Consider the following 115,103-nt stretch of genomic DNA (forward strand, 5'->3'; position numbering starts at 1 on the left):
CGGAGTAGGACAGCACCCAGTCGCCCTCGTTCCAGTCCTCCGAGCGCGAATCCTCGACCTGGCAGACGGTGCCTCCGACGAGCAGCCCGCCCACCGGCACGGGGTCGGCGTACGACGGCGCGTCGCTCATGCGACCGCGCATGTAGGGGTCGAGGGAGAGGTAGACGACGCGCAGCAGGACCTGTCCCTCCTCGAGGGCGGGGAGCTCCTCCTCGACGACTCCGAAGGTGGCGTCGTCGGGCGTCCCGACGGGGCGTTGGGCGAGTCGGACCTGGGTGGTGGTGGGCATCGTTCCAGCATGCCGGGAGGGCGGGCGCCGCTCCCCGGTGGGGGGTCGGCCGCGGGGTCGGGCTGGGGGCGGACCGGTCTGGACCGGGATCCGACGATGTGATCAGATGCAGAGGTCCCGGGCGATTCGGGACCTTAGTCTGGGGTCTTACGTCGCATTTGGGAGGATGCCGTGCTCACTCGTTCTGCTCGAATCACGCTCGCCGTGGCCGCCCTCGGGGCCGCCACCGTCTCCGGCGCCGCACTGCCGGGAGCCGCCCAGGCGGCCGGCAGCGAACCGCCGAAGGCACTGCTGGGCAACGGTCCCACCCCGATCCCGCTGAAGAACGCCGCGATGATCTCGCGCACCGAGTGGGGCTACCGCTACATCGCCGGCCAGCAGCACTCCGACCTGACCGTGCGCCTGGTGGACGGCAACCTCGTCTACACCGACCGCGGCACCCGCGAGCTGCGCGACATCCCCGGCACCTGCAGCCGCCGGTCCGTCGACGTCGGCATCCAGGCGGTCTGCTCCGTGCCGGCGCAGTACGACAGCGCCAACAGCATGTTCCTCGAGATCTGGCCGCGCCTGGGCGACGACACCGTCGACGGTTCGTCGTTGCCGAACACCTTCCGCATGTGGGTGCTGGGCGACCGCGGACGCGACGTCGTGCGGACCGGGGCCGGCAACGACTTCGTCAACGGCGCCCAGGACGCCGACAAGGCCTGGGGCGGCGGCGGCAACGACTGGCTGCGCACCGGCATCGGCGACGACACCCTCGTCGGCGAGGGCGGTGACGACAAGCTCGTCGGGGTCGACGGCAACGACACCATCGACGGCGGGGAGGGTGACGACCGCGTCGGCGGCGGCCCGGGCAGCGACCACCTGACCGCCGGCGGTGGTCAGGACCTCGTCGCCTGCGGCGGCGGGCCCGACAACGCCTGGGTGGACTCCGCGGACCGCACCACCGAGTGCGAGTCGGTCGCCCGCTCCTGATCGGCGACGCCCGCGGCCGACCCGACCCGGCGGGGCGGTCGCGGCCCGGCCCGGGGTTGCGCCTGCGACCTAGGGTCGGACCATGGCGGCCTCCCGAGGCGGGTACCGGACGTCTCGGTCGTCGACGACGCCCGGGCCCACGTCCGCGCCCGGAGCCATCCGCCCGGCGGCCCCGGGCGGTGCCGCGGTCGGGCTGCTGCGCGCGGCCCACGGCGGCCCGACGCTGGCGGTCACGACCCTCGTCGTCGTGCTGGCCGTCGGCCGTGACGTCGGGTGGGGCACCGCCCTGATGCTCGCGGGCGCCGTGTTCGCCGGCCAGCTCACGATCGGGTGGGTCAACGACCTCGTCGACCTGCGGCGCGACCGCGAGGTCGGACGCACCGACAAGCCGCTGGCCACCGGCGAGCTCCCGGTGGCGGCGGTGCGCACCGCCCTGGCGCTGGCGGCCGCATCGGCGGTCGGGCTCTCGCTGGCGCTCGGGTGGCGGAGCGCGCTGGTCCACCTCGTGCTCGTGGTCGGCTCCGGTCAGGCCTACAACCTGTGCCTCAAGGCGACCGCCTGGTCGTGGCTGCCCTACGCCGTCGCGTTCGGCACGCTGCCGGCGGTCGTCACCCTCGCCGGCGCCGACCCGGTGTGGCCCGAGCCGTGGCTGATGCTGGCGGCCGGCACCCTCGGGGTGGCGGCGCACTTCCTCAACGTCCTGCCCGACCTCGCCGACGACGCCGCGACCGGCGTGCGCGGCCTGCCGCACCGGATCGGCGGGACCGCCAGCCGGGTCGCGGCGACGACGCTGCTCGTCACCGCGTCGCTGGCGGCCCTGCTCGGTCGGGACGGCGCCCCCGAGACCTGGGGCTGGCTGCTCCTCGTCCTGGTGCTCGGGCTCGCAGCGCTCAGCCTGCGCGGTCGCGGCCGGACCCCGTTCCGGGCGGCCGTCGCGATCGCCCTGCTCGACGTGGTGCTGGTGGCGGCCGGATGACCTCGGACGCCCTCGGACGCGGCGTGGTGCACGACCTCGTCGTCGTCGGGTCCGGTCCCGCCGGTGCCGCGACCGCGCTCGGAGCGCTGGCGGTCGACCCGGACCTGTCCGTGCTGCTGCTCGACCGCGCCGACTTCCCCCGCGACAAGTCCTGCGGCGACGGGGTCGCACCGCACGTGCTCGACCTGCTCGCGGAGGTCGGGGTCACCGGGCTGCTCGACGACCGGGTCCCGGTCACCCGGCTCCGCCTGCGGCGCGGCGACCTGGGCGTCGACCGTCCGATGACCCGGCCCGCGTGGGTGGTCCCGCGACGTGTGCTGGACGCCCGCCTGCTCGACGCCGCGCTCGGCGCGGGCGCGCGGTGGGAGCGTCGCCGCGTCCGCGACCTGGTCGTCGGCGACGACGGGGTCGTGCTCGACGGGGAGGTCGCCGGGCGGCTGACCGTCGGCGCCGACGGCGCCCACTCGGTGGTCCGGCGCGCCCTCGGACGCCCCGACGGACCGCGGGCGCTGGCGATCCGCGGCTACGCCCCCACGCCGGCCGAGCGGCGTGGCGGCCAGACCATCGTGTTCGGCGACAGCCGACAGCCGTCCTACGCCTGGGCGTTCGACTGCGGCGACGGCACCAGCAACGTCGGGTACGGCGAGCTGCTGACCACCCGGCGTGACCCGCCGACCCGGCGCCAGCTCCTCGAGCAGCTCGAGCACCTGCTGCCCGGGACCACCGCCGACGCCGTCGACTGGCGCGGGCACCACCTGCCCCTGTCGACGGCCCGTCCGCTGCGGCCGGCGCACGGACGCGTGCTGCTGGCCGGCGACGCGGCCGGGCTGGTCAACCCGCTCACCGGTGAGGGCATCTACTACGCGGTCGCGACGGGTCTGCTCGCCGGACGCGCAGCCGCCGAGGCCCTCCGCGACGCCGGCTCGGACGGACCCCGCGCCCGGGCCACCGCGGAGACCGCCGCGGGAGCGACGTACACCCGGCGCGTGCGGCGGCTGCTCGCCCGGCACCTGCGCCACACCGCGCTGGCGGCGCGGCTGTCGCTGAACGGCCGTGTGCTCGACGCCGGGCTGCGTGCCTCCGCCCGCGACCAACGGGTCTTCGACGACCTTGTCGAGCTCGGGCTCGCCCGCGGCACCCTCACCCCGACCCTGTCCCGCGGCCTCGCCACCTCGTTGCTGGGCCGCACCCCTCCGCACGCCCACCCACAGGAGACACCCGTATGAGGATCGTGAGCGTCGCCGGCGTCCTGCCCGAGCACCGCTACCCCCAGCAGCAGATCACCGAGATGTTCACCCGCACCATGCTGCGCGGCGCGGTGGACCTCAAGGTGGTCGAGCGGCTGCACGCCAACGCAGGCGTGCGGCACCGCTCCCTGGCGCTGCCGATCGAGGACTACGCCGGCCTCGAGGACTTCGGCCAGTCCAACGACGCCTTCATCGAGGTCGGCGTGGAGCTGGGGGCGCGGGCCGTCACCGACGCCCTCAAGGCGGCCGACCTCACGCCTCAGGACGTGGACCTCGTCATGTCCGCGACGGTCACCGGGCTCGCGGTGCCCACCCTGGAGGCGCGGGTCGCGGCCCTCATCGGCATGCGGCCCGACGTCGTGCGGGTGCCGCTGGTGGGGCTGGGCTGCGTCGCCGGCGCCGCGGGCGTGGCGCGGCTGCACGACTACCTGGTCGGTCACCCCGACAAGGTGGCGGTGCTGATGTCGGTCGAGCTGTGCTCGCTCACGCTGCAGCGCGACGACACCTCGATGGCCAACCTCGTCGGCAGCGGCCTCTTCGGCGACGGCGCCGCGGCGGTGGTCGCCGTGGGTGCCGACCGCGCCGCGGGCTTCGCCGACGCCGAGGTCGAGGGCCGTGGGCCCGCGCAGCCCGACGTGCTGGCCAGCCGCAGCCGGCTCTACCCCGACTCCGAGCGCACGATGGGATGGGACGTCGGCGCCACCGGGCTCAAGATCGTGCTCGACAGCAAGGTCCCGCAGATGGTCACGCGCTACGTCGGTGGCGACGTGGCGGCGTTCCTCGCCGACCACGGGCTCACCCAGGCCGACATCGAGTGGTACGTCGCCCACCCCGGCGGGCCGAAGGTGCTCGAGGCGATGCAGGAGACCCTCGGGGTCCCGCAGGAGGCGCTGCAGGTCACCTGGGACTCGCTCGCGGCCATCGGCAACCTGTCGTCGTCCTCGGTCCTGCACGTCCTGGCCGACACGCTCGCCACCCGCCCCCCGCGCCCCGGGTCCTACGGCCTGATGCTCGCGATGGGGCCGGGCTTCTGCTCCGAGCTGGTGCTGCTGCGGGCCCCGGAGCCCGGCACATGAGCTCCGAGGTCTGGTTCACGGTCCTGGTCGCCGCGGTCGGGCTGGAACGGCTCGCCGAGCTGGTGGTCTCCAAGCGCAACGCCACCTGGAGCCTGGAGCGTGGCGGAGTCGAGACCGGCCAGGGCCACTACCCCGTCATGGTCGTGCTGCACACCGGCCTGCTGGCGGGGATGCTCGTCGAGGTCTGGCTGCTGCGCCCCGACGTCCTGCCGCTGCTCGGCGTCACGATGCTGGCGCTGGCGGTCGCCTCCCAGGTCCTGCGCTGGTGGTGCATCACGACGCTCGGCCGCCGCTGGAACACCCGCGTGATCGTCGTACCCGGTCTGGCGCCGGTCACCGGCGGCCCCTACCGCTGGTTCTCGCACCCCAACTACGTCGCCGTCGTCGTCGAGGGCGTCGCGCTGCCGCTGGTGCACTCCGCCTGGATCACCGCGCTGGTCTTCACGGTGGCCAACGCCGCGCTGCTGACCGTGCGGATCCGCTGCGAGAACACGGCGCTCGCGTCGCTGCCCCGTGCCGAGGGGGTGAGCGCGTGAGGGACCTCGTGGTCGCCGGCGGCGGCCCCGCCGGCCTGGCCACCGCCCTGTACGCCGCCCGCGCCGGGCTCGACGTCGTGGTGCGGGAGCCCCGTGAGGGCACCGTCGACAAGGCCTGCGGCGAGGGACTCATGCCGGGGGCGCTGGCCGCCCTGCACGGGCTGGGGGTGGACCCGGACGGCCACGAACTGACCGGCATCCGCTACCTCGCCGGGGCCCGACAGGTCGAGGCCCCGTTCCGCGGCGGGCCCGGACGCGGCGTGCGCCGCACGACGTTGCACGCGGCGCTGCGCGCGGCGGTCGACGCCGCCGGGGTGCCGGTGGAGCCCCGTGCGGTCGGGACCGTCACGCAGGACGCCGACGGCGTGGTCGTCGACGGGGAGCGCAGCCGCTACCTCGTCGCGGCGGACGGGCTCCACTCGCCACTGCGGCGCTCGCTCGGGCTGGAGCGCCCGGACGACCGCGCTCTGCGGCGACGGGTGGGCGGTCGGGCGGCCCCGGCGCGCTACGGCCTGCGCCAGCACCACGCGGTGGCGCCCTGGACGTCGTACGTCGAGGTGCACTGGGGCGAGCACGCCGAGGTCTACGTGACCCCGGTGGGCGACGACCGGGTGGGGGTGGCCGTGCTGACCTCCACGCGCGGGTCCTACGCCGACCACCTGGCCGCCTTCCCCGACGTCCGCGCGCGGATCGACGGCGCCGGGAGCCTGAGCGACGTCCGTGGGGCTGGCCCGCTGCGGCAGCACGCCACGGCTCGGACCGCGGGGCGGGTGATGCTGGTCGGCGACGCCGGCGGCTACGTCGACGCCCTGACCGGGGAGGGCGTCGCGCTGGCCCTGGCGCAGGCGCGGGCCGCCGTGGACGCCGTGCTGGCCGACGACGCCGGACGCTACGAGAAGGAGTGGGTGCGCGTGACCCGTCGCTACCGGGTGCTGACCGAGGGACTGGTGCGCGCGACCCGGCTGGCGCCGGTGCGGCGCCGGCTGGTCCCGACCGCGACGCGGCTGCCGTGGGTGTTCGACGCCGCCGTGGGCGCGCTGGCGAGGCCGGCGTGAGCGCCGTGCGCGACGTGCGTGACGGGGAGGTCGAGCTGGTCGTGCTGGTCGGCGAGGACGGCGAGTCGCTGGGCACCCAGGCCAAGGCCACGGTCCACCACGAGGCGACCCCGCTGCACCTGGCCTTCTCCTGCTACGTCTTCGACGACGCCGGCCGGGTGCTCGTGACGCAGCGGGCGCTGGGCAAGGTGACCTGGCCGGGCGTGTGGACCAACAGCGTGTGCGGGCACCCGGCGCCGGGGGAGGACCTCGCCGACGCGGTGCGACGTCGCGCCGCGGACGAGCTGGGGCTCCGGGTCGTCGACGTCCGGCTGGTGCTGCCGGCCTTCCGCTACCGCGCGGTCATGGACAACGGGGTCGTGGAGAACGAGCTGTGCCCGGTGCACGTCGCCCGGGCCGTGGGCCGCGAGCACGTCGACCCCGCCGAGGTGGAGGAGGCCGTGTGGGTGCCGTGGCCGCAGTTCCGCGACGAGGTCCGTGACGGCACCCGGGAGGTGTCGCCGTGGTGCGTGAGGCAGGTCGCCGAGCTCGCGGCCCGCGAAGACGGTCACGGCTGGTTCCTGCCCGGTGACGCAGACGCCCTCCCGGCTGCCGCTCGCTGAGCGAGCGGCGGGGGAGGGCGGCGGGTCGGGCGACGCGGTCCGGTGCCGGACCGGGGCTCCGGCGTCAGCCGGTCAGTCGCTCAGGCGGCGGCTCGGCCGCGACGGGCGAGGCGGCGCAGCGCGCTGCCCTGCTGCCGGGCGCGCACGAGCGGGAGCAGGTGCGCGCGGCCCTCGCGCTCGGCCACCAGGGTGGTGGCGTCGTGGTCGTAGTCGGCGGCGAGGCGCTCGACCCGGCCGAGGTCGTTGGCGGCGACCGCCTCGTTGACTGCGACGACGTACTCGTCGTGCAGGGCGTCGAGCTCCTCGACGAGGGTGCGGGCCATGTCGTTCACCTCCAGGTTGCTGTTCATGTCCTGACAATCGTCCCGCGAATCTTTGATCGATCCAACTTCTGGCGCGGTGATCCCGCCCACAGGGTCTGCGCGCACCACGGGAGACTGGCGGGGTGAGACTACCTCGCTCGGGCCCCGGTGACGGGGCCTGCGTCTGCGGCTCGGGCCGCGGCTACGCGTCCTGCTGCGGGCCGCTGCACGACGGGGCCGCGGCGGTGACGGCCGAGGCGCTCATGCGCTCGCGCTACGCCGCCTACGCGTTGGGTCTCGAGGACCACCTGTTCCGGACGTGGCACCCACGCACCCGCCCGGCCGGACCGCTCACCGGGGGCGGCCTCGTGTGGTGCGGCCTGCGAGTGCTGCGCACCGAGGCCGGGGGAGCGGACGACACCGTGGGGGTGGTCGAGTTCGAGGCCGACCACCAGGTGCCGCGGGACGGCCGCGCCGGGACCGTCGTGCGGACGATGCGCGAGGTGAGCCGCTTCGAGCGGCGCGCCGGCCGCTGGGTGTACGTCGACGCCGTCACCTGAGCGGGGAAAAATGTCAGTGCGACAAGCATCCGTGAGGATGCCTGCCGCACTGACGGGTCGAGCAGGGCAACGGGTCAGACCGGCTGGACCTGCCCCAGCACCTCGAGCACCTCGCCCGTCGTGGACGCGGCCTCCAGGCGAGCCACCTGGTCGGCGTCGAGGAAGACCTCGGCGATCCGGCCGAGCAGCTTGAGGTGGTCGTTGCCGAGCGCGGCGACGCCGACGACGAACTTCACCTCCTTGCCCTTCCAGTCCAGGCCGTCGGAGTAGCGGACGAACGAGATGGCCGTCCGCTTGATGGCCGACTTGGCCTCGTTGGTGCCGTGCGGCAGCGCCAGCCCGTTGCCCATGTACGTCGACACCGACTGCTCGCGGGCGTGCATGCCCTCGATGTACGCCGCGTCGACCGCACCGGCCTGGACGAGCAGCTCACCGGCCCGGGTGATCGCCTCGTCCCGCGTACGGTCCGCGGCGTCCAGGACGACCGACTCGGGGGCGAGCAGGCCACCCATCGTGTCGGTGTCCTGGGACGCCGCGGCCCCTCCCTGCGCCGGGACGCTGCTCCCACCCGCGTCCCCGCCCGCGCCGCTGTTGCGCTCGCGCACCAGCTCCACGATCTCGTCGTAGCGCGGGCTGTTCATGAAGTTGTCCACCGAGACGTGGACCGCCGACCCGGTCCTCTGCCGTGCCCGGGCCGTCAGGTCCTGGTGGCTGACGACCAGGTCGAACTCGTCGCGGAGGTTCGAGATGGCCTTGTTGACGACCGTGACGTCGGTGTAGCCGGCGCCGTGGACCTTCTTGCGCAGCACCGAGGCGCCCATGGCCGAGGAGCCCATGCCGGCGTCGCAGGCGAACACGATGGCGCGGATCGGGCCGGAGTGCTCGGAGGCCGCGGAGCCGGACAGCGCCGAGGAGGCGACCGACTTCTTGCCCTTCATCGACTCCATGCTCGCCGTGGCGACGGCCAGGTCGCCGTCGTCGTCCGACCGGTCGGTCTTCAGCAGGAACGCCGCCACCGCGAAGGACGCCGCGGCGCCGCCGATCACGGACAGGATCACGCCGACGTAGCTGCCGCCGGGCGTGGCTGCCAGGACCGCGATGATGGAGCCCGGCGCGGCCGGGGACCGCAGGCCGGAGTCGAACGTCAGGTTGATGAAGATCTGGGTCATGCCGCCCGCGATCATCGCCAGGATCAGCTTGGGCTTCATCAGGACGTACGGGAAGTAGATCTCGTGGATGCCGCCGACGAAGTGGATCAGAAGCGCGCCCGGGGCCGACGCCTTGGCGGCACCCTTGCCGAAGAACATGAAGGCCAGCAGCAGGCCGGCGCCGGCTGCCGGGTTCGCCTCGAGCAGGAAGAGGATCGACTGCCCCTGCTCGGACGCCTCGGTGGTGCCCAGCGGGGTGAGGATGCCCTGGTTGATGGCGTTGTTGAGGAAGAGCACCTTGGCCGGCTCGATGAAGATCGAGGTGAGGGGGAGCAGCGAGTTGTCGACCAGGACGTCGATGACGTTGCCGGCCAGCTCGGAGAAGCGGGTGACGAACGGTCCGGCCACCACGAAGCCGACGATCGCCAGGACCATGCCCCAGATCCCGGCCGAGAAGTTGTTGACGAGCATCTCGAAGCCGGGGCGGATCTTGTGCGACCACAACCCGTCGAGCTTCCGCATCGACCAGCCACCGAGCGGGCCCATGATCATCGCGCCGAGGAACATCGGGACGTCCGTGCCGGCGATGGCACCCATGGTGGCGATGGCGCCGACCACGCCGCCGCGGATGTTGTCGTCGTACATCATCCGGCCGCCGGTGTAGCCGATCAGCAGCGGCAGCAGGTAGGTGATCATCGGGCCGACGATGCCGCCGTCCACGAAGTCGCCCCAGCCTCCGAACTTGGCGACCCAGCTGTCGGGGGCGAGCCAGGCGTTGTCGCCGCCGCCGAGGTTGAGCCAGCCGTTCTCGATGAACAGGGCCGTGATCAGGCCCCAGGCGATGAAGGCCCCGATGTTGGGCAGGACCATGTTCGACAGGAACGTGCCGAACCGTTGGACGTGGAGGCGGACACCGCCGCCGCTCGATTGGGTCTGGGTCGTCGTTGCCATGACACCTTCCTGGGGGTGAAGGCCCGATCCGCCGGTCGCGCGAGCGCGTACGTTGGGGTCTGGCGGTGGTGTGACTGCAGTCACGCGAATCTGTGATTGCCTTTATATCTCCGCCCCAAAGGGTCGGTCAATACCCTGAACGCAACATGTTCGCAGAGAAAGCAACGCAAATGCGGTATGGTCTGGATCACAGACCACCGACGAGACAGCTGGAGGACACCCCCATGAAGGCCCTGCGCTTCTACGCCCCCGAGGACGTCCGGCTCGAGGACGTCCCCGAGCCCACCTGCGGTCCCCGCGAGGTCAAGCTCAAGGTGCGCAACTGCTCGACCTGCGGCACCGACGTCAAGATCTTCCACAACGGTCACCAGAACCTCACCCCGCCGCGGACCATCGGCCACGAGATCGCCGGCGAGGTGGTCGAGGTCGGCGCCGAGGTCGCGTCCGCCTTCGGCGCGTCCTGGTCCGTCGGCGACCGGGCCCAGGTCATCGCCGCCGTCCCGTGCGGCGACTGCCACGAGTGCCGCAAGGGTTGGATGGCGGTCTGTGCCAACCAGACCTCGGTCGGCTACCAGTACGACGGCGGCTTCGCCGAGTACATGATCGTGCCCGAGCAGGTGCTCAAGGTCGACGGCCTCAACCGCATCCCCGAGAACGTCGGGTACGACGAGGCGTCGGCCGCCGAGCCGTTCGCCTGCGCCATCAACGCCCAGGAGCTGCTCGGCATCGAGGAGGGCGACACCGTCGTGGTCTTCGGCGCCGGCCCCATCGGGTGCATGCACATCCGCATCGCGCGCGGCGTGCACAAGGTCGGACCCGTCTACCTCGTCGACGTCAACGCCGACCGGCTGAAGATGTCGGCCGACGCGGTCCAGCCGGACGAGACCATCAACGGCGCCGAGGTCGACGTCGTCGAGAAGGTCATGGAGCTCACGGGTGGGCGCGGCGCGGACGTCGTCATCACCGCCACGGCGGCCAACGTCACCCAGGAGCAGGCCATCGCCATGGCCGCCCGCAACGGGCGCATCTCCTTCTTCGGCGGGCTGCCCAAGACCGACCCGACGATCACCTGCGACTCCAACGTCGTGCACTACCGCCAGCTGCACATCCACGGGGCCAACGGCTCCGCGCCGGAGCACAACAAGCGGGCGCTGGAGTACATCTCCACCGGGCAGGTGCCGGTCAAGGACCTCATCACCGAGCACATCCCGCTCGAGCGCGCCCTCGACGCCTTCGCCATCGTCAAGGCCGGCGAGGCGATCAAGGTGACCGTCGAGCCCTGATCGGGGGATCGGAGATGCGGTTCACCGGGAGCCGTGTCTGATTTGCGCACCTTCGTGTTGTCTATCAAACTGCTAGACAAACAACGGAGGTACGCATGGCGGGCAGCGGAGCAGCAGCGACGAGGGCAGGACGGCCCCGGGTCGTGGTGGTGGGGGCCGGCGCAGCCGGCACCCTGACCGCGATCCACCTGCTGCGTGCGGCGACCCGTCGCGCGACCGAGCTCGACATCGTGCTGGTCGACCCCGCCGACCGGTGGGCGCGCGGCGTCGCCTTCGGCACCCCCGACGAGACGCACCTGCTCAACGTGCCCTCGGCGGGCATGAGCGCGCTGCCCGAGGACCCCGGTCACTTCGTGGCCTGGCGGGGCGGGCAGGAGCGGCGCGACGACTGCGACCCCAACGCGTTCGTGCCGCGTCGGCAGTTCGCGCTCTACCTCGACGACACCCTGGCCGACGCCCGCGCCGCCGCGGCCGACCTCGTCGGGCTCAGGCACCTGCGCGCCCGCGCCGAGGGAGTACGTCGTACCAGTGGCGGGTGCTGCGTGGTCCTCGACGACGGACCGCCCCTCGAGGCCGACGCGGTCGTCATCGGCACCGGGCTGCCCACCGTCGGCCACGGCTGGGCGCCGGAGGCGCTGCGGCGCTCACCGTTCTTCGTGCCCGACCCGTGGGCCCCCGGCGCCCTCGAGGTCGTGCGCCGCGACGCCCAGGGCCCGGCCGACGTGCTCGTCGTCGGCACCGGTCTCACCATGGTCGACGTCACCCTCACCCTCACCGGCGGCGCCTCCGGCGGGACCCGGTCCGGTGCTCCCGCCGAGCCGCGACGGGTCCACGCGGTGTCGCGCCACGCCCGTCTGCCGCGATCCCACGTCGCGCGCCCCCGGCTGGCGGCGATCCCCGACATCTCCTCGTGGGGCACGACGCTGGCCGAGATCCGTCAGGACGCGACGCGTCACCTCGCCGAGGTGAAGGAGACGACCGGGGACTGGCGGCCCGCGGTGGACGGTCTGCGCCACCGGGTCACCGCGCTCTGGCAGCGGCTGACCGAGGCCGAGCGCCTCGAGTTCCTCGCCACCGACGCCGGCGCCTGGAACGTGCTGCGCCACCGGATGGCGCCCTCCAGCCGCGCCCGGCTCGACGCCCTGGCGGCCGAGGGCCGGCTCACGCTCGCGCCCGCCGAGGTCCTCGACGCCGAGCCCCTGCCCGGCGGTGGCCTCGCGGTCACGCTGTCCGACGGCACCCGCCACGACGTCGGGTGGGTCGTCAACTGCACCGGGCCGCAGTCCGACGTACGCCAGCTGGGCGACCCGCTGCTCGACGACCTGCTGCGACCGCGCGCCGGGGTCTCCGTGGCGTCCATCGCGTCCGGAGGCATGGGCTTCCGCACCGACCGGGGCCGGCTCGTCGACTCCTCCGGCGCCGCCGACCTCCCCGTCTGGACCCTCGGCGCGCTGCGCCGCGGGGAGCTGTGGGAGTCCACCGCGGTGCCCGAGATCCGCACCCAGGCCTCCGACCTCGCCCACGCGCTCCTCGACGTGGTCGCGCCCCTGCCGCGCCGGCTCGAGGACGGCCGGCTGGTCAGCGGCCACCACCCGGTCGCCCGGCCCCGGGACCCGCTGGGTCTGCCCCTGTCGACGACGGCCGAGGCGGCGGCGGCGTACAACGCCGGGCTCGAGCGCATCATGCGGCTGCAGGCCGGCGGCGAGGAGCTGATCCGCGAGGCCACCGTCCTCGACCGCGACTTCGCGGTCGCCCACGCCGCGCTGGCGATGCTGGGCCACGAGGCCGGCGCCGAGGCCGACGTCCGGTCGTCGCTGGCCGCGGCGCAGGACGCGGTCGAGCACCGCGGCGACGCCCGGGAGCGGAGCTTCGTCGACGTCGTCGCGCGTCGCGTGGCCGACGTGCGCCGCACCGGGGCGCAGGCCCTCATGTCCCACGTGGCCAACCACCCCCGCGACGTGCTCGCGGTGTCGATGGCCGTCCCGACGATCGCCTTCTCCGGCGTCACCGACGTGCAGCAGGAGGCCTGGGACCTCGTCGAGGGGCTGGCCCCGGCCTACCGCGACCACTGGTGGTACATCTCGCTGCTCGCCTTCACCCGCCAGGACCAGGGCCGCTTCGAGGAGGCCGGGCTGCTGGCCGAGAGCGCGCTGTCCTGCGAGCCCTCGTCAGGCCACGCCGTGCACGCGCTGACCCACGTGATGTACGAGACCGGCCAGCACGAGGCCGGGCGCGCCTGGCTCGACCACTGGGTGCGCGAGAGCGGCCGCTCGGCCAGCCACCGCGCCCACTTCTCCTGGCACGCGGCACTGCACGAGCTGGCCATGGGCGACACCGAGGCCGTGCGCCACCGCTACTACTCCCAGCTCGCCCCTCCGGGCGTGACGGGGGTGCGCGCGCTGGTCGACTCCGCGTCGCTGCTGTGGCGCTGGCAGGTCGGTACGACGGAGTGGTTCGGCTCCGAGGGCCCGCCCCCGCCCGTCGAGGGCGTGCTGGAGGCTGCCGGCGAGGAGCTCGTGAGCCGTCCGCAGACGCCCTTCGTGGGGCTCCACGCCGCGCTCGGTCTCGCGGCGGCCGGCGGCGGTGAGCCCTTGGTGCGGCTGCGCGACCACTGCGCCGCGTCGGAGGACCCGGCCGTGCGGTCGACGGTCGTCGCGGTGTGCGAGGCCCTCGAGGCCTGGGGCGCGGGCGACTGGGCGCGCGCCGCGGAGACCCTCGAGGACGTGCTGCCCACGCTGGTCGCCGTCGGGGGCTCCCAGGCGCAGCGTGAGGTCGTCGAGGAGACGCTGCTGCTCGCCCTGGTGCGTTCCGGGCGGGCGGAGCACGCCGTGGCCCGGCTGCACGAGCGGCTGGACCGTCGCCCCTCGCCCCTGGACACCCGCCGCCTCGACACGCTCGGCAGCGTGCCCGCCCTGACCTGAGCCGTCAGGCGGGCTCGACGATCGGGCCCGACGAGCGGGCGCGACGGGCGGTCGCCCGGTCGCGCCCGAGCGGTCAGGACAGGTGGGTCGGCTGCTGGCGCGTCTTGTGCCCGGAGTCCGAGCCCCGCGAGTCCTGGGCGCCCTGGCCGTCGGTGTCGAGCCCGGTGCCCTCGGGCACGAGCGTCACGATGACGGCCTTGTAGACCGGGGTGTTGCTGTGCAGGGCGGTGTTGTCCAGCGGCACCAGCGGGTTGGTCTCGGGGTAGTACGCCGCCGCCGTCCCGCGCGGGGTGTCGAACTCGACGATCCGGAACGACGGGGCGCAACGCACGATGTCGTCGTCGGCCCAGTGCGAGACCAGGTCGACCATGTCGCCGGGCTGGAAGCCGAGCGCGGCGATGTCCTCCTTGTGCGCGAAGACCACCCGCCGGCCGCCCTCGATGCCGCGGTAGCGGTCGGAGAGGCCGTAGATCGTGGTGTTGAACTGGTCGTGGCTGCGCAGCGTCTGCAGCACGAGGTGACGCTCGGGCACGTGCAGCAGCTCGATGGGGGACACGGCGAACTCGCCCTTGCCCGACTCGGTGTCGAACGTGCGGGAGTCGCGCGGGCCGTGGGGGAGCAGGAAGCCGCCCGGCTGGTGGGCCCGCTCGTGGTAGTCCTCGCAGCCCGGGACGACCCGGGAGATGTGGTCGCGGATGACGCGGTAGTCGTCGCGCATCGCCTTCCACTGCAGGCCGTGACGGTCGCCCAGCGTGGCCTCCGCGATCCCGCTGACGATGGCGACCTCGGAGCGCACGTGCGGGCTGGGGGGTGACAGCGGCCCGCGGGACGCGTGCACCGCGCAGACCGAGTCCTCGACGGTGATGGTCTGGTCGCCGGCCGCCTGGTGGTCCTTGTCGGTGCGGCCCAGCGTGGGCAGGATCAGCGCGGTCTCGCCGGTGACCAGGTGCGAGCGGTTGAGCTTGGTCGAGACCTGCACGGTGAGCGACGTCTTGCGCATCGCCTCGACGGTCACGTCGGTGTCCGGGGTGGCCTGCACGAAGTTGCCGCCGAGGCCGACGAACACCTTGACGGTGCCGTCGCGCATCCCCCGGATCGAGTCGACCACGTCGATGCCGTGGTCGCGCGGCGGGTCGAAGCCGAACTCCTTCTCCAGCGCGTCGAGGAAGTGGGCCGGGGGGCGCTCCCAGATGCCCATGGTGCGGTCGCCCTGCACGTTGGAGTGGCCGCGCACCGGGAACAGCCCCGCACCGGGCTTGCCGAGGTTGCCCTGGGCGAAGGCGAGGTTGGCGATCTCCTTGATCGTGGCGACGCCGTTGCGGTGCTGCGTCAGGCCCATGGCCCAGCAGAAGACGGTGCGGTCGGAGTCGCGCAGCATCTCGGCCAGGCGGGTGACCTGCTCCCTGGTCAGGCCCGTGGAGGTGGTCACGACGTCCCAGTCGACGGCCCGGACGTGCTCCTTCCACTCCTCGAAGCCGGAGGTGTGACGCGCGATGAAGTCGTGGTCCAGCGCGTCCCACTCGACCAGCAGGCTGCCGAGCGCCTGCAGCAGCGCGAGGTCGCCGTTGACCTTGATGGGCAGGTGCAGGTCGCTGATCTGCGTGCCGGTGGTCATGCCCTTGGGCGTCTGCGGGTTCTTGAAGCGGATGCTGCCGGCCTCGTTGAGCGGGTTGACCGCGACGATCGTGGCGCCGTTGCCCTTGGCGATCTCCAGCGCGCTGAGCATGCGGGGGTGGTTGGTGCCGGGGTTCTGGCCCATGATCACGATGAGCTCGGCGTCGTACACGTCCTGCATGACGACGCTGGCCTTGCCGATGCCGATCGACTCCGCCAGCGCGACGCTCGTCGACTCGTGGCACATGTTCGAGCAGTCGGGCAGGTTGTTGGTGCCGAAGGCCCGGACGAAGAGCTGGTAGACGAACGCCGCCTCGTTGGACGTGCGACCGGAGGTGTAGAAGGTGGCCTCGTCGGGGTCCTGCAGCTTCGCGAGCTCGTCGGCGACGAGCGCGAAGGCGTCGTCCCACTCGATCGGCTCGTAGTGCGTGCCGCCGGGGCGCTTGACCATCGGGTGCGTGATGCGTCCCTGCTGGCCCAGCCACAGCTCGCTGTGCGCGTCGAGCTCGGCGAGGGAGTGGCGGGCGAAGAACTCGGGGGTCGCCCGGTCCTTGGTCGCCTCCTCGGCCACGGCCTTCGCGCCGTTCTCGCAGAACTCGGCGGCGTGGCGGTTCTTGGGGTCCGGGTCGGGCCACGCGCAGGACATGCAGTCGAAGCCGTCGGCCTGGTTGAGCTTGAGCAGGGTCTGCGCTGTGCGCTTGGGGCCCATGCGCTCCAGGGAGCGCTTCATCGACACCGCGACGGCGGTGGCGCCGGCGGCCGCCTCCTTGCGGTCGTGGACCTCCAGCTGCGACTCGTCGTAGTCGGTGGTCTGCCGCTTGCGGCCGGTGCCTGCGATGTCGGTCATGTCTGAGGTGCTCCTGCTCGTCGATGTCGATCGTTCCGCGCCCGAGACGGAGCGAAACGTCATGGCCCGACCCTACGGGCGGGGGGTGTGCCGCCGCAGGCACACCGGGGGGCCGGACCGTCGGCGAACTCCGCCGGGTTGCAGAATCATGCATCGCGTAGACGCGCAACGAAATGGGCTACAACGCGACATTTCGGTCGGGCAGACTAGACCTGTCGGACGGCAGCGATCCCGGTCTCCCACCCCCACCATCCGGGATCCCACCCCCAGGTCGTCCACGTCACCACGGAGGCACTCCCAGCCTCCCGGACGGGGGTCCCGCTCGGGGACCCCCGTCCCAGGTGCGTGTCTCCGCCGCGGCTCAGCCGGGCCGCTGCACGTCGTACCAGAGGCAGGCGAAGGCGCGGTTGCGCTCGACGCGCGTCAGCGTGAGGTCCGTGCGTCCCTCGAGGAGCCGCTTGCCGGCGCCCAGGGTGACCGGGGCGACGGAGACCATGAGCGCGTCGAGCAGGCCGAGGTCGGCCAGGGCCGCGGCGATGCCTCCGCCACCGACGAGCCAGACGTCCTTCCCGCCGGCGGCCTCGGCGACGGCCCTCGCCTCCGCGTGCACCGCGCGCAGCTCCTCGGCCGTGTCGGCGCTCACCAGGCGCACGTCCTCGGTCGCGCGCGGCAGGTCGCGGTGGGTCAGCACCCAGCAGGGCTGGGTGTAGCTCCAGGACTCCCCGGTGCGCTGCTGGTGGTCCAGCACCCAGGCGTACGTCGTCGCGCCCATGACGAGGGCGCCGACGTCGTCGATGAACGACGCGTAGCCCATCGGCCCGTCGTGGTCGATGTCCTGCGACAGCAACCAGTCGAGCGAGTCCTGCTCGTCGGCCAGGAAGCCGTCGAGGGTGGTGGCGGTGTAGTAGACCGTGCGGCTCGTGCGAGGACCGGGACCCATGGCTCCAGCATGCCCCAGCCGGGCCCGGTCGGACCCGGCCAAGCCGGGCCCGGTGTGGTCCGGTCAGCTCAGGCCGCCCGGCACCCGCGCACCGCTGAAGGCCGCCGCCAGCGCCCGGGCGGCGCGGAGCGTCGGCGGCTCGTCCGTGCGCCGGGTGACGACCACGACGGCCGTGCCGTTGACCACCGCGACGACGGCGTAGGCGTCCGAGCGCGGGGTCCGGTCGGACAGCGTCGTCCCGGTGCCGAGGCCCTGGACCCGGGTGACGAGCGGCCCGACCGACGGGCCGCCGCTCCGCCCGCGGCAGGAGTCCAGGGCGCGGCGGTGGTCCCGGGCGAACCCGGCAGCGTCACGTGGCGTGCCGAAGGTGATCCGGGTGGCGTCGACCCAGTCCCCGGAGACCTCGTAGGCCACCGTGGCGGCCTGCGTCGGGGGCGCGGCCCGACCCGCCGCCCGCTCCGACGGCTGCTCCGACCGCGGCACCGACGGCCGCTCCGACGTCCGCGACCGAGCGGTCTCGGGGACGGGGCAGCCGGGGGGCACGCTGGCGCGGACCGCCCTCCGAGGGTCGAGCCGCTGCACCGGCGCGGGCCCGTCGACGTACCCGGGCTCGCCGAAGGATGCACGGTAGGTCCACCCGGGACCCAGGTCGGCCGGGCGCGGGAAGGCGTGCCCCCCGGTACCCGGCGGCAGCGGGTCGCTGGCACCGTCGGCCGGGGGCCGGGTGATCCGGGGGCGGGTGACCCACGGCGGGGGCTCGGAGCGCCGGACGTCGGGAACGCCGGCCGCCTCGCTCGGGCCGGTGCTCGGGCCGGAGCCCAGGTCGGACCTCGTGTCCGGGCCGTCGCTGCTCCCCGGGGCCGCGGGGGTCGGCTCGGACGGGGCGGTGTCCGGGCTGCTCGTGCACCCGGCCGTCAGGGCGAGGACCACCAGCAGCGCAGGTACGCCCCAGGCGCTGAGCCCGCGGCCGAGCACCCGGCCGAGCACCCGGCCGCGCCCGCCGCCGCGCCCGCCGCCGCGCTCAGGGCCGGGCCCGCGGCGGGGAGCGCCGGTCGGGGCCTTGAGCGTCATCTCGCCACGGTAGTCCGCGACCCGTCCCGGACGGCCCCGGACGGTCATGGACGGCCGTGGTCCAACCGGCCCCCGGTCAGACTGGGGCCATGGACGGCACGAGCGCGCGAGCGGCGGACGCGGCGTGAGCGGGCCCGCGCCCGGCGGGGGTGCCGAGGTCCTGGAGCTCGGCGGACCGTCGCGAGCGCGGCGCGGTCCGTCCTGGTCGCGGCGGACGTGGACCGTCCTGGGCGTGGTGACGGCGCTGCTGCTCGCGGGGGCGTGGCTCGTCGAGGACCGGTGGCGGGGGAGCTCGGAGGCCGCGCTGGAGCGCTGCCGCTCCGAGGCGGCCGAGCAGGTGGCGGCGGCGGAGCGGTCGCTGGCCTCGATGGCCGACTACCTGCGTCCGGGGCTGCTCACGGTGCCGGCCCAGGCCCGCGACAGCCTCTACGTCGCGATGTCGGAGGCCGCCGTCGACGACCTGCCACGCGTGCAGACCGCACTGGACACCTGCCGGGCCGTGGACCCGTCGTGGGTGCACCCGGACCTGCAACGGCGACGTGACGACTACGTCGACCACCTCGCGCGCAGGGTCGACCTGCTCGAGGGTGTCGTGGCCGACGGCCGGAGCTACTACCGCGACGACCCCGAGCTGGAGGCGGAGCGCGAGCGCCTGTTCGGCACCGGCTGAGCGCGGGCCGGTCGGGTCGGGCCTACATCTCCTCGTGCGTGTCTGGGTCGCCGCCGAAGAGTCGACCGTCGGGGCGCCCCAGCGCGGTGATGGCGGCGACCTCGTCGTCGGTCAGCTGGAACCCGAAGAGGTCGAGGTTCTGCCGTTGACGCCCGGGGTCGGCCGACTTCGGGATCGGGATCGCTCCCAGCTGGAGCTGCCAGCGCAGGATCACCTGGCCGGGCGTCACACCGAGTCGCTCCGCGGGCCCGGCCACCGCCGGCTCGTCGTACCTCGCCTGGCGCTTGCCCAGCGGGCTCCACGACTCGGTGACGATGCCGAGCCGCTCGTGGACGGCGCGCATGCCGTCCTGCGGGAAGGACGGGTGGAGCTCGACCTGGTTGACGGCCGGTGTCACGCCGGTCTCCTCCACGATGCGCTCGAGGTGGGCCTCGGTGAAGTTGGAGACGCCGACCGAGCGCACCAGTCCCTGCTCGCGCAGGTCGACGAGGGCCCGCCAGGCCTCGGTGAACTTCCCGACGCTCGGGTTCGGCCAGTGGATGAGGTGCAGGTCGAGGTGGTCGAGCCCGAGCCGTTCGAGCGACTCGTGGGTGCTGCGGACGGCGTCGTCGTACCCGTGGTGGCGCCCGGGGACCTTGCTGGTGACGAAGAGCTCGTCACGCGGCACGCCGGAGCGGCGGATCGCCTCGCCGACCTCGCGCTCGTTCTCGTAGTTCACCGCGGTGTCGATCAGCCGGTAGCCGGCCTCGATCGCGCCGGTGACGGCGCTGATGCCCTCCTCGCCCGAGAGCGGGTAGGTGCCGAAGCCCACCGCGGGGATGGTCCGTCCGTCGTTCAGGGTGCGTGTCGTGTCCACGCCTGCACTGTGCACGGCTCGGGCCTCGGCCAAACCGGTGGTGCGGTGGTTCAATCGCGGCATGGAGCTCGAGCGCCGCTGGCCGCTGGCCGGCTCGGAGGAGGTGCGCGACCGCCTGCTGGCGGCGTACGGCGACGCCGCCCGCGGCTACCACGACCGCCTCCACCTGGCGGAGGTGCTCGAGCGCCTCGACGAGCTGGAGGCAGCGGGGGAGCCGTTCGACCCGCTGCCGGTGCGCCTGGCCGCCTGGTTCCACGACGCCGTCTACGCCGGGGCCGCCGACGACGAGGAGCGGTCCGCCCGGCTGGCCGCGCACGAGCTCGCCGAGGCCGGCGTCGCGGCCGACGTCGTCGCGGAGGTGGTGCGGCTCGTGCTCGTCACGGTCGACCACCGGCCCGCGGACGGCGACGCGAACGGCGCGCCCCTCAGCGACGCCGACCTGGGCATCCTGGCCGCGGACCCCGACCGCTACGCCTCCTACGTCGCCAGCGTGCGGCGCGAGTACGCCCACGTCGGGGACGCCGACTTCCGCGGCGGCCGGCGCGCGGTGCTCGCCGCGCTGGCGGAGAAGCCGCACCTGTTCCACACCGCGGCGGCCCGGGACCGGTGGGAGCAGACGGCGCGGGCGAACCTGCAGCGCGAGCTGGACCACCTGGCCTGACGCGGCGCGCCTGGGCGCGTCAGCGCAGCGTGCGGGCGAACGACAGCGTGCCGGTGTCGCCGTCGAGGCGGGCGTGCACCCCGAGGGGGAGCGCGCGGTTGCCCGGCACGTGGCCGACCGGCAGGTCGGCGACGACCGGGACGCCGAGGGGGGCCAGCCGGTCCAGCAGCAGCGCCTCGGCCTCGCCGGGCTCGCCGCACCGGGTGAGCTGGCCCAGCGCGACGCCGCGTACGTCGTCGAACCAGCCGGAGCGCAGCAGCTGGGTCACCCAGCGGTCCAGCCGGTACGGCGCCTCGCCCACGTCCTCGAGCAGCGCGATGCCGTGGGCGGCGGGGCGCACGAGCGAGGTCCCGGCCCCGCTGGCGAGCACGGCGAGGTTGCCGCCGGTCACGGTGCCCTCCGCTGCGCCCGGTCGCGCGGGGCGGCCGGTGAGCGTCAGGGGGGTGCCGTCCATGACGAGCGACCGCACCTCGGCGACCGCGGCGGGGTCGCCGTCGCCGAGTCCGGCCACCCCGGGCCCGTGCACGGTCGCGAGGCCCCACCGGGCGGCGACCGCCTGGTGCAGGGCGGTGACGTCGGAGAACCCGACGAGCACCTTCGGCGCGACCCGGGCCAGGGCGTCCCAGTCGACGAGGTCGAGCATCCGCTGGGTGCCGAAGCCCCCGCGGGCGGTCCACACGGCGGCCACGTCGGGGTCGGACCAGGCCCGGGAGAACGCGGCCGCACGGTGGGCGTCGTCGCCGGCGAGCCACGGCTCGCGCGTCTGCCCGCCCTCCTCGACGCGCACCCGCAGGCCCCAGGACTCCAGCACCGCGACCCCGGCCGCCAGCCGGTCGGGCCAGGTGGGGCCGGCGGGGGAGACGACGGCCACCAGGTCGCCGGCCCGCAGCCGCGACGGTCGCAGCAGCGCCCGGCCGGTGGGTCGCGGCAGGAGCGTGCGGGGCTTGGGTCGTCGCAGGCCGGCGCGGGTCAGACGGGTGACGAGCTCGCGCGAGGACACCGGCGTCGCCCCGGCGGCCACCACCTCGTCGTACCACTCGGACGGGACGTCGTAGTGGTCGCCGTCGAAGCCTCGCTCGGGCACGCCGATGCGCCGCGCGAACGCGTGAAGCTCCTCGTGCGAGGTGTCGCTCGCGAGGTGCGACCAGACCCGGCCGTGCGCCTCCACGAGCGGTGGGTCGATGAGGATCACGGGAGTCAGGCGCCCCGGGCCGGGCGCGCGAGGCGGCGTACGGCGACCTCGGCCAGCCACGCGGCGGCGTCCGGCACCACGCTGTCGTCGAAGTCCGCCCGGGGGGAGTGGTTGTCGGGCGCCGTCTCGGGGTCGTCGGCCGGGCAGGCACCGAGGACGAGGTAGGCGCCCGGCACCTCGTTCATCACGAAGGACATGTCCTCCGCGCCCAGCTCGGGCTCCGCCTTGAGGCGCCAGGCGTCGTCACCGAAGAGGTCGCGCACCACGCCGACGGCGAAGGCGTGCTCGGCGTCGTCGTTGACCGTGACCGGGTAGCCGCGCCGGTAGTCGACGTCGACCGCGAGGCCGTGCGCCGCCGCGACGCCCTGGAGCACCCGCGGCACCACCTGCTGCACCCGCTCGCGCTGCTGGTGCGAGAGCGTGCGGACGGTCGCCTCCAGCTCGGCGGTGTCCGGGATGATGTTCTCCTTCGTGCCCCCGGCGATGCGCCCGACGGTGATGACCACGGGGTCGAGCGCGTCGAGCGAGCGGGTCACCGCGGTCTGCAGCGCCACGGCCATGTCGCACAGCGCGGTGATCGGGTCGCGGGCCCGGTGCGGGGCCGAGCCGTGCCCGCCCTCGCCACGTACGGTGACGTGCAGCTCGTCGGCCGCGGCGTACTGCGAGCCCGGGCGCGACGTCCACGTCCCCCGGGGGATCTCCGCGGAGTAGGCGTGCCAGGCGTACGCCGCGTCGACGCGGCGGCCGGCCACGTCGAGGAGCCCCTCGGCCACCATCGGCTCGGCTCCTCCCGGCCCCTCCTCCCCGGGCTGGAACATGAGCACCACGTCACCCGCGATCTCTTCTCGTCGAGCTGACAAGATGTGCGCGGCGCCGACCAGGGCGGCGACGTGCAGGTCGTGCCCGCAGGCGTGCATGACGCCGGGCTCGAGCGAGCGGTGATCGCCGCCGACCTCCTCGTCGACCGGCAGCGCGTCCATGTCGCCGCGCAGCAGCACGACCTGGCGCGGGCCGCTCTCCGGCTCGGCGGCCCCGCGCAGCACCGCCACCACCGAGGTGAGGGCGAGACCCCGGGTGATCTCGAGGTCGAGCGGAGCCAGGGCGTCGATGACGGCCTGCTGCGTGCGGGGCAGCTGGTTGCCGATCTCCGGGTGCCGGTGCACGTCGCGACGCAGCTCGACCATCATCGGCGCGAGCTCCCGGGCCAGGCGCAGGGACGCGTTCTCGGGCTCTGTCGCGGTCGTCTCCGGCACCCTCGGAGCCTAGCCGCCGAGGACGGACCACCGAGGTGCTCCGTCATACGTCCCCCGTCATACGACTGGACGGTTCTGAGGCGCGAGAACCGTCCAGGCGTATGACGAACGGGGCGCGGTCCGCGGATCGCTCAGGGGAGCGCCGGCTCAGGCTCGGCCGGAGGACTCTTCCTCGCGCCGCTCGTCCTGGAGCTTGTCCTTGCTGCGGACCAGGCGCAGCAGCGTGACCAGGCCGAGCCCGCCGACGACGTTCCCGACGAGCGAGTAGGAGAAGAACACCAGCCAGTCGGCGTAGCCGAAGGGGGCCTGCCCGGTATGCAGCGCCCCGAAGACCAGCAGCGAGTTGAGCACCGCGTGGAACAGCTGGAGCCCCACCAGGAGAAAGGCAGCGGCGACGGAGGCCACGACCCGGACGACCATCTCATCGGTGCCCTGCTGCATGCGCGTGAGCAGCGTCATCACCATGCCGCCGAGCAGGGAGAGGCAGAACGTCTCGACCGACAGGGGTGCGGTGGCGTAGTGCGCCGCGCTGTCGATCATCGTCGTCTCCAGCGCAGGGAAGGCCAGCACCATGAGCCACATGATCAGCCAGCCGCCGACGAGGTTGGCCACCAGCGTGCCGGACCACAGCTTCGCGAGCTGCGCCGGGCGAGCCTTCTTCGCCGCCACGGTCAGCACCGGGACCAGGAAGCCCTCGGTGAACAGCTCACTGCGCCCGAGCATGAGCGCCAGCGGTCCGATGGCGAAGGCGATGGCGGCGAGCAGCTGGTTGCCGGTCTCGTCCATCACGAGGACGAACGCGATGACGCCGAAGGCGATGTCGGTGCCGGCGACGAACCCGGTGGCGAGGATCTCGCGCCAGCTGCGGCTGAGCCGCTGCACCCCCTGCTCGACCTGACGGTCGAAGGCCTGCTCGAGCTCGTCCTCCATCGGCCCGTCGGTGTCGCCCTGCTCGCGTCGGTCCTGGTCGGCGTGGTCGACCGAGCCGCCCGAGCCGCCCGAGCCGCCCGAGCCGTCCGAGCCGCCCGAGCGGCGGTCCGCCTGCTCGACGTCCTGCTGGACCGTGCCCTCGCCGGAGCCCTCGTTCTCTGCCATCCCCGAAGCGTGGCAGAGAGCCCGACGTCGGATGCGGAGCCGCTCCCTAGGCTGGCGCCGTGACCGGGTCGAGCCTCTCCACCGTCGAGGTGCTGGTGCTGGCGTCCGCCGCCCTGCACGCCGGGTTCCAGGTCACCGTCTCGGTGCTGGTCTACCCGGCGCTGCTGCGCGCGGAGCCGTTCGGGCCCGCCCACGCCCGGCACAGCCGCGGCATCGCGCCGATCGTCGTCGTCGTGTACGGCGCCCTCGTCGCCACCGGGACCGCCCGGCTGGTGGCCGGCGACCTCGACGCGGCCTCGCTCGTGGCCCTCGGGGGCGCCGCGCTGGCGGGACTCACGACGGCCCTGGTCGCTGCGCCCACCCACGGGCGACTGGCGCACGGGCGCACGGACGCGCTCGCCCGTCGCCTCACGAGAGCCGACTTGGTCCGGACCGCCGGCGCCGTCCTCGGGCTGGCGGGCGCGCTGGTCGCCGTGCTCGGGTGAGTGCGCTCCTCACCAGGTCTCGACGACGCTCGCTGTTCCTCGGATCGAGCCTGTCGAGATCGACCACCGGGTGCAGGTCGGCCGACGCTCAGCCGTCCAGGTTGTCGACGTCGGAGAACTCGCTGCTGCGGTTCTCCCGCTTGTTGGCGACCCAGGTGACGGCCCACAGGACGACGCCGACGAGCAGCATGCCGCCGGCGATCTTGTACTGCACCTGCTGGTCGGACAGCCGGGCCCACGGGCCGGCCAGGTAGAGGCAGGCGGCCCCGGCGATGAACGGGGTCACGGTGGGGGCGCGGAACGTGCCCTCGGGGGCCGGGTCGCGACGCAGGACGATGACGGCGACGTTGACGACCGCGAAGACGCAGAGCAGCAGGAGCCCGGTGGTGCCGGCCAGCGCCGTCACCGTGCTCTCCGCGAGGTTCTCCACGACGACGATGAGCACCAGCGCGAGGCCGGTGGTGAAGGCGATCGCGGCCCAGGGCGACTGGCGGCTCGGCAGCACCTTGCCCAGCCCGCTGGGCAGGACCCGCTGGTTGGCCATGCCGTAGACGAGCCGGCTGGCCATCAGCATGTTGATGAGCGCGGTGTTGGCGACGGCGAAGACGGTGAGGAACGGGAAGATCGTGCTCACGGGGAACCCGGGCATGCCCTCGCGCACGACCGCGAGCAGCACGCCGGTCTCGCTGTCGGCGCCCTTGGTGATCTCCTCGGCGGTCAGCACCGTGACCACGGCGATCGCGACCAGCATGTAGATCACGACCGCGATGCCGAGGCCGGTCAGCATGGCGCGGGGGAAGACGCCGCGCGGGTCCTTGCACTCCTCGACCATGTTGACGGAGTCCTCGAAGCCGACCATCGAGAAGAACGCGATGGCGGTGGCGACGGTGATGGCGACCATGGCCGAGACGTCGCCCGGGCCGGTGAACTCGGTGACCCGGGAGATGTCGCCGTCGCCGCGGCTCATCACGAAGAGGCCGATGCCGATGACGATGGCGAGCGCGGTCAGCTCGATGAGGGTGAGCACGACGTTGAACTTCACGCTCTCCCCGACGCCGCGCAGGTTGATCGCGGCCAGCAGCAGCATGAAGCCGAGAGCCACGGCGAGGGCCGCGGTGTCCCCGGTGGGAATGCCGATCCAGCTGAGGCCGCCGTCGTCGCCCAGGGTCGCGTCGAGGCCGGCCAGCAGGTTCGACGACAGCAGCGTCGAGGACGTCGAGGCGCTGGTGATGCCGGAGGAGATCACGGCGAAGGCGACGATGAAGGTCACGAAGTGCAGCCCGAACGCCTTGTGCGTGTAGAGCGCGGCGCCGGCCGCCTGGGGGTACTTCGTGACGAGCTCGAGGTAGGACAGCGCGGTCAGACCGGCCACCGTGAACGCGACGAGGAAGGGCAGCCAGGCCATCCCCCCGACCTGGGCGGCGATGTCGCCGGTGACGGCGTAGACGCCTGCCCCGAGGATGTCGCCCACGATGAAGAGCAGGAGCAGCTTGGGCCCCATCACCTTCTTCAGAGGTGTGCGCTCGTCGTCCCGCCGATCGGTCGGTGCTGTGGATTCAGCCATGGGAGCTCCCCGGACCTCCGCTCGGACCGAGCGCCCGAGATACGCCACATGGTCCACCTCGGGACGCGCCGAAGGACGCTTTCCTCGACATCCGCGTGTCGCGGTGGTGGTGCTCACACCCCGCCGCGCCGCCGTAACGCCGCGGCGGCGCCTCCGGTTGTCGACACTGTGAGCATGCCGTTCCGCACCCGCGCCGCCGACGTCGACCGCCCCCGCCTCGAGGGCAGCATCGCCGTGCGTGGAGGTCGCCGGCTCGGCTTCGCCTCGTTCGGTACGCCGTCCGGCCACCCGATCCTGTGGATGCACGGCACCCCGGGGGCCCGTCGCCAGATCCCGTTGGAGGCACGCGCCCTGGCCGAGGAGCACGACCTGCGCATCATCGGCGTGGACCGCCCCGGCATCGGCTCCTCGACGCCCCACGTCTACGACGACGTCCTGGATTGGACCGGAGACCTGCGGATCCTTGTCGACAGCCTCGGCGTCGACACCTTCCACGTCATCGGCCTGTCCGGCGGCGGGCCCTACACCCTGGCCGCCGCCGTCGCGCTGCCCGACCGGGTGCAGGGCCTGGAGGTCATCGGCGGCGTGGCACCGACGGTCGGGCCCGACGCCGTGGGCGGGGGAGCGGTCGCGCTGGCGGCTCCCTTCGCGCCGGCGCTGTCGGCCGGTCGCCGTCCGCTCAGCCTGGCCCTCACCGGGGCCGTCCGCCTCGCCCGGCCCTTCGCCGGTCCGGCGCTGGACGCCTACCGCCTGGTGCAGCCCAGCGGCGACCGCCGCCTGCTGGGCCGGCCGGAGTTCAAGGCGATGTTCATCGACGACCTGCTCAACGGCAGCCGTCGTCAGGTCAGCGCCCCGGTCTCCGACCTGATCCTCTTCACGCGCCACTGGGGCTTCACCCTCGACCAGGTCCGCGCGCCCGTGCGGTGGTGGCACGGCGACGCCGACCACATCGTGCCGCTGCGCCACGGCGCCCACTGCGTGGAGCGGCTGGCCGACGCCGAGCTGTTCACGATGGCGGGGGAGAGCCACCTCGGCGGGCTGGGGATGGCCGAGGAGATTCTCGGCGGCCTGCTGGGCGGGGCGGGCGGCCGCGACGACGCGCAGGGGTGACGGGTCGGGGCGGGCGCGTCAGACTGGGGCGGTGAGCACGAACAGCACCGTCCACGAGTACCTCGAGCCGCGCGACGTCCTCATCGGGCGCACGACGCACGTCCGCCGGCTCCTGCCGCACAAGGAGCGGCGCAAGATCGGCGCCTGGGTGTTCCTGGACCACTACGGGCCCGACGACATCAAGGAGACCGGCGGCATGTGGGTGCCGCCGCACCCGCACACCGGGCTCCAGACCGTCACCTGGCTGTTCGAGGGGCTCGGGCGGCACACCGACAGCCTCGGCTCGGACCAGCTGATCCGGCCGGGCCAGCTCAACGTCATGACGGCCGGGCACGGCATCTGCCACGCCGAGGTCTCGCCCGAGGACGCGCCCGTCACCCTGCACGGCCTGCAGCTGTGGGTCGTGCTGCCCGACTCCGCGCGCGACAGCGCCCCGGCGGACTTCACCCACCTGGCCGAGCTGCCGGGTTGGGAGGCCGACGGCGCCCGGGTCACGGTGCTGGTCGGCGACCTCGCCGGACACGCCTCGCCCGCGCCGGCGTACACGCCGCTGGTCGGAGCCGAGGTCCGGCTCGAGGCGGGCGCCTCGGTCGAGGTCGAGCTCCGCGAGGACTTCGAGTACGGCGTCCTGGCCGTGGGGGCCGAGGTCGGGATCGACGGCGACCCGCTGAGTGCCCAGCGGCTGTCCTACCTGGGGCAGGGCCGCTCCACGCTGCGCCTGTCGGCCGGGAGCGAGCCGGCCATCGCCGTGCTCCTCGGGGGAGAGCCGTTCGCCGAGGACATCGTCATGTGGTGGAACTTCATCGGCCGCAGCCACGACGAGATCGTCGAGCAGCGGGAGGCCTGGAACGGCTCGGGTCTCGAGCACGTCCCGGAGCGCTTCGGCCGGGTGGCGGACTTCGAGGGCGACCGGCTGCTGGCACCCCCGCTGCCGAACACCCGGCTCAAGCCCCGCTGACGCCCGTCCGAGCCCTGCTGACCCGTCCAGACCCCTGCTGACCCCCGCCCGAGCCCCGGCGTACGCCCGCTCCGACGTCCGGGGACCGGGACGCCGGCAACTCGTCTGGGGAACATGTGGCAAAAGGGACGCACGTGCCCCACAATGGGGGAGTGACCCGTGATGCACGGGTCACTGCATGACACACAACTTCACAGGCTCAGGCCGTGGCTCACCACGACACCTGCTGATCACCGATTCGAGACCGCTGGGGAAGGCGTACCTCGACGCCGGATCAACAGGAGGACCTCGTGACCACACGTCAAGCGACCAGGGGCGTCATCTACGTCCACTCGGCGCCCTCTGCGCTCTGCCCGCACATCGAGTGGGCGCTGGGGGGCGTGCTCGGCAATGCCGTGAGCCTGGAGTGGACCCCGCAGCCGGCCCAGGCCGGCAGCTACCGCGCGGAGTTCTCGTGGCTCGGCAGCCCCGGCACCGCCGCGTCGGTGGCCTCGGCGCTGCGCGGGTGGAACCACCTGCGTTTCGAGATCACCGAGGAGCCGACCACCTCCACCGAGGGGTCGCGCTACTCCTACACGCCCGACCTCGGCGTCTTCCACGCCGTCACCGGCATCCACGGCGACATCATGATCCCCGAGGACCGGCTCAAGGCCGCCGTGGTCAAGGCGGCCACGGGCCAGACCACCATCGAGAACGAGATCTCCGCGCTGCTCGGCAAGCCGTGGGACGACCAGCTCGAGACCTTCCGGTACGCCGGGGACGGTGCACCGGTCCGCTGGCTGCACCAGGTGGTGTGAGCGTGGCGGGTGTCCCGGTCGACCCCGGTGCGGCCGGTATGGCGTTCGTCGCGGTCCACGACCTCGACCGCGCGCTGGCGTTCTACGTCGACACGCTGGGCTCCTCGTTGGTCGAGGCGCCCACGTCGCAGCGCCCCGAGGTCTGCGTGGTGCGGGCGCCCGGGGACCCCGGCCACACCCGTGCGGCCCTGAGCGTCACCCTGGTGCAGGTCTCGACCCCGCGTGACGCCGGTGCGTCGCGCGCGGACGGCGACCCGACCCGCGACGAGGAGCGGGCCACCACCGAGGTGGCGCTGCAGGCCGACATCGAGCTCGCCCGCGTCGACGACGCCGTCGTCGACGACGCCGGTCTCTGGCGCACCCCGCAGGGGGACGTCGTGACCTGGTTCCGCGACCAGGCCGGGGGCATCTCGTCCCTGGCCCACCGAGCCGCCTGACGCCGTCCTCCCACGGCGTCAGGCGGTGCGGAGCCGTCTCTCCAGCGGCGTCGGGAACGACGGCGTGATGCGCGCGCCCTCGAGACGAGGCTCGAGGGCGGCCGCTGCGGTCGCCACGGCGTCGGCGCACGCACGCCCGCGGTCGGCGAGCAGCTCGGTGACGACGCGGCCGTCGGCACGCACGGCCCAGCCTCCGACGACCTCGCCGCCCCACCAGATCGTCGGGCCGACGTTGCCGTAGGCGTCGTAGAGGGCGGTGCGGTCAGCGGGCAGGAACCAGTCGCGCTCCTTCCAGCCCATCGGCGTCGGGTCGAGCGCGGGCAGCAGCGCGGCCGCCGGGTCCACGTCCGGCTCGGGGGCCGTGTCGTCGGCGAGCACCCAGCCCGCGGACGTCTCCGCGAGGTCGAGACGGGCCAGGGCCGCCCGGGTGACGCCCTTGGCCCAGCCGGTCCACCACACGACGTCGGTCTCGGTGGCCGGACCGAAGGCGGCGAGGTAGCGCCGGACCAGCTCGGCCCGCGCCGCCGCCTCGTCCCACGGCTCCGACTCCGGCGCGAGCGGCTCCCAGGTGTGCTGCCGTGAGGTCCAGGAGCCCAGCGGTCGGCTGCGGACGAGCCGGCCCTCCGTGGCCATGAGCGTGAGCACCGACGAGGTGACGGTCCGGCGGACGTCGTACGACTTGTCGGTGCTGGGCAGGATCGCCGTGCGCAGTCGCGGCTCGGCGGCGCCGAGCTGGGCGCCGGACGCCTGGCCCAGCCGGGCCGCCGCGGCCTCGGTCAGCGCGATGGTCTCGTCGAGCCAGACCTCGACCTCCGCCGGGTCGGTGGGGAGGGCGGGCTCGGTGGGCAGCGTGCCGAGCTGCTTGACCAGGGTGCGGCGCATCGCCCGGGCGACCCCGGAGGCGGCGGCCGCCTGGACGACCGGGACGGTGGCGGTCGGCGCGGCGAAGAGCGTGCGCCGCATGCCCATCAGCCGCACCACGGCGCGCTCGTCGTACAGCTCCCGCTCGACGTCGGCGAGCGTCAGCGCGTGCGCCCGCACCAGCGTGGAGAGGTAGACGGTCGCCGGGTCGGTCGCGTGCAGCGCAACGACGCACCCGGCGGCCTCGGCGACCGAGGTCGCGGACCCGTCGAGCCGGTGACGCCGTACGACGCGGGCGCGCCTCTGCTCGACGGCCAACTCCAGCCCCAGGTCCCCGTGTGTGTTCATCCCACCGCATGTAACGCGGGGTTATGGACGCCGCGCAAGGGTCACAACCCGTGCGAGGCGTCCACAACCCGCGATCACAAGGCCGGCGGGCCGGGCCGACCGGGAGGTCAGACCGACTTGAACGCGACCGCGACGTTGTGGCCGCCGAAGCCGAACGAGTTGTTCAGCGCCGCGAGGTCGCCCTCGGCCGGCAGGTCGCGCTTCTCGGTGGCGATGTCGAGCCCGATGTCCTCGGGGTCGTCGAGGTTGATCGTCGGCGGTACGACGCGGTGGTGCAGCGCCAGCACGACCGAGACCGACTCCAGGGCGCCGGCGGCGCCGAGCAGGTGGCCGGTCATCGACTTCGTCGAGGTCAGCACCACGCCGCCGGAGGCGTCACCCAGCGCGTTCTTGATCGCGCCCGCCTCGGCCACGTCGCCCTGCGGGGTCGAGGTGGCGTGGGCGTTGATGTGCACGACGTCGGCGGCCGACAGGCCGGACTCGCGCAGCGCGATCTTCATGGCCCGGGTGGCTCCGAGACCGGCCGGGTCGGGCTGGGCGATGTCGTGGGAGTCCGCGGTCACGCCGGCCCCGGAGGCCTCGGCGTACACCTTGGCGCCGCGGGCCGTGGCGTGCGCCTCCGACTCGAGGACCAGCACGGCCGCGCCCTCGCCGAGGACGAAGCCGTCGCGGCCCTTGTCCCACGGACGCGAGGCCAGCGCCGGCTCGTCGTTGCGCTTGGACAGCGCCATCATCTGGCCGAACGCCGCCATCGGCAGCGGGTGGACCGCGGCCTCGGTGCCGCCGACGACCACGACGTCGGCGCGACCCAGGCGGATCAGGTCGATGCCGAGCGCGATCGCCTCGTTGCCCGACGCGCAGGCCGAGACGGGGGTGTGGACCCCGGCCTTGGCGCCGATGCTGAGGCCGATCGCGGCCGCCGGACCGTTGGGCATCAGCATCGGGATCGCCAGCGGCGAGACCCGGCGCGGACCCTTGTCCCGCAGGCTGTCGTAGTTGTTCAGCAGCGTGGTGACACCGCCGATGCCCGAGGCCATCGCGACCGCGAGGCGCTCGGAGTCGACGGAGTCACCGCCGTCGCCGAACCCGGCGTCCGCCCACGCCTCGAGGGCCGCGACCAGCGCGAGCTGGCCGGAGCGGTCGAGGCGGCGGGCCTTGACCCGGTCGAGCACGTCGCCGGGCTCGACCGCGACCTCGGCGGCGATCTGCGTGGACAGCTGCTCGGCCCAGTCGTGCTTGAGTACGTCGACGCCGGAGCGGCCCTCGAGCAGACCGGACCACGTCGACTCCACGTCACCGCCGAGCGGCGAGGTGGTGCCGAGTCCGGTCACCAGGACACGGGTGCTGGTCATGGGTTCTCCTGTTCGTGGGCCGAGGCGTGCGGCGCCGGCCGGGTCGTGCGGACGTGCGGGGAGCTCGGAGCGGGGTGGCTCAGGCCTGGGCCTTGTCGATGTAGTCGACGGCGTCGCCCACGGTCTTGAGGCCCTTCACGTCGTTGTCGGGGATGCGCACGCCGAACTTCTCCTCGGCGGCGACGACGATCTCCACCATCGACAGCGAGTCGACGTCGAGGTCGCCGATGAACTCCTTGTCGGGCTGGACGTCGTCGGCGGGCACGCCGGCGATCTCCTCGACGATGGTGGCGAGGTCGGTCTGGATCTCGGTCTTGCTGGCCATGAGGGCTCCTGGTGAGTCGTGACGGATTCGTCGTACGGGACGGTGCGGGTGGTGCCGGGTGGTGCGGTTCTTCAGGTCGTGCTGCCACTGCCCCCGTCAGGGGTACGGCGGCGCCTGCGGGGCGGGTGCCCGGAGCAGGGGAACTGTGGGGTCGTGCCTCAGGGGACGGTCACCACCTGGGCGGCGTAGGCCAGGCCGGCGCCGAAGGCGATGAGCAGGGCGGTGTCGCCGCTCTTCGCCTGACCCTCCTGCACCAGCCGGTCCAGGGCAAGGGGCACCGACGCGGCCGAGCTGTTGCCCTGGTCGGCCACGTCGCGCGCGATCGTGACGCGCTCGGGCAGCTTCATCGCCCGCGCCATGGCGTCGATGATGCGCATGTTGGCCTGGTGCGGGACGAAGACGTCGAGGTCGTCGACGGTGATGCCGGTGCGGTCCAGGGTCGCGTGGGCGACCTTGGCCATCTCGAAGGCGGCCCAGCGGAAGACGGCGTTGCCCTGCATCACGAGGTGGGGCATCTGGGGGCTGTCGGAGGCGACGACGTCGCGCCAGTCCTCGCGCTGCCGGATCAGGTCGAACTGCTCGCCGTCGGAGCCCCAGACGACGGGGCCGATGCCGGCCCGCTCGGAGGGACCCACGACGACCGCGCCGGCCCCGTCGGAGAAGATGAAGGCGCTGCCACGGTCGTGGCTGTCGGTGATGTCGCTGAGCCGCTCGACGCCGATCACCACGACGTACTTCGCGCTCCCGGCGCGGACCATGTCGGAGGCCAGCGCGAGGCCGTGGCAGAAGCCGGCGCACGCGGCGCTGATGTCGAAGGCGACGGGCCGCTCGAGGCCGAGCTCGTGCGCCACCGCGGTGGCCACGGCAGGCGTCTGCAGCATGTGGGAGATGGTCGCGACGATGACGCCGTCGACCTGGGCCGGGTCGATGCCGGCGCGCTCGATGGCGACCCGTGCCGACTCGACCGACATCAGCTGCACGGTCTCGTGGGGCTCGGCGAAGCGGCGGGTCTTGATGCCCGAGCGCTGCTGGATCCACTCGTCCGAGGAGTCGATGGCCTCGACGATGTCGGCGTTCGGCACCAGGCGTCCGGCCCGGTAGGAACCGATCCCGAGGATGGCGGTGTGCGGGGCGCCGGAGACGCTCGCGAGATCGGTCATGCCGACACCTTCTCGGAGGACGGGGAGGGGACGGGGCCGGTGCCGTGCTCGGCGACGAACGCGCGGGCCTCGTCGAGCTGGTCGGGGGTCTTCAGCGCGAAGGTCGCCACGCCCTTCAGCCCGCGCCGGGCGATCCCGGTCAGCGTGCCGGCGGGCGGCAGCTCGAGGACGCCGGTGACGCCGAGGTCGAGCATGGTCTGCATGCAGAGGTCCCAGCGGACCGGGCTGCCGATCTGCGACACGATGCGGCCGAGGACGTCGGCGCCGTCGGTGACGACCTGTCCGTCCCGGTTGGAGATGACCGGGGTGCGGGCCTCGTGCGTGGTGACCGCGCCGGCGAGACCGGCGAGCACGTCCACGGCGGGCTCCATGTGGTGGGTGTGGAAGGCACCGGCCACCGAGAGCGGGGCCAGGCGGGCGCGCTCGGGCGGGGCCTCAGCGAAGGCCGCGAGCTGGTCGACGGTGCCGGCGGCCACGATCTGGCCGGGCCCGTTGTCGTTGGCGGCAGTCAGGCCGTGCTTGTCGATGGCGGCGAGGACCTCGTCGCGGTCGCCGCCGAGGACGGCGGTCATGCTGGTGGGGGTGGTGGCGGCGGCCTTGGCCATCGCCTTCCCGCGCTCGCGGACCAGCACCATCGCCTGCTCGTCGGTGAGGGCGCCGGCGGCAGCAGCAGCGGCGAGCTCGCCGACGCTGTGGCCCGAGACGGCTCCGACCGAGGCGGCGGCGTCCGGCTGGCCGTCGAACAGCTCGGCCACGCTCGCCAGGGCGGAGGCCACGAGCAGCGGCTGGGCCACCGAGGTGTCGCGGATGGCGTCGGCGTCGGCCTGCGTGCCGTAGTGGACCAGGTCCATCTCGGCCACCGCGGAGAGCCAGCGCAGGCGGTCGGCGTACGACGGGCTCTGGAGCCAGGGCTCGAGGAAACCGGGGGACTGGGCCCCCTGACCGGGAGCGAGGATGACGAGCATGGACTCAGTCTTGTGCCAACGCGGGTTCGATTCACCCCCGTGGCGCACGAGATTGGACGCGGGCCCTTGGAGGAACCCTACAAATCCGCGTCAGGCGGCGCGGAGGCGTCCTGGAGCCGTCCGAGCACGAGGGCGACCCGCAGCGTGAAGGCGTGGCGCGCGTCACCGGGAGCGAGCCCGGTGATCTCGAGGATGCGTTTGAGGCGGTAGCGAACCGTGTTCGCGTGCACGAAGAGCACGCGGCTCGTGCCCTCGACCGAGCCGCCCTGGTCCAGGAACGCGGTCGCGGTCTCGAGGAGCTCGGACCGGGCGTCACGTACTGGCAAGTAGACGGTCCTCACAAGATCGCGTCGCGCCAGCACGTCCCCGGCCAGGGCCCGCTCGGCCAGCAGGTCGTCGCTGGTCACCGGCACCGCGGGGGACGGCCACCCCGCGGCGGCGTGGAGGCCGGCCACCGCCTCCCGTGCCGACACGTGCGCCTGGAGCAGGTCGGCGACGAGCGGCCCGACCACCACCGGGCCCTCGCCGAAGAAGGCGGCGATGACTGCCCCGGCCTTGTCGGCGTCGACGACCCCGCCGAGGACCACGACGAGACGGTCGCCCTGGACCGCGCCCAGGGTCGCCAGCTCCGCGGCGCGCGCCGCGTCCCGGACCTCGTCGACGAGGCTCGTCGAGGACTCACCCTCGGGGTCGGGGGCCCGGCCCACCACCACGGTGACGTTGCCGGCCTCCTGCCAGCCCAGGGCGCTGGCACGGGTCCGCACGGACTCGTCGGCGTCGCCGCGCATGATCGAGTCGACCACCAGCGCCTCCAGCCGGGCGTCCCAGGCGCCCCGGAGCTCGGCTGCGTGGGCGTAGATGTCGGCGGTGGCGAAGGCCAGCTCCCGGCCGTAGCGCAGGATGCTGGTGCGCACCTCCTCGGCGTGCTCGGGTGCCACCGCCGTGCTGATCTCGGCCTCCGCGACGTCCATGCTCAGGCGGATCATCGCCACCGTCTGCTGCAGCGTGATGATGCCGGCGAAGGAGCGCGGGGCGGTGCCGAAGACCTCGGCCGCCAGCGCCGGGTCCGGCTTGCTCGGCTCGCGGAACCAGGTGATGAAGCTGTTGTAGCCCGCCTGCAGGATCATGCCGATCCAGGCCCGGTGCTCGGCGGACAGCTCCTCGAACCAGGGCATCTCGCGCTCCATGCGCCCCAACGAGCTCTTGGTGAGGCCGCCGACGGCCCGCTGGAGCTGTTGGGCGATCTGCGCCCGGGAGCGGGCCCTGGTCATCTCGCCAGCCTAGTCGGCGTACGCCCGGGACCGGTGGTGCGCCGGAGGTCACGAAGCGGAGACATCCGGGGCGTCCGGGGCGCGGGACCCTTCCCGGAACGGCCGTGGGCGTGGAAACCTGACCCTTCAACCCACCGATCCGACGGCGAGAGGGGCACCCATGGCCGGGCCCGAGGTGCAGTACGTCGTCATCCACGGCCACCGACGAGCCTTCGTCAAGGTCGGGTCCGGGCCGGTCCTGCTGCTCCTGCACGGCATGGGCTGCGACCACACCACGTGGAGCCCGGTCATCGGCCGGCTCGCCAAGCGCTACACCGTCATCGCCCCCGACCTGCTCGGTCACGGGCTCTCGGACAAGCCCCGCGCCGACTACAGCGTCGGCGGCTACGCCAACGCGATGCGCGACCTGCTGACCGTCCTCGGCATCGACAAGGTGACCGTGGTGGGCCACAGCCTCGGCGGGGGAGTGGCGATGCAGTTCGCCTACCAGTTCCCCGAGCGCACCGAGCGCATGGTCCTGGTTTCGCCCGGCGGCCTCGGCCCCGAGGTCACCCCGATCATCCGCGCCGTCACGCTGCCCGGCTTCCACCAGGTCATGGGCCTGGCCACGATGCCCGGCGTGCGGCACCTGACCGTCGGAGCCCTCCGCGGGCTCGCCCGCTCGACGTTCCCCGGCGCCCGCGACCTCGACGAGATCGCCGACATCGTCGAGAACATCGCCGATCCCGGCGCCCGGCGCGCCCTCCAGCACGTCGTCCGGGCCTGCGTCGACCTCCGCGGGCAGATCATCACCATGGTCGACCGGGCCTACCTCACCCAGGAGATGCCGATGTGCGTCATCTGGGGCACGCACGACCGGGTCATCCCGTCCTCCCACGCCGACCACGTCAAGCGCATCGCCGAGACCGCCCAGGTCTCCATGGTCGGCAACGCCGGTCACTTCCCCCACAAGGACCAGCCCGACCAGTTCGTCAAGACGCTCCACCGGTTCGTCTCGCGGACCCGCCCCGCCGTCTACCACCGCGGCCGCTGGCGGGCCATGCTCAAGAACGGCGCCCCCGCGGGCCTCGTCATCCCGGACTCCCGCGTCGTCACGATCGCCTGAGCTCTCCCGACCACTGCGGGTCGCGGCGGGCGCGGTCGCGCCGGTGCGGGCGGGTGTCCTGCCGGGGCGTCGACCGTGTCGTCCGGTGGCTTTCTGCCCGGTCACCACGAGCGACGAGACGCCACGCCTCCTGAGTGCCCCGGACGGGCACCCGCCCGCTCGCGACCCCGCCCACCGCGACGGGCGCGCGGTCGGGACCGTCGCGGTGGCGCCGTCGCCCGGGCACTCAGGAGGCGTGGCGTCCCGTCACCGGAGGTGACCACCGCGAGGGCCACCGGACGACACGGTCGACGCCCGGGTGGCGGGGCAGCCGCGACGGACCCGGCTGCCCACCCGCCCCAACGTAGAAGTGTGGTGTTCCTGCAGGCCCATGACCTGCAGGAACACCACACTTCGAGTGCTGCGTGGACCTAGGCGTCGCCGCCGGTCTGGGCGACGTCGGCGACCGCGGTCGGGTCGTCGATGCGGTACTTGTCGAAGGCTTCCTTGACCACGGACTGCTTCACCTCGCCGCGCTCGGCCAGGGCGGCCAGTGTGGCGACGACGACCGACTCGGCGTCGACGCGGAAGTAGCGACGGGCGGCCGGGCGGGTGTCGGCGAAGCCGAAGCCGTCGGTGCCCAGGGCGTGGTAGTCGGTCGGGACCCACTTGGCGATCTGGTTCTGGACCGCGCGCATGTAGTCGCTGACCGCGATGACCGGGCCCTCGGCGTCGGCGAGCTTGGAGGTGACGTAGGGGACCTGGGCGTCCTCGTCGGGGTGGACGAGGTTCCACTCCTCGGCGCGGCCGGCGTCGCGCGCCAGCTCGTTCCAGGACGTGACCGACCAGGTCTCGGCCGCCACGCCCCACTCCTCGGCGAGGAGCTTCGCGGCGCGGGTGATCCACGGCAGACCGACACCGGAGGCGAGCAGCTGTGCCTTCGGAGCGTCCGAGGGAGCCTCGGACGGGGCGTCGGCCAGGTGGTACATGCCCTTGAGCAGGCCCTCGACGTCGAGGTCGTCGGGCTCGGCCGGGTGCTGGTAGGGCTCGTTGTAGACGGTGACGTAGTAGATGACGTCCTCGCCGTGCTCGTGCTCGTCGGTCGAGCCGTACATCCGGCGCAGACCGTCCTGCACGATGTGGCTGACCTCGTAGGCGAACGCCGGGTCGTAGTGCACGATCGCCGGGTTGCTCAGTGCGAGCAGCGGCGAGTGGCCGTCGGCGTGCTGCAGACCCTCACCGGTCAACGTCGTACGACCGGCGGTGGCGCCGATGAGGAAGCCCTTGGCGAGCTGGTCGGCCATGGCCCAGATCGAGTCACCGGTCCGCTGGAAGCCGAACATCGAGTAGAAGATGTAGAACGGGATCATGTGCTCGCCGTGCGTGGAGTACGCCGAGCCCGCGGCGGTCGTCGAGCCCATGGCGCCGGCCTCGGAGATGCCCTCGTGCATGAGCTGCCCGTCGGAGGCCTCCTTGTAGGCCATGAGCTGCTTGCGGTCGACGCCCTCGTACTTCTGCCCGTGCGGGTTGTAGATCTTGTTCTTGCTGAACATCGAGTCCATGCCGAACGTGCGGAACTCGTCGGGGGCGATCGGCACGATGCGGTGGCCGATCTCCTTGTCCTTCATGAGGTCCTTGAGCAGCCGCACGAGCGCCATGGTGGTGGCGATCGACTGCTTGCCGGAGCCCTGCTTGAGCTCGGAGTACATGTCGTCGCCGGGCAGGGTGAGTGGCTTGGCGCGCACGACCCGCTTGGGCAGCGAGCCGCCAAGGGCCTTGCGGCGCTCGAGCATGTACTCGACCTCGGGGGCGTCCTTGCCGGGGTGGAACAGCGGCGCGGTGCCGGTGCGCTCGTAGGACTCGTCGATGTCGCGGTCGCTGATCGGCAGGTAGAGCCGGTCGCGGTACTTCTTGACGTCGTCCTTGGTGAGCTTCTTCATCTGGTGGGTGGCGTTCTTGCCCTCCAGCGCGTCGATCGTCCAGCCCTTGATCGTCTTGGCCAGGATCACGGTCGGCTGCCCGACGTGCTTGGACGCGGCGTCGAAGGCGGCGTACACCTTGCGGTAGTCGTGCCCACCGCGCGGCAGCTTGCGGATCTGCTCGTCGCTCATGTGCTCGACCATCTTGCGCAGGCGGCTGTCGCCGCCGAAGAAGTTCTCCCGGACGTACTCGCCGGTCTCGACGGAGTAGGTCTGGTACTGACCGTCGGGCGTGGAGTTCATCTTGTTGACGAGCGCGCCGTCGACGTCACGGGCCAGCAACGGGTCCCACTCGCGGCCCCACACGACCTTGATGACGTTCCAGCCGGCGCCGCGGAAGATCGACTCCAGCTCCTGCATGATCTTGCCGCTGCCGCGGACGGGTCCGTCGAGCTGCTGCAGGTTGCAGTTGATGACGAAGGTCAGGTTGTCGAGCTCGTCGCGGGCGGCGATGTTGATCGCACCCAGCGACTCCGGCTCGCCCATCTCACCGTCACCGAGGAACGCCCAGACGTGCTGGTCGCTGGTGTCCTTGATGCTGCGGTGCTGCAGGTAGCGGTTGAACCGCGCCTGGTAGATCGAGTTGATCGCCGTCAGACCCATGGAGACGGTCGGGAACTCCCAGAACTCCGGCATCAGGCGGGGGTGCGGGTACGACGACAGGCCCTTGCCGACGCCGTGCTGCACCTCCTGGCGGAACTTAAGCAGCTGGTCCTCGGTGAGCCGGCCCTCGAGGAAGGCGCGGGAGTAGATGCCGGGGGAGGCGTGGCCCTGGATGAAGACCTGGTCGCCGCCGCCCGGGTGGTCCTTGCCGCGGAAGAAGTGGTTGAAGCCGACCTCGTAGAGCGACGCCGAGGACTGGTAGGTGGCGATGTGGCCGCCGACCTCGAGGCCCTTGCGGTTCGCGCTGGAGACGGTGATGGCCGCGTTCCACCGCAGGAACGCGCGGATGCGGCGCTCGACCTCCTCGTCACCGGGGAACCACGGCTCCCGCTCGGGCGGGATCGTGTTGATGTAGTCGGTGCTGCGCAGCGCCGGTACGCCGACCTGCCGCTCACGGGAGCGCTCGAGGAGCTTGAGCATGATGTAGCGGGCCCGCTCCCGGCCGCGGCCGTCGATCATCTCGTCGAGCGACTCCAGCCACTCGTGCGTCTCGTCGGGGTCGATGTCGGGGAGCTGGGTCGGCAGGCCTTCGTGGATCACGGTGGCGCGCTCGACGCGCGCCGCCTTCTCCTTGTCGACGGACTTGCCGCCCGGCGTGCCGGGGCCGCCCTGGGTGCCCATGCCGTCCGTGCCCGAGGTGTTCTTGTCCTGGTTCGCCACGCGCCCATCCTGACACCCGGGCGAAGTACTCGCGAGTACAGCGGCAGCGGGCCCGGCCGGCCCGAGTTGGAGCGTTCTTGTTGCACACGCGGCCCAAGTCCGCTGGACTGTCACCGAGCGACACCGGTGGTCCGCTGTTTTTCGGGGTGCTGGTGCGGCACGATCCCCAGCAACCACGACTAAGGAGCCCGAGTTGAGCGCGACCCCTGGCGGCGCGGACACCAAGAACACCGGCGTGAGGATGGGGTTCGGTCCGGGCACGGTCGTGCAGGAGCTCGGCTGGGACGAGGACGTCGACGACGCGATCCGCGTCGAGATCGAGGACACCATCGACGGCGACATGGTCGACGGCGAGGTCGGCAACGTCGTCGACGCCGTGGTCATGTGGTGGCGCGAGAACGACGGTGACCTGGTCGACGCGCTGGTCGATGCCCTGACCGACCTGGCCTCCGGCGGCACGATCTGGCTGCTGACGCCGAAGGTGGGACGGCCCAACGCGGTTGACGCCGCCGACATCACCGAGGCCGCCCCGGTGGCGGGCCTCGCCGTGACCACCACGCTGGCGGCCGGTCACGACTGGACAGCGACCCGTCTCGCCGCCCCCAAGTCCCCGGCGCGCTGACCAGCGCGCTCGGCGTCACCCTCTCGGACGAAAGCAGGAGCCGTATGCCCCCCACCAACCGAGTGACAGCCGTCCTCTCCGACCAGGTCGTGAAGGCGAAGGTCCTCACGGGGAGCGGCATCATCCGGCCCTACTCCCCGCGGACGCTGTTCCGGTTGGCCAAGACCGTCAAGGACTGGGGCGTGGGTCCGGCCGGCGGCTTCGCCGCGCTCGCCGTACGCTCGCCCGACGCGGTCGGGCTCGTCGACGAGCTCGGCGAGCTCACCTACAAGGAGATCGACGACCGCGGCACGGCGCTCGCCGACGCGCTGACCGGCCTCGGGGTCAAGCAGGGCGAGGGGCTGGCCATCATGGCCCGCAACCACCGCGGCTTCATCGACGCCACCGTCGCCGGCGCCAAGCTCGGCGCCGACATCCTCTTCCTCAACACCGCCTTCGCGGGCCCGCAGCTCGTCGAGGTCCTCGAGCGCGAGGACCCCAAGGTCGTCGTGTACGACGAGGAGTTCAGCGAGCTGCTGTCCGACGTCGACAACGTGAAGCACGTCGTGGCCTGGACCGACGGCGACGTCGGCGAGCGCGACACCGTCGAGAAGCTGATCGAGAAGGGCGACAAGGACGCCGACCTGCCGCTGCCGGAGAAGGAGAGCCGGCTGATCATCCTGACCTCCGGCACCACCGGTACGCCCAAGGGGGCGCCGCGCAGCAACGCCGGCGTCGACGCGGCCGTCTCGCTGCTCTCGCGGATGCCGCTGCGTCGCGGATGGACCTGCCACATCGCTGCGCCGCTGTTCCACACCTGGGGCTTCGCCCACATGGCGCTGGCGATGCTGCTGGAGTCCAAGGTCGTGCTGCGGCGCAAGTTCGACCCCGAGGAGTGCCTGAAGACGGTCCAGGAGCACCAGTGCGACTCCCTGGTCGTCATCCCGGTGATGCTCCAGCGGATCCTCAAGCTCTCCGACGACAAGCTCGAGAGCTACGACCTCCCGTCGCTCAAGGTGGTGGCGGCCTCCGGGTCCGCACTGCCCGGTGACCTGGGCGTGGAGTGGATGGACCGCTTCGGCGACAACCTCTACAACACCTACGGCTCCACCGAGGTCGCCTACGCGACGATCGCCGACCCGAAGGACCTGCGGGAGGCGCCCGGCACGGCCGGGCGGACCCCGCACGCGACCGAGGTGCGGATCTACGACGAGAACGACGAGCCCGTGAAGCAGGGCGAGACCGGGCGGATCTTCGTCGGCAACGGCATCCTCTTCGAGGGCTACACCGGCGGCGGCCACAAGGACATGATCGACGGGCTCATGAGCAGCGGCGACGTCGGCTACCTCGACGAGGACGGCCGGCTGTTCGTCGAGGGCCGCGACGACGACATGATCGTCTCCGGCGGCGAGAACGTCTTCCCCAACGAGGTCGAGGACTGCCTGACCCGTCACGAAGCGGTGCACGAGGCGGCCTGCATCGGCGTCGACGACGAGGACTACGGCAAGCGACTCAAGGCGTTCGTCGCGCTGGTCGACGGCAAGGACGTCTCGGAGGACGACCTCAAGGCGCACGTGAAGTCGAACCTCGCCCGCTACAAGGTGCCGCGCGAGATCGTCTTCATGGACGAGCTGCCCCGCAACGCCACCGGCAAGCTCCTCAAGCGCGAGCTGGAGGAGAACGGCGAGGACGCGAAGTCCCAGGGCGACGAGGACGCGGGCGACGCGGCCGACGCGGGGGACACGGACGGGTCGGAGGAGAGCGCCGCGTCGTGACCGTCGCGAGCGACCCGCTCCCGGTCGGGTCGACGGCCCCCGGGTTCGCGCTGCGCGACCAGCACGGCGCCACCGTGTCCCTGGAGGAGCTGCGGGGGACCGCGGTGCTGCTGGTGTTCTACCCGTTCGCCTTCAGCCGCGTCTGCGGCGGTGAGCTCGAGGCCCTGGACGGCGCCCTCGCCGCCTTGGGCACGGCCGACGGGCCGAGCGGGTCGGGAGGTCCGGCCTCCACGGTCCTGGCCATCAGCTGCGACCCGATGCACGCGCTGCGGGCGTACGCCGACCAGGCCGGGCTCGACGTACGGCTGCTGTCGGACTTCTGGCCGCACGGCGCCACCGCGGCGGCGTACGGCGTCCTCGACCCGGAGATCGGCGCACCGCACCGCTCGAGCTTCGTGATCGGCCCCGCGGGCGACGTGCGCTGGTCCCTGCACGTGCCGCGGCACGAGTCGCGGCCGGTGGCGGACCAGCTGGCGGCCCTGGAGCAGGCGGGAAAAGCAAAAACTCCCTGAGAACACACCCGTTGGGGTGACAGGTGGCCGCCCGGCAGGGCAGAATCTTCCGTGCAGCCGCTGGTGACCCGAGACGCCAGCGGCTGCTTCATTTTTGCGGCCCTGCCACCGCGAGACGTCGATCGTGCAGCGCCGAGACGTCGATCGTGCCGATCCGGGGCGCCGGACGGGGTGGGCGCAGTAGGGATCGAACCTACGACCGCTGGTTTGTAAGACCAGAGCTCTACCGCTGAGCTATACGCCCGAGTGCGACGCCGAAGCGTCGCAGGGAGCGTAACGGAGGCACACGCCCCTCGTCCCGCCCGGCCTCGTCCCCCGCTTCGTGAGGGGGTTCTCACCGGGGGAGCGGAGCATGAGACGACGCTCATGCGCGCCTCACGACGGCTTCATCGGAGGCGGACAGAGTCTCTCTCGTCAGACACCCACAGGCCCCGGACGGGGCGACGAGAGAGGCACATCATGAACATCCTTCGAGGCAGCGTCATCGGACTGGCCGGCGTCATCGGCGGCGGCGTGCTCGCCTGGCCCATGGTCAGCAGCGCGGACACCACCGACCAGAGCGTGCTCTACAAGCGCGACGAGCGTTCGGTCGACCTGGTCCTGGCCGACGACGACCTGGACGACGACGACACCAACGACCGCACCCGTGACCGCTACACGCGCGGCGACCTGACGAACAACGTCACCAACAACGTCACCCGCGACGGCGTGACCAACAACGTCACCAACGACCCCACCAACGACGGCATCACCAACAACGCCACGCGGGGCGACCTGACCAACAACGCGACGCGGGGCGACGTCACCAACAACGCCACCCGCGACGGCGTGACCAACGACCCCACCGGCGACGGCGTCACCAACGACGTCACCCGGGGTGACGTCACCAACGACGCGACGCGCGGCGACGTCACCAACGACAGCACCCGCGACGCCACCAGCTGAGCCGGCGCCGCATGAGAGACCTCTCACGCAGGTCTCACCGACGCTTCATCCCCTCCCACCAGAGTTCGGGGAACACGGTTCCCCCGCCCACCCCCAGGGCCCCACCGAAAGAGAGCACATCATGAACATCCTTCGAGGCAGTGTCGTCGGTCTCTCCGGTCTGGTCGGCGTCGGCGTCCTGGCGTGGCCGTCGGTCACCACCGCGGCGTCCGCCGACTCCGACGAGGTCTACAAGCGCGACGAGCGGATCACCGAGCTCGCGCTGGTGGCCGACGACGATGACGACGACACCAACGACAACACGAACAACACCAACACCGGCGCCAGCCGCGCGACCAACGACAACACGCGCAGCAACTTCACCGGTGTCAGCCGCGACCGCGACCTCAGCCGCGGCGACAAGACCCGCGACTGGACCCGCGACGGCGGCGACCGCACCCGTGACCGCTCGGCCGGGCAGACCAACGACCGCAGCCGCAACGACACCCGTCGCTGACCCGCGGCACCGGCTCGCCCCGCACGACCGCTCCACCGGCTCCACCAGCACCATCGCACCAGCGCTCCACCGGCACCACCGAGACGACCACCACGAGAGGCAGGCACGACCCATGGGCACACCGACCGACAGCTGGGGCTGGCACCAAGGTGACCAGATCACCCCCGAGCTGACCGCTCTGCGCCTGCTGGGAGGGGGATCGGCCTACGAGGCCTACCTCGCCTTCGACGAGGTCACCTACGCCCCCGTCGTGGTCAAGCTCGTGCGGCCCGCGCAGGTCCTCCGTGAGGGGACGCTGCGCGGGCTGCGCCGGGAGGTCGAGACGCTCGAGGCCGTCCGTCACCCCGCCGTCGTGCGCATGCTGCGCGCCGAGCTCGGGGGCGAGCGGCCCCACGTCGTGCTGGAGAACCTCGACGGGCCGCGCCTGTCGACCCTCATCCGGCGCTACGGCGCGCTGGAGCCGGCGCAGTACCTCCCCCTCGGCATCGAGGTCGGCGCTGCGGCCCACTACTTCCGGCGCCAGGGCATCGTCCACCTCGACATCAAGCCCAGCAACATCATCATGGGCGCCCCGGCCCGACTCATCGACCTCAGCGTCGCGCGCACCCTCGAGGACGCCGCCGCCCTCACCTACGGCATCGGCACCGACTCCTACATGGCGCCCGAGCAGTGCGACCCGCCCCGCTCCGGCGTACCGGGCGCCGCGGCGGACGTCTGGGGCCTGGGCGTCACCCTCTTCGAGGCGATCGCCGGCTACCGCGCCTTCGACGACGGCGACCAGAGCAGCGACGACATGGGCGTCCGATACCCCCAGCTCGTCGACGAGCCCTACCTGCTGCCCGACCGCACGCCCCCGCAGGTCGTCGAGATCGTGATGGCCTGCCTCGCGGCCGACCCCGACAAGCGCCCGACGCCTGCCGACGTGTGCGACACCCTCGGCCCCGTGCTCGAGTCGCTCCCGCGCGGTCGCCTCGGCGGCTTCAAGGAGGCGCTGGCCCGCTGACGGGACGGTGACCACCCTTGGGTGGCGGCTGGACAGGTCATGCACCTGTCCAGCCGCCACTCAAGCGCGTCCGGACCTGTGACGTCACCCGGTCCGCCGGCCCCGTCCTCCGACCGTCCTCCGACCCCGTACGTCGCTCCGCTCGCCTCGGGCGCGTGGCCGGCTCAGGCGGGGTTGACGTTGAAGCGGTAGCCCATGCCCCGCACGGTCGAGATCGCGGCCGACCCGACCTTGCGCCGCAGGTAGCCGACGTAGACGTCGACGACGTTGGAGCCGGGGTCGTAGTCGTAGCCCCACACGTGCGACAGCAGCTGCTCGCGCGACAGCACGATGCCGACGTTGAGCATGAACAGCTCGAGCAGCTGGAACTCCCGCGCCGACAGCTCGATGCGCCGGCCGTCCTGGGTGGCGACCCGCTCGCGCAGGTCCAGCCTCAGGTTGCCGACGGTGAGGGAGTCCTCGCGGGCCGCGCCGCCGTCGCCCTGCTGCTGGCGCAGCCGCAGCCGGACGCGCGCGAGCAGCTCGGCGAAGCGGAACGGCTTGGCCATGTAGTCGTCGGCGCCCCCGTCGAGCGCCTGCACGGTGTCGGTGACGGAGTCGCGCGCGGTGAGGACGATGACCGGGATGGTCGAGCCCTGCGCCCGCAGCCCCTCGAGCACGCCGTAGCCGTCGAGGCGCGGCAGCCCGATGTCGAGCACCATGAGGTCGAACTCGCCCGACAGCGCGTAGTCGAGCCCGGACACCCCGTCGGCGCACACCGTGGGGCTGTGGCCCTCGGACTTGAGGCCCTTCGACATGAACGAGGAGATGCGGGGCTCGTCCTCGACGATCAGGATGCGCGCCACGAGGCGTCCTTCCGTTGACGGGGCAGGGAGATGACGAACAGGGCGCCCGACGGGGTGGCGTCCTCGACGTGCGCGGTGCCGCCGTGCGCGGCGGCGATGGCGGAGACGATCGAGAGACCGAGACCGCTTCCCTCGTCGTGGACGGCGTCCGCGCCGCGGGTGAACCGCTGGAAGATGGCCGCCTTCTCGGCGTCGGGGACGCCGGGACCGGAGTCGCGGACCCAGAAGCGGACGGTGCCGGCGGCGCCGACGGCCGAACCGAGCGCGACGGTGTCGGCAGGGCCGGTGTGCTTGACGGCGTTCTGCGCCAGCTGCACCAGCGCCTGGGTCAGGCGCTGCTCGTCGACCTCGACGTCGACGTCGGCGCGGTCGTCGACGACCCACACCCGGTCGGCCAGGCCGCGCACCTTGTCGGCGACACGGTCGGTCAGCTCGTCGGCCCGCACCGTCGCCGGCACCACGAACCCGGGACGCTCGGACTTGGTCAGCAGGATCATGTCCTCGACCAGGCGCGACATCCGCTCGGTCTCGTCGAGCAGGAGGTCGCGGGTACGGCGTACGTCGTCGGGGTCGGCGGGGTCCACCAGCTCGAGGTGCCCCTGGAGGATCGTCAGGGGCGTCCGCAGCTCGTGGCCGGCGTCGTCGAGGAAGGCCCGCTGGCCGCGGAAGGCTCCGTCGAGACGGTCGAGCATCGCGTTGAACGTCGTCGTCAGGTCGCCGAGGTCGTCGTTGCTGATCACCGGGATGCGCCGCGACAGGTCGGTCTCGGTGATGTCCTGCGCGGTCTCGTGCAGGGTGCGGACTGGTGACAGCAGCCGGCCGGCGACCCAGAAGGCGACGCCGGAGACGACGAGCAGGGCGACGAGGGCGGCGAGCGCGTAGGTGCGCATGGTGGAGTCGAGGGCGCCGGTCTCGTCGTCGACGAAGAAGGCGACGGCGAAGGCGCCGCGGTCGTCGCCGGCCGCGAGCGGCAGCACCTCGAGGTAGACCTCGCCGTGCTGCGCCGACTCGATGGTGGTGGACCCGCCGGTCTCGAGGCGCTGCAGGACGGCGTCGACGAAGGCGGGCTCGCTGCGCACCTCGCTGCGGCTCGAGGCCGAGGAGATCCTGATGCCGCCGTCCCAGGCGCCGACCATGATCTCCGACGGGCTCGGCACGTTGCGCAGCAGGAAAACCCTGACGAGGCGCTGGTAGGAGGCGAAGCGGTCCTTGGTCACCGGGTCGATGCCGCGCTCCTGCAGCTGCACCAGCTCGGCCATCTCCTGGTCGACGTCGTCGCGCACGCCCTCCTTGGCCTGCTGCACGCCGAGGAGGTAGACCAGGACCCCGGCGGAGGCCAGCCCCAACGCGGTCAGCAGCGCCACGGCACCGGTGATGCGGGTGCGGACCGTCAGCCGCCGCCGCACGCCCCGCAGACGGGGCCCGCCCGATCTACCCGGACGGCGTCGCAGGCCGCCGGTGCGGCGGCCTCCGGGGGGTGCTTCCATGCCGGCGGGCGAGACGTCAGTCGTCGTCCCCGTCGTCGCCATCGTCGTCCGCTTCGTCGTCGTCATCGTCGTCGTCCGGTTGCGGCCGGACGACCTCGACGTCGTCATCGTCGTCGTCATCCGAGTCTGACACGTCGTCCTGGTCGTCCTGGCCCCCGTCGTCGCCGTCGTCGGGCGGGGTGGTGGGCCCCTGCCGGGGACCGCCGCCGTCGTTGTCGCGGGGCTTGGGCCGCAGCGTCGGCTGCGGCTCGGCGGTCTGGGCGGCCTCCTCGAGGATCAGGGGCTCGCGCTGCGGCGCCGGCTCGTCACCCGCGACGAGGGTGGGCAGCGCCACGGCGGCGCCGGCGACGAACGCCACCGACGCGAGGATCGGCGCCAGGATCTTGCTCGGGATCATGGCTCCATCCTGGGACACCTCCGTGGCGACGGCGTGAGAGGACCATGAGAGAGCTCTCATGATCCGCGTCCGGCCTCGAGCGCCCGGACTCCCGGTCGGCGCACGGTACGTCGTCGCGACCCACCCGGATGCCTATAGTGACCCGGTCCGAGCGACGGCTCGGGCATCCGCCCGCGACGCCGGACGGATCGGGCTCGGGACGGGGGCGATGCACCATCGACGCCGCGGGACTGGTGAGCAGACGCCTCCTCGCACGTCGGGTGCTCCTGGCCGCGGTGTCCGCGACGACCCTCGTCGCCCTGACAGCCGTCTGCGCCGCGGCGCTCCTGCTGACGGCCACCGGCCGCGGGAGCGTCGGGGCCGACCTGGAGCGGTCGCCCGTGGCGGACCGCGTGGTCGACGTCTCCGGCGAGCTCGAGGTCCCGGCCAGCTCCTCCGTCGCGTCCGCCGAGGCCGGCCAGCGCCTGGTCGCGGCCGACCGCGAGGTGCGCGCGCTGCTGGAGCAGGTGCTGGCCCCGGCGCTGGGCCCGGCGTCAGGCCCGGCGTCGGGCACCGCGCCCGCCGGGAGCACGGACGTCACCACGTCCGAGTCGGCCGGCGCTGCCGAGGGGACCGTCACCCGCCGGGTCCTGAGCAGCTCCTACGCGCTGCCGGGTGGTCCTGACGACGGTCCGGGTGCGGGCGAGGACGCCCCGCAGCGGTTGGCGGTCGTCGCGGGCTACGAGGCACTGACCAGCCAGGCCGACCTCGTCGCGGGCCGGTGGCCCGCGACGGCCCTCGACGACGAGGCCGACGACGGGGCCGACGACGGGGCCGACGACGGGGCCGACGACGGGAACGGTGGCGGGAACGGTGGCGGGAACGGTGGCGGGGGCGCCGGTGGGGCACGGGAGGTCGAGGTGGCGCTCCACGCGAGTGCCGCCGACGCGCTGGGCCTGGCACCGGGCGACGCGCTCACGCTGACCAACACCCTGGACGACTCGCGGCTCCGGGTGCGCCTGGTGGGGACGTGGCGCCCCGACGACGTGGGGGCGGCGTACTGGACCGGCGACGTGCTCGGCACCACCGGCGTGGACCGGGGGACCAGCTTCGTGACCTACGGGCCCTTCGTGACCGGGGCCGGGACCGAGAGCGTGGTGTCCGACCCGACGGTGCGGTGGCGGGCCGAGCCGGGCCTGGGGTCACTGACGCCCGGTCAGGTCGGCGACCTGCGCGGCAGGCTGGCAGGCCTGCTCGACGAGGACGGCACCGCGACGGCCGCGGCGGCAGCAGCCCTTGCCGGCGAGCCGACGGAGGGCTCCGCCGCGGGGGAGCAGGCGCTCACGGTGGAGACCGACCTCGACGAGACCCTGACCGGCGTGGCCGCCCCGGTGGCGGTGGCCCGCTCGGCGGTGGGTCTCCCGCTGGCGCTGGTCGCGCTGCTCGGCGTCAGCGCCGTGCTGCTGGTGACGCGCCTGGTCCAGGCGGACCGGCGCACCGACGCCCGGTTGCGCGCCTCCCGCGGATTCTCGCCGGGCCAGCTCCGCGCCGCACACACGCTCGAGGCCCTCGTCGTGGTCCTCCCCGCCGTGGTCCTGGCGCCCGTCCTCGCCTGGCTCACGGTCCGAGCCGTCGCGCGCGCCACGTCGGCCGACGCGGTCGTCGGCTCGGTGAGCCTGGCCGTCGCGAGCTGGCTGGTGGCCACGGTCGCCGGCCTGGTCGTCGTGCTGCTGCTGGCGCGCCAGGGGACGGACGACACCGCCCGCGGACGCCTCGCCGCGACCTGGGACCGCTTCGGGCTCGACCTGGTGACGGTCCCGCTCGCCGTGCTGGGCACGCTGCAGCTCCTGGCGTACGACGAGGGGGCGCTCGCCTCGGGCGCCGACGCCGCCCTCGCCGGCTCCGGCCTCGACCCGGTCCTGGTGCTCGTCGTCCCGGTGGTCGTGCTGGCCGCGGCGCTGCTGATCGGTCGTCTGGTGCGCGGCGTGCTGCTGCTCGGTGCCGGTGCCGCCGCCCGGGCGCGCGGCACGGTGGCCGCGCTGGCCGCCTGGCAGGTGGCGCGTCGTGCCGACGAGCACCGGGCGCTGCTGGTCGGCTCGCTGCTCGCCGCCGCGGTCGTCACCCTCGCGCTCGTGCAGACGGCGACGTACGCCGAGTCCCAGGAGGCCCAGGCCCGGCTGGCCGTCGGCAGCGACCTCCAGGTCACCGGCCTGTCGGACACGGACGAGGCCGACCGGGTCGTCGAGCTCGTCGAGGCACGCGGCGGCTCCGCCCTCGTCGTGCTGCGGGACCGCACGGCCCTGGGCGACCTCCCCGTGGAGGCGCTCGTGCTGGACGCCGCGGACCCGGCGGCGGCGCGGGTGCTCGACGGGGCGCCGGGCGGCACGCTCGGCCCGCCGGCGCTCGGGGCGCTCAAGGCGCTGGGGACGCCGGACGCCGACGACGCGGCGGAAGGCTCCGGGCCGGTTCCGGCGGTCGCGTCCTCGACCATCGCCGCGCAGGTGGGCGACGAGGCCCGCGCGCGCCTGCGCATCGCCGGCGTCGACGTGGCCCTGGACGTCGTGGCGCGCACCGACGCCGTGCCCGGCACCGGGCCGGAGGCCGACGCCCTGGGCGCCGGGGCGGGGACCGGTCGCGCCGCCACCGGCGTCGGGCTGGTGCTCGACGTGACCACGCTGGGCCGGGTGGTCGGACCGGGCCTGACGGAGGGCACCGAGTCCGAGGTGTGGGCGAGCCTGCCGCGTGAGGCCGTGGGCCCGCTGGAGGCGGACCTCGCCGACCTCGGTGGCGCGGGGGACGACGTGGCCACGGGCGCCGTGCCCCTCACCGTCGCGGACCGCTGGTCGGCCACGGCGGACCGGCAGGACGGCCCCGTCGGCGCCGGCGTCCGGGCGGCCCTCGTGCTCGCCGTGCTGACGGGGGCGGTGCTCGGCACCGTCGGGTTCGTGGCCGCGACCGCCGTCGGGCTGCGGCGACGCCGCACCGAGGCAGCCGCGCTGCGGGCGACCGGGCTGTCCCGGCGCCAGGTCGCGGGCGCCCTGGCCCTGGAGCGGCTCGGCCTGCTCGCCGTCGCCCTCGCCCTCGGGGCGGCCGTGGGCACGGTGGTGGCGGGGGTGCTCGGCCCGCGACTCGTGCTGACCGAGTCCGCCGCGGTCCCGGTGCCCGCCCCGGCCGCGGCGATCGGCACGGGCACGGCTCTGCAGGTGGCGCTCGCGATGGCGGTGATGGCGGTGCTGGGCGCCGCGGTGGTGGTCGCGGCCGCCCGACGGGTCGCGGCGCGGCCGATGGGTGACGAGCTGCGAGCGGGGGAGGACACGTGATCCGCACCGTGGGGACGCTGCGCCTGCTGCGGCGACGGGCCCGCGCCGAGCTGGCGTCGCTGCTGGCGCTCGCCCTGCTGGTCACCGTGACCGCCGCGCTCGCCGCGACGGTCCCGCGGGTGCTGAGCGCGACCTCCGACCAGGCGCTGCGCGCGGCGCTCGCGGACGCCCCGGACGAGAGCCTCGAGATCTCGGCCAGCACCACCAACGACGAGGGCGTCGACCAGCTGCGGACGGTCGACGCCCAGGTCCGCGGGTCACTGACCGCGGGCCTGCGCGAGGTGGTCGTGGACAGCGGCCGCGGCGCCACCACCGGTCTCTACGACACCCGCGACCCGGCCGGCGAGCCGGTCCGCGACAAGCCGTTCACCTGGCTGCAGCTGCGCCACCAGCCCGGAGCCCTCGAGCAGGTCACCTGGGTCCAGGGTCGGGCCCCGCGCTCTCCGGGCGAGGACGCCGCGACCCGGACGGCAGAGGGCGAGCGGGTGCCGCTGCTCGAGGTCGCCCTCGACGCCCGCCTGGCGGAGCAGCTGGAGCTCGAGGTCGGCAAGACCGTCACGCTCGAGCCCCTCGAGGTGGCGCCGTTGGGCGACGGCACGACCGCGGTCCGCGTCACCGGCCTCTTCGAGCCCCGCGACGCGAGCGCGCGGACCTGGGGCTACGCACCCGCGCTCACGACGCTGGGCCAGCGCTACAGCGCCGACGGGCAGCTGGTGGCGGAGTACGCCGCCGCGCTGGTCGACGGCGACCAGCTCGAGGCCCTGCGCCGCGCGTCGCCGCTGCTGCGCTACGACTGGCACTACCCGGTCGAGCCGAGCGCCCTGGCCGCCGACAACGCCGCCCCGGTCCTCGCCGACCTCGAGGAGGTGGTGGCGCGGGGCGCCTTCGTGGAGTCCTCGTCGGCGTCGGTGACCGGCGGTGCCGACTCGGTCGCGCTCGCCAGCGGTCTCGTGGACCTGCTGCGCGGCCACCTCGACCGCGCCCAGGCGACGTCCGCGCTCGTGGCGCTGGTCCTCGGCGGGGTGCTGCTGGTGGCACTGGCGGTGCTCGCGCTGGCCTGTGCCGTGGTCGTACGGCGCCGCGCGTCCGGTCTGGTGCTGGCCCACGCCCGGGGCGCCTCCCGGGCGGCCCTGACCGCGACCTCCGTCGCCGAGGTGGCCGTCGTGGTGGCCGCGGGGTCGGCTGCCGGGTCGGCCCTCGCCGGTGCGGCCGGCGGCGACCGGGCGGCCGGTGCGTCGGCCCTGCTGGCGGCGCTGGTGGGCGTCGCGGCCCTGGTGCTGACGGGCGCGGCGACGTGGCGCACCCTTCCCGGCCGCGCCGGGTCGTCGCGCGTGCCCTGGCGCACGGCCACCGAGGCGACGGTGCTGCTGGCCGCCGTCCTCGCCGTGCTCGAGGTGCGCCGGCGCGGACTCGGTGCCGAGGCGGGCACGGGTGGCGGTGCCGACCCCGTGCTGGTGCTCGCACCGGTCCTGGTGGTGCTGGCGGTGGTGGTCCTGGTCCTGCGGGCGCTGCCTCCGGTGCTGCGTCGCGCGTCCGCCGTCGCGTCTGGGCGCGCGGGGCTGGTGCCCTTCCTGGCGCTGGCGCGCGCCGCCCGGCAGCCCCTCGCCGTGGCGCTGCCGCTCTCCACGTTGCTGCTGGGGCTGGGGTTCGCCGTCTTCGCCTCCGGGGTCACCGCGACGGTCGACGAGGGCCAGGAGCGTGCCGCCTGGCGCGACGTGGGGGCCGACTACCTGCTGCAGGCGGAGTACTTCGAGGAGGAGGACCTCGCGTCCCTCGCCGACCTGCCCGGGGTGGACCAGGTCGTGCCGGCCCTGCGCCGGGAGCGTGCCACCTTCTTCGACCCCGCGGGCCGTGCGACCGACGGCAACGTGCTGGTCGTGGACGCGGCGGGCTACGCCGACCTGCTGGCCCGGGCGCCCGGCTCGGGAGCCGACCCCGACGCCGTACGACGCCTGGCGGAGCCGGTCGACCCGGAGTCGCCGCTCTCGGCGCTGACGACCACGCCGGCCCGGACCGCTCTGGCCGCCGACGAGGGCGCCATCGACCCCACCGCGAGCCTCGGACGCACCGAGGTCGCCGTCACCGCGACCCCGGCGACGTTCCCGCTCGACGGCGGGCTCGGGCTGGTCGTGCTCGACCTGCCGTCGGTGCAGGAGCGCGAGTCGTTCCCGATCCGGCCGAACACCCTGCTGCTGAGAGGGTCGCCGGAGGCGGCTCCGGCGATCGGGGCCGCGGTGGCGAACCTCGAGCAGCGGGTGGTGGTGACCGACCGTCGCGCGGTCCTCGAGGACCTCGCCGACTCGCCCTTCGTCGGGTCCACCCAGGCCCTGTTCGCCGCCGGAGCCGCGGCAGCCGCGGCGTACTGCCTGCTGGCGCTGACCCTCACCTTGGTGCTCGCCGCCCGGTCGCGGGCGCGGCTGGCCTCGACGCTGCGGATGCTGGGCGCCGGTCCGCGGGGGCTGAGCCGGCTCGCCGTGCTCGAGGTCGCACCCCTGCTCGGTGTCATGCTCGTCGCGGGCGCCGCGGCCGGGCTGCTGCTGGTCGCGCTGCTCCTCCCGGCGCTCGACCTCCAGCCGCTGACCGGGGGAGCCTCCGCCCCCGAGACCCGCCTCGGGCTGCTGCGGACCGCAGGACTGGTGGCCGGGCTGACCGCCCTGGTGGTCGCGACCGTCGCGGGGGTGTCGGCGGTGGAGCGTCGGCGCGGGCTGGGAGAGACTCTGCGAGAAGGAGACGAGCCGTGAGCGAGAGCACGCCGAGCAGCAACCCCGGGCAGCCCCCCGACACCGCGGGCACCGCGGGCACAGCGCTGGGCGCCCTCGAGCGCCGTGCGGCTCCGGCCGCGGTGTTCGGCGCCGACGCGCACATCGCCTGCGACAACCTGGTGCGCATCTACCGCACCGAGAGCGTCGAGGTGGTGGCGCTGCAGGGTCTCGACCTGCTGGTCGACCGGGGCGAGCTGGTGGCGATCATCGGCGCCTCGGGCAGCGGCAAGTCCACGCTGCTGACGATCCTGTCCGGTCTCGACACCCCGACCGCGGGACTGGCGCGGGTCGCCGACCAGGACCTGTTGGCGATGTCGCCGTCCCAGCGGCTGCGCTACCGCCGCGAGGTGGTCGGCTTCGTGTGGCAGCGCACCTCGTCCAACCTCCTGCCCTACCTCACGGTCGCGGAGAACGTCGCGCTGCCGCTGGTCGCGTCCCGCTCGCCGCGGCGCGAGCGCGCGAGCCGGGTCACGGAGCTGCTGGACCTGCTCGACGTCGGCGACCTCGCCGACCGGCGCCCGGCCCAGCTGTCGGGAGGCCAGCAGCAGCGCGCGGCGATCGCGGTCGCGCTGGCCAACCGACCCGAGGTGCTGCTCGCCGACGAGCCGACCGGCGAGCTGGACACCCACAGCTCCTGGCAGGTGTTCGCCGCGCTCCAGACTGCCAACCGGGAGCTGGGCGTCACCGTCGTGGTCGTCACCCACGACGCCTCGGTCTCCGAGCACGTCCAGCGCACGGTCGGCATCCGCGACGGCCGCACCTCCAGCGAGGTGCTGCGCCACACCGAGGAGGGCGCGGACGGCCACGAGGTCGTGGCCCAGGAGTACGCCGTGCTCGACCGGGTCGGTCGTCTGCAGCTGCCGCACGACTTCACCTCGGCTCTGGCCATGGACCGGCGGGTGCGGCTCGAGCTCGAGCAGGACCACATCGGGGTGTGGCCGGACCGGCAGCGCGAGGGGGAGCGATGAGCGAGCAGCCGCCGGGCGGACACCCGGCCACGATGGTGCAGGTCAGCGGGCTGACCAAGCGGTTCGGCCGCGGCGACGCGGCGGTCACCGCGCTCGACGGCGTCGAGCTGAGCGTGCCGCGGGGCGGCCTGGTCGCCCTCACCGGCCGGTCGGGCTCGGGCAAGACCACGCTGCTGCACTGCATCGGGGGCCTGGAGCGGCCCGACGAGGGGAGCGTGGTCGTCGACGGCACGGAGGTGACCGGACTCGACGAGGACGGGCTGCTCGCCCTGCGACGTGACCACGTCGGCTTCGTGTTCCAGACCTTCGCGCTGGTGCCGATCCTCACCGCCCGCGAGAACGTCGGCGTACCGCTGCGGCTGAGCCGGACCCCGGCCGCCGAGCGTGAGCAGCAGGTCGAGCGGCTGCTCCGCCTCGTCGGGCTGGCCGACCACGCCGAGCAGCGACCCGGTGAGCTGTCGGGCGGGCAGCAGCAGCGGGTCGCGGTCGCCCGCGCGCTCGCCGGGCGCCCCAGCCTGCTGCTGGCCGACGAGCCGACCGGGCAGCTGGACTCCGCCACCGGACGAGCCGTGATGGAGCTGCTGCGCGCGATCGTGGCCAGCGAGGGCGTCACGGCCGTGGTCGCCACCCACGACCCCGGCCTCATCGACGTCGCCGACGCCGTGCACGAGCTGCGCGACGGCCGGCTGGTCGACCCGGCCGCCGCGACTCCCGTGTGAGGCGACCGGGAACCGGTCCGGTCCGACCCTGCGCCTGCCGCCACTAGGCTGCGCGTCATGCGTCTGGCCGAGATCGTCGCGCTGCTCGATGACTGGTACGACCCCGCCTGGGCCGAGCCCTGGGACGCCGTCGGCCTGGTCTGCGGCGACCCCGGCGACGAGGTCCGCTCCGTGCTGTTCGCGATCGACCCGGTCGAGACCGTGGTCGACGAGGCGCTCGAGCTCGGCGTCGACCTGCTGGTCGTCCACCACCCGCTGCTGCTGAGCGGGGTCTCCTCGGTCGCGGCGACGACGGCGAAGGGCCGGGTGGTGCACCGGCTGCTGCGGGGTGGCGTCGCGCTGCTCACGGCGCACACCAACGCCGACGTCCCCGCCGACGGCGTCAACGCCTCCATCGCCGACGCCCTCGGCCTGGTGGACGCGACCGTCCTCGAGCCGACCGACGCCGGCGCGCACGGCCTCGACAAGCTGGTCGCGTTCGTGCCGACCGAGCACGCGGACGCCGTCCGGGCGGCGCTGGTCGAGGCCGGGGCCGGTGCGCTCGGCGCCTACGACTCCTGCACCTTCTCGACGCCGGGGGAGGGCCGCTTCCGGCCCCTCGACGGAGCGGACCCGGCGGTCGGCCGGGTCGGCGAGGTCGAGGTGGTGAGCGAGGTCCGCGTCGAGACGCTCTACCCGCGGGCCGAGCGCGCCGCGGTGGTGGCCGCGCTCCGGGCCGCCCACCCCTACGAGGAGCCGGCCTTCGACCTGCTCGAGCTCGCCGACGTCCCGGGCGGTCCGGTCACCGGTGGTGCACCCGCGTCGGTCCGGGGGCACGGCCGGGTCGGGGAGCTGGCCGAGCCGGTGACCCTGCGCGGCTTCGCCGACCTCGTCGCCCGGGTGCTGCCCGCGACCGCCCACGGCGTACGCGTCGCCGGGGACCCCGAGCGCGAGGTGCGCCGCGTCGCGGTCCTCGCCGGGTCGGGGGAGTCGCTGCTCGAGGCGGCCCGCGCGGCCGGCGCCGACGTCGTGCTGACCTCCGACCTCAAGCACCACCGGGCCGGCGAGCTCCTCGCCGACGGAGGTCCGGCCCTGGTCGACGTCGCGCACTGGGCCGCGGAGTGGACCTGGCTGCCCGTGGTGGCCGACAAGGTCGCCCGCGCCACCGCCGCGGCGGGGACTACGGTGGAGACCCACGTCAGCCGCCGGGTCACCGACCCGTGGACGTTCCGCGTCTGAGGCGAGCACCGCCCCCGTTTCCCCCGCATCCCCCGCAGCCCCCGCAGCACCGCACCGACCGAGAACAGCGCACCGAGGAGCCCGTCCTGAAAGCCGACCCGTCCGCCCAGCTGAAGCTCCTCGACGTCCAGGAGCTCGACAGCCGCCTCGACGCCCTGCGCCACCAGGCCTCCCACCCGCCGGAGGGGCCGGTCCTGCGTGACCTCGAGAGCAGCCGGGCGGCGCTGCGCGACCAGGCCGCGGACCTGCAGATCCAGGTCGACGACCTCACCCGGGCACAGCGCAAGGCCGACGACGACGTCGAGCAGGTCAAGGGCCGGAAGGTCCGCGACCAGAAGCGCCTCGACTCCGGCCAGGTCACCAACCCCAAGGACCTCGAGCGGCTGCAGCACGAGCTGGTCTCGCTGGACCGCCGCATCGGCGAGCTCGAGGACACCGAGCTCGAGATCATGGCCCACCTCGAGGACGCCCAGCGCGACCTCGCCGAGGTGCAGGCCCACCTGGTCGAGCAGGACGCCAAGGCCCAGGAGCTGGACGCCACCCGCCTCGAGCGGCTGGGCGGCCTGCGGGCCGAGGGAGGCGAGGTCGTCGCCCGCCGCAAGGAGGTCGCGGCGACGCTGCCCGCCGACCTGCTCGCGCTCTACGAGCGCCTGCGTGAGCAGAAGAACGGGGTCGGCGCCGCACTCCTGCGCCAGCGCCGCTGCGGCGGGTGCAGCCTGGAGCTCAACAGCGGCGACCTCGCCGTGGTCTCCAAGCAGCCGGCCGACGACGTCGTCCGCTGCGAGGAGTGCGGCCGCATCCTGGTGCGCACCGAGGAGTCCGGGCTCCGATGACGTCCGGTCCCGGTGACGCGGACGGTCGCTCCGGGCACCCCGGGCCGGCCCGGGTGGTCGCCGAGGCCGACGGCGGCTCGCGCGGCAACCCCGGCAGCGCGGCGTACGGCGCGGTGCTCAAGGACGCCGCGACGGGCGGACTGATCGCCGAGCGGGGCGAGCGCATCGGCGTCGCGACCAACAACGTCGCGGAGTACCGCGGCCTCATCGCCGCCCTCGAGCTCTACAACGCCCACGCCGAGGGGGCCGAGCTCGAGGTCCGCATGGACTCCAAGCTGGTCGTCGAGCAGATGTCGGGCCGCTGGAAGATCAAGCACCCGGACATGCGTCCGCTGGCGGAGCGGGCCCGCTCGCTCGCGCCCGCCGGCACGACGTACACCTGGATCCCGCGGGGGGAGAACGTCCACGCCGACCGGCTGGCCAACGAGGCCCTCGACGGCCCCCTCGGCGTGGTCGTCGGGGAGGCGCCGACGGCGCGTGACGCCGCGCAGGACGCCGAGGTCACCGAGACCGCTGTGGCCCGCACCGACGAGGTCGACCCCGACCACGCCGAGCCGGTGCCGACGCCGCCGTGGGAGCAGGGTGCTCCGACGGTGCTCGTGCTCGTCCGCCACGGCGAGACCGACGACACCAGCGCCCGCCTCTTCAGCGGCCACTCGGGCCGCGACCCCGAGCTCAACGCGCTCGGTCGCGCCCACGTCGCCGCGGCCGCGTCCTGGCTCGCCCCGCTGTTCGAGGAGCCACCCGTCGTGCTCACCTCGCCGCTGCGGCGGACCCGGGAGACAGCGGCCGTGCTCGTCGAGGCGATCTCGCGCGAGCTGGGAGCAGGCGCGGACCTGGAGGCGGTCGTCGACGACGGGCTGGTCGAGGCGGGCTTCGGGACCTGGGAGGGCCTGACCTACACGCAGGTGCTCGAGCGCGACGCGGAGCTCTTCACCGCCTGGCTGGGCGACCCCGACCGGCGCGCGGGCACGACGGGCGACTCGATGAACGGCATGGCCGAGCGCATGCGCGTCGTGCGCGACCGCCTGCTCGAGACCTACGCCGCCCGGGTCGTGGTGGCCGCCACCCACCTGACGCCGATCAAGATGCTGGTGAGCGAGGTGCTCGGGCTGCCGATGGAGTCGGTGTTCAAGACCGAGATCTCGCCGGCGTCGGTGACGGTGCTGGCGTGGTACCCCGACGGGCGTGCGGTCGTGCGGCTGCTCAACGGTCGCCCGGGCGGCCCGGCGCTGGGCACCGGCGCCGGCGTCGGCTGAGGCCTCGCCGGTCCTCTGCGCGCCGCGGGTCAGAGGTCGGTGACGACCACGTCGAGGCGTGATCCGTCGGCCTCCACGACCCACCCGAGGTCGCGCAGCTGCTCGGCGAAGCGCGCCGCCGTGCCCACGCTGCTGCCGTCCTGCAGCAGGGCCCGCACGATGCGGCCCTTGGTGGCCTTGTTGAAGTGGCTGACCACCGACCGCTTGCCGCCCTGCTCGTGCATCACCCGGACGGAGACGACGCCGCGGTCGCCCGACGCGGGACGCCAGAACGGCACGTAGGAGCCCGAGCGCAGGTCGACCACCAGCCCCTTGCCGCGCGCCTCGTCCACCGCGGGCGCGAGGTGGCGGCGCCAGTGCGCGCTCACGGTCCCCAGCGCCGGCAGGGTGACCTGCGGGGACAGCCGGTACGCCGGGATCCGGTCGCCGGGGCGCACGAGGCCGAAGACGCACGAGGTGACCGCCACCCACGCCGTGGCCCGTCGTCGGGCGGCAGTCTCGAGGGAGGCGAGGTCGAGGGCCTCGTAGAGCACCCCGGTGTAGACGGCGTCGGCGCGTGCCGTCGGTGCCGACTCCAGGGCGGCGTCGGCCTCCACCAGGTCGGTCTGGGTCGGCCCCAGCCCGAGCGTCCGGGCTGCTTCGGCCGGCGGGCGCGTCGAGCAGAGGTCGACGAGGGCGTCGATCGCCGTCCTCCGGGCGTCGGTGAGCACCGGGAACGACAGCCCGTCGAGGGCCAGCGGCTTGCCGCGGCGGGGGGAGGACTTGCCCTCCGACGGCGGCAGCAGGATCAGCACGGCGCCCACCCTAGGGTGAGGGGGTCGTCCCCCGGTCCCGGGGGCGGGGAGGGAGCCGAGCGTGCCCAGACGCGTCGTACACGTGACCACGAGCGGGCTGGAGGCCGACGGCGAGCTGCTGCGCCGCGGCATCGAGGCCCTCCAGGACGAGCTCGGCGTGACGCCGGAGTTCCCCGCCGAGGTGGACGCCGAGGCGGAGGCCTCCGCCGCCGCCCCGCGGCTCCCGCAGCTCGACCGCACCGACCTGCCCTTCGTCACGATCGACCCCGAGACGGCGCGCGACCTCGACCAGGCGCTCCACCTCGAGCGCGACGGCGGCGGGTACGTCGTCCACTACGCGATCGCCGACGTGGCCGCCTTCGTCGACCCCGGTGGTGCCGTCGACCGTGAGGCGCACCGACGCGGCGAGACGCTCTACGGCCTCGACGCCAAGGTGCCGCTCCACCCGAAGGCGATCTCCGAGGCCGCCGCCTCGCTGCTGCCCGACGGGCCCCGGCCCGCGCTGCTGTGGACGCTGCGTCTCGATGCCACCGGCGAGCTCACCGACGTCGCCGTCGAGCGGGCGCTGGTGCGCAGCCGCGCGAAGCTGTCCTACGCGGGCGTGCAGGCCGACCTCGACGCCGGCACCGCCGAGCCCGTCTTCCAGCTGCTGCGTGAGGTCGGCGAGCTGCGGCTCGCCCTCGAGGTCGCCCGCGGCGGGGTGAGCCTGCCGCTGCCGGACCAGGAGGTCACCCAGGTCGACGGCCGCTGGGAGCTGTCGTTCCGCACGCCGCTGCCCGTGGAGGGCTGGAACGCCCAGATCTCGCTGCTCACCGGGATGGCCGCCGCCCGGATCATGGGGGAGGCAGGGGTCGGTGTGCTGCGCACGCTCGCCCCGGCGGACCCGCGTGACGTGGAGCGGCTGCGGCGCGTGGCGCAGGGGCTCGGCGTGGACTGGCCGGCCGGGGAGGCCTACCCCGACTTCATCCGACGCCTCGACGCCTCGACGGCCGCGGAGGCGGCGATGCTCGACGCCAGCACGGTCCTGCTGCGTGGCTCCGGCTACGTCACCTTCACCGACGGGCTCCCCGAGCAGCCGACGCACGCCGCGATCGCGTCGACGTACTCCCACGTGACGGCGCCGCTGCGGCGCCTCGTGGACCGGTACGCCGGGGAGGTGTGCGTCGCGCTGTCGGCCGGGGAGCCGGTGCCCGGCTGGGTGCTCGCGGAGCTCGAGGCGCTGCCCACCACGATGCGGGAGTCCACGCGCCGCGCCAACGCCTACGAGCGGGCCGTCCTCGACCTGGTCGAGGCCGCGGTGCTGCGTGACCGGGTGGGGGAGGACTTCGCCGCCATGCTCGTCGACGTCGACGACCGCAAGCCGACCCGGGGCGACGTGGTGCTGCGGGACCCGGCCGTCGAGGCGACGGTCGTGGGGGAGGCGCCGCTGCCGCTCGGGACCGACGTCGTCGTCCGGCTCACCGAGGCCGACCCGGTCGAGCGACGGGTCGAATTCGCCCTGCGGCGACGACGCGGGGACGGGTCGACCACCATCGGGTGAACACCTGGCGACACCCCTCGCCCCCCACGGAGCGGCGTCGCACGCTGGAGACGTGACCTCCTCCCTGACGTCCCCGCAGCCCCTGTCCCGGCATCCCCTGTCCCGGCAGCACCGGTCCCTGTCGTCCACCCGGACGTCGCCGGCGACCCCGGTCGTGCACCTGCACATCGGGACGATGAAGACCGGCACGACCTACCTGCAGAGCGTCCTGACGCGTCACCGCGAGCAGCTGGCGGAGCAGGGCGTGCTGTTCCCCGGCGAGACCTGGCGCCACCAGGTCCGCGCCGTCCAGGACGTCATGGGCTCGACGCACGGCGACCCGACGATCCGGGCGCAGGCAGACGGGGCCTGGCGCGCGCTCACCCGGGAGGTGCTGCGCCACCGCGGCCCGTCCGTGGTGTCGATGGAGTTCCTCAGCCACGCCGGACCCGAGCAGGCACGCCGGGTGATGAGCTCACTGGGCGAGGCGGAGGTCCACGTCGTCCTCACCGTCCGGGACGCGGCCGGCACGGTCCCGGCCCAGTGGCAGACGATGGTGAGGAACGGCTCGACGCTGTCGTGGCCCGAGTTCCGCCGCGGCGCCCGGCGAGCCACCGGCCGCCGCGCCCGCCCCGGCCGCCTCGCCGACCCGGCCGCCGTGAAGTTCCGTCACGCCCAGGACGTCGCGCGAATGCTGGAGGTCTGGCGCCGCTTCGTGCCGGCCGAGCGCATCCACGTCGTGACGGTGCCGGACTCCGGAGGTGACCGGTCGCTGCTGTGGCAGCGCTTCAGCGGGGTCGTCGGCCTGGACCCCCGGATCGGGGCGCAGGACACGAGCGTGAACACGTCGCTGGGCTACGCCTCGGCCGAGCTGCTGCGGCTGGTCAACGCGGAGCTGGCCGGGCGCGGGGGCCGCGACGGGTCCTCCGGGAGTCTCGGAGGGGCGGGGAGGTTCGCCCTGTCGGACTACAACGCGACCGTCCGCGAGGTGCTGGCCGGGCAGGTGCTGGCGGCGCGCAGCGACAGCGAGGCCCGGCCGCTGCTGGACCGTCGGACGGCCGACTTCGCGCTGGCGTGGAACGCGCGGACCCGCGAGGCCGTGACGTCGACGCGGGCGCACCTCGTCGGCGACCTCGCGGACCTGCCGGTGGCTGCAGTCGACCCGTCGCGGGTCGACGACCACCAGCCGCCTCCCTCGTCGGTGCAGCTGCTCGAGGTGGCCGAGGAGTCGGTGGAGGCCCTGCGCCGTCTCGTCGAGCGCCGGGCCGCACGCGCCGTCCGCCGCGGGGTCGACGTACCGGGTGAGGTGTGGGGCGTGCGGGGTGGACGTGGTCGCGGAGGTGCGCGGGGCGCGACGGGCGACGCGGTGTCCGAGATCGCCGTGCTGTGCCGTGAGGCGATGGTGCTGCGGAGGTGTCTGCAGGCCTCGCGCGAGGCCGCTCGCTGACGTGTCCTGGCACACACCAGGAATCGAGTTTGTCCTTCCAGGGTTGGGGATACTAGAAAGTAGAGGCGCTTGTTCACGGCGCCCGCCCAGACCAGAACGACACGATCCCGACCCGGTGTTCATCCGGGAAGAGAAGGAGCTCACATGGCTACCGCCAAGTTCGACATCAAGCCCGCCACCCGCCCGCTGTACGCCGGTGTCGGCGTGACCGACCGCGCCGTCGAGGCCGTCCGCGGCTCGCTGGCCCACAGCCAGAAGCGCATCAACGACGTCCAGCAGGACGCCCGCCAGATCGACCTCGACACCGTGACCCGCGAGGCCAAGGCCCGCCGCGCCGCCGTCGAGGCTCGCTTCACCGAGCTGCAGAAGAGCGTCCAGTCGGTGCCGAGCCGCATCCAGGCCCGCATCACCGCCGAGCTGAGCGAGCGCGAGCTCACCTACGGCCAGCTCGTGGACCGCGGCGAGACTCTGGTCGAGCGCATCCGTCGCCAGAGCTCCACCCAGGAGACCAAGCGCAACGCCAAGACCACCTCGTCGAAGGCGAAGACCACCCGCACCCAGGGCAAGAAGGCTGCCGGCACCACGCGCAGCCAGGCCAAGGGCGCCGCGACCTCCACCGCCAACACGGCCAAGAACCAGGCCGCCTCGACCGCCGAGGCTGCGAAGGGTGCGGCGAAGTCCACCGCGTCCACCGCCAAGAGCGGCGCGAAGTCGACCCGCACCACGGCCAAGAACCAGTCCTCGCGCCCGTCGAGCAGCGCCAAGGCGACCGGCACCGCGGCCAAGAAGACGGCCACCTCGGCCGCCAAGGCCACCAAGGACGCCGCTGCCAAGGTCGGCGACTGACCTCACCGGTCGGGCCGCGCGCCCGACCGCACGACCGAGGCCCCAGGAGCACCGCTCCTGGGGCCTCGTCGCGTCCCGGATCAGCCCGCCCAGCGGTCCACGTCCGGGGTTGGCCGGCGCCCCTCGGTCGCGCCTGAGGGGACCTGTCGGTGGGGCGGCCTAGGCTCGGGGGGTGAAGACACGATGAGCAAGATGGACGCCCTCCGCGCGATGCGGGAAGAGCGCTACGAGCAGGCCCAGAGGACAGCCGCCGGCGGTGCCGCCCGCGCGGCGCAACCGGCACGACGTACGACGGCAGCGACGCGGCCTCCGGTCGCACCCCCGGCGACCGACCGGGAGGAGAAGGCGACCGACGCGTCCGCGCCCGAGCCCGTCGAGGCCCTCTGCGGGCACAAGAACATGGGCGGGCGCAGCTGCACGCGACCGGCCGGGCACAGCGAGAAGAGCCACCGCTACAGCTGAGGCCGGACCACCGCGCGTCGCCGTACACTGAGGGCGCGGATGAGCTGACCGGGCGGTCGCGGCGTCGGGAGACCGGCGTCGAGGAAGGTCCGGGCTCCACAGGGCATGGTGGTGGGTAACGCCCACCCGGGGTGACCCGCGGGACAGTGCCACAGAGAACAGACCGCCGTTGCTCGGCTCCGGCCGAGCGGCGGCAAGGGTGAAACGGTGGTGTAAGAGACCACCAGCGCTCCGGGTGACCGGAGCGGCTCGGTAAACCCCACCAGGAGCAAGATCAAGAGGGCCGGTCCTGGACCGGCCTGCGTGAGCGTTCGAGGGCGGCCCGCCCGAGCTCACGGGTAGATCGCACGAGGCTGCCGGCAACGGCAGTCCCAGATGGATGGCCGCACATCGCAGGTGACCGCAAGGTCAGCGAGGACAGAACCCGGCCTACAGGTCAGCTCATCCGCACCCCCCCACTTGACCGCTCTGTCGCTCGACGGCAGACGGGTGCGGCTGTGCGAGCGCGACGCTGCGGTGGCGCTCCGCGGTGGTTTGTCACATGACTGACAACGAGGGGCCTCCGGAACGTACCGTGGCGGTGCCGTCCGCGTCGGGCGGCGTCCCCACCTCGGAGGTCCCGTGTCCCGTCTGCTCGTCAGCTCGCTGGTCGCTCTCACCACGGTCCTCGGCACGGCGTTGCCGCTGGCACCAGCGTCGGCCGCGGACGACGTACCGGTCGGAGCGCCCGCGGCTGCCCAACGGGCGGAGCCGAAGCTGGGTAGCCCGGACGGGTGGCCGTTCACGCAGCAGCTGTCGCGGACCTCCGGCACCGGTCGCCTGCACGACGGGGCGTCGTACTGGTCGGACTTCGTGTACGACGACCACGGTGCGGCTGTCCCCAGCGCCTTCACCGTCGACAACGTGGCCAAGCTGGCCCCGACGCAGGGCGTCTACGAGTACCCGGCCGGGCCGGCGAAGGGCAACGGCGCCGACGTGTTCGTCGCTGCTGCGGGCGCCACCGACCGGGCGACCTTCTGGCGCGTGGACTGGAACACGCTCGCCGAGCCGCGGGTCCCGATCGCGGTGTGGACGTTCGACACCGACGGCGACGCCTCGACCGGCGGGTCCGACTGGCCCGCAGGAGCGGGAGTCCGCTCCGATGGCATCGAGAAGGCTCTGGTCGTGTCCAGCCGCGGCGCCTGGCTGCACGACCTGCAGAAGGGCACCAGCGTCGACGTCACGGACCGGGGCGGTCGGCTGACCGTCGACCGCGGGACGCGCTCGTTCGTCGCCCGGGTGCCCCGCACCCTGCTGCCTGCGAACGGTGAGTGGCGCGTGCGCCTCGGCGCCGGACTGGCATCGCCCGACGGTCGCACGATGGCGACCCCCAGCGTCGCCGGCGGACTGCCGGCGGTCGGGCTGCCGCGGGTCTACAACCTGGCGTTCCGCACCGCGCAGCAGGAGCCGCCGGTGCACACCGACTCGATGACCGCGGCGCTGCAGGTCGCCGCCCAGGAGGCCCTCGCCAGCACCCCGCCCTTCGACCAGCTCGGAGCCGACGGCCTGGCCCGCTACGTCACCGGCAACTTCTGGATGGAGGACAACCAGGCCGACACCCTCGCTGGCGGGGACGTCTCGCGCTTCTCCCAGGTCGTGGACTGGTCCCGGCTGGCGCGACGCGTCAGCACCCGCGAGCCCCTGGTCCGCGGCTACAGCAACCGCTGGTACGTCTCGCGCCTCGACCTCGGCGCCGGCGTGGTCGCCAACGAGGGCGGGGCGACCGGTGACGGCCGGGCCAACTACCTCAGCCCGGTCCAGCCGTACGGCGTCTACGTGCCGCAGGGCTACGAGCCCGGCCGTGGCACACCGTTGACGTGGATCCTGCACTCGCTCGACGTCAACCACAACCAGTACGGCGCCTACGACCCGTTGCTGATGCAGCAGCTGTGCGAGCGGCGCGACTCGATCTGTGCCACGACGCTCGGCCGCGGTCCGGACGGGTGGTACTTCGACGAGGCGGAGGAGGACTTCTGGGCGGTGTGGCGCTCCCTGGGCGCCGCCTACTCGCTGTCGACCCGGCACACGCAGCTCACCGGCTACTCCATGGGTGGGTACGCCGCCTACAAGCTGGGCCTCGCGCACCCCGACCTGTACGCCGGCGCGATGAGCCTGGCCGGGCCGCCGAAGTGCGGGGTCTCGCTCGACGGCGACGACCTCACGACGCCGGCCTTCGGTGGCCGGTGCACCTCTGACGGCGGCACGGTCGAGCTCGTCGAGAACGCGCGCTGGACGCCGTACCGCGTCGCGCAGGGGTTCCTCGACCAGCTCGTGCCGTTCACCTCGGTCGAAGCGCAGGTCGCGGCGTTCGACGAGGCCGGCCTGCGGCACCTCTTCGTGCGCTACCCGGGCGAGGACCACCTGGTCTTCGCGACGCAGGACCGCTTCGCCACGGTCGTCGAGGGCCTCGGTCGTCCGGCCGCGGAGCGCAACCCCCACGTCGTCGACTACACCTGGCGTCCCCACCTGACGCGCCGCGACCTCGGTATCGGCGCCACCACGGCCTGGTGGACCTCCCAGCTCCAGGCGCGCTCGGACGCACCCGGCTCGCTGGCACGCGTGCAGGCGCGCACCTCCGGGCTCCGTGCCCGGGCGCACGACGTCGTCCGCAGCGGGCCGACCCCGGTCACGTCGCCGCTGCCGGCCATCGTCACGGCACTCGAGTGGGTGGCGGGCGACCTGCTCGACCAGCGCCAGCGTCTGGAGATCGAGCTGAGCAACGTACGACGCGTGGCGGTCGACATGGCGCGGGCCGGGCTGCGGTGCGGCATCGTTGACGTGACCTCGGACGGCACTGCGAAGCTGGTGCTCACCGACCTCCCTGGCGCCGACCGTGTCCTCGACGTGACGGCGGGGGAGCGCCGCTACCGGCTGCCCTGCTGAGGTCCCCAGCGACGCAGAGTCGTCGGTGGACCTCGATGCCAGTGCCCTTGGTCCCTGAGCTGCAGGGGGCGAGCGGCCTAGGTTCGGCACCAGAGGCCCGGACCGAGGGCCCGGATCTCGAGGAGCCATCATGGACAGCACCGTGTCAACCGTCGGAGCACCCCGCCGCAGCACCGTCCTGGGCAGTGTTGCTGCCGTGGTCGCGCTGGTGGCCACCAGCGTCGCGCTCGCACCGCCGGCGCACGCCGAGACGCGCACCGTGGTCGACGAGGGTGGGGAGGCGCTGCAGGGCCCGGCCTACCAGCTGCTGAGCGGCACGATGACCTACACGCACGAGCAGACGAAGCTGACCGCGCGCATCCAACGCGTCAGCAAGGAGCGCACGTGGGTGGGGGGCAGCGTCTACTACGCCGACGACAGCATGCTGCGCGTGATCACGACGTACCGAGACGGGCGCCGCGTGACGCGGGGGACGTTCTTCACCGCCGGCGGCTCGCAGACGTCCGTGCCGGTCACCTCGCGGTGGGACCTCGCCCGTGACCGCGTGACGATGACCGTCGACAACACCGCGCACGACCCCAAGCCCGGCAACGAGCGCGCCCTGCTCGACGTCTACACCGTCACCAAGGGATGGATGCACGGCCCGCACTGCGACGTGAGGCCGAACGGCGAGCTCGAGCGCTGCAACGACGACTACGTGTCGGCACGGCTGAGCCGGTAGGGGTCACGACCGCGTGCGGGCTCAGGACTCCCAGGCCCGCTCGAGCAGGCGCGTGGCCTCCTCGCGGGACAGGCCCGCCCGACGGGCCGAGCGTGCGAACGCCGCGGCGTCCTGGTCGAGAGTGCCCGAACTCTTCTCGAGGTGGCGCGACCTCACGAAGGTGCCGCGGCGTCCTTCGGTGGTGATGACGCCGTCGGCCTCGAGGGCGCGGTAGGCCTTCGCGACCGTGTTGGCGGCCAGGCCCAGATCCGTCGCCAGCTGGCGCACCGTGTCCAGGCGGGCGCCGGCAGGCAGCTCGCCGCGGGCGACCAGGCCGGCGATGCCGCTCCGCAGCTGCTCGAAGGGCGGCACCGCAGAGGTGCTGTCGATCTCGACGTCGAGCACGGGAGTCCTTCCGCTGGGTCCCGGCGAAGGTAGCAGCGTGGTTCCTCGGGGCCACGCGGTGGACCGGACCCGACGGCTAGCCTGACGAGGTGAGCAGCGAGGCCACCCGCCGGGCCGTGGACGCGGCGATCGTCCCGCTCGTGGCGTCGCTGGGACCGTGGGGCGTCCACGAGGGGCACTGGCTGCCGGGGCGCGACGGCCACCCGGTGCTGTGGTTCCGGACCCGCACCGAGGCCGAGGCCACCGCGCTGCAGGGACAGGTCTGGCTCGTCGCTCAGGTCCAGGTGGTGCTGCAGCGCGTCGGAGTGCCGCCGAGCGACGTGGCCCGCGTGGGGCTGCAGTTCTCCTCCGGTCAGGCGGAGGCGCGGCTCTTCGAGGAGTGAACCGCCGCCAGCGTCGCGGGGGCGGGCAGGTCCTCGGCGGGGTGGAGCACCGCCGCCAGGTCCTCGACGGCGTCGACCAGCCGCAGCGCGGGGCGGGTCCACGACGCGTTGGCGTCCGCGGCCCACACCGGCACGTCGGCAGGCAGCAGCCCGTCGTCCACCAGCTGCCGGGCCAGGCCCGACGCTGAGTCGAGGTCGTAGCCGCACGGCGCCACCACGACAAGGTCCGCCGCTGCCGAACGCACGTCGTGCCACGTGATCCGCGACGACCGCGCGCCGGACGCGCCCAGCGCCACGACACCGCCGGCCGCCTCGACCAGGTCGGGCAGCCAGTGGCCGGGGGAGTACGGCGGGTCGGTCCACTCCAGCACCAGCACCCGCGGGCGCGGGCGGCCGGCCACGCGTCGCCGTACGACGTCGAGCCGCGCCTTCGCTGCGGCCACCGCACCGGCGGCTGTGTCGGAGCGGCACGTCGCGGCGCCGATCGTCAGCACCGACTCCAGCACCTGCGCGAGGGTCTGCGGGTCGACCGTGACCACCTCGGCCCGGCAGCCCAGGTGCTGCAGCGCGCCGTCCACGGTGTCGACGTCGATCGCGCAGACCGCGCAGAGGTCCTGGGTCACGACCAGGTCGGGGTCGAGGTCCGCCAGCGCCCCGGCGTCGAGGTGGTACAGGTCCTCGCCGCGGGCCACCGCCCCGGCGACGAACGCGTCGATCTCGCTCGGGGACAGTCCCGCGGGCAGCGCGGTCGTCGACACGATCCGGCGCTGCCGGGCCTCGGCCGGGTGGTCGCACTCGAAGGTCACGCCGACGACGTCGTCCCCGGCCCCGAGGTCGAAGAGGATCTCGGTGGCCGACGGCAGCAGGGAGACGATGCGCACGCCGCCAGCCTAGGGTGGGGCGGGTGTTCTGGATGAGCGCCTTCCTCGACCTCCCGCCCGGCAGCTTCGAGACGGGGGCGACCTTCTGGAGCCGGGTGACAGGCTACGACGTCTCGCCCCGGCGCGGGGAGCGTGACGAGTTCGCGACGCTCGTGCCCGGCGACGGGGACGACTTCCTGCGGGTCCAGGAGCTGGAGCACGGCCCCGGCGGGATCCACCTCGACCTCCACGTCGATTCGCCCGCCCAGGAGGCCGACCGCGCCGTCGCCCTCGGTGCTCGGGTGCAGCACCGCTCCGAGCACGGGTACGTCGTCCTCGACTCGCCTGGCGGGATGACGTTCTGCTTCGTCGGCCACCGGGCGTCGCACCGACCCGCACCGGCGGTGTGGCCGGGCGGGCACCGGTCGCTGGTCGACCAGGTGTGCCTCGACATCCCGCCCTCGTCGTACGACGCGGAGTGCACGTTCTGGCGCGACCTGACCGGGGAGAGCCTGCACGCGTCGAGCGTGTCGACCCAGTTCCAGAGCCTGACCCGGTCGGCCGGCCAGCCGCTGCGCCTGCTGCTGCAGCGCCTCGACGACGAGCAGGAGCGGGTCACCGCCCACCTCGACCTGGCCGCCGAGGACCGGGAGGCCGAGACCGCTCGCCACGAGGAACTGGGAGCCGTGGTCGTGGGCAGCCACACGAGGTGGACCGTGCTCACCGACCCGGTCGGAGCGGCGTACTGCATCACCGATCGCGACCCGGTCACCGGCCTCCTGGCCTGAGCCCCACCGGGCGCGACACCGCGGGCCTGCGCTCAGCGGACAACGCCCCGCACCTCCTGGATATCGGCGCGACCGGCGGTGGGTGAGGCTCGGGACGACGCGGCTCACCCGAGCCCGGAAGGAGCACGTGCCATGACCGACCAGGTGCCGGAGGCCATCAGCGCCGCCCTTGCCGACGCAGACGCCGCCCTCGCCCGACTCGACGACGCCCTCGGGCGCCTCAGCGACGGCGATCTCCACCGCGCTCACTTCGACGGCGGCTGGACGGTCGCGCAGGTGGTGTCGCACATCAACATGTGCGCGATCCTGTGGCTCGGCGACCTCAAGCGCATCGAGCACGACCCCGAGCTGTCGTTCATCTTCCGTGAGGAGGTGGGCCACGACCTGACCGGCTACCCGCCGCCGACGATCGAGATCGCCCGGCGCCAGCTCGCCAGCACCCGTCGAAGCCTCGCCACCGCCGGCGGGGCGGTCGGTGCCGACGTGCTGTCGCGCGTCGTCGAGATCCCCGACCTCGGCACGATGACGGTCGAGGAGTGGTCGCCGCTGATCATCGGCCACGCCAGCGGGCACGTCGAGCAGGCCTTCGAGATCATGCGCAACCGCGAGTTCGCTCCCGAGGGGGTCTGAGGTGCGCGCTGCTGTCCTGACCGGCCTCGAGCAGGTCGTCCTCGAGGACCGTCCGGAGCCGGAGGCCGGCCCCGGCTGGGTCGTGGTGAAGGTCGAGGCGGCGTCGTTGTGCGGCACCGACGTGCACCAGTACGACGGGCGCATCGACACGCCGTTCCCACGCGTGCCCGGCCACGACTTCTCCGGACGCGTCGAGAGCGTCGGCGAGGAGGTCGACGACTCATGGGTCGGCCGCCCGGTCGCGGTGAAGCCGTCGCTGCCGTGCGGCGACTGCCCCGAGTGCCACACCGACAAGCCGTTCGACTGCAAGAAGAAGAAGCTCATCGGGCTGTGGTCGGACGGGTGCCTGACCGAGAAGGTCGCGGTGCCGGTGGTCAACCTCATCCCGCGCCCGGACGGCGTCGAGGCGTGGCAGGCCGCGCTCCTCGAGCCGTTGGCCGTGGGGCTGAACACCGTCGACCGACTGCGGATCATGCTCGGCGAGACCGTGGTCGTCCTCGGCCAGGGCCCGATCGGGTTGGCGCTGACCCGCCTGTGCGCGCTGTCGGGCGCCGGCAAGCTCATCGTCACCGACGCCCGGGAGGCGCCGTTCACCGTCTCCCGCGCGTACGGCGCCAGCGACTGCCTCGACGTGACCCAGGTCGACGCCCGTCAGGCCGTGCTGGACCTCACCGACGGGGTCGGCGCCGACATCGTCATCGAGACCTCGGGCTTCCCGGCCTCGTCGGCGATGTGCCTCGACCTGGTCCGCAAGGAGGGCAAGGTCGCCCACATCGGCTGGGCCAACGACCTGCCGCCGCTCCCGGTCATCCCGATCATGGCCAAGACGCTGACCGTGTTCGGCATCGGCGGCAACGGCGGGCGGGGTCAGTACGAGCGGGCCCAGGAGCTGGTGCGCACCGGACGCTTCGACCTCGACCCGGTCGTGACGCACCGGTTCTCCCTCGACGACATCGAGGAGGCGTTCCGGGTGGCCTCGTCCAAGTCCGACGGCGCCATCAAGGTCGTCGTCGAGCCCTGATCTCGCTCGTCGGTCGAGCGCGAGCGCAGCGAGCAGTCGAGACCTGGTGACCGGCTCGTCCGGTCTCGACGACGCTCGCTGGCGCTCGCTGCTCGACCACCGGGGAGGGATCGACCACCGGGGAGACACGTGTCGTCGGTGCTCGCGGTTCGGTGTCTTAAGTGGTGGCTGGACAGGCCTATGACCTGTTCAGCCACCACCTAACGCGTTTCGGGCCCGGGTGGGGTCAGCCGTCCCGGGGCCCGGGTCTCGACGACGCTCGCTGGCGCCCGCTGCTCCTTGGATCGAGCCCGTCGAGATCGACCACCGGGGCCGGGGTCTCGACGACGCTCGCTGGCGCTCGCTGCTCGACCACCGGGGCCGGGGTCTCGACGACGCTCGCTGGCGCTCGCTGCTCCTTGGATCGAGCCCGTCGAGATCGACCACCGGGTGGGGTCAGCCGGAGGCGCGCTTGTAGGGGTCGGGCGGGAACCAACCACGCGCGACGACCCGGCCGGCCCAGTCGTCGAGCAGCACCACGACGCGGTCGAGGTCGTCGCCGAGGGCGTCCACGGCGACCTGGACCGACCGGTCGGTGGCGGTCTCGAGGTCCTCCCGGACCTGGCGGCCGGCGTCGGTGAGGGCACCGTCGGCGACCCATCCGCGGGCCTCGAGCGACGCGGTCCCGGCCCCCATCGTCTCGGGGGCCCACGCCCGCGAGCCGGTGTAGGCCAACGGGTCCCAGCCCACCCACAGCTCGGTGAGCTGGTTGGCCTGCACCCCGTCGACCCCGGCTGCGACCAGGGCGGCCAGGTGCCCGTCACCGCGGTGCTCGCGCAGGATCGAGCAGGCGTGCCACAGCTGCCCGACCAGGTCGTCCGGCCACGGCAGCGAGGTCAGACCGGCGTGCAGGGCGCGGCCGGTGGGGTCGGCGGCCTCGCAGGCTCGCCGCAGCACCGCCACCACGTCGGCGAGCTCCTCGGGATCGCCGATGCACTCGCGCAGCGCTGCGACGGCGCCATGCTGCTTGGCCGCCCGCACCGCCTCGACGGAGCAGGTGGCCCGTCCGGAGGCGAACAGGTCCGCGACCAGACCCGGCTCGAAGACCCCGAAGGCGGCCGCGGCAACCGCCGGCTCGGCGTCGCCGAGGACGCAGCCGCGGCCGTAGACGTAGCCCTGGAGGAAGTCCAGGCCCTCCGCGGCGTAGGCGTCGTAGGCGGGCTCGCTCCAGAAGCAGATGGTCGCGATCGGCTCGATCGCGTCGCGCAGCCGGCGGGCGGGGCTGGTCCAGTCGAGCGGTCGGGCGTCGCCCTCCCGCTCACCGAAGAAGGCGGCTCGGGCCTCGGTGTAGTCCATGGCCGGGATCGTGACGCACCTCGGACCGGCCGCGCCAGAGGCGTGGGGCAGCTCTGCGGGGAACGGACAGGACTCCGCACCCGCCGGATAGTGACCGCAGAACGCCTCCGCGAGGCTCGATCCGGTCAGAGGACCGTCCCGGCCCCCGCTGCACGCCCGAGGAGCACCGACCCGTGACCACCCGACCGCCCGCCGTGGTGGACCTCGTCGAGGTCGGCCCCCGTGACGGCCTGCAGAACGAGGCCCGCACCCTCGACGTCGACACCCGCGTCGAGCTCGTACGACGACTCGTCGCCGACGGTGCCCGCCGGGTCGAGGCCGTCAGCTTCGTCCGCCCCGCCCGGGTGCCGCAGATGGCCGGTGCCGAGGAGGTCATGGACGGACTGCGCGGCCTGGACGCCTCCCTCATCGGCCTCGTGCTGAACCGCCGCGGCGCCGAGCGGGCGGCCGCCGCCTCCTGCGACGAGGTCAACGTCGTGGTGCCGGTGACCGACGACTTCAGCGTGCGGAACCAGGGCGTCCCCGTCGACGGGATGATGGAGCACGCCGCGGCCGCGGTGACTGTCGCCCGCGAGGCCGGCATGGGCGTCTCGGTCACGCTCGCGGTCGCCTTCGGCTGCCCCTTCAGCGGGATCGTCACCACGGCGCAGGTCGCCGCGGTGGTCGACCGAGTGGCCGATCTGGGCATCGACGAGCTGGCCTTCGCGGACACGGTCGGGGTCGGCGTACCTCCCCAGGTCCTCGACCTCGCCGCGCTCGTGGCCGACGACGACCGCGTGCCCCGCCTGCGTTTCCACTTCCACAACACGCGCAACACCGGCTACGCCAACGCGTGGGCGGCCACGACCCTCGACCTGTCCGGCCACGGCGGCCGCGTCGCGCTCGACGCGTCGGTGGGCGGCTTCGGCGGGTGCCCCTTCGCCCCGGCGGCCACCGGCAACATCGCCATGGAGGACCTCGTGCACCAGCTCCGTCGCGCCGGTACGCCGACCGCGGCGCCGGCCCCGCGCGTCGACGCCCTCGTCGGCGTGGCCGGTTGGCTCGCCGGGCAGCTCGACAGCCCGGTGCAGGCACTGCTCGGCAAGGCCGGCGACTTCCCTGGCGACCTGCCCCATGACCTCATCGTCGGGAGGCAGGCGTGAGCGCGCCGAACGGGCAGCCGCACGGGCTGGACGCCGACCGTCCGCTGCGTGGGATCCGCGTCGTCGAGCTGGGCAACTACATCGCCGCGCCCACGGCGGGCCGGCTGCTGGCCGACTTCGGCGCGGAGGTCGTCAAGGTCGAGCGGCCCCGCACCGGTGACGAGCTGCGCACGTGGCGGCTCTACGCGGGCGAGACGTCGATGCTGTACCGCACCATCAACCGCAACAAGCGCTCGGTCGAGATCGACCTGCGCACCGAGGAGGGGCGCGACACCGTCCTCGACCTGGTGCGCCGCTCCGACGCCCTCATCGAGAACTTCCGCCCCGGGACCCTCGACAGGTGGGGGCTCAGCGCCGACGTGCTCAGCGAGGCCAATCCCGAGCTGGTCGTCGCCCGCGTCTCCGCCTTCGGCCAGACCGGTCCGATGGCGGGCCGGCCGGGCTTCGCCGCCGTCGCCGAGGCGTTCGGCGGCATGCGCGACCTCGTCGGCGACGCCGACCGGCCACCGGCCCGGGTGGGCGTGTCCATCGGGGACTCCATCGCCGGCCTGTACGCCGCCTTCGGCGTGGTGATGTCGCTGTTCGACCGGGAGCAGCGGCGCCGGCTCGCAGCCGACCCGGTCACCCCGAGCGACCGCCACGTCGACGTCGCCCTCCACGAGGCGGTGTTCTCGATGATGGAGTCGCTGGTGCCGGACTACTCCGCCTACGACGTGCTGCGCCAGCGCACCGGCGGTCGGATGGAGGGCATCGCCCCGTCCAACGCCTACCTCTGCGCCGACGAGACGTCGGTCGTCATCGCCGGCAACGGGGACTCGATCTTCGGTCGCCTGATGCGGACGATCGGCCGTGACGACCTCGCCGAGGACGCCGACCTGGCGGGCAACGCCGGCCGGTGGGCCCGCCGCGACGAGCTCGACGAGGCGATCGAGACCTGGACCCGGCGGCTCCCGCGCGCCGAGGTGCTGCGCGTGCTCGACGAGGCCTCGGTGCCGGCAGGCCCGATCTACCGCGCCGAGGACATCGTCGACGACCCGCAGTACCGTGCCCGCGGCATGGTGCAGCACCTCCCGATCGAGGTCGAGGGAGCGGTCCGCGAGGTCGCGTTCCCCGGCATCGTGCCGGTGGTGGGCCAGGTCTCCCTGCCGATCGAGACCCTGGGTCCCGACCTCGGGCAGGACACGGCGTGGATGCTGGGCCTGCTGGGGCGCGGTCCCGACGCCGGGACCCCGACGGCCGGCCGCGACCCCGACCCCGACCCCGACACCGACACCGACACCGAAGACGAGGCCACCGCGTGACCGAGCTCCACGACGACGAGACCGACCAGCCGGAGCGACGCCGCGCGACCGACGCCGACGCACCGGCTGCCCCCGACCTGGAGACCCTCCGCGAGGTGTCGCGCACGGTGCTGTGGCTCTCGGCGGCGATCGTCGACGCCGCGAACCGTGGACGTCCCAACCCCAGCGGCATCAAGGTCGGGGGCCACCAGGCCTCGTCGGCCTCGATGGTCGACATCATGGTGGCGCTGTGGTTCCACGAGCTGACCGCGCTCGACCGGGTGTCGGTCAAGCCGCACGCCTCGCCCGTCCTCCACGCGGTGAACTACCTGCTCGGCGACCTCGACGAGCGCTACCTGCCCACCCTGCGCGCGAGGGGTGGGCTGCAGTCCTACCCGTCGCGGTCCAAGGACCCCGACACGGTCGACTTCTCGACCGGCTCGGTCGGCATCGGCGCCACCGCCGCGCTCTGGGCGGCCATCGCCCACCGCTACGTGCGCTCGCAGTTCGCCGACGCCCCGCCCGCGGGCCGCTTCGTGAGCCTTCTCGGCGACGCCGAGCTCGACGAGGGCGCCATCTGGGAGGCGGTCGCCGACCCGCAGGTCGCGAGCCTGGGCGAGCTGCTCTGGGTCGTCGACATGAACCGGCAGTCCCTCGACCGGGTGGTGCCCGACATCCAGATCCAGCGGCTCTCGGCGATGTTCCACGCCGCCGGGTGGCAGGTCGTGACACTCAAGTGGGGCCGGCTGATCTCGGCGTTGTTCAATCGCCCCGGCGGCGACCACCTGCGGCGCCGGCTCGAGGCGATGCCCAACGAGGAGTACCAGCGCATGCTGCGCGTGGACTCCGCCGAGATCGCCGAGCGCATCATGGGCCCGGACGGATCCGACGGGTCCCCGGAGCTCCAGGAGCTGCTGCAGTCGACCCCGACCGCGCACCTGGCGGCCGCGGTCCGCGACCTGGGCGGGCACGACCTCGGGCTGCTGGTCGACACCTTCGGCAGTGTCGACGACCACCGCCCGACCGTGGTGTTCGCCTACACCGTCAAGGGCCGCGGCCTGCCGACCGAGGGCCACCCCAACAACCACTCCGTGCTGCTGACCGAGCCGCAGATGCAGTCGCTGGCCGACGCCACGGGCGCCGACCTGGCCGACCCCTGGCGCCGCTTCGACGACGGCTCCGCGGCCGCCGCGCTGTGCCGGCAGCGGCGTACGGCGCTCACGCGACGCGGTGTCACCCCCACCGGTGACGTCGAGGTGCCCACCGAGCTGGGCCACCCCCACCGCAAGGCCGTCTCGACCCAGGCCACCCTGGGACGGCTGCTCGCCGACCTGGTCCGCGACGCCCCCGGCGCGGCGTCGCGCGTGGTGACCTGCAGCCCCGACGTCGCCTCCTCGACCAACCTCGGCGGCTGGATCAACAAGACCGGCGTCTGGTCGGTCACCGAGAGGCACGACTGGTTCGCCGACGACGAGCAGCGGGTGCTGCGCTGGGCCGAGTCCCAGAGCGGGCAGCACATCGAGCTCGGGATCGCCGAGGTCAACCTCGTCGGCCTGCTCGGCGAGCTCGGGGCGACCTGGTCGCGCTGGGGCGAGCGGCTCATCCCGATCGCCACGCTCTACGACCCCTTCCTCGCCCGCGCGCTCGAGCCCTGGTCCTTCGGGCTGTACGCCGGGGGCCAGTCGATCCTCGTCGGCACCCCGTCCGGCGTCACGCTCGCCCCCGAGGGCGGCGCCCACCAGTCGGTCTCGACGCCCTCGATCGGTCTGGAGCAGCCCGGATGCGTCGCGTGGGAGCCGGCCTTCGCGCAGGACCTCGAGTGGTGCTTCCTGCACGCGATGCGGTCCGTGGGAGTGCCCGGCGGGACGTCGGCGTACTTCAGGCTGACGACGCGTCCGGTGGACCCGGCGCTCGCCGCGGTGCCGGAGGACGAGGTGCTGCGCGAGCGGCGCCGCCGTCAGGCGGTGAGCGGCGGCTACCGTGTCACGAGCCACGACCCGGCCACCGAGGACGTCACGCTGGTCGGGGTCGGCGCCGTCATGCCGGAGGTGCTCGACGCCGCTCGACGGCTCGGGGAGGCGGGCGTCGTCGCCGGGGTGGTGTGCCTGACCAGCCCCGACCTGGTGTTCCGGTCCTTCCAGCAGCGGGGGAGCCGGGCCATGGGCGGCGGGTCGGGCGTGCTCGACCTGCTGCTGCCCGCCGCGCACCCCGCTCCGCTGGTGACCGTGCTCGACGGGCACCCGCACACGCTGGCGTTCCTGGCCGGGGCCCGCGGCGACGCGATCCGCTGCCTCGGGGTGACCGAGTTCGGTCAGTCCTCCGACCTGGCCGACGCCTACGCCCTTCACGGGCTCGACGCCCTGTCGGTGGTCGAGGCCGCGCTGGACCTGTTGGGACGCTGAGGCCCTGGCTAGGCTGACGCCGTACGTGACGCTCGTCACGGCGTCGCGGGCGGCGGCGCGCGCGGACCGGGACCAGGAGACCTGACGATGCCGACCCAGGAGTACCTCACCGACGACGTCGTGATGTCCACGCGCAGCCTGGAGGAGGCGCGGGACGCGGTGACGCGGGTCTACCTCCCGCACGAGCTGGTCGGCGAGCACGACGCCATCGACATGCGGCTCAACGCCGTCAGCGATCGCTTCCTGACCCTCGGCTACCTGACCTACCAGGCCGACACCGAGCTGCGGATGCCGGCGGCCGAGCAGTGGTACCACGTCAACCTGCAGCTCACCGGAGCCACCTGGGCGCACCGCTCCGACGGCACGCGCGAGCACACGCCCGCCCGCACGCGGGGGCTGGTCCTCAACCCGAGCCAGCGCAACACGGTGCGGTGGTCGCCGGACGCCGAGCAGCTGATCCTCAAGGTCCCGCGCAGCGGGCTGGAGTCGCACCTCGCCGACCTCATCGGGCGCCCGGTCACCGAGGCCGTCGACTTCGACTTCGGGCTCGACCTCTCGACCGCCCCGGGCATGACGCTGCTGCGCTCGGTCGAGCTGCTGGCGACCGAGCTCGAGCGTCCCGGGGGCCTGCGCGACATGCCCCTGGCCCGGGCCCAGCTCGAGTCCTACGTGCTGACCGCGCTGCTGCACGCTGGGCGCCACCAGTACACCGACGCGCTGGCCGGCCGCGAGGACGGCGCACGCCTGGGACGTCTCGCCCCCGTGGTGCGCTACATCGAGGAGCACGCCGACGCCGAGCTCACGCCCGAGCTGCTGGCGCGCGTCGCCTGCGTCAGCGTCCGCACCCTGCACGCCGCCTTCTCCGAGCAGCTGGGGGAGTCGCCGATGGCCTACGTGCGCCGCATCCGGCTCGGCAAGGTGCGCGCCGACCTGTTGCGCGCCGACCCGCAGCGGGAGCGAGTCACCGACATCGCGCTGCGGTGGGGGTTCTTCCACCAGTCCCGGTTCGCCCAGCAGTACCGCGAGCAGTTCCACGAGCTGCCCAGCGCGACGCTGCAGCGCTGAGCGGACCCTGCGCTGCAGCGCTGAGCGGACCCTGCCCGGCAGACAACGGATAGTCCGGCGCACCGACGCCTCCTAGCGTCGGAGGCACCGACAGCCACGACCGGTCCGCCCGGCCGACCCGAGGAGCGCCCGTGACCGCACCGTCCACCGAGTCCACTGCCACCTCCGCCCCCGGGGAGCTGGAGCGCTTCGGGCTCTTCATCGGCGGCCAGGTCGTCGAGGCGGCGTCCGGGAGGACCTTCGAGTCCACCAACCCCTACACGGGACGGTCCTGGGCGGTCCTCGCCGACGGTGCGCCGGAGGACGTCGACCGGGCGGTGGCCTCGGCCCGCGCGGCCTTCGAGGGGGAGTGGGGCCAGATGAGCGGCTTCGCCCGCGCCGACGTGCTGCGGCGGGTGGCCACGGCCATCACCGAGAACGCCGAGCGGCTCGCCCTGCTCGAGGTCCGCGACTCCGGCAAGCTGATGCGCGAGATGCGTGGTCAGCTCCAGGCACTGGGCACGTGGTACTCCTACTTCTCCGGTCTCGCCGACAAGATCGAGGGCAAGACGGTCCCGGCGGTCAACCCGGCGGCGTACTTCGGCTACACCCTGCGCCAGCCCGTCGGCGTGGTGGGAGCCATCACGCCGTGGAACAGCCCGCTGCTGCTGCTGACCTTCAAGCTGGCGCCGCTGCTGGCCGCCGGGTGCACCTGCGTGGTCAAGCCGTCGGAGCACGCGCCGGCCTCCACGGTCGCCTTCGCCCAGGTGCTGCACGAGGCCGGCCTGCCGGCCGGGGTGCTCAACGTCGTGACCGGCTGGGACCGCTCGACGGGTGAGTCCCTGGCCTCGCACCAGGGGGTGGACAAGGTCGCCTTCACGGGCTCGACGGCCACCGGCGCCAAGGTGGCCCAGGCCGCGGTGGCCAACATCAACAAGGTCACCCTGGAGCTCGGCGGCAAGTCCCCGCAGGTCGTGTTCGCCGACGCGGACCTCGACGCCGCCGCCAACGGCCTGGTCGCCGGCGTCTTCGCCGCCACCGGGCAGACGTGCATGGCCGGCTCGCGGCTCATCGTGCACGAGTCGGTGAAGGACGAGCTGGTGGCCAAGGTCGTCGAGCGCGCCAACGCCATCAAGCAGGGCGACCCCACGGCCGACGACACCGAGATGGGCCCGGTGGCCAACCGGCCGCAGTACGAGAAGGTGCTCGGCTACCTCGACGGCGCCCGGGACGAGGGCTGGACGATCGCCTGCGGGGGCGAGCCCAACGCCGACCTCGGCGGGCTGTTCGTCCGGCCCACGGTGGTGCTGGCCGACCCCACGGCCACGATCGTCAAGGAGGAGGTCTTCGGTCCGGTGCTGTCGGCGTACACCTTCACCGACGAGGAGGAGGCCGTCCGGCTGGCCAACGACACGCCGTACGGCCTGGCCGGGGCGGTGTGGACGAAGGACGTCCACCGCGCCCACCGGGTCGCGGCGCGCCTGCAGGCCGGCACGGTCTGGATCAACGCCTACCGGGTCGTGGCGCCCAACATGCCGTTCGGCGGGTTTGGCCTGTCGGGGATCGGCCGGGAGAACGGCTCCGACGCCGTCGACGAGTACCTCGAGAACAAGTCGGTCTTCGTCGAGCTGACCGGGGGCACGCGCGACCCGTTCAAGCTCGGCTGAGCGTCCTGTGCCTCAGGACCGGCCGCTCGCCAGCAGGACGACGGTGATGACGACGACCCCGAAGGCGCCGACCCCCACCAGGTAGGTCCGGACCCGCCAGGCGCGCGGGCTCGACCACGCGACGAGCGCGATGAACACCGCCGCCAGCAGGAACGGCAGCACGGTGAACTCCACCGCCACCCGCACCGCCCGGTCCACCTCGGGCAGCAGAGCGAGGGCGAGGGCGACCAGCGTGGTCAGCATCAACGCGCACGCGGCGCGCAGGCTCTGCCCGAGCGCGTCCCGGTTGGGGCGGGGGACCGGCGGCTCGGTGACGAACCTCTGGGGGTCCCAGGCGTCCGGGTCGGGTCGACTCACCGGGTCAGTGTGGCACCCGGCCCACGTCAGTCGTCCTTGGCGTCCGCGTCGTCCTCGTCCGCGTCGTCACTGCTGTCGTCATCGTCGTCGGAGCCCTCGGTGATCGACTCCTCCTCGAAGGTGGGGTCACCCTCGGGGCGGGCCTCGTCCGGGCTGTCCTCGAAGACGCCCTTCTCGGGGAGGAAGGTGCGCTGGGTGTTGTCCACCTCGGCGTTCTCGGGGCGGTTCTCGGGCTTGAGCCGCTCCTCGCGCTCCTTCTCGATCTCGTCCTCGTCGTCCTCGGTGTGGTCGCGGTCGTCGATGTCGACCTCGTCGACGTCGAAGCCCTCCGACTCGACCTTCTCGACCTTGTCGTCCTCGGAGGCGCCCTGGCCCTCGTCCGAGCCGGGCTCCTTCTCGGCCGGGTCGTAGCCGTTGTCCTGCTCGCCGTCGGAGCCGCTGTCGTCGCTCGACCCGGAAGCCTGCTGGCTCTCGGTCTCGGTCGAGCCGTCGGCCTGCTCCTCGGTCTGGGTGTCGGTGCTGCTGTCGTCGTGCGCGGACTCGCTCATGGACCTGTCCTCCCGGGATGTGGATCGCCTCGTCAGGGACCATGCCACGGATCCGGCTTCGGAAACCCGGGAACGACACACGCCGTCCTCAGTTCGCCCGGGCCGGACGCGACGACGGCCGCGCACCCCCGCAGGTAGGGGCGCGCGGCCGTCACGTGGTGCCGCAGCAGGCGGGGTTCGTCTCCCGCCTGCGGGTGCGTCAGGACGCCGAGGCGGTCGTGTAGAGCGTCTGGATGACCGAGCCGAAGTACGGCCCGTACATCGCGTTCTTCTCGCCGCGGTAGCCGAACGAGTTCACCGAGACCTGGACCCCGTTGCCGCCGGAGAACTGCTGGAACCACGGACCGCCGGAGGAGCCGCCGGTCATGTTGCAGGCCAGGCGCATGTCCTGGGTGCCGCGGGTGTCGTTGGTGGTGGTGCCGGAGCAGTAGTCCAGCTCCTGGCCGTCGTACGGCGACGCGGCCGGGTAGCCGAAGGCGTGCACGAACTGGCCGCGAGCCTGGTTGAAGCCGATGCCCTGGCTGCCGACCGTTTCGGTCAGCGTGGCGCCGTTCAGGGTGCCGACCTTGGCCATGCCGACGTCGTAGTTGTAGTCGCCCGTGGTCGCCCACTCGGTGGTGGTGAAGAGCTGCGTAGCGACCCACTCGCCGTACGGCGCGGAGCCGTTGTCGTAGGCGGGCACGAAGGAGAAGTTGGACGCGTAGTCGCCGGGGCCCTCGTTGAGGCAGTGACCGGCCGTGGTCACGGTGCTCTTGTTGGGCGAGGTGACCGCGCTGCCGGAGCACACGTAGTTGGAGCCGCCGAGGGTGAAGAACACCTTGCCGGTGGTCTTGACGACGTTGCCGCCCCCGGTCCACGGGCCACCGAGGTAGCCGCTGCTGCTGCCACCGCCGGGCTTGCCCTTGGCGACCTGGCCGCGCACGGTCTGCGGCGTGCCGCGCTCGACCGTGGTGTCCGACGACGTGGACGGGGAGACCACCAGGGGGTCGGCGGCGCGCATGCGCTTCGGCGTCCAGTAGTCGCGGATGCGCTCGGCCGCGGCGGCATCGCTGGCCGCGGCGGTGCGATGGCCCACGACGGCGGCGCGGCTGTCGCGCTCGGGGGCTGCCTCGGCGGTGCCGTTGCCGGCAGCGAGGAGCCCCGCCAGGAGCATTCCGGTGACTCCGGCCAGTGCGGTCGGCCGCTTCAGGTTCCTCATGCAGTCAGTCCTCTCGGAGACGAGTCGCGTTCGTGCGGCTCGTGACCGCACCGGTGCGACCTTTCCAACTCGGACAGAGCGGGTCAAGGGGCACGTAAGACGAAAAATATGCATCTGCAGGGATCTTCTGCTAGCGCTCAGGCGAAACGATCGGGATCCCCGGCACCCACACGGGTGACCTCGGGGGCGCCCTCGGACCAGTCCACGACCGTGGTCGGCTCGGTGCCGCAGTCCCCGGCGTCGATGACGACGTCGACGGCGTGGTCGAGCTCCTCCTTGATCTGCCAGCCGTCCGTCAGCGGCTCCGGGTGATCGGGCAGCAGGAGCGTGCTCGACAGCAGGGGCTCACCGAGCTCGCGGAGCAGCGCCCGCACCACCGGGTGGTCGGGGATGCGGACGCCGACCGTGCGCTTCTTGGGGTGCGCGAGCCGGCGTGGCACCTCGCGCGTCGCGGGCAGGATGAAGGTGTAGGGCCCCGGCGTGGCCGCCTTCACCGCCCGGAACGCGGCGTTGCTCAGCTGCACGAGCTGACCGAGCTGGCCGAAGTCGGCGCACACGAGCGTGAAGTGGTGCTTGTCGTCGAGCTGGCGGATCCGTTTGATGCGCTCGGTGCCCTGCGGGTTGTCCAACCGCGTCCCCAGGGCGTATCCCGAGTCGGTCGGGTAGGCCACGAGGGCGTCGTCACGCAGCATCTCCACGACCTGCGCGATGCGCCGCGGCTGCGGGTCCTGCGGGTGTACGTCGACGAAGCGGGCCATGGGCCCAGCCTAGGACCGGCCGGTCAGGGGAGCGTGAGGATCTCGGCGCCGTCGGCGGTGACGAGCAGCGTGTGCTCGAACTGCGCGCTCGGGCGCTTGTCCTTGGTCGTGACCGTCCAGCCGTCGTCCCACATGTCCCACTGGGCGGTGCCCAGGCACAGCATGGGCTCGATGGTGAAGGTCATGCCCGGCTCGATGAGGTCGTCGTAGCGGTCCTCGTCGGTGTGGGGGATCACCAGCCCGGAGTGGAACGCGGTGCCGATCCCGTGGCCGGTGAACTCGCGGACCACGCCGTAGCCGAAGCGGGCGGCGTAGGCCTCGATGACACGTCCGACGACGTTGACCCGGCGGCCGGGTCGCACGGCTCGGATGGCGCGGTGCAGGGCCTCGTGGGTGCGCTCCACCAGGAGACGGGTCTCGTCGGCCACGTCACCGGCGAGGAACGTCGCGTTGGTGTCGCCGTGCACGCCGCCGAGGTAGGCGGTGATGTCGACGTTGACGATGTCGCCGTCCTCGACGACGCGAGCGTCGGGGATGCCGTGGCAGATGACCTCGTTCACACTGGTGCACAGCGACTTCGGGAAGCCGCGGTAGCCGAGCGTCGAGGGGTAGGCGCCGTGGTCGAGGAGGAACTCGTGGCCTACCCGGTCCAGCGTGTCGGTGGTGACACCGGGCTGCACGTGACGACCGACCTCGGCGAGCGCGCGGGCCGCCAGCCGGCCCGCTACGCGCATCAGCTCGATGGTCTCGGCGTCCTTGACCTCGGAGCCGCGGAAGGGCAGGGGGGCGGGCTGGTCGACGTACTCGGGGCGGTCGACGGCCGCGGGGACGGCGCGGCGCGGGGAGAGGGCCGCAGGAGCGATCGGAGTCACGCCGACGAGTGTAGGTTCGCCCTCGCGACGGAAGGATCACAGTCATGAGCGACGACGACGAGTACTGGTACTGCCTGACCCACAAGACGGTCGAGCCGCGCGACGGCTGCAAGAACGCCGACCGGCTCGGGCCCTACGCCACTCGCGAGGAGGCGTCGCGCGCGCTCGAGAAGGTCGAGGAGCGCAACGAGTCCTGGGACAACGACCCGGACTGGAACGACGACGCTCCCGGATCCGGGTCGTCGGGCCCCACGGGCGGCTGATCGCCCGCGATGGGCTTCGACCTGCACAAGTCCGGCTCCTTCATCGGCATGTCCGGCCTGGCCATCGTGCTGTTCATGGACCTGGCGGCCGCGAGCGTGCTGCCGTGGTGGGGCGTCACGTTCCTCGTGGTGGTGTGGCTCGTGCTCTTCGTGCAGGCGTGCCGGTGGTTCGTCGACCACCCGGTCCGCGTCTTCTGGCTGCCGTTCGGGGCGGTCGCGCTGTGGTTCGCCTTCCTGCTCGGCGGCGAGGTGCTCTGGGGCTGGTCCTGAAACCTGACCGTTCGGTCAGACTTGGGGTGATCTGCACAGATCACGGGCGGTTCGGGACGAGGACAGCCCCGATCGTCGCTACGTTCCACCGCATGACCACTTCTCTCCTGCGCCGCGCCGCCGCGGCCACTGCCGGCCTCGCGGCCGTCCTGTCCACGGTCGCCGTCGCGGCGCCCGCCTCCGCCGAGGTCTTCGGCCACACCGATCCCGCTCGTGACGTCACCGCCATCGACGGCCCGCGCCCCGGCGTGACCAACGGAGACATCCGTGGCGTGCGCTTCGAGCACGCCCGTCGCAACGTCACGCTGCGCGCGACGTTCCGTGACCTGGCCCGGGAGGGCGCGGGCCTGCAGCAGTACGTCTTCGTCGAGACCCCGGTGACCAGCTACCAGTTCCTGGTGGTCGCCGGCCCGGGCGGCTGGCGCGGTGAGTTCATTCCGTTCGGCGACGACGCCGGATGCGGCGGCACCGAGTTCAAGCTCGACTACGGCCGTGACGTCTTCACGCTCTCGCTCCCGCGGGGCTGTGTGGGCAACCCGCAATGGGTCAAGGTCGGGCTCGCCACGGTGACCGGCTTCGCGCAGGAAGGCAGCGAGCAGGTCCTCGTCGACGACGCCCTGCAGCGGGGATTCGCCTTCAACCAGGAGACGATCACGCTGAGCCCGCGCCTGAGCCGCGCCGGTGGTTCCTACACCGGCTGACGCACGACATCGGCGACACACCGGCGCCGTGACCTCGAGGTCACGGCGCCGGTCCGCGTCTCAGAAGGTGTGCTCGGGGCCGGGGAACGTGCCACCGGCGACGTCGGCGGCGTACGCCTTCGCGGCCTCGAGCATGACGCCGTGCAGGTCGGCGTACTGCTTGACGAAGCGGGGCATCCGTCCGGTGCGCAGGCCGAGCGCGTCCTGCCAGACCAGGACCTGCGCGTCGGTGCGGTTGCCGGCGCCGATCCCGATGGTGGGGATGGCGAGCTTCTGCGTCACCTCGGCCGCGAGGTCGCCGGGCACCATCTCCATCACGACGGCGAAGGCGCCGGCGGCCTCCATCGCGGCGGCGTCGGCCAGCAGCTTCTCCGCGCCCGCGCCCTTGCCCTGGATGCGGTAGCCGCCGAGGCTGTGCTCGGACTGCGGGGTGAAGCCGATGTGGGCCATCACCGGGATGCCGCCGCGCACGAGCATCTCGACCTGGGGGGCCATCTCCGCGCCGCCCTCGAGCTTCACGCAGTGCGCACCGGCCTCCTTCATGAAGCGGACCGCGGTGTCGTAGGCCTGCTCGGGCGAGCGCTGGTAGGAGCCGAAGGGCAGGTCCGCGACCACCAGGGCGTACGTCGTCGAGCGCGTCACCGCGCGCACCAGCGGGACCAGCTCGTCGACGGTCACCGGGAGGGAGGTCTCGTTGCCGTAGACGTTGTTGGACGCGGAGTCACCGACCAGCAGGACCGGGATGCCCGCCTCGTCGAAAGTCGCGGCGGCGTACATGTCGTAGGCGGTGAGCATCGCCCACTTCTCCCCGCGCTCCTTCATCTGCTGCAGGTGCGGGATCCGGACCCGTCGGCGGGGCGCGGCGCCCTCCGCGGGGGAGCCGGGGGTGCTGGTGGCACCGGGGACACCGCCGTACGGCGCGGGCTGCTCGCTCGACTGCTCGACCATGCCCGCCAATCTAGACCCGGAGCGGGCGCCCTGGCGCTGTGACCGTCCCCACGCTCACCGTTGTGGTGATGCACGGATGGGGCCTCTGGGACACTGGTGACGTGGACTTCTCCTCGGTGTACGCGCACGGCTTCGCCCGGGTGGCGGCCTGCACGCTGCCCGTGGCGGTCGCCGACCCCGCGAGCAACGCCCGTGCGGTGCTCGAGCAGGCCCGCGCCTGCCACGACGACGGGGTGGCGGTGGCGCTGTTCCCCGAGCTGTGCCTGAGCGGCTACGCCATCGACGACCTGGTGCTGCAGGACAGCCTGCTCGCCGCCGTGCGCGAGGCGGTCGAGGTCGTGGTGGCCGCCAGCGCCGACCTGCTCCCGGTGCTCGTGGTCGGCGCTCCGCTGGTCAACGGCACGCGGGTCTTCAACTGCGCGGTGGTCGTCCACCACGGCCGCGTGCTCGGCGTCGTGCCGAAGTCGGCGCTGCCGACGTACCGCGAGTTCTACGAGCGCCGGTGGTATGCCGCCGGCGACGACCAGCGCGGGGGCTCGATCGAGCTCGCCGGCGGGCGTGTGCCGTTCGGCCCGGACCTCGTCTTCACCGCCACCGACGTGGCCGACCTGCGCCTGCACGTCGAGATCTGCGAGGACCTGTGGGTGCCGGTCCCGCCCAGCGCCGAGGCCGCGCTCGCAGGCGCCACCGTGCTGGCCAACCTGTCGGGGAGCCCCATCACCGTCGCCCGCGCCGAGGACCGACGGCTCCTGGTGCGCTCGCAGAGCTCGCGCTGCCTCGCGGCCTACCTGTACGCCGCCGCCGGCGAGGGCGAGTCGAGCACGGACCTGTCCTGGGACGGCCAGACGATGGTCTACGAGGTCGGCGAGCTGCTGGCCGAGACCGAGCGCTTCCCCGAGGGACCGCGCCGCTCGGTGGCCGACGTCGACCTGGGGCGCATCCGCCAGGAGCGGCTGCGCCAGGGCACGTTCGACGACAACCGGCGCACCCACGGGATCTCGACCCGTCGACAGGCTCAGGACACCGCGGGCCCGATCACCGGACGCCTGTTCCGCGAGGTGTCCTTCACCCTCGACCCACCCGCCGGAGGCATCGGCCTGCGCCGCAAGGTCGACCGCTTCCCGTTCGTGCCCGACGACGTCGAGCGGCTGGCCCAGGACTGCTACGAGGCCTACAACATCCAGGTGGCCGGGCTCGAGCAGCGGCTGCGCGCGATCGGCCAGCCGAAGGTCGTCATCGGCGTCTCGGGCGGCCTCGACTCCACCCACGCCCTGATCGTCGCCGCGCGCGCGATGGACCGGCTCGGGCGTTCGCGGAGCGACATCCTGGCTTACACGCTGCCGGGCTTCGCCACCAGCGACCACACCCGCGGCAACGCCACGCGTCTCGCGACGAGCCTGGGCGTGAGCTTCGCCGAGGTCGACATCCGCCCCGCCGCCGAGCAGATGCTGCGCGACCTCGACCACCCGTTCTCCGACGGGGAGCCGGTCTACGACGTGACGTTCGAGAACGTCCAGGCAGGCCTGCGCACCGACTACCTCTTCCGCTTCGCCAACCACCTCGGCGGGATCGTGCTCGGCACGGGCGACCTCTCCGAGCTCGCGCTGGGCTGGTGCACCTACGGGGTCGGCGACCAGATGTCGCACTACGCGGTCAACACGGGCGTGCCCAAGACCCTGATCCAGCACCTCATCCGCTGGGTGGTCTCCGAAGGCCTCTTCGACGCCGACGTCAACGAGGTCCTCGAGGTGATCGTCGACCAGGAGATCACCCCCGAGCTGGTGCCGACCGAGGAGGGCAAGAAGCCGCAGGCGACCGAGGACACCATCGGTCCCTACGCGCTGCAGGACTTCACGCTCTTCCACGTCCTGCGCCGCGGCACGCGTCCCTCCACCATCGCGTTCCTGGCCCACCACGCCTGGTCCGACGTCACCACGGGGGAATGGCCCCCCGGGCTGCCGGAGGCGCGCCGGACGGCGTACGACCTCGAGGAGATCCGGCACTGGCTCGAGGTCTTCGTGAAGCGCTTCTTCGCCTTCAGCCAGTTCAAGCGCAGCGCGCTGCCGAACGGTCCGAAGGTGTCCTCCGGCGGCTCGCTGAGCCCCCGTGGCGACTGGCGCGCGCCGAGCGACGGCAACGCCGCCGCCTGGCTCGCCGACCTGGAGCGGGTGCCTCGCGCCTGATGCGCCATAGTGGGCCGCATGGGTAAGCAGGAAGACTTCGTGCTCCGCGCTCTCGAGGAGCGCGACGTCCGCTTCGTGCGGCTGTGGTTCACCGACGTGCTGGGGTTCCTCAAGTCGGTGGCCGTCGCGCCGGCCGAGCTCGAGGGCGCCTTCGCCGAGGGCATCGGCTTCGACGGCTCGGCCATCGAGGGCTTCGCGCGCGTCTACGAGGCCGACATGCTGGCCAAGCCGGACCCGAGCACCTTCCAGATCCTGCCGTGGCGCGGGGACGGCCCGGCGACGGCGCGCATGTTCTGCGACATCGTGATGCCCGACGGCTCGCCGTCCTTCGCGGACCCGCGCTTCGTGCTCAAGCGCGGCCTCGACAAGGCCGCCGACCTCGGCTACACCTTCTACACGCACCCCGAGGTCGAGTTCTATCTGTTCAAGAACGTCCCGGAGCCGGGCGGCGAGCCGGTCCCGGTCGACCGCAGCGGCTTCTTCGACCACACCGCGCAGAGCAAGGGCTCCGACTTCCGTCGCGAGGCGATCACCATGCTCGAGCAGATGGGCATCTCGGTGGAGTTCAGCCACCACGAGGGCGGGCCCGGCCAGCAGGAGATCGACCTCCGGTACGCCGACGCGCTCTCGACCGCGGACAACATCATGACCTTCCGCACCGTCGTCCGCGAGGTGGCGCTCGGCCAGGGCATCTGGGCCAGCTTCATGCCCAAGCCGTTCACCACCCACCCCGGCTCGGGCATGCACACCCACGTGTCGCTCTTCGAGGGCGACCAGAACGCCTTCTTCGAGCCCGGCGCGCAGTACCAGCTCTCCCGCAGCGGTCGGCAGTTCATCGCCGGCCTGCTCAAGCACGCCTCGGAGATCACCGCGATCACCAACCAGTGGGTCAACTCCTACAAGCGGCTCATCGGCGGAGGCGAGGCACCCTCCTATATTTGTTGGGGTCACAACAACCGCTCGGCGATGGTCCGCGTCCCGATGTACAAGCCCAACAAGGGGCAGTCGACCCGCGTCGAGCTGCGCACCATCGACGCCGCCTGCAACCCCTACCTGGCCTTCGCCGCCATCCTCGGCGCCGGCATGAAGGGCATCCAGGAGGGCTACGAGCTGCCGCCCGAGGCCGAGGACGACGTCTGGAGCCTGACCGACCGCGAGCGCAAGTCGATGGGCTACCAGCCGCTGCCGAAGACGCTGGCCGAGGCGATCACGGTGATGGAGGAGAGCGAGCTGCTCGCCGAGACGCTGGGTGAGCGCGTCTACGACTTCTACCTGCGCAACAAGCGCGCCGAGTGGGAGCAGTACCGCGGTCAGGTCTCCGCCTTCGAGCGCGACCAGATGCTCCCGGTCATCTGAGAGGGCTCGACGAGCATGGGGCGATCATGAGGGCACCGCGCGTCCTGGTCGTGGAGCACGAGGAGGGCGCCCCCGCCGGTTGGCTGGGGGAGTGGCTCCTCGCGGAGGGCCTCGAGCTCGACGTGCGCCGCCCGTACGCCGAGAGCGGGCCCGGCCTCCCGGCCGACCTGGGCGAGCACGACGCGCTGCTCGTGCTCGGAGGTGGCATGGACGCCTGGGACGACGCCGGCCACCCGTGGCTCGCGCCGACCCGTGAGCTGGTCCGTCAGGCCGCCGCGCACGACGTGCCGACCCTGGGTCTGTGCCTGGGCCACCAGCTCGCGGTGCTCGCCCTCGACGGTGAGGTGGGCCGCAACCCCGCGGGCGCCACCATCGCGGTGATGCCGGTCGGGTGGCTCGACGAGTCAGTCGACGACCCGCTGCTCGGCGCCGTGACCGGCGCGACGCGTGCCTCGCACTGGAACGTCGACGTCGCCACCCGGCTGCCCGAGGGGAGCCGGGTGCTCGCCCGCACGCCCGACGACGCACCGCAGGCGGCGCGGCTCGCGGACGCGGTCTGGGGCGTTCAGTGCCACCCCGAGGCCGGGCCGGACATCCTCGCCCGCTGGGCGGAGGACGACGGTGAGCCCCACCGTGCCGCCGGGGTCGACGTCGACGGCTTCCTGGCCGACGCCGCGGAGTCTGCGGACACGCTGCGCGAGTCCTGGCGGCCCCTGGGGCGGGCCTTCGCCGACCTCGTACGACGAGCGGCGACCCGATGAGCGCCGGGCGCCCGGAGAGCCTGCGGAGCCGGATGATCCGGACCGGCTTCCTCGACTCGGCGCGCGGGGCACAGGCCTTCGAGCGGCTCGGCGGCTGGTGCGAGCCGCTGCTGGCGCTGCTGGCCCGCACCGCCGACCCCGACCTCGCCGTGGACGCCCTGGCCGACCTCGCCGAGCGGATCGGTCGCGACCAGGGCGAGGAGGCGCGACGCGCCTTCCTCCACGCGCTGATCGACGACGAGGGGTCCTCGATGCGCCTGCTGTCGGTGCTCGGGGCGAGCCGGGCGCTCGGGGACCACCTGATGCGCCACCCCGAGCAGTGGCGTGAGCTGACCGACCCCACCCTGGGCAGCACCCGCTCGCCCGGCTACGTCATGCGGACCACGCTGCTCGAGGCGGTCGGTGCCGACCCTGCCGACACCGCCCCGGTGGCGACGCTGCCGGACGCGGAGGCCGTCGACGCCCTGCGGGTGGAGTACCGCCGCATCGTCCTCCGGCTCGCCGCGCGCGACCTGGCCCACGAGGTGGGCGTGGACGACGTCGCGGCCGAGCTGTCCGACCTCGCCGCCGGCACGCTCGAGGCGGCGCTCGCGGTGGCCCGGGCCCGGGTGGGCGACGCCGCCCAGCAGTGCCGCCTCGCGGTGGTGGCGATGGGCAAGTGCGGCGGGCACGAGCTCAACTACGTCAGCGACGTCGACGTCATCTTCGTCGCGGAGCCCTGCGAGGGCTGCGACCCGGCGGAGGAGCAGCAGGCGCTGCGCGCGGCGAACCAGCTCGCCTCCCACCTCATGCGCGTGTGCTCCGACCACACCGGCGAGGGCACCATCTGGCCCGTCGACGCGGGCCTGCGCCCGGAGGGCAAGTCCGGCCCGCTGGTGCGCACGATCGCCAGCCACCAGGGCTACTACGAGCGCTGGGCCAAGCCGTGGGAGTTCCAGGCGCTGCTCAAGGCGCGGGCGGTGGCCGGCGACCTCGCCCTCGGCGAGCAGTTCGTCGAGATGGTCGAGCCCATGATCTGGAAGGTCTCCGAGCGCGACGGCTTCGTGGCCGAGGTGCAGGCGATGCGTCGCCGGGTCATCGACCACATCCCGGCCAAGGAGGCCGAGCGCCAGCTCAAGCTCGGCCACGGCGGGCTGCGCGACGTCGAGTTCGCCGTGCAGCTGTTGCAGCTCGTGCACGGCCGCACCGACGAGGCGGTGCGCGTGCCCACCACGCTGTCGGCCCTTGCCCGGCTCACCGAGCGTGGCTACGTCGGCCGCGAGGACGGTGCCGCCATGCACCGCGCCTACGCCTTCCTGCGCACGGTCGAGCACCGGCTCCAGCTCTACGGCCTCCGTCGCACCCACCTGATCCCCGACGACGAGGAGGGCCTGCGGCGGCTCGCCCGGTCGCTGGGCTACGTCAAGACGCCGGTCGAGGAGCTGCGTCGAGCACTGGCCGACGAGCGGCGCGACGTACGCCGCCTGCACGAGAAGCTCTTCTACCGACCGCTGCTCGACACCGTGGCGCGCATGTCGAGCCAGGACGTGCGGCTGAGCCCGGAAGCGGCGGCCGAGCGGCTGCACGCGCTGGGGTACGCCGACCCGAAGGCAGCGCTGCGTCATCTCGAGGCCCTGACGGCCGGGGTGTCGCGCCGCGCGTCGATCCAGCGTCAGCTGCTCCCGGCGATGCTCGAGTGGTTCGCCGAGTCGCCGGACCCGGACGCGGGACTCTTCGGCTTCCGGCGCATCTCCGAGGCTCTCGGGCGTACGCCGTGGTACCTGCGGACCCTGCGCGACGAGGGGGAGGTGGCCGAGCGGATGGCACGCATCCTCTCGGCCAGCCGCTACGCCACCACGCTGCTCGAGACCGAGCCGGCCGGGGTGAAGCTGCTGACCACCGAGGAGATGCGCCCGCGCGACCGGAGCACGCTCGAGGCCGAGATGCTGGCCACGGGCGGTCGGCAGGACAACCGTGGAGCCGCCATCACCCAGGTCCGCGCGATCCGGCGACGCGAGCTGCTGCGCGTCGCCGCCGGTGACCTCTCGGAGATGCTGCGGGTCGAGGAGGTCGGCGAGGCACTGACCGCCACCACCTGCGCGACGCTCGAGGCGGCGCTGTCCATCGGCGTCAAGGTCGTCGAGTTCGAGACGAAGAAGACGCTGCCGACCCGGATGGCCGTGGTGTCGATGGGCCGGCTCGGAGGCCACGAGGTCGGCTACGGCAGCGACGCCGACGTGATGTTCGTCCACCAGCCGCTGCCCGACGCCGACGCCCAGGCGGCCGGCCGGGCCGCGCAGGCGGTGGCACTGGAGATGCGCAAGCTGCTCGCGCTGCCCGGCGGGGACCCGCCGCTCGAGGTCGACGCCGGGCTGCGACCTGAGGGCAAGCAGGGACCGCTGGTGCGCACCCTGGAGTCCTACGCCGCCTACTACGCCAAGTGGTCCGACGCCTGGGAGGCGCAGGCGCTGCTCCGGGCCGAGGCGGTCGTCGGCGACCGCGAGCTGTGCGAGCGCTTCATGGCACTCGTCGACCCGCTGCGCTACCCCGCGGAGGGGATCTCGGCGACCGACGTGCGGGAGGTGCGCCGCATCAAGGCCCGCGTCGACAACGAGCGGCTGCCGCGCGGGGCCGACCCGGCCACCCACCTCAAGCTCGGGCGCGGCGGGCTCAGCGACATCGAGTGGACGGTGCAGCTTCTGCAGATGCGTCACGCCGGCGACATGCCGGAGCTGCGGACCACCCGCACCCTCGAGGGGCTGGACCGGCTGGCCGGGTGCGGCCTGCTGACGAGCGACGAGGCGACGACGCTGACGGACTCCTGGCGCCTGGTGAGTCGGATCCGCAACGCCATCACGCTGGTGCGCGGCAAGTCCTCGGACCAGCTGCCGCGCGACGTCCGCGACATGACGGCGCTGGCCTTCGCGCTCGGCTACCCGGCGGGGGAGAGCGACGAGCTGACCAACGACTACCTGCGCGCCGCCCGCCGGGCGCGGTCGGTCGTCGACGAGGTCTTCTGGAGCGACCGTTGACGGCTCGGCCGGATCCCAACGGTTTTGCAGGCGCGGCGACGGGGTAAGTGCGCACCGTGGCAGCCCTCTCCGAGCTGATCGAGCCCCGGGCCATCTCGTTGGACGAGAAGGTCGCGGACTGGGAGGCCGCGGTGCGCGCCGCCGGGCGGTTGCTCGAGGAGTCGGGCGTCGCCGAGGAGTCCTACACGCAGGCCATGGTCGACTCCGTGCACGAGAACGGCCCGTACATCGTGCTCGCGCCCGGCTTCGCCTTCGCTCATGCACGCCCTTCCGCCGCCGTCAGGCGCACCGGGATGTCGTGGCTGCGGCTCGCGGAGCCTGTCGAGTTCGGCCACAAGTCGAACGACCCCGTGAGCCTCGTGGTGGCGCTCGCCGCGACTGACAGCGCGACGCACCAGGGAGCGATGGCGTCGCTGGCTGGTCTCATCGGTGATCGTGACAAGAAAGCGGCGCTGGACGCCGCCGCGACTCCGGACGAGGTGCACCGGATCCTGCAGGCGGGTGACGGGCCGCAGACCAGGCAGTCGGTCGAGACGGAGCAGGCAGAGCGTTCTCGGCCGCGACGAGCCACGGGAACGACCCACGACCACATCCTGACCGTCTGCGGCAACGGCCTCGGCACCAGCCTCTTCCTCAAGAACACGCTGGAGAAGGTCCTCGACGCGTGGGGGTGGGGTCACCTGATCACCGTCGAGGCGACCGACACGGTCTCGGCACGCGGCAAGGTCAAGAGCACCGACCTCGTGCTGACCTCCGGCGAGATCGCCCGCGCGCTCGGCGACGTGGGGGTGCCGATGCGCGTCATCGAGAACTTCACCAGCACCGCGGAGATCGACAGGGTTCTTCGAGAGATGTACGACATCTGACGCGACAGGCAGGGACCGCACCATGGATTGGCTCGTCTCCATCGCACAGTTCATCGTCAACGAGATCCTGGCGGTGCCGGCCTTCCTCATCGGCATCATCACCGCGGTCGGGCTGGTGGCGCTCAAACGGTCGACCGGCCAGGTCGTCGGCGGCGCCATCAAGGCCACGCTGGGGTTCCTGCTCATCGGGGCGGGCGCCACGCTCGTCGTCGCGTCCCTGGCGCCGCTCGGCGCGATGATCCAGGGGGCGACCGGAGCACAGGGCGTCATCCCCACCAACGAGGCGATCGCCGGGATCGCCCAGTCCGAGTTCGGGGCGCAGGTCTCCTGGCTGATGATCCTGGGCTTCGCGGTCAGCCTGCTGCTCGCCCGCTTCACCCCGCTGCACTACGTGTTCCTGACCGGACACCACATCCTCTTCATGGCGACCCTGCTGACGATCGTGCTCGCGTCGGCGGACTACCCGGGCTTCGTGGTCGTCGGGCTGGGTGGTCTCGTGCTGGGCATCCTGATGGTGTCCCTGCCGGCCTTCGCGCACCCCTGGACGCGCCGCGTCACCGGTGACGACAGCATCGCCATCGGACACTTCGGCACCTTGGCCTACGTCGCCGGCGGGGCAGTGGGCGGGGCGGTCGGTCGACGGAGCCGGTCCACCGAGGAGCTGGACCTCCCCGAGTCGTTGCGGTTCCTGCGCGACTCCATGGTCGCCACGGCCCTGTCGATGGTGATCATGTATCTCGTCCTGGCCGTCGCCTTCCTGGCGCGCTCCGGTGAGGAGGAGGCCTTCGCCGCCTTCGACGGCGGTGCCACCGGGGTCGGCAACTACCTCATGCTGTCGGTGACCCAGGGTCTGCAGTTCGGTGTCGCGGTGGCGGTGATCCTCTTCGGCGTGCGGACGATCCTGGCGGAGCTCGTGCCGGCCTTCCAAGGCATCGCGGCCAAGGTCGTCCCCGGCGCGATCCCCGCGCTCGACGCGCCCATCGTGTTCCCCTACGCGCAGAACGCCGTGCTCATCGGCTTCATCGCCAGCTTCGTCGGTGGCCTGGTCGGGTTGGTCGTGCTGTCGGTGGCGCTCAACCCCTGGCTCGGACTGGCCCTGATCCTGCCGGGTCTGGTGCCGCACTTCTTCACCGGCGGGGCTGCGGGTGTCTTCGGCAACGCCACGGGCGGACGGGTCGGAGCCGCGGTCGCCGGTCTGGTCAACGGTCTCCTCATCACGTTCCTTCCCGCGCTGCTGCTCGAGGTCCTCGGGGACTTCGGCGACGCGAACACGACGTTCGGCGACACCGACTTCGGTTGGGTCGGCCTCGCCACCGGCTACCCCGCCCGGCTGGGATCGGTGGGCATCGCTCTCATCGCGCTGGTCGGGGCGGTGATCCTCGTCGGCGCCATCCTGTGGCAGAAGCGCGTCGTGGACGTCGGGTGGGACCCCGCGCCCTGGCGTGACGACCTGGAGCCCGCCGACCGACCTGACCTCGGTGACGGCGCCGGCACCGCCGAGCACGCGCCCGGTGACCTCGTCGTCGCCGGCTCCGGGTACGCGCCGATCCCACCCCCGAAGGGCGCCCCGATGCCTCCGCCTCCGCCGGAGCAGTAGCGGGGCCCTGTCGGCCGGGCGCCGGCCGCCGGCTCAGAACGCCGCGCGGACCTCGCCGACCGGGTGGCCCCCGCCACGCAGCACGTGGCGGCCCGTCGCCCGGACCGCCTCGGAGTCGACGCCCGGGTCGTCGAGCACCCCCAGCCGCTCCAGGGCGGCCGCCATCACGACCGGTCGGGCGCGGTCACCGCCGTCCTCGATCTTGAGCGCCACGGCACGACCGTCGGGCAGGGCCACCGCGTAGCACGCCTCGGCCCCCACCTTGCCGATGGCGCCGGGCAGGGCCGACAGGAGCGCCGCCTCGTCGCGACGCGTGCCGCTCACCAGGGTGGGGTGGCGACGGATCGCGTCCGCCACCCGCTGCTCCGGACCGTCGGCCGCGGTGGCCAGGCGGGCGAAGGCGCGGGCCAGCCCGGTCAGCGTGGTGCTCATCAGGGGCGCCCCGCAGCCGTCGACGAGCGTGGCCTCGACCGGCACGCCGGTCAGCTCCTCGAGCGTCGAGCGCACCGCGACCTGCACGGGGTGCTCGGGGTCGAGGTAGGTCGCCGTCGGCCAGCCGTTGACGACGCAGGTCGCCAGCATGGCGGCGTGCTTGCCCGAGCAGTTCATGGCGATACGGGTCCGCGTGCCCCCGGCGCGCACCACCCGGTCACGCTCCTCGGGGTCGAAGGGCCAGTCCTCGGGGGTGTGCAGGTCGGCCTCGCTCAGCCCCGCGCCGGCCAGGACGCGGCGGACCGCGTCGAGGTGCACCGGCTCGCCGGAGTGCGAGGCGCAGGCGATCGCCAGCAGGTCGTCGGGGAGGTCCAGACCGTGCCGGACCAGGGCCAGCGCCTGCAGCGGCTTCACGCAGGAGCGTGGCAGCAGGACCGCGTCCGGCGCCCCGAGGGACCAGGTGACGTCCCCCGCGGCGTCCAGCGCCACCGCTCGCCCGTGGTGACGGCCCTCCACCACGGCGCTGCGGACCACCTCGGCCACGACGACGGCCCCGGATCCGGCGACGTGGTCGGGCGAGGAGGGGGCCGACGGGACGGAGGACGGGGAGAGGTCGCTCATGGCGGCGAGTGTGCCAGCCCGGGAACGGCGGAACCCCGCCACCCCAGCGGGGGTGACGGGGCTCCGCGGTGCTGTCGCCGCTCGGCTCAGGGCTCGACGCGGGTGGCGGTGGCGTTCTTCGTCGTCTGGTTGAAGACGAACTCGTAGTCGCCGTCGGTCGGGACGACGAGGCGGTAGTCCCCGCCCCCGCCGTTGGGCCCGAAGCTGGTGTTCCAGTTGTCGTTGACGGGCACCTTCCAGAAGTAGTCGCCGGCGGGGATGCTCAGCACCCCGGTCCAGGTGCCGTCCGGCTGGAACTCCAGGTCCGTGATGTCGCACTCGGCCATCCAGTCGCTGTCGCAGCCCAGCTCCTCCTGGAAGCTGCCGGCGACCGTGACCGAGTCGTACGCCGGCTCGGGCTCGGCGACGCGCATCGTCACCGTGTCGCTGGTGACCGAGGGGAAGCCGGGTTCGAGGAGGACGGCGCGGTAGCGGACCCGGTCGCCGTCGGCCAGGCCGAGGTCGGGGACCTCGTCGTCGGTGACCCGGTACCACGGCGACGAGCGGTCGACGCCGATCGTCTCCCAGTCGCCGCCCGTGACGCTGCGCTCGAAGCGCACCCGCTGCGACGTCCGCTCGGGGTTGACCTGGGCCTCGACGAGCAACGGGTCGAAGCCGGTGATCTCGCCGGCGGTCGGGTTGACGATCTGGATGCTCGGCGACGGCACCTCGGAGCGGCGTACGTCGCTCATGCGCGCGTGACCGTTGTTGTCGGCGACGACGGCCCGGTAGCGGACCGGCGTGCGGGGGTCGTAGGCGGCGGTGTCGTGGAAGACCCGGAACGGTCGGTTGTCGTCGGTGCCGATGCTGCGCCAGCGCTCGCCCTCGGGCCGCGCCTGGAAGGTGACCTCGGCGTAGTCGTCGCCGGCCACGTCCGCCCCCACCTCGGTGCGGCTGCGGTCCGCGGTGCTGGGCGACGGCGAGCGCAGCTGGATGCCGGGAGCGCGCGACGAGAGCGGGATGCGCCGGTCGGAGCGGTAGACGGTGGCGGACACCCCGCCGCTCGGGACGGACACCGATCCGTCACGCGCCGACGTCAGCGACGCGGGGCCGTCGCCGTACACGCGGGTGAAGCCACTGCTGGGGACGAACGTCGTCACGTCGGTGGTGCGGTCCTCGTCGGAGGCGTTGACCACGACGACGTACTCGCGGCGCTTCTCGCGGTCGATGCGCGAGAAGGCGAAGGCGCCCTGCCCGGAGCGGGGCTGCATGACGCCGTTGCGCAGCGCCGGGTGCTCCTCGGTGAGGGCGGAGAGGTCGGCCAGCCCGGTGTAGAGCGGGTGGTCGGCGTCGAAGTTGTCGTCGTCGGGCGTCTCCTCGCTGCCGAGGTTGTCGTCGTCGAACGGACCGGCGTTCTCCTCCCAGTCCTCGACGGTGTTCTCGAACATGTCCTGGCGGGCGAGCTGGTCGCCGCCGCTGCCGGTGAAGCCCTGCTCGTCGCCGTAGTAGACGACCGGGTTGCCGCGGACGAGGTACATCAGCTCGTGGGCGAGGAGGTCGCGGTCGAGCAGCTCGTCCTCGGACGCGTCGGGGTTGTCCTGCTTGAGGAAGTAGCCGATGCGGCCCATGTCGTGGTTCCCGAGGAACGTCGGGAGCTGGTAGGCGTTGGAGTCGGCGTCGGTGTAGTAGTCGTCGTCGCGGAAGAACTCGACGAGCGCGCCGGCCCCCTGCTGCTTGGAGACGAAGTTGCGGGCCGAGGCCTGGAAGCCGAAGTCGAGGATCGCCTGCATCTTGTCGCGGGTGACGAACTTCGACAGGAAGGCCTTGCCGGCCTCGGTGGTGCGGTCGTCGTAGACCTCGCCGAACATGTAGAAGTCCGGCTTGCCGTTCTGACGGGCGTACTTCAGCACGCCGGGGCCGAACTCCTGCCAGAACTCGTCGTTGACGTGCTTCATGGTGTCGATGCGGTAGCCGTCGATGCCGATCTCGGAGACCCACGTCTGGTAGATCTCCTCCATGCCGTCGACGACGCGGGGGTGCTCGGTGAAGAGGTCGTCGAGCCCGGCGAAGTCGCCGTACTGCTGGTCCTCGTCCTCGCGCTGGAAGTCGGTGTTGCCGCGGTTGTGGTAGTACCGCACGTCGTTGAGCCAGCCGGGGACCTTGAGGTCCTCCTCGCCCTCGTCGAGGGTCGGCAGGTAGGGGAAGGACTCCTCGGCGTCGAGCGGCGGGAAGTCCTCGTCGCCGGCGTACTCGCGGTCGTCGAACGGGTTGCCGGAGGCGTCGCGGTAGGGCTCGACGTCCTTGCTGAGGTAGCCCTCACGGGCGTTGCTCTCGTAGCTGATGACGTCGGCGGTGTGGTTGGTGATGATGTCGAAGAACACCTTCATGCCACGGGCGTGCGCGGCCTCCACCAGCGCCGCCAGCTCGGCGTTGGTGCCGAGGTGGGGGTCGATCTGGGTGAAGTCGGTGATCCAGTAGCCGTGGTAGCCGGCCGAGCCGTCGGTGCCGGTCGGTCCGTCCTCGGACTGCACCGGCTTGTTCTTGAAGATCGGGGTGAACCAGATCGCCTCGGTGCCGAGGCCCTCGAGGTAGTCGAGCTTGTCCTGGAGGCCCTGGATGTCGCCACCGTGGTAGAACCGCTTGCTCGCGGGGTCGAACCCGTGGTCGCGACGGTCCGTCGTGCCGTCGTCGTTGAGGTCGCCGTAGCCACCGGTGTCGTTGGTCTCGTCGCCGTTGTTGAACCGGTCGGCCATGACGAAGTAGAAGTTCTGGTCGGTCAGCGCGTCGCGCAGGGACGGCTTCGCGATGCGCTCCGCGAGGGTGGCGCGGCTCGACGCCGCAGCCTTCTCGGCGGCAGGCCGTCCGGCGGGTGCGGACTGGGCGGGCTGGGCGGACAGGACGAGGGCGGTGGACGTCGCGGTGGCGACGAGGAACGCGGTACGGCGTGGGGGTGTCACGTGATCTCCCGGGGTCGAGCGAGCGGGGAAGGGGTCGGGGTCAGGAGCGGGGGCGATGGTCAGCCGCCGAGGCGGCGTGGTGCAGGTCACAGGACGCACCGGGACGAAACGCTACAACCGACAACGCGCGATCCGGCCGCCATCCGGGCCCGCTGCGCGGGCGTGTCGCGGTGCTGTCCCGCGGGTGGCAGCGGGACCGGCACCGTGGGGGTTTCGGGACCAAGGGCCCCGCACCCGGCGAAGCCGGACGACGGTTCGGACCGGTGCTGCACAGTGGCGGGGTGACGGACCCGTGGTCGATCCCAGCGCAGGTGGCGCGGGTCGAGGAGATCAGTGCGCTCGGCGCCCTCGAGCCCGACACCGTCGCCCCCGACCTCCAGTCCCTGCTCGAGCTGGCCGTGCAGTTCTGCGGCGTGTCGAGCGCGGCGGTCAACATCGTGACCGAGGACTCCCAGCACCAGATCGCCGTCGTCGGGGTGGAGGCCACGGTCTGCACCTCGGCCGAGTCGATGTGCGCCGTGGTGCTGGACCAGCCGACCCTGTCGGTGGGCAACACCGTCGAGGACCCGCGCTTCGCGACCAACCCCTTCGTCGACGGCCGCCGAGACGAGCTGCGGTTCTACGCCTCGACCCCGCTGATCTCCTCGCGCGGGGTGGTGATCGGACGCTTCTGCATCTTCGACACCGAGCCGCGGACGCTGACCGGCGACCAGGAGGACGCCCTGGAGGTGCTCGCCGCCCGGGGGATGGACCTGCTGGAGCTGCGGCGGCGCACCCGCGACCTGGAGGCCTCCAACGCCCGGCTGTCCGACTTCGCCAGCCAGGTGGGGCACGACCTGAGCTCGCCGCTGGCGGCGATGCTGCTCTACCTCGAGCTCGCCCAGGAGCAGCCCGAGGTGGTGGCGGGCTCGGCGCTGCACGGCATGCTCAGCAGGACCGCGGCGATGACGCGCCGCATGGGCATGCAGATCGAGGGCATCCTGCGCAGCGCCCACCAGGAGGTGCCCGTCGACCTGCAGCAGGTCGACCTGGGCGACGTGGTGGACTTCGTGCTCGTCGACCTCGCGGCGGCCATCGCCGGCAGTGCGGCCGAGGTCACCCGCGGCGACCTGCCCGTGCTGCGCGCCGACCCGGAGCAGGTCTACTCGCTGATGCTCAACCTCGTGTCGAACGCGCTGAAGTTCACGCGGCCGGGCGTCCCCGCGCAGGTCCACGTGACGGCCGTCCTCGAGGCGGCGACGCCCGGTGACCCGGAGGGAGCGGACGGCGTGTGGGTCGTCGACGTGACCGACGAGGGTCGCGGGGTGCCGGAGGCGGACCGGCAGCGGGTGTTCGCCCGCTACACCCGCGGGCACGAGCAGGACACCGTGGGGCACGGCATCGGCCTCGCCACGGCCCGCGGCATCGCCGAGGCGCACGGGGGCACGCTCACGCTGCACCCGCGTGACACCGGCACGCTGATGCGCCTGCGGCTGCCCGCCTGAGCCAGGCGCCCGAGACGGGGCGCCGGCGAGCCGACCCGGCGGGGAGCGAGGTCAGGGGGCGGTGTCAGGGGCGGGGTCAGGGGCGGGGTCAGGGGCAGGTCAGGGGGCGAGCGCGCCCGGGTCGGGCGGGACGTCGACCGCGTGCTGGCGCAGTGCTTCGAGCGGCACGATGCGCAGCACCGCTCGGTTGGTTGAGGCGAGCACGACCGGTGCGGCGACCCCGTCGGCGTACGCCCGGGCCCAGTTCCGCGCGGTGACGCACCACCGGTCCCCGGGCGTCAGCCCCGGGAACCCGTACGCCGGCATCGGGGTGGACAGGTCGTTGCCGATGGAGCGCTGGTGCTCGAGGAACTCGGAGGTCACCACGGCGCAGATGGTGTGGCTGCCGCGGTCCTCAGGCCCGCTGGAGCAGCAGCCGTCGCGGTAGAAGCCCGTCATCGGTTCGGTGCCGCACGGCTCCAGCGGCGCGTCGAGGACGTTGAGCTCCGGGCGCTGCGTCGGCTCCGTCATGCACCCAGCATCGCGCACGGCTCCCACCCGCTCCACGCAGGTGCGGGCCGCTGGTCGTCCGCGCGGTTGACGAACGGCCCTGTCCCGGCCGGACGTGGGGGCGGGACGGTGGGGACGGAGCGGCTCTCCGCCAGCCGCCGAGGAGGGACCATGTCGACCACGCCGAGCACCTCGGCCGCACCGAGCTCGCGCCCGCTCAACGGGAACGACCGGGTCACCGTCACCGTCGCCGTGGACGGGACGGCGTCGGACCGTCCCGTGCTCCGGGTCGCCGTCGCGGAGGCCCAGCTGAGGGGGGCGGAGCTGCAGGTCGCGCACGTGGCGCCGCCGTACGCCGCTGCCGAGCCGACCCATCCGCTGGGCGGCCTCGACCTGTCCGACGTCGGCCGCGAGATCCTGGACGCGGCGCGCACGGAGGTCGAGGCGCTCGGCCACGCCGGGGTGGTGCGCTCGACGCTCGTGACCGGTCACCGCGTCCCCGAGCTGGTCGAGCTCAGCGAGGGCAGCGGCCTGTTGGTCGTGGGCCGCGGCGGGCACGGACGGGTCGTGGGTCTGCTCGCGGGCTCGGTCGCCGTCGGGCTGGCCACCCACGCCCGGTGCCCCGTGCGGGTGGTGGCCGCGGACCGGAGCAGCGCGACGGCCCGAGCCCCGGTCGTCGCCGGGATGTCGCGCGAGCTGGACGCGGAGGTGCTCCTCGCCCACTCCGGTGACGCGGCCGTGCGCGCAGGGACGTCACTCGTGGTGCTGCACGCCTGGCACCTGCCCAGCCCGTACGCCGACCGGGTCGAGGGGCGCACCCACAGCGGGTGGTGGGCCGATCGGGCGCGCACCATGGTCGAGACGGCCCTGGAGCCGGTGCGTCAGGCCTGCCCGCACCTGGAGGTCGAGGTGCAGGTGGTCCACGACGACCCGGCGGTGGCGCTGCTGCACGCCTCGCGTGACGCGACGCTCGTGGTGCTGACCCGCCCGCACGACCGACGTATCGTCGGTGGGCACCTGGGACGGGTGGCGCGTCAGGTGATGGCCGGCAGCCGGTGCCCGGTCGACGTGGTGCCGCCGGGGGAGCACTGAGCGCGGGCCACGGGGCTCACGCGCCGCTCAGCCGCCGGACCTCTCGGGCCGCCTCGTCGCGCGTGGCCGCACCGAGCTTGAGCAGCACCGTGCTGACGTAGTTGGCCACGGTCTTGCGTGACAGGCACAACCGCGCCGCGATCTGACCGTTGCTCAGCCCGCGTCCGACCAGGTCGGCGACGTCCTGCTCGCGACGGGTGAGGGCATCCAGCACGGTTGGTGCGGTGCTGGGCGCGGCTCGCATCGGCGGTCTGCTCACCCCGGCCCCGAGCCAGAGGGCACCGGTCAGGACAGCGTCGAGCGCACCGATGATCTGCTCCGGGTCCGCCTGCTTGGACACGTAGCCACTGGCCCCGGCCTCGAGGGCGCGGACGACCGAGGCCTCGTCGTCGAACAGCGTGATGACCAGGACCCGGGTGTCGGGGTACGCCGCGCAGATGTGTGCCGTCGCGGCGAACCCGTCGGTGAGGGGCATCGACAGGTCCATGAGCACGGCGTCGGGCCTCTCGGCGGCGACGACCGCGATGGCCTCCTCGCCGTCGGCGGCCTCGCCGGCGACCTCGTGGCCCTCGGCGCGCAGCAGGGCGCTGACCCCTCGGCGGAAGACGGGATGGTCATCGACGACCACGACGCGGCTCACGGCAGCTCCAGGGGGAGGACGACGACCAGGCGGGTGCCGCGGGCTGCGCCGTCGTAGCGTGCCTCGCCGCCGACCTCGGCCGCACGCTCTGCGATGGAGTGCATGCCGACGCCCGCTCGGGTGGCGGGAGGGAGCCCGGTCCCGTCGTCCTGGACCACGACGTGGAGGGCTCGGTCGTCGAGGGTGATCTCGACGTCGACGCAGCGCGCCCGTGCGTGCCGGCGGGCGTTGCTGACGGCCTCGCCCACGATGGCCAGCGCGGCCAGGTCGACGGCGGCCGGGAGGTCGAGCTCGTCGGGGGCGAGCACGCGGACGTCGAGGTCGGGGGTGCCCGGGGCCGAGGGCTGAGTCGTGCGGTCGACGATCGCCGCGACCAGCCCGTGGTCGTCGAGGATCGGTGGGCGCAGGCCGTAGGCGAGCTCCCGTGACTGCACCATCAGCCGCTTGACGTCCTCGTGCATCTCGCCCGCCTCGGGCAGTCCGGTACGGCGAGCGAGGGCGGCGGCCGACAGCGACAACCCGGAGAGGGCGGGGCCGAGATCGTCGTGCAGGTCACGCCGGAGGCGGCGACGCTCCTCCTCGCGCGCCGCGATCACGCGCTGGCGGGACTCGGCGAGCTCCATCGCGGCACGGTCGCCGTGCAGCGCCGGCGCCGCGTGCCGGGCGAGCGCGACCACGACGTCGAGGTCCCGACGGGTCAGGGCCGTCTCGCCGGGGCGGGGCGGCACGGTCAGGGTCGCGAGCTGGGCGCCGCGGTAGTCGACGGGGACCTCCATCACGCGGGACCCGGCCGGCGACCCGACCGGCTCGAACCAGTCGCCCCGGATCCCGCCGCCGTCGAGGCGGAGGGCGTCGGTCACCGCGCCCAGGACGATCCCGGGCACCGACTCGTCGGCAGCACGTTCGGCGAGCCGGGCCAGCAGCCGGGAGACAGCGGCGTCGGCGGAAGGTCGACCCCGGTACACCACCCAGTCAGCGATCCTCCGGCCGGCGAGGACCACTGGCGGCGACGCCGCACCCACACCGATGGCGCCGGCCCACCCGCCGAGGAGCGCGCCGAGGACGGCGTACACGAGGGCGAGGAGGGGGACCACGACGAGGGCCGCGAGGGTGACGTAGAGGGCGCGGTCCACGTCGACGCGGCGCGGGGCGAGCACGGCTCCGCCCAGGCACAGCACCAGCGGCAGCGTGGCGAGGTGGGCGCCGACGACCGCGCCGGCGCTGCCCACCCCGATGGAGCCGAAGGCGACCTGCACGGTCGCGAAGGCCGCACCGGTGAGCAGGGAGCCGAGGATGACCCAGCGCACCGCCTGCCTCTCTGCCGTCGTGGAGCGCCGCCGGTAGCGGTGCACCTGGGCGAGCAGCAGCGCCGTCTGCGCGGTGGCGAAGGTCGGCCACCACGGCAGCTCGCTCCAGGCCCCGCCGCTGCGGATGTCGCCCGCGGTGAGGACGGCTGACACGACCACCGGGACGACCATCCAGCGGGGCACGAAGCGTCCGTCCGGGAAGACGGCCACGAGGAGCGGGAACGTGGCGAACCAGCTCGCCGGGGGGAGCACGTAGGCGAAGCCGAGCAGCACCAGCACGACCGCGAGGGCCCCGAGGAGGTTCGCGGCCGGGCGCGGCGCGCGCAGCTGGTGGACCGCGACCACGAGCGCGACACCCAGCGCGACGGCGGGTGACACCGTCTCGCTGGCGCGCACGTACCAGTCCTGCTCAGGCACAGGTCGATGGTGTCACCGTCGGGACCGCACGAGGAAGGCGCAGCCGAGCACCAGCAGGCACAGCATGGAGCTCACGGCCCACCACGGCGAGCTGAACGGCTGCGCGAGCCCGGCCACGGGGGCGAGCAGGGACAGTCCGGCCACCACGGCGCTCGGTCGGCCCACGACCCCGGCGCGGCGCGCGGTGGTGACGAGCAGCACGGTCCACAGGGTGAAGCCGACGGCGAAGAGCACGATGCCGCCGGTGATGTCGAGGAAGGTCCCCTCGAGGGCCAGCCGCTGCAGCTCGGGATCGTCGGTCAGGTCCGGCAACCCGGCGCCGATCGAGGTGTAGAGACGGAACGACTCGGACGCGACGACGAGCCAGGCGACCCCCGACACCACCCCGCCCACGAGTCCCACCTGCTGGGCGACCGAGGCCGCCCCGGCACGCGCCCGGAGGAGCTGCCAGGTCGCCAGGACGAAGACGAGCGTGCTGATGCCGATGGCCGTGAAGATCACCACCTCGATCACCCCCGTCCAGCGCGACGCCTCGATGTCGGCCCAGGCAGGGCTGTCGGGCGCTCCGGAGGCCGCGGTCAGGGTCACCAGGACCGGCTGGCCCATCCAGGCCAGGGCGGCGCCGACCCCACCGAAGCCGGCGGTCCGCAGGAGCCGGCGTTCCATGTCCGGGGCGAGGGTCGGGGTCGTGCCGGTGTCGTGCAGGTCGGGCGTCGTCATGGTCAGCTCCTCGGGTCGGACGACTCGTACGCCGACCTTGGCGCGCCCCGATCCCGGGACGACAGTGAGAAGCGATCACGGATCCCGCGGGTCGATGAGCGTGATGCCTGCCGCGGTGCTCCGGTCCGGACGGGGGAGTGCGGCTGCTGCCTCCTGCAGCCCGACGACCCGCCTGACGAGGTCCTGCGGGCGCAGCACGCCGCGCTCCACCAGCGCCATCATCGCCGGGTAGTCGACCGCGGCCATGCCGTGGCTGCCCAGCAGGCTGAGCTCCCAACCGATGACGCGGTCCATCGGCAGCCGCGGGCGCCCGGTCGCCGCCGGGAGCAGCCCGATCTGGACGTGGCGTCCCAACCGGCGCAGCGACGTGATCGCGGCGGTCGCCGTCTGCTCGCTTCCCACGGCGTCGACGCTCACGTGGGCGCCGCCGTCCGTGACCTCGTGGACGGCCGCGGCGACGTCGACGCCGGGGTCGGCCGGGATCGCGTGAGCCGCCCCGTGGTGCCGGGCCAGCTCCAGGGCCGCCTCGTCGCGGTCGACGGCCACCACCGTGGCTCCCCGGGCGGTGGCGATCTGGACCACGCTCAGCCCGACCCCGCCGACCCCGACGACCACCACCCGCTCGCCGCGCTGCAGGCGGGCGCGGTCCACGACACCGCGGTAGGCCGTCGCGTAGCGGCACCCCAGCGCGGCGGCCGCGTGCATGCCGACGGCGTCGGGCAGGGCGACCAGGTTGGTGTCGGCGGCGTGGATCACGACCTGCTCGGCGAAGGATCCCCAGTGGCTGAAACCGGGCTGCTGCTGGTCCGGGCAGACCTGGGCCTGGCCGGCGGCACACCACGAGCAGGCGCCGCAGCCCTCGACGAAGGGGGACGTGACCCGGTCGCCCACCCGCCAGCCGCGGACGCCCTCGCCGACGACATGCACGGTGCCGGCCAGCTCGTGTCCGGGCACGTGGGGGAGCGTGACGTCGTCGTGGCCGGCCCACGCGTGCCAGTCGCTGTGGCACAGCCCGGTCGCCTCGACCGCCACCACCACGCCTCCCGGCGGCGGCTGCGGGACGGGCACCTCGTCGACGTACGGCGTGCCGCGGATCTCGTCGTACACGACGGCCCGCATGGTCGGGGCGCCGCTCATGGCGCCGGGTCCGCGGCGAGGCGGAAGCCGAGGTTCCCGGCCGTCGAGTCGGGGGAGTGGGCCTGCCGGGCGGAGGTGCGGTAGCGACGGCAGTACGACGCGTGGCAGAGGTAGGAGCCGCCCCGGCTGACCCCGTCGGGGGCGCCGGCCGACCACGCTCCGGCGCACCACTCCCAGACGTTGCCGCAGGCGTTGTGCAGCCCGAGGCCGTTGGGCGCGAAGGCGTCGACCGGGCACGTCCCGCGCCACCCGTCCGCGCCGATGTCGTGACCCGGGAAGGTCCCCTGCCACACGTTCATCCGGTGGGTGCCGTCCGGCTCGAGCTCGGAGCCCCACGGGAACGGCTCACCCTCCAGGCCGCCCCGGGCCGCGTGCTCCCACTCGGCCTCGCTCGGCAGGCGCCCACCCCGCCACGCGGCGTACGCCTCGGCGTCGCGACGCGACACGTGGACGACCGGGTGGTCCGGGCGCCCGCCCACGTCGGACTGCGGGCCCTCCGGGTGCGCCCAGTCGGCGCCGCGGACCTCACGCCACCAGGGTGCCGCGGCGACACCCCGGGTGGGCGGGAAGTCGTCGGGCAGCAGGCCGCCGAAGACGAAGGACGTGCCGAACGCCTCGGCGTCCGTCCGGTGGCCGGTGGCCCGCACGAAGGCGTCGAACTCGGCGTTGGTGACCGCGCAGCGACCGATGGCGTACGGCGCCACCGTGACCTCGCGCACCGGCCACTCCTCGGGGTGATCGGGGTCGTCGCTGCCGACGCGCGTCACCCCGCCGGCGACCACGACGAGGTCGAGCGACGGGTCCGGCGGGCGGCGCGTCGGCCGGACCGGACCGGCGGGGACGCCGGCACCCGCGACCGGCCGGGCGGCCGCGGCGTCGGGCCCCGACGGGGTGCAGCACCCGCTCACTGGTGGATCAGGACCGCGCGCTCCCGGCCCTCGGGGGTGCCGGGGTCCGCCACCTCGTCGAGGTCGAAGCGCACCCGGTGGATCAGGCCCTCGTAGCGGTTGCGCACCGGCAGGTAGTCGTCGACCACCGGGGTGCCGCGGTCGACCCCGACGTTGAAGGTCTCGTCGAAGGAGAAGTAGTAGGCCGTCGTGGCCGGGATCCGGCCGGTGCCCACCATGGCGCCGTCCACCTCCAACGACACGGCCGCCCCGCTGCCGGGAGGACCGCCGTCGTAGTCGAAGCGCACCACGAGGTCGTGGCGTCCCGGCAGCATCGGCTTGCCGCCGCGCACGACGGTGAGGTCGCGACCCACGAAGTTGTAGGCGTAGTGCGGCACGCCGCCGACGACGTAGAGCGACCAGCCGCCGAAGCGCCCGCCCTGGGCCACCACGACCCCGCTCGTGCCGGTCACCAGCTCGAGGTCGGCGGTGATGACGTGCGAGCGGTTCTTGACGTTCGGCGCGGTCTCCTCGGTGAGACGCCCGACGCGGGGGCCGAACGACAGCGACGAGCGTCCGAGGTGCAGGTCGAGCCGGCCGGCGACCTCGGGGTTCTCACGCTCGGTGACGCGGTCGTCGAGGGGGAGGACGTGGAAGCGCTCGGCCTCCCGCAGGAAGATGTCCTGCAGCTCCTTCAGCTTCTCCGGGTGCTCGGCGGCGACGTCGCGGGCCTGGCTCCAGTCGGCGGCGTGCTCGTAGAGCTCCCAGACGTCCTCGTCGAACGGCACGCGCCCACCGCCGACCATCTCCCACGGGACACCGTGACGCGTGACCGCGGTCCAGCCCTCGTGGTGGACGCCGCGGTTGCCGATCATCTCGAAGTACTGCGTGGTGTGGCGGTCCGGCGCCTCGGCGTCGTCGAAGGTGTAGTGCAGGCTCGTGCCCTCGACCGGCTGCTGGGTGACCCCGCCGAACGTCTCGGGCACCTCGAGCCCGGTCGCCTCGAGGATGGTCGGCAGCACGTCGATGACGTGGTGCCACTGGTGCCGGACCTCGCCGCGGGCGGCGATGCCGTTGCCCCACCGCACGATCATCCCGTCGCGGGTGCCACCGAGGTGCGCGACCTGCTTGGTCCACGGGTACGGCGTGTTCATGGCCAGCGCCCACCCCGCCGGATAGATCCCGTACGTCGTGGGGTCGCCCAGGGCGTCCAGGCGGGCGGCCATGTCGGCGGTCTCGTCCTGGATCCCGTGACCGACGAGGTGCTCGCGGAAGGTGCCGCGCGGACCGCCCTCGCCGGAGGCGCCGTTGTCGCCGAGCAGGTAGAAGATCAGGGTGTCGTCGAGCACCTCGAGGTGCTCCAGCGCGTCGACCAGGCGGCCGATCTGCACGTCGGCGTGCTCGGCGAAGCCGGCGTAGGTCTCCATGAAGCGCGCGCCCACCCGCTTCTCGGTCTCGTCGAGCTCGTCCCAGTGCGGCACCCCCTCGGCCCACGGCGCCAGCTCGGTGGACTCGGGGAGCAGGCCGAGCTCCTTCTGCCGGGCCAGGGTGCGCTCGCGCTGCGCGTCCCAGCCGTCGTCGAAGCGCCCGGCGTACTTCTCACGCCACTCGGGGGCGACGTGGAAGGGCGCGTGCGTCGCGCCGAGCGCGACGTAGGTGAAGAAGGGGCGGTCCGGGGTGATCGCCTGCTGGTTCTCGATCCAGGAGATGGCGTGGTCGACGAGGTCCTCGGTGAGGTGGTAGCCGTCCTCGGGGAGCCGGTCCGGCTCGACCGCGTAGCGGCCCTGGTAGAGCTGCGGGTACCAGTGGTTCATCTCGGCGCCCATGAAGCCGTAGAAGTAGTCGAAGCCCTCGCCCATCGGCCAGCGGGGGAAGGGGCCTGAGGGGCTCACCTCCACCGGCGGGGTCTGGTGCCACTTGCCGATCGCGGCCGTGCAGTAGCCGTTGCCGCTGAGGATCTGGGCGATCGTGGCGGCGCTCGCCGGGCGGTAGCCGTGGTAGCCGGGCTCGGGCGTCGACATCTCGCTGGTGACGCCCATGCCGACGGAGTGGTGGTTGCGTCCGGTCATGAGCGCCTGCCGGGTCGGCGAGCACAGCGGCGTGACGTGGAAGCGGCTGTAGCGCAGCCCCTCGCCGGCCAGCCGCTCGGCCGTCGGCATCTCGCACGGCCCGCCGTACGTCGACGAGGCACCGAAGCCCATGTCGTCGATGAGCACCACGACCACGTTGGGCGAGCCGGTGACGGCCTCGACCGGACGGATCGGACGGGCCGTCGTGTCGACCTCGAGCGGCAGGCGGGTGCGATCGCGACCGCTCCCAGGCTGCCTGTCACGTGCACTCACCGGGTGGGACCTCCTGGGCTCGCGGGGACCGCGGGCGCGCCGCCCGGGTTGCCCGTCGCCTCATGATGGGCCCCCGCGCGACGCCGGGCGACCTCCGCCGCGCCGGAGAGGGCGAGCCGTCCCAGCGACTCGAAGCGGTCCGGGGTCAGCCGCTCGCCCGGGCCCCAGAGACTGACCACGGCCACCGGCCGGCCCACCAGGTCCAGGACCGGCGCGGAGACGCCCCAGGCGGAGCTCTCGAACTCGCCGCGGCACACGGCGTACCCGTGGGCCCGCACCTGCGCCAGCTCGTCCTCGAGCGCGGCGTACGACGTGATCGTGGTCGGCGTGTGCCGGGGCAGGGGCTGGTCGGGGGGCAGGCCCAGGAGCGCGCGACGCTCCTCGTCGGGGGAGAAGGCGAGCAGCACCTTGCCGGTCGAGGTGGCGTGGAGGGAGACCTCCTGGCCGAGCCAGCCCGCGGCGACCACGCCTCCTGCCGGGGCCTCGGCCACGTAGGTGAGCGTGCCGTCGCGGACGACCGCGAGCGCGGCCGTCTCCTGCGCCTGCGCCGCGAGGTCACGCAGCACCTCGCGGGACTTCTCCGCGAGCGCGGTGCCGGAGGCCTGGTCGGCGAGGGCCAGCAGGGCAGGCCCGAGCACGTAGGTCCCGCGGGCCTCGTCGCGGCGCACCAGGTCCTCCTGCTCGAGCGTGGTGAGCAGGCGCCACGAGGTGGTGCGGTTGAGGCCGACGGCCTCGCCCAGGGCGGTCGCCGTGCCGTCGGGACCGGTGGCCGCCGCCACCGCGCGCAGCAGTGCCGCGGCGCGCACCACCGACTGCACACCCGCAGCCGCTGGCCTCAGCTGTGATGCCGACATCGGAAAACCCGGGCCCTTCAGTCGTTGACCGTCTCTTCCCCGCCCTCTAAGTTGCAAATATCCACCGGCCGTTCGCATTGCGCAACAGGGGAGTCACGACGTGAACCAGAACGAGCGCCGCACCTGGCAGATGTCCCGCCGAGAGCTTCTCCGCTACTCCGGCATCAGCGCCGCAGCCGTCGCCGGCAGCAGCTTCCTCGCGGCGTGCGGGGGTGACAGCGGTGGAGGCAGCGGCTCCGGGGGGAGCGGTGGCCCGCAGGGCAGCGGGGGCCTGCTGATCCACGGCGCGACCGGCGGTGGCAGCAAGGACACGCTCGACCCGCACGCGCCCGTGACGAACCCGGACATCGCCCGTGTGAGCAACCTCTACGAGCCGCTTTTCTTCTGGAACAACAATTATGAGCTCGAGCCGGCGCTCGCCGAGTCGATCGAGGGCTCCAAGGACGCCACCGAGTGGACGATCAAGATGCGTTCGGGCGTCACCTTCCACAACGGCAAGACCGTGACGGCCGAGGACGCCTGGTTCAGCATCCAGCGTGTGGCCGACCCGAAGGCGCCGCTCTCGGCGGGTGGTCAGCTGTCGCAGATCATCGACTTCGACGCCACCAAGGTCGTCGACGAGACCACGTTGAAGCTCGTGCTGAACACGCCGTACGCGATCCTCGACTCGCTCCTCGCGGAGTACACGCTCGGCATCATCCCCACCGACTTCGACATCAAGAACCCGGTCGGCACCGGCGCCTTCGCCTTCAAGTCGTTCGACCCCGGCAAGACCAGCACCTTCACCAAGTACGCCGACTACTGGGGCGACCCGGCCTTCGTCGACGAGCTGCAGATCCAGGACTTCGCCAACGACAGCGCCAAGGTCAACGCGCTGCAGGCCGGTCAGATCCAGACCGTCGACAACCTGCCCTACAACCTCATCGAGACGATCAAGGGCGCGGGCGGCGGCGTGCTGGTCTCCGACACCGGTGCCTGGGTGCCCTTCACGATGCGCGTCGACGTCGCGCCGTTCGACGACGTCCGCGTCCGCCAGGCGATGCGTCTGATCGTGGACCGTCAGCAGATGATCGACCAGACGCTGAGCGGCTACGGCTCGCTGGGCAACGACCTCTACGCCCCCTTCGACACGGCCTACGCGAGCGACCTGCCCCAGCGCGAGCAGGACATCGACCAGGCCAAGTCGCTGCTCGCCTCGGCGGGTGCCGAGGGCCTCCAGGTGGAGCTCTTCACCGGCGACGACATCGGCTCCGTCGCTCCCGCGGCGGCCAACCTCTTCGCCGAGCAGGCCAAGGCGGCCGGCGTCGAGGTCAAGGTCACCAAGAAGACGCCGTTCTACGACGACGACTACCTGTCCTACGCCTTCGCCCAGGACTTCTGGAACACGCGCAACTACATCCCGCAGGCCGTCGTCGGCACGTTCCCCCCGGACCAGGGCGGCACCTACAACGAGACCCACTGGGACAACGAGGAGCACCGCAACCTCGTCAACGCCGCGGCGAAGGAGCTCGACGAGGCCAAGCGCACCGAGCTGCTCCAGCAGGCCCAGGAGATCGAGTACGAGGAGGGCGGTCTCATCGTCTGGGGCTTCCGTCAGCAGGTCGACGGCTACGCCCAGGGCGTCCAGGGCATCGAGGAGAGCAAGTACCTCCCGCTCGGCTCCTACAAGTTCCAGAACGTCTCGGTCCAGTAGGGCCGGGAGGGGAACCCGGAGATGACTGATGTCGCGACAGCCTTGCCGGATCCTCTCGCGAGGGTCACCCCGCCGAAGGGCCGCCACGGGGCGGCCGCGTGGGCGATGTGGATCGGCCGGCGGTTGCTCCTCGCCCTGCTGACCCTCTGGCTCGTGTCCGTCCTGGTGTTCCTCGCCACCGCCACCCTGGGTGACCCGGTGCGGGCGATCCTCGGACGCGACTACAACTCCAACCCGGGCCGGGTGGCCGAGCTCGAGCAGCTGCTCAACACCGACGCGAACGTCGTCTCGCGCTACTTCGACTGGCTCGGCGGGCTGCTGACCGGCGACCCGGGCGTCTCCCTGGCCAGCGGCCAGCCCGTCGGCGAGCTGATCTCGGACAGCGTCGTCAACTCCGCGGTCCTCGTGCTGCTGTCCGCGGTGGTGATGATCCCGCTCGCCTTCGGCCTCGCGATGGTCTCCGCCCACTACCGGCGCCGTCGACCCGACACCGTCATCCAGACCGTGCTGCTGGCGATGGCCGGACTGCCCGAGTTCGTCATCGGCGTGCTGCTCATCGCGCTGCTGGCGACCTCGGTGCTCACCGTGCTGCCGGCGGTGACGATCACCTCGCCGACCGGGAGCCCGTGGGACAACCCCGACGTCATGGTCCTGCCGACGTTGACGCTGGTGCTGTGGGTGACGCCGTACGTGTCGCGCATCGTCCGCGCGTCCCTGCTCGAGGTCATCGACAGCGACTACGTCGAGCTCGCCCGGCTCAAGGGCATCCCCGAGAAGGTTGTGATCCGCAAGCACGCGCTCCTCAACGCGATCGTGCCGGGCATCCAGGTCGTCGCGCTGCAGCTGGCCTTCCTGGCCGGCGGCGTCGTGATCGTCGAGACGCTGTTCTCCTACCCCGGGGTGGGGCTCCAGCTCGTCGACGCGGTGCGCAACCACGACGTCGCCGTGGTCCAGGCGCTGAGCATGATCATCGCCGGCGTCTACGTCGTGGTGAACCTGGTCGCCGACCTGCTGTCCATCCTGCTGACCCCCCGAGCGAGGACGGCGATCTCGTCATGAGTGCACCGGAAGCAGCACCCGCGGAGCCGTCGACGTTCCGCAAGGCCCTGCGCCAGAAGCGCTTCACCGTCGGCCTGGGGATCACCCTGCTGCTGGTGGCCTTCGTGGTCGTCGCGCCCTCCCTGGCACCCTTCGGCGAGAACGAGACGGCCGGCCCGCCCTACGGCAAGGACGGCTTCCTCGGCACCGACTACCTCGGTCAGGACGTGCTGTCGCGCGTCATGCACGGGGGGCAGGAGATCCTCCTCATCGCCGTGGGCGGCACCGTCCTCGGCATGGTGCTGGGCATCGCGGTCGGCATCGTCGCGGCGTACGCCGGCGGGTGGTGGGACGAGGTGATCATGCGTCTCAACGACGTCGTGCTCTCCTTCCCCCAGATCCTGCTGGCGCTGGTCGTGC

101 protein-coding genes, 1 tRNA gene and 1 other RNA gene (2 of these 103 cut by a window edge) are annotated in these 115,103 nt (G+C 73.2%); 61 read left to right on the forward strand and 42 right to left on the reverse strand.

Going from position 1 to position 115,103, the window contains the following annotated elements:
* On the reverse strand, positions 1–289 hold the beginning of the coding sequence (locus G7072_RS05690; RefSeq protein ID WP_166084649.1) for an NADP-dependent oxidoreductase. 749 nt of this gene lie to the left of the window's left edge; 289 of the gene's 1,038 nt are visible here — the first part of the coding sequence; its start codon is at positions 287–289; its stop codon lies beyond the left edge, outside the window.
* Positions 290–460: 171 nt separating this feature from the next.
* Here G7072_RS05690 and G7072_RS05695 point away from each other — a divergent pair, with 171 nt between their 5' ends.
* The 7 genes from G7072_RS05695 (at position 461) to idi (ending at position 6,756) form a co-directional block, all read left to right on the forward strand.
* Positions 461–1,264 (forward strand): calcium-binding protein, encoded by an 804-nt coding sequence (locus tag G7072_RS05695; RefSeq protein ID WP_166084650.1) that lies wholly within the window; start codon positions 461–463, stop codon positions 1,262–1,264.
* A gap of 82 nt (positions 1,265–1,346) precedes the next feature.
* Positions 1,347–2,240, forward strand: coding sequence for a UbiA family prenyltransferase (locus G7072_RS05700; RefSeq protein ID WP_166084652.1), 894 nt, complete (start codon positions 1,347–1,349; stop codon positions 2,238–2,240).
* Positions 2,237–3,466, forward strand: a complete 1,230-nt coding sequence (locus G7072_RS05705; protein WP_166084653.1) for a geranylgeranyl reductase family protein — start codon at positions 2,237–2,239, stop codon at positions 3,464–3,466. The genes G7072_RS05700 and G7072_RS05705 overlap by 4 nt, the downstream gene beginning before the upstream one ends.
* Entirely contained in the window at positions 3,463–4,563 is a 1,101-nt protein-coding gene (locus G7072_RS05710) for a 3-oxoacyl-[acyl-carrier-protein] synthase III C-terminal domain-containing protein (protein ID WP_166084654.1), read from the forward strand. The genes G7072_RS05705 and G7072_RS05710 overlap by 4 nt, the downstream gene beginning before the upstream one ends.
* Positions 4,560–5,099, forward strand: coding sequence for an isoprenylcysteine carboxyl methyltransferase family protein (locus G7072_RS05715; protein WP_166084655.1), 540 nt, complete (start codon positions 4,560–4,562; stop codon positions 5,097–5,099). The genes G7072_RS05710 and G7072_RS05715 overlap by 4 nt, the downstream gene beginning before the upstream one ends.
* The gene (locus G7072_RS05720; RefSeq protein ID WP_166084656.1) at positions 5,096–6,154 is read left to right on the forward strand and encodes an NAD(P)/FAD-dependent oxidoreductase; all 1,059 of its coding nucleotides are present in this window, start codon (positions 5,096–5,098) and stop codon (positions 6,152–6,154) included. The genes G7072_RS05715 and G7072_RS05720 overlap by 4 nt, the downstream gene beginning before the upstream one ends.
* On the forward strand, positions 6,151–6,756 hold the full coding sequence (idi, locus tag G7072_RS05725; RefSeq protein ID WP_166084658.1) for an isopentenyl-diphosphate Delta-isomerase: 606 nt from the start codon (positions 6,151–6,153) through the stop codon (positions 6,754–6,756). The genes G7072_RS05720 and idi overlap by 4 nt, the downstream gene beginning before the upstream one ends.
* Before the next feature lie 80 nt (positions 6,757–6,836).
* Here the strand turns inward: idi and G7072_RS05730 are convergent, their stop codons facing one another.
* Positions 6,837–7,106, reverse strand: coding sequence for a hypothetical protein (locus G7072_RS05730; RefSeq protein WP_166084659.1), 270 nt, complete (start codon positions 7,104–7,106; stop codon positions 6,837–6,839).
* Between the two features lie 95 nt (positions 7,107–7,201).
* Between G7072_RS05730 and G7072_RS05735 the strand changes: the two genes are divergently transcribed.
* Positions 7,202–7,618, forward strand: coding sequence for a YchJ family metal-binding protein (locus G7072_RS05735; protein WP_240917162.1), 417 nt, complete (start codon positions 7,202–7,204; stop codon positions 7,616–7,618).
* 74 nt (positions 7,619–7,692) lie between these two features.
* Here the strand turns inward: G7072_RS05735 and G7072_RS05740 are convergent, their stop codons facing one another.
* Positions 7,693–9,717, reverse strand: a complete 2,025-nt coding sequence (locus tag G7072_RS05740; protein WP_166084660.1) for a PTS mannitol transporter subunit IICBA — start codon at positions 9,715–9,717, stop codon at positions 7,693–7,695.
* Positions 9,718–9,941: 224 nt separating this feature from the next.
* Here G7072_RS05740 and G7072_RS05745 point away from each other — a divergent pair, with 224 nt between their 5' ends.
* Both G7072_RS05745 and G7072_RS05750 read left to right on the forward strand, forming a co-directional pair.
* Positions 9,942–11,000 (forward strand): zinc-dependent dehydrogenase, encoded by a 1,059-nt coding sequence (locus G7072_RS05745; RefSeq protein WP_166084661.1) that lies wholly within the window; start codon positions 9,942–9,944, stop codon positions 10,998–11,000.
* A gap of 95 nt (positions 11,001–11,095) precedes the next feature.
* Positions 11,096–13,921 carry an FAD/NAD(P)-binding protein gene (locus G7072_RS05750; protein WP_166084662.1) on the forward strand — a complete coding sequence of 942 codons (2,826 nt, stop codon included), beginning with the start codon at positions 11,096–11,098 and terminating at the stop codon, positions 13,919–13,921.
* A 73-nt stretch (positions 13,922–13,994) separates the two neighbouring features.
* Here the strand turns inward: G7072_RS05750 and G7072_RS05755 are convergent, their stop codons facing one another.
* From G7072_RS05755 to G7072_RS05765, 3 genes are all read right to left on the reverse strand, one after another.
* Positions 13,995–16,382 carry an FdhF/YdeP family oxidoreductase gene (locus G7072_RS05755; RefSeq protein ID WP_166084663.1) on the reverse strand — a complete coding sequence of 796 codons (2,388 nt, stop codon included), beginning with the start codon at positions 16,380–16,382 and terminating at the stop codon, positions 13,995–13,997.
* 361 nt (positions 16,383–16,743) lie between these two features.
* Complete coding sequence (locus G7072_RS05760) at positions 16,744–17,322, reverse strand: dihydrofolate reductase family protein (protein WP_166084664.1); 579 nt, start codon at positions 17,320–17,322, stop codon at positions 16,744–16,746.
* Positions 17,323–17,385: 63 nt separating this feature from the next.
* Positions 17,386–18,393, reverse strand: coding sequence for a hypothetical protein (locus tag G7072_RS05765; RefSeq protein ID WP_166084665.1), 1,008 nt, complete (start codon positions 18,391–18,393; stop codon positions 17,386–17,388).
* 124 nt (positions 18,394–18,517) lie between these two features.
* Between G7072_RS05765 and G7072_RS05770 the strand changes: the two genes are divergently transcribed.
* A complete protein-coding gene (locus tag G7072_RS05770) occupies positions 18,518–19,063 on the forward strand; it encodes a hypothetical protein (RefSeq protein ID WP_166084666.1) in 546 nt (181 codons plus the stop codon).
* Between the two features lie 22 nt (positions 19,064–19,085).
* Here the strand turns inward: G7072_RS05770 and G7072_RS05775 are convergent, their stop codons facing one another.
* Positions 19,086–19,919: an aldo/keto reductase gene (locus tag G7072_RS05775; RefSeq protein ID WP_240917163.1), complete on the reverse strand. Its 834-nt coding sequence runs from the start codon at positions 19,917–19,919 to the stop codon at positions 19,086–19,088.
* 61 nt (positions 19,920–19,980) lie between these two features.
* On the opposite strand from G7072_RS05775, the gene G7072_RS05780 reads away from it, so the two are divergent.
* Positions 19,981–20,580 (forward strand): hypothetical protein, encoded by a 600-nt coding sequence (locus G7072_RS05780; protein ID WP_166084668.1) that lies wholly within the window; start codon positions 19,981–19,983, stop codon positions 20,578–20,580.
* Positions 20,581–20,599: 19 nt separating this feature from the next.
* On the opposite strand, the gene G7072_RS05785 is transcribed toward G7072_RS05780, so the two are convergent.
* The 3 genes from G7072_RS05785 to G7072_RS05800 form a co-directional block, all read right to left on the reverse strand.
* Complete coding sequence (locus G7072_RS05785) at positions 20,600–21,772, reverse strand: DUF4031 domain-containing protein (RefSeq protein ID WP_240917164.1); 1,173 nt, start codon at positions 21,770–21,772, stop codon at positions 20,600–20,602.
* A gap of 5 nt (positions 21,773–21,777) precedes the next feature.
* Positions 21,778–23,025, reverse strand: a complete 1,248-nt coding sequence (locus G7072_RS05795; protein ID WP_240917165.1) for a M20 family metallopeptidase — start codon at positions 23,023–23,025, stop codon at positions 21,778–21,780.
* Between the two features lie 147 nt (positions 23,026–23,172).
* The gene (locus G7072_RS05800) at positions 23,173–24,120 is read right to left on the reverse strand and encodes a formate/nitrite transporter family protein (RefSeq protein WP_166084669.1); all 948 of its coding nucleotides are present in this window, start codon (positions 24,118–24,120) and stop codon (positions 23,173–23,175) included.
* Between the two features lie 59 nt (positions 24,121–24,179).
* On the opposite strand from G7072_RS05800, the gene G7072_RS05805 reads away from it, so the two are divergent.
* Positions 24,180–24,605, forward strand: a complete 426-nt coding sequence (locus G7072_RS05805) for a hypothetical protein (RefSeq protein WP_166084670.1) — start codon at positions 24,180–24,182, stop codon at positions 24,603–24,605.
* A gap of 88 nt (positions 24,606–24,693) precedes the next feature.
* Here the strand turns inward: G7072_RS05805 and G7072_RS05810 are convergent, their stop codons facing one another.
* Entirely contained in the window at positions 24,694–26,169 is a 1,476-nt protein-coding gene (locus G7072_RS05810; protein WP_166084671.1) for an APC family permease, read from the reverse strand.
* A gap of 174 nt (positions 26,170–26,343) precedes the next feature.
* On the opposite strand from G7072_RS05810, the gene G7072_RS05815 reads away from it, so the two are divergent.
* The 4 genes from G7072_RS05815 to G7072_RS05830 all read left to right on the forward strand — a co-directional run bounded on the left by G7072_RS05815 (position 26,344) and on the right by G7072_RS05830 (position 29,471).
* The gene (locus tag G7072_RS05815; protein WP_166084672.1) at positions 26,344–27,279 is read left to right on the forward strand and encodes an alpha/beta hydrolase; all 936 of its coding nucleotides are present in this window, start codon (positions 26,344–26,346) and stop codon (positions 27,277–27,279) included.
* 31 nt (positions 27,280–27,310) lie between these two features.
* Entirely contained in the window at positions 27,311–28,237 is a 927-nt protein-coding gene (locus tag G7072_RS05820; protein ID WP_166084673.1) for a pirin family protein, read from the forward strand.
* 290 nt (positions 28,238–28,527) lie between these two features.
* A complete protein-coding gene (locus tag G7072_RS05825) occupies positions 28,528–29,034 on the forward strand; it encodes a DUF3145 domain-containing protein (RefSeq protein WP_166084674.1) in 507 nt (168 codons plus the stop codon).
* Between the two features lie 2 nt (positions 29,035–29,036).
* Positions 29,037–29,471 (forward strand): VOC family protein, encoded by a 435-nt coding sequence (locus G7072_RS05830; RefSeq protein ID WP_166084675.1) that lies wholly within the window; start codon positions 29,037–29,039, stop codon positions 29,469–29,471.
* A gap of 18 nt (positions 29,472–29,489) precedes the next feature.
* Here G7072_RS05830 and G7072_RS05835 read toward each other — a convergent pair whose 3' ends face one another.
* The 6 genes from G7072_RS05835 to G7072_RS05860 form a co-directional block, all read right to left on the reverse strand.
* Positions 29,490–30,680 (reverse strand): winged helix DNA-binding domain-containing protein, encoded by a 1,191-nt coding sequence (locus G7072_RS05835; protein ID WP_206063298.1) that lies wholly within the window; start codon positions 30,678–30,680, stop codon positions 29,490–29,492.
* A gap of 107 nt (positions 30,681–30,787) precedes the next feature.
* Entirely contained in the window at positions 30,788–32,032 is a 1,245-nt protein-coding gene (locus tag G7072_RS05840; protein WP_166084676.1) for a beta-ketoacyl-ACP synthase II, read from the reverse strand.
* 79 nt (positions 32,033–32,111) lie between these two features.
* Positions 32,112–32,357: an acyl carrier protein gene (locus tag G7072_RS05845; RefSeq protein WP_166084677.1), complete on the reverse strand. Its 246-nt coding sequence runs from the start codon at positions 32,355–32,357 to the stop codon at positions 32,112–32,114.
* Positions 32,358–32,515: 158 nt separating this feature from the next.
* A complete protein-coding gene (locus tag G7072_RS05850; RefSeq protein ID WP_166084678.1) occupies positions 32,516–33,517 on the reverse strand; it encodes a beta-ketoacyl-ACP synthase III in 1,002 nt (333 codons plus the stop codon).
* Positions 33,514–34,482: an ACP S-malonyltransferase gene (locus tag G7072_RS05855; RefSeq protein WP_166084679.1), complete on the reverse strand. Its 969-nt coding sequence runs from the start codon at positions 34,480–34,482 to the stop codon at positions 33,514–33,516. The genes G7072_RS05850 and G7072_RS05855 overlap by 4 nt, the downstream gene beginning before the upstream one ends.
* A 77-nt stretch (positions 34,483–34,559) precedes the next feature.
* The gene (locus G7072_RS05860; protein ID WP_166084681.1) at positions 34,560–35,753 is read right to left on the reverse strand and encodes a helix-turn-helix domain-containing protein; all 1,194 of its coding nucleotides are present in this window, start codon (positions 35,751–35,753) and stop codon (positions 34,560–34,562) included.
* Between the two features lie 160 nt (positions 35,754–35,913).
* On the opposite strand from G7072_RS05860, the gene G7072_RS05865 reads away from it, so the two are divergent.
* The gene (locus tag G7072_RS05865) at positions 35,914–36,858 is read left to right on the forward strand and encodes an alpha/beta fold hydrolase (protein ID WP_166084682.1); all 945 of its coding nucleotides are present in this window, start codon (positions 35,914–35,916) and stop codon (positions 36,856–36,858) included.
* 410 nt (positions 36,859–37,268) lie between these two features.
* On the opposite strand, the gene aceE is transcribed toward G7072_RS05865, so the two are convergent.
* Positions 37,269–40,139, reverse strand: a complete 2,871-nt coding sequence (aceE, locus tag G7072_RS05870; protein ID WP_240917166.1) for a pyruvate dehydrogenase (acetyl-transferring), homodimeric type — start codon at positions 40,137–40,139, stop codon at positions 37,269–37,271.
* A 193-nt stretch (positions 40,140–40,332) separates the two neighbouring features.
* Here aceE and G7072_RS05875 point away from each other — a divergent pair, with 193 nt between their 5' ends.
* The 3 genes from G7072_RS05875 to G7072_RS05885 are packed head-to-tail and all read left to right on the forward strand — an operon-like array spanning position 40,333 to position 43,027.
* Entirely contained in the window at positions 40,333–40,761 is a 429-nt protein-coding gene (locus G7072_RS05875; RefSeq protein WP_206063299.1) for a DUF3052 domain-containing protein, read from the forward strand.
* Between the two features lie 44 nt (positions 40,762–40,805).
* On the forward strand, positions 40,806–42,515 hold the full coding sequence (locus tag G7072_RS05880; protein ID WP_166084683.1) for an AMP-binding protein: 1,710 nt from the start codon (positions 40,806–40,808) through the stop codon (positions 42,513–42,515).
* On the forward strand, positions 42,512–43,027 hold the full coding sequence (locus G7072_RS05885; protein ID WP_166084684.1) for a redoxin domain-containing protein: 516 nt from the start codon (positions 42,512–42,514) through the stop codon (positions 43,025–43,027). Before G7072_RS05880 ends, G7072_RS05885 begins: the two co-directional genes overlap by 4 nt.
* Positions 43,028–43,199: 172 nt before the next feature.
* Here the strand turns inward: G7072_RS05885 and G7072_RS05890 are convergent.
* Positions 43,200–43,271: transfer RNA gene (locus G7072_RS05890), tRNA-Val, on the reverse strand.
* Between the two features lie 215 nt (positions 43,272–43,486).
* On the opposite strand from G7072_RS05890, the gene G7072_RS05895 reads away from it, so the two are divergent.
* The 3 genes from G7072_RS05895 to G7072_RS05905 all read left to right on the forward strand — a co-directional run bounded on the left by G7072_RS05895 (position 43,487) and on the right by G7072_RS05905 (position 45,471).
* Complete coding sequence (locus tag G7072_RS05895; protein ID WP_166084685.1) at positions 43,487–43,972, forward strand: hypothetical protein; 486 nt, start codon at positions 43,487–43,489, stop codon at positions 43,970–43,972.
* A gap of 121 nt (positions 43,973–44,093) precedes the next feature.
* Positions 44,094–44,468: a hypothetical protein gene (locus G7072_RS05900; protein WP_166084686.1), complete on the forward strand. Its 375-nt coding sequence runs from the start codon at positions 44,094–44,096 to the stop codon at positions 44,466–44,468.
* 112 nt (positions 44,469–44,580) lie between these two features.
* On the forward strand, positions 44,581–45,471 hold the full coding sequence (locus tag G7072_RS05905) for a serine/threonine-protein kinase (protein ID WP_166084687.1): 891 nt from the start codon (positions 44,581–44,583) through the stop codon (positions 45,469–45,471).
* A 164-nt stretch (positions 45,472–45,635) separates the two neighbouring features.
* Here the strand turns inward: G7072_RS05905 and G7072_RS05910 are convergent, their stop codons facing one another.
* The 3 genes from G7072_RS05910 to G7072_RS05920 all read right to left on the reverse strand — a co-directional run bounded on the left by G7072_RS05910 (position 45,636) and on the right by G7072_RS05920 (position 48,200).
* On the reverse strand, positions 45,636–46,316 hold the full coding sequence (locus G7072_RS05910; protein ID WP_166084688.1) for a response regulator transcription factor: 681 nt from the start codon (positions 46,314–46,316) through the stop codon (positions 45,636–45,638).
* Positions 46,301–47,722 (reverse strand): HAMP domain-containing sensor histidine kinase, encoded by a 1,422-nt coding sequence (locus tag G7072_RS05915; protein ID WP_166084689.1) that lies wholly within the window; start codon positions 47,720–47,722, stop codon positions 46,301–46,303. The genes G7072_RS05910 and G7072_RS05915 overlap by 16 nt, the downstream gene beginning before the upstream one ends.
* A gap of 97 nt (positions 47,723–47,819) precedes the next feature.
* Positions 47,820–48,200, reverse strand: coding sequence for a hypothetical protein (locus G7072_RS05920; RefSeq protein ID WP_166084690.1), 381 nt, complete (start codon positions 48,198–48,200; stop codon positions 47,820–47,822).
* Between the two features lie 233 nt (positions 48,201–48,433).
* Between G7072_RS05920 and G7072_RS05925 the strand changes: the two genes are divergently transcribed.
* The 7 genes from G7072_RS05925 to G7072_RS05955 are packed head-to-tail and all read left to right on the forward strand — an operon-like array spanning position 48,434 to position 59,258.
* Complete coding sequence (locus tag G7072_RS05925; RefSeq protein WP_166084691.1) at positions 48,434–51,499, forward strand: FtsX-like permease family protein; 3,066 nt, start codon at positions 48,434–48,436, stop codon at positions 51,497–51,499.
* Positions 51,496–54,240 carry an FtsX-like permease family protein gene (locus tag G7072_RS05930; RefSeq protein ID WP_166084692.1) on the forward strand — a complete coding sequence of 915 codons (2,745 nt, stop codon included), beginning with the start codon at positions 51,496–51,498 and terminating at the stop codon, positions 54,238–54,240. The genes G7072_RS05925 and G7072_RS05930 overlap by 4 nt, the downstream gene beginning before the upstream one ends.
* Positions 54,237–55,229, forward strand: a complete 993-nt coding sequence (locus tag G7072_RS05935; RefSeq protein WP_166084693.1) for an ABC transporter ATP-binding protein — start codon at positions 54,237–54,239, stop codon at positions 55,227–55,229. The genes G7072_RS05930 and G7072_RS05935 overlap by 4 nt, the downstream gene beginning before the upstream one ends.
* Positions 55,226–55,948: an ABC transporter ATP-binding protein gene (locus G7072_RS05940; protein ID WP_166084694.1), complete on the forward strand. Its 723-nt coding sequence runs from the start codon at positions 55,226–55,228 to the stop codon at positions 55,946–55,948. The genes G7072_RS05935 and G7072_RS05940 overlap by 4 nt, the downstream gene beginning before the upstream one ends.
* A 57-nt stretch (positions 55,949–56,005) precedes the next feature.
* Positions 56,006–57,166, forward strand: coding sequence for a Nif3-like dinuclear metal center hexameric protein (locus tag G7072_RS05945; protein WP_166084695.1), 1,161 nt, complete (start codon positions 56,006–56,008; stop codon positions 57,164–57,166).
* Positions 57,148–57,999 carry a C4-type zinc ribbon domain-containing protein gene (locus G7072_RS05950; RefSeq protein WP_240917167.1) on the forward strand — a complete coding sequence of 284 codons (852 nt, stop codon included), beginning with the start codon at positions 57,148–57,150 and terminating at the stop codon, positions 57,997–57,999. The genes G7072_RS05945 and G7072_RS05950 overlap by 19 nt, the downstream gene beginning before the upstream one ends.
* The gene (locus tag G7072_RS05955; protein WP_166084696.1) at positions 57,996–59,258 is read left to right on the forward strand and encodes a bifunctional RNase H/acid phosphatase; all 1,263 of its coding nucleotides are present in this window, start codon (positions 57,996–57,998) and stop codon (positions 59,256–59,258) included. The genes G7072_RS05950 and G7072_RS05955 overlap by 4 nt, the downstream gene beginning before the upstream one ends.
* Positions 59,259–59,287: 29 nt before the next feature.
* Here G7072_RS05955 and G7072_RS05960 read toward each other — a convergent pair whose 3' ends face one another.
* On the reverse strand, positions 59,288–60,052 hold the full coding sequence (locus tag G7072_RS05960) for a peroxide stress protein YaaA (RefSeq protein ID WP_166084697.1): 765 nt from the start codon (positions 60,050–60,052) through the stop codon (positions 59,288–59,290).
* A gap of 61 nt (positions 60,053–60,113) precedes the next feature.
* Between G7072_RS05960 and G7072_RS05965 the strand changes: the two genes are divergently transcribed.
* The 7 genes from G7072_RS05965 to G7072_RS05995 all read left to right on the forward strand — a co-directional run bounded on the left by G7072_RS05965 (position 60,114) and on the right by G7072_RS05995 (position 67,969).
* On the forward strand, positions 60,114–61,592 hold the full coding sequence (locus G7072_RS05965) for an RNB domain-containing ribonuclease (protein WP_166084698.1): 1,479 nt from the start codon (positions 60,114–60,116) through the stop codon (positions 61,590–61,592).
* A gap of 52 nt (positions 61,593–61,644) precedes the next feature.
* Positions 61,645–63,018, forward strand: a complete 1,374-nt coding sequence (locus G7072_RS05970; RefSeq protein WP_166084699.1) for a hypothetical protein — start codon at positions 61,645–61,647, stop codon at positions 63,016–63,018.
* A gap of 144 nt (positions 63,019–63,162) precedes the next feature.
* Entirely contained in the window at positions 63,163–63,864 is a 702-nt protein-coding gene (locus tag G7072_RS05975) for a hypothetical protein (RefSeq protein ID WP_166084700.1), read from the forward strand.
* A gap of 183 nt (positions 63,865–64,047) precedes the next feature.
* The gene (locus tag G7072_RS05980) at positions 64,048–64,326 is read left to right on the forward strand and encodes a hypothetical protein (RefSeq protein ID WP_166084701.1); all 279 of its coding nucleotides are present in this window, start codon (positions 64,048–64,050) and stop codon (positions 64,324–64,326) included.
* Positions 64,327–64,366: 40 nt separating this feature from the next.
* Positions 64,367–64,774: RNase P RNA component class A (rnpB, locus tag G7072_RS05985), an RNA gene on the forward strand.
* A gap of 173 nt (positions 64,775–64,947) precedes the next feature.
* Entirely contained in the window at positions 64,948–67,248 is a 2,301-nt protein-coding gene (locus G7072_RS05990) for a prolyl oligopeptidase family serine peptidase (protein ID WP_166084702.1), read from the forward strand.
* A 130-nt stretch (positions 67,249–67,378) separates the two neighbouring features.
* Positions 67,379–67,969 (forward strand): hypothetical protein, encoded by a 591-nt coding sequence (locus G7072_RS05995; protein ID WP_166084703.1) that lies wholly within the window; start codon positions 67,379–67,381, stop codon positions 67,967–67,969.
* A 21-nt stretch (positions 67,970–67,990) separates the two neighbouring features.
* Here the strand turns inward: G7072_RS05995 and G7072_RS06000 are convergent, their stop codons facing one another.
* A complete protein-coding gene (locus G7072_RS06000; RefSeq protein WP_240917168.1) occupies positions 67,991–68,353 on the reverse strand; it encodes a GntR family transcriptional regulator in 363 nt (120 codons plus the stop codon).
* An 89-nt stretch (positions 68,354–68,442) separates the two neighbouring features.
* On the opposite strand from G7072_RS06000, the gene G7072_RS06005 reads away from it, so the two are divergent.
* Positions 68,443–68,736 carry a hypothetical protein gene (locus tag G7072_RS06005; protein WP_166084704.1) on the forward strand — a complete coding sequence of 98 codons (294 nt, stop codon included), beginning with the start codon at positions 68,443–68,445 and terminating at the stop codon, positions 68,734–68,736.
* Here G7072_RS06005 and G7072_RS06010 read toward each other — a convergent pair.
* Positions 68,706–69,617, reverse strand: a complete 912-nt coding sequence (locus G7072_RS06010; RefSeq protein WP_166084705.1) for an ABC transporter substrate-binding protein — start codon at positions 69,615–69,617, stop codon at positions 68,706–68,708. The two genes, G7072_RS06005 and G7072_RS06010, sit on opposite strands and share 31 nt — an antisense overlap.
* Before the next feature lie 32 nt (positions 69,618–69,649).
* Between G7072_RS06010 and G7072_RS06015 the strand changes: the two genes are divergently transcribed.
* The 3 genes from G7072_RS06015 to G7072_RS06025 all read left to right on the forward strand — a co-directional run bounded on the left by G7072_RS06015 (position 69,650) and on the right by G7072_RS06025 (position 72,035).
* A complete protein-coding gene (locus G7072_RS06015; protein WP_166089750.1) occupies positions 69,650–70,384 on the forward strand; it encodes a VOC family protein in 735 nt (244 codons plus the stop codon).
* 132 nt (positions 70,385–70,516) lie between these two features.
* Entirely contained in the window at positions 70,517–71,014 is a 498-nt protein-coding gene (locus tag G7072_RS06020; RefSeq protein WP_166084706.1) for a DinB family protein, read from the forward strand.
* 1 nt (position 71,015) lies between these two features.
* A complete protein-coding gene (locus G7072_RS06025; RefSeq protein WP_166084707.1) occupies positions 71,016–72,035 on the forward strand; it encodes an alcohol dehydrogenase catalytic domain-containing protein in 1,020 nt (339 codons plus the stop codon).
* A gap of 435 nt (positions 72,036–72,470) precedes the next feature.
* Here the strand turns inward: G7072_RS06025 and G7072_RS06030 are convergent, their stop codons facing one another.
* Positions 72,471–73,370 carry a hypothetical protein gene (locus G7072_RS06030; RefSeq protein WP_166084708.1) on the reverse strand — a complete coding sequence of 300 codons (900 nt, stop codon included), beginning with the start codon at positions 73,368–73,370 and terminating at the stop codon, positions 72,471–72,473.
* A gap of 173 nt (positions 73,371–73,543) precedes the next feature.
* On the opposite strand from G7072_RS06030, the gene G7072_RS06035 reads away from it, so the two are divergent.
* The 5 genes from G7072_RS06035 (at position 73,544) to G7072_RS06055 (ending at position 80,905) form a co-directional block, all read left to right on the forward strand.
* Complete coding sequence (locus G7072_RS06035) at positions 73,544–74,512, forward strand: hydroxymethylglutaryl-CoA lyase (RefSeq protein WP_166084710.1); 969 nt, start codon at positions 73,544–73,546, stop codon at positions 74,510–74,512.
* Positions 74,509–75,813: a CoA transferase gene (locus tag G7072_RS06040; RefSeq protein ID WP_206063300.1), complete on the forward strand. Its 1,305-nt coding sequence runs from the start codon at positions 74,509–74,511 to the stop codon at positions 75,811–75,813. The genes G7072_RS06035 and G7072_RS06040 overlap by 4 nt, the downstream gene beginning before the upstream one ends.
* Entirely contained in the window at positions 75,810–78,194 is a 2,385-nt protein-coding gene (locus tag G7072_RS06045) for a pyruvate dehydrogenase (protein WP_166084711.1), read from the forward strand. Before G7072_RS06040 ends, G7072_RS06045 begins: the two co-directional genes overlap by 4 nt.
* Before the next feature lie 87 nt (positions 78,195–78,281).
* A complete protein-coding gene (locus G7072_RS06050; protein WP_166084712.1) occupies positions 78,282–79,259 on the forward strand; it encodes an AraC family transcriptional regulator in 978 nt (325 codons plus the stop codon).
* A gap of 131 nt (positions 79,260–79,390) precedes the next feature.
* Positions 79,391–80,905 (forward strand): aldehyde dehydrogenase, encoded by a 1,515-nt coding sequence (locus G7072_RS06055; protein WP_240917169.1) that lies wholly within the window; start codon positions 79,391–79,393, stop codon positions 80,903–80,905.
* 12 nt (positions 80,906–80,917) lie between these two features.
* On the opposite strand, the gene G7072_RS06060 is transcribed toward G7072_RS06055, so the two are convergent.
* The 5 genes from G7072_RS06060 to map all read right to left on the reverse strand — a co-directional run bounded on the left by G7072_RS06060 (position 80,918) and on the right by map (position 84,638).
* Entirely contained in the window at positions 80,918–81,262 is a 345-nt protein-coding gene (locus G7072_RS06060) for a hypothetical protein (RefSeq protein WP_166084713.1), read from the reverse strand.
* Between the two features lie 26 nt (positions 81,263–81,288).
* Positions 81,289–81,810: a hypothetical protein gene (locus G7072_RS06065; RefSeq protein WP_166084714.1), complete on the reverse strand. Its 522-nt coding sequence runs from the start codon at positions 81,808–81,810 to the stop codon at positions 81,289–81,291.
* 199 nt (positions 81,811–82,009) lie between these two features.
* Complete coding sequence (locus G7072_RS06070) at positions 82,010–83,008, reverse strand: peptidase (protein ID WP_166084716.1); 999 nt, start codon at positions 83,006–83,008, stop codon at positions 82,010–82,012.
* A 137-nt stretch (positions 83,009–83,145) separates the two neighbouring features.
* Positions 83,146–83,766 carry an L-threonylcarbamoyladenylate synthase gene (locus tag G7072_RS06075; RefSeq protein ID WP_166084717.1) on the reverse strand — a complete coding sequence of 207 codons (621 nt, stop codon included), beginning with the start codon at positions 83,764–83,766 and terminating at the stop codon, positions 83,146–83,148.
* A gap of 23 nt (positions 83,767–83,789) precedes the next feature.
* Entirely contained in the window at positions 83,790–84,638 is an 849-nt protein-coding gene (map, locus tag G7072_RS06080) for a type I methionyl aminopeptidase (protein ID WP_166084718.1), read from the reverse strand.
* Positions 84,639–84,682: 44 nt separating this feature from the next.
* Here map and G7072_RS06085 point away from each other — a divergent pair, with 44 nt between their 5' ends.
* The 3 genes from G7072_RS06085 to G7072_RS06095 all read left to right on the forward strand — a co-directional run bounded on the left by G7072_RS06085 (position 84,683) and on the right by G7072_RS06095 (position 85,872).
* Positions 84,683–84,901 (forward strand): hypothetical protein, encoded by a 219-nt coding sequence (locus tag G7072_RS06085; RefSeq protein WP_166084719.1) that lies wholly within the window; start codon positions 84,683–84,685, stop codon positions 84,899–84,901.
* A gap of 9 nt (positions 84,902–84,910) precedes the next feature.
* Entirely contained in the window at positions 84,911–85,171 is a 261-nt protein-coding gene (locus G7072_RS06090; RefSeq protein WP_166084720.1) for a hypothetical protein, read from the forward strand.
* Between the two features lie 92 nt (positions 85,172–85,263).
* The gene (locus G7072_RS06095) at positions 85,264–85,872 is read left to right on the forward strand and encodes a hypothetical protein (protein ID WP_166084721.1); all 609 of its coding nucleotides are present in this window, start codon (positions 85,264–85,266) and stop codon (positions 85,870–85,872) included.
* Positions 85,873–85,932: 60 nt separating this feature from the next.
* Here G7072_RS06095 and panB read toward each other — a convergent pair whose 3' ends face one another.
* A complete protein-coding gene (gene panB, locus G7072_RS06100) occupies positions 85,933–86,820 on the reverse strand; it encodes a 3-methyl-2-oxobutanoate hydroxymethyltransferase (protein ID WP_166084722.1) in 888 nt (295 codons plus the stop codon).
* 68 nt (positions 86,821–86,888) lie between these two features.
* On the opposite strand from panB, the gene G7072_RS06105 reads away from it, so the two are divergent.
* The 6 genes from G7072_RS06105 to G7072_RS06130 are packed head-to-tail and all read left to right on the forward strand — an operon-like array spanning position 86,889 to position 96,594.
* Positions 86,889–89,003 carry an NAD(+) synthase gene (locus tag G7072_RS06105; RefSeq protein ID WP_206063301.1) on the forward strand — a complete coding sequence of 705 codons (2,115 nt, stop codon included), beginning with the start codon at positions 86,889–86,891 and terminating at the stop codon, positions 89,001–89,003.
* 18 nt (positions 89,004–89,021) lie between these two features.
* Positions 89,022–90,359 (forward strand): glutamine synthetase family protein, encoded by a 1,338-nt coding sequence (locus G7072_RS06110; protein ID WP_166084724.1) that lies wholly within the window; start codon positions 89,022–89,024, stop codon positions 90,357–90,359.
* Positions 90,360–90,385: 26 nt separating this feature from the next.
* Complete coding sequence (locus tag G7072_RS06115) at positions 90,386–91,120, forward strand: type 1 glutamine amidotransferase (protein WP_166084725.1); 735 nt, start codon at positions 90,386–90,388, stop codon at positions 91,118–91,120.
* Positions 91,117–94,131, forward strand: coding sequence for a bifunctional [glutamine synthetase] adenylyltransferase/[glutamine synthetase]-adenylyl-L-tyrosine phosphorylase (locus tag G7072_RS06120; RefSeq protein WP_166084726.1), 3,015 nt, complete (start codon positions 91,117–91,119; stop codon positions 94,129–94,131). Before G7072_RS06115 ends, G7072_RS06120 begins: the two co-directional genes overlap by 4 nt.
* 56 nt (positions 94,132–94,187) lie before the next feature.
* The gene (locus tag G7072_RS06125) at positions 94,188–94,997 is read left to right on the forward strand and encodes a PTS sugar transporter subunit IIA (protein WP_166084727.1); all 810 of its coding nucleotides are present in this window, start codon (positions 94,188–94,190) and stop codon (positions 94,995–94,997) included.
* A 22-nt stretch (positions 94,998–95,019) separates the two neighbouring features.
* Positions 95,020–96,594, forward strand: a complete 1,575-nt coding sequence (locus G7072_RS06130; protein WP_166084728.1) for a PTS ascorbate transporter subunit IIC — start codon at positions 95,020–95,022, stop codon at positions 96,592–96,594.
* Positions 96,595–96,627: 33 nt separating this feature from the next.
* Here the strand turns inward: G7072_RS06130 and G7072_RS06135 are convergent, their stop codons facing one another.
* A complete protein-coding gene (locus G7072_RS06135) occupies positions 96,628–97,647 on the reverse strand; it encodes an asparaginase (RefSeq protein ID WP_166084729.1) in 1,020 nt (339 codons plus the stop codon).
* A gap of 86 nt (positions 97,648–97,733) precedes the next feature.
* A complete protein-coding gene (locus tag G7072_RS06140) occupies positions 97,734–100,583 on the reverse strand; it encodes an alpha-amylase family glycosyl hydrolase (protein ID WP_166084730.1) in 2,850 nt (949 codons plus the stop codon).
* A gap of 281 nt (positions 100,584–100,864) precedes the next feature.
* On the opposite strand from G7072_RS06140, the gene G7072_RS06145 reads away from it, so the two are divergent.
* Positions 100,865–102,067, forward strand: coding sequence for a GAF domain-containing sensor histidine kinase (locus tag G7072_RS06145; RefSeq protein WP_166084731.1), 1,203 nt, complete (start codon positions 100,865–100,867; stop codon positions 102,065–102,067).
* Between the two features lie 99 nt (positions 102,068–102,166).
* On the opposite strand, the gene G7072_RS06150 is transcribed toward G7072_RS06145, so the two are convergent.
* Positions 102,167–102,577, reverse strand: coding sequence for a DUF2237 domain-containing protein (locus G7072_RS06150; protein ID WP_166084732.1), 411 nt, complete (start codon positions 102,575–102,577; stop codon positions 102,167–102,169).
* 150 nt (positions 102,578–102,727) lie between these two features.
* Here G7072_RS06150 and G7072_RS06155 point away from each other — a divergent pair, with 150 nt between their 5' ends.
* The gene (locus G7072_RS06155; RefSeq protein ID WP_166084733.1) at positions 102,728–103,648 is read left to right on the forward strand and encodes a universal stress protein; all 921 of its coding nucleotides are present in this window, start codon (positions 102,728–102,730) and stop codon (positions 103,646–103,648) included.
* 16 nt (positions 103,649–103,664) lie between these two features.
* Here the strand turns inward: G7072_RS06155 and G7072_RS06160 are convergent, their stop codons facing one another.
* The 7 genes from G7072_RS06160 to G7072_RS06190 all read right to left on the reverse strand — a co-directional run bounded on the left by G7072_RS06160 (position 103,665) and on the right by G7072_RS06190 (position 111,952).
* Positions 103,665–104,288, reverse strand: coding sequence for a response regulator transcription factor (locus G7072_RS06160; RefSeq protein WP_166084734.1), 624 nt, complete (start codon positions 104,286–104,288; stop codon positions 103,665–103,667).
* Positions 104,285–106,012 carry an ATP-binding protein gene (locus tag G7072_RS06165; protein WP_166084735.1) on the reverse strand — a complete coding sequence of 576 codons (1,728 nt, stop codon included), beginning with the start codon at positions 106,010–106,012 and terminating at the stop codon, positions 104,285–104,287. The genes G7072_RS06160 and G7072_RS06165 overlap by 4 nt, the downstream gene beginning before the upstream one ends.
* A 12-nt stretch (positions 106,013–106,024) precedes the next feature.
* Positions 106,025–106,732: a hypothetical protein gene (locus G7072_RS06170; protein ID WP_166084736.1), complete on the reverse strand. Its 708-nt coding sequence runs from the start codon at positions 106,730–106,732 to the stop codon at positions 106,025–106,027.
* A 75-nt stretch (positions 106,733–106,807) separates the two neighbouring features.
* A complete protein-coding gene (locus G7072_RS06175) occupies positions 106,808–107,869 on the reverse strand; it encodes an alcohol dehydrogenase catalytic domain-containing protein (RefSeq protein ID WP_240917170.1) in 1,062 nt (353 codons plus the stop codon).
* The gene (locus G7072_RS06180) at positions 107,866–108,777 is read right to left on the reverse strand and encodes a formylglycine-generating enzyme family protein (RefSeq protein WP_166084737.1); all 912 of its coding nucleotides are present in this window, start codon (positions 108,775–108,777) and stop codon (positions 107,866–107,868) included. Before G7072_RS06180 ends, G7072_RS06175 begins: the two co-directional genes overlap by 4 nt.
* On the reverse strand, positions 108,774–111,098 hold the full coding sequence (locus tag G7072_RS06185) for an arylsulfatase (RefSeq protein WP_206063302.1): 2,325 nt from the start codon (positions 111,096–111,098) through the stop codon (positions 108,774–108,776). The genes G7072_RS06180 and G7072_RS06185 overlap by 4 nt, the downstream gene beginning before the upstream one ends.
* The gene (locus tag G7072_RS06190) at positions 111,095–111,952 is read right to left on the reverse strand and encodes an IclR family transcriptional regulator (protein WP_166084739.1); all 858 of its coding nucleotides are present in this window, start codon (positions 111,950–111,952) and stop codon (positions 111,095–111,097) included. Before G7072_RS06190 ends, G7072_RS06185 begins: the two co-directional genes overlap by 4 nt.
* 100 nt (positions 111,953–112,052) lie before the next feature.
* Here G7072_RS06190 and G7072_RS06195 point away from each other — a divergent pair, with 100 nt between their 5' ends.
* The 3 genes from G7072_RS06195 to G7072_RS06205 all read left to right on the forward strand — a co-directional run.
* Positions 112,053–113,645: an ABC transporter substrate-binding protein gene (locus G7072_RS06195; protein WP_206063303.1), complete on the forward strand. Its 1,593-nt coding sequence runs from the start codon at positions 112,053–112,055 to the stop codon at positions 113,643–113,645.
* A gap of 153 nt (positions 113,646–113,798) precedes the next feature.
* The gene (locus G7072_RS06200) at positions 113,799–114,704 is read left to right on the forward strand and encodes an ABC transporter permease (protein ID WP_240917171.1); all 906 of its coding nucleotides are present in this window, start codon (positions 113,799–113,801) and stop codon (positions 114,702–114,704) included.
* Positions 114,701–115,103 carry the 5' end (the start) of an ABC transporter permease gene (locus G7072_RS06205; protein WP_166084742.1) on the forward strand. Its footprint extends 443 nt past the window's final position, so the window shows 403 of its 846 coding nt (coding positions 1–403); it begins with the start codon at positions 114,701–114,703; the stop codon falls past the right edge of the window. The genes G7072_RS06200 and G7072_RS06205 overlap by 4 nt, the downstream gene beginning before the upstream one ends.

Source organism: Nocardioides sp. HDW12B, assembly GCF_011299595.1.
Lineage (GTDB): Bacteria > Actinomycetota > Actinomycetes > Propionibacteriales > Nocardioidaceae > Marmoricola_A.

Bases quoted from the DNA above. Each gene is read 5' to 3' on its own strand.
- G7072_RS05700 (WP_166084652.1), top strand. From the start codon at position 1,347: ATGGCGGCCTCCCGAGGCGGGTACCGGACGTCTCGGTCGTCGACGACG.
- G7072_RS05705 (WP_166084653.1), top strand. From the start codon at position 2,237: ATGACCTCGGACGCCCTCGGACGCGGCGTGGTGCACGACCTCGTCGTC.
- G7072_RS05710 (WP_166084654.1), top strand. From the start codon at position 3,463: ATGAGGATCGTGAGCGTCGCCGGCGTCCTGCCCGAGCACCGCTACCCC.
- G7072_RS05715 (WP_166084655.1), top strand. From the start codon at position 4,560: ATGAGCTCCGAGGTCTGGTTCACGGTCCTGGTCGCCGCGGTCGGGCTG.
- G7072_RS05730 (WP_166084659.1), bottom strand. From the start codon at position 7,106: ATGAACAGCAACCTGGAGGTGAACGACATGGCCCGCACCCTCGTCGAG.
- G7072_RS05740 (WP_166084660.1), bottom strand. From the start codon at position 9,717: ATGGCAACGACGACCCAGACCCAATCGAGCGGCGGCGGTGTCCGCCTC.
- G7072_RS05745 (WP_166084661.1), top strand. From the start codon at position 9,942: ATGAAGGCCCTGCGCTTCTACGCCCCCGAGGACGTCCGGCTCGAGGAC.
- G7072_RS05750 (WP_166084662.1), top strand. From the start codon at position 11,096: ATGGCGGGCAGCGGAGCAGCAGCGACGAGGGCAGGACGGCCCCGGGTC.
- G7072_RS05755 (WP_166084663.1), bottom strand. From the start codon at position 16,382: ATGACCGACATCGCAGGCACCGGCCGCAAGCGGCAGACCACCGACTAC.
- G7072_RS05760 (WP_166084664.1), bottom strand. From the start codon at position 17,322: ATGGGTCCCGGTCCTCGCACGAGCCGCACGGTCTACTACACCGCCACC.
- G7072_RS05765 (WP_166084665.1), bottom strand. From the start codon at position 18,393: ATGACGCTCAAGGCCCCGACCGGCGCTCCCCGCCGCGGGCCCGGCCCT.
- G7072_RS05780 (WP_166084668.1), top strand. From the start codon at position 19,981: ATGGAGCTCGAGCGCCGCTGGCCGCTGGCCGGCTCGGAGGAGGTGCGC.
- G7072_RS05800 (WP_166084669.1), bottom strand. From the start codon at position 24,120: ATGGCAGAGAACGAGGGCTCCGGCGAGGGCACGGTCCAGCAGGACGTC.
- G7072_RS05810 (WP_166084671.1), bottom strand. From the start codon at position 26,169: ATGGCTGAATCCACAGCACCGACCGATCGGCGGGACGACGAGCGCACA.
- G7072_RS05815 (WP_166084672.1), top strand. From the start codon at position 26,344: ATGCCGTTCCGCACCCGCGCCGCCGACGTCGACCGCCCCCGCCTCGAG.
- G7072_RS05835 (WP_206063298.1), bottom strand. From the start codon at position 30,680: ATGAACACACACGGGGACCTGGGGCTGGAGTTGGCCGTCGAGCAGAGG.
- G7072_RS05840 (WP_166084676.1), bottom strand. From the start codon at position 32,032: ATGACCAGCACCCGTGTCCTGGTGACCGGACTCGGCACCACCTCGCCG.
- G7072_RS05845 (WP_166084677.1), bottom strand. From the start codon at position 32,357: ATGGCCAGCAAGACCGAGATCCAGACCGACCTCGCCACCATCGTCGAG.
- G7072_RS05850 (WP_166084678.1), bottom strand. From the start codon at position 33,517: ATGACCGATCTCGCGAGCGTCTCCGGCGCCCCGCACACCGCCATCCTC.
- G7072_RS05855 (WP_166084679.1), bottom strand. From the start codon at position 34,482: ATGCTCGTCATCCTCGCTCCCGGTCAGGGGGCCCAGTCCCCCGGTTTC.
- G7072_RS05860 (WP_166084681.1), bottom strand. From the start codon at position 35,753: ATGACCAGGGCCCGCTCCCGGGCGCAGATCGCCCAACAGCTCCAGCGG.
- G7072_RS05865 (WP_166084682.1), top strand. From the start codon at position 35,914: ATGGCCGGGCCCGAGGTGCAGTACGTCGTCATCCACGGCCACCGACGA.
- G7072_RS05880 (WP_166084683.1), top strand. From the start codon at position 40,806: ATGCCCCCCACCAACCGAGTGACAGCCGTCCTCTCCGACCAGGTCGTG.
- G7072_RS05895 (WP_166084685.1), top strand. From the start codon at position 43,487: ATGAACATCCTTCGAGGCAGCGTCATCGGACTGGCCGGCGTCATCGGC.
- G7072_RS05900 (WP_166084686.1), top strand. From the start codon at position 44,094: ATGAACATCCTTCGAGGCAGTGTCGTCGGTCTCTCCGGTCTGGTCGGC.
- G7072_RS05905 (WP_166084687.1), top strand. From the start codon at position 44,581: ATGGGCACACCGACCGACAGCTGGGGCTGGCACCAAGGTGACCAGATC.
- G7072_RS05920 (WP_166084690.1), bottom strand. From the start codon at position 48,200: ATGATCCCGAGCAAGATCCTGGCGCCGATCCTCGCGTCGGTGGCGTTC.
- G7072_RS05940 (WP_166084694.1), top strand. From the start codon at position 55,226: ATGAGCGAGCAGCCGCCGGGCGGACACCCGGCCACGATGGTGCAGGTC.
- G7072_RS05945 (WP_166084695.1), top strand. From the start codon at position 56,006: ATGCGTCTGGCCGAGATCGTCGCGCTGCTCGATGACTGGTACGACCCC.
- G7072_RS05955 (WP_166084696.1), top strand. From the start codon at position 57,996: ATGACGTCCGGTCCCGGTGACGCGGACGGTCGCTCCGGGCACCCCGGG.
- G7072_RS05975 (WP_166084700.1), top strand. From the start codon at position 63,163: ATGGCTACCGCCAAGTTCGACATCAAGCCCGCCACCCGCCCGCTGTAC.
- G7072_RS05980 (WP_166084701.1), top strand. From the start codon at position 64,048: ATGAGCAAGATGGACGCCCTCCGCGCGATGCGGGAAGAGCGCTACGAG.
- G7072_RS05995 (WP_166084703.1), top strand. From the start codon at position 67,379: ATGGACAGCACCGTGTCAACCGTCGGAGCACCCCGCCGCAGCACCGTC.
- G7072_RS06015 (WP_166089750.1), top strand. From the start codon at position 69,650: ATGAGCGCCTTCCTCGACCTCCCGCCCGGCAGCTTCGAGACGGGGGCG.
- G7072_RS06020 (WP_166084706.1), top strand. From the start codon at position 70,517: ATGACCGACCAGGTGCCGGAGGCCATCAGCGCCGCCCTTGCCGACGCA.
- G7072_RS06030 (WP_166084708.1), bottom strand. From the start codon at position 73,370: ATGGACTACACCGAGGCCCGAGCCGCCTTCTTCGGTGAGCGGGAGGGC.
- G7072_RS06050 (WP_166084712.1), top strand. From the start codon at position 78,282: ATGCCGACCCAGGAGTACCTCACCGACGACGTCGTGATGTCCACGCGC.
- G7072_RS06065 (WP_166084714.1), bottom strand. From the start codon at position 81,810: ATGAGCGAGTCCGCGCACGACGACAGCAGCACCGACACCCAGACCGAG.
- G7072_RS06070 (WP_166084716.1), bottom strand. From the start codon at position 83,008: ATGAGGAACCTGAAGCGGCCGACCGCACTGGCCGGAGTCACCGGAATG.
- G7072_RS06075 (WP_166084717.1), bottom strand. From the start codon at position 83,766: ATGGCCCGCTTCGTCGACGTACACCCGCAGGACCCGCAGCCGCGGCGC.
- G7072_RS06085 (WP_166084719.1), top strand. From the start codon at position 84,683: ATGAGCGACGACGACGAGTACTGGTACTGCCTGACCCACAAGACGGTC.
- G7072_RS06090 (WP_166084720.1), top strand. From the start codon at position 84,911: ATGGGCTTCGACCTGCACAAGTCCGGCTCCTTCATCGGCATGTCCGGC.
- G7072_RS06095 (WP_166084721.1), top strand. From the start codon at position 85,264: ATGACCACTTCTCTCCTGCGCCGCGCCGCCGCGGCCACTGCCGGCCTC.
- panB (WP_166084722.1), bottom strand. From the start codon at position 86,820: ATGGTCGAGCAGTCGAGCGAGCAGCCCGCGCCGTACGGCGGTGTCCCC.
- G7072_RS06105 (WP_206063301.1), top strand. From the start codon at position 86,889: ATGCACGGATGGGGCCTCTGGGACACTGGTGACGTGGACTTCTCCTCG.
- G7072_RS06110 (WP_166084724.1), top strand. From the start codon at position 89,022: ATGGGTAAGCAGGAAGACTTCGTGCTCCGCGCTCTCGAGGAGCGCGAC.
- G7072_RS06115 (WP_166084725.1), top strand. From the start codon at position 90,386: ATGAGGGCACCGCGCGTCCTGGTCGTGGAGCACGAGGAGGGCGCCCCC.
- G7072_RS06120 (WP_166084726.1), top strand. From the start codon at position 91,117: ATGAGCGCCGGGCGCCCGGAGAGCCTGCGGAGCCGGATGATCCGGACC.
- G7072_RS06130 (WP_166084728.1), top strand. From the start codon at position 95,020: ATGGATTGGCTCGTCTCCATCGCACAGTTCATCGTCAACGAGATCCTG.
- G7072_RS06135 (WP_166084729.1), bottom strand. From the start codon at position 97,647: ATGAGCGACCTCTCCCCGTCCTCCGTCCCGTCGGCCCCCTCCTCGCCC.
- G7072_RS06150 (WP_166084732.1), bottom strand. From the start codon at position 102,577: ATGACGGAGCCGACGCAGCGCCCGGAGCTCAACGTCCTCGACGCGCCG.
- G7072_RS06155 (WP_166084733.1), top strand. From the start codon at position 102,728: ATGTCGACCACGCCGAGCACCTCGGCCGCACCGAGCTCGCGCCCGCTC.
- G7072_RS06170 (WP_166084736.1), bottom strand. From the start codon at position 106,732: ATGACGACGCCCGACCTGCACGACACCGGCACGACCCCGACCCTCGCC.
- G7072_RS06175 (WP_240917170.1), bottom strand. From the start codon at position 107,869: ATGAGCGGCGCCCCGACCATGCGGGCCGTCGTGTACGACGAGATCCGC.
- G7072_RS06190 (WP_166084739.1), bottom strand. From the start codon at position 111,952: ATGTCGGCATCACAGCTGAGGCCAGCGGCTGCGGGTGTGCAGTCGGTG.